Origin of the sequence: Labilibaculum antarcticum (genome assembly GCF_002356295.1) — a bacterium.
GTDB lineage: Bacteria > Bacteroidota > Bacteroidia > Bacteroidales > Marinifilaceae > Labilibaculum > Labilibaculum antarcticum.
The window spans coordinates 5132763-5248105 of record NZ_AP018042.1 but is presented as its reverse complement, the minus strand read 5'-3'; the positions used below and the strand labels follow the sequence as shown (position 1 = coordinate 5248105).

General features: G+C 36.4%; 76 protein-coding genes, 1 tRNA gene and 1 pseudogene (2 of these 78 cut by a window edge). 64 read left to right on the top strand and 14 right to left on the bottom strand.

Annotation, left to right across the window (positions count from 1 at the left end; translation table 11 throughout):
* The 37 genes from ALGA_RS20955 to ALGA_RS20770 all read left to right on the top strand — a co-directional run.
* Positions 1-912 carry the 3' portion of an RteC domain-containing protein gene (locus ALGA_RS20955; RefSeq protein WP_096432652.1) on the top strand. 246 nt of this gene lie to the left of the window's left edge, so 912 of the gene's 1158 nt are visible here — the last part of the coding sequence; the start codon falls outside the window, past its left edge; its stop codon occupies positions 910-912.
* A gap of 139 nt (positions 913-1051) precedes the next feature.
* Positions 1052-1345 carry a helix-turn-helix domain-containing protein gene (locus tag ALGA_RS20950; RefSeq protein WP_096432650.1) on the top strand — a complete coding sequence of 98 codons (294 nt, stop codon included), beginning with the start codon at positions 1052-1054 and terminating at the stop codon, positions 1343-1345.
* A 525-nt stretch (positions 1346-1870) separates the two neighbouring features.
* Entirely contained in the window at positions 1871-2449 is a 579-nt protein-coding gene (locus ALGA_RS20935; protein ID WP_231706009.1) for an AAA family ATPase, read from the top strand.
* A gap of 1202 nt (positions 2450-3651) precedes the next feature.
* The gene (locus ALGA_RS20930) at positions 3652-4014 is read left to right on the top strand and encodes a hypothetical protein (protein ID WP_096432642.1); all 363 of its coding nucleotides are present in this window, start codon (positions 3652-3654) and stop codon (positions 4012-4014) included.
* A gap of 19 nt (positions 4015-4033) precedes the next feature.
* On the top strand, positions 4034-4348 hold the full coding sequence (locus ALGA_RS20925; protein ID WP_096432640.1) for a DUF4134 domain-containing protein: 315 nt from the start codon (positions 4034-4036) through the stop codon (positions 4346-4348).
* Positions 4348-4644 (top strand): DUF4133 domain-containing protein, encoded by a 297-nt coding sequence (locus tag ALGA_RS20920; RefSeq protein ID WP_162845507.1) that lies wholly within the window; start codon positions 4348-4350, stop codon positions 4642-4644. The genes ALGA_RS20925 and ALGA_RS20920 overlap by 1 nt, the downstream gene beginning before the upstream one ends.
* A gap of 3 nt (positions 4645-4647) precedes the next feature.
* Positions 4648-7059 (top strand): TraG family conjugative transposon ATPase, encoded by a 2412-nt coding sequence (locus ALGA_RS20915; RefSeq protein WP_096432636.1) that lies wholly within the window; start codon positions 4648-4650, stop codon positions 7057-7059.
* 17 nt (positions 7060-7076) lie between these two features.
* On the top strand, positions 7077-7727 hold the full coding sequence (locus ALGA_RS20910; protein WP_096432634.1) for a hypothetical protein: 651 nt from the start codon (positions 7077-7079) through the stop codon (positions 7725-7727).
* A gap of 10 nt (positions 7728-7737) precedes the next feature.
* A complete protein-coding gene (locus tag ALGA_RS20905; RefSeq protein WP_096432632.1) occupies positions 7738-8457 on the top strand; it encodes a hypothetical protein in 720 nt (239 codons plus the stop codon).
* Positions 8458-8467: 10 nt separating this feature from the next.
* Positions 8468-9418, top strand: a complete 951-nt coding sequence (locus ALGA_RS20900; RefSeq protein WP_096432630.1) for a hypothetical protein — start codon at positions 8468-8470, stop codon at positions 9416-9418.
* 15 nt (positions 9419-9433) lie between these two features.
* Positions 9434-10060, top strand: coding sequence for a conjugative transposon protein TraK (gene traK / locus ALGA_RS20895; protein ID WP_096432628.1), 627 nt, complete (start codon positions 9434-9436; stop codon positions 10058-10060).
* A gap of 11 nt (positions 10061-10071) precedes the next feature.
* On the top strand, positions 10072-10407 hold the full coding sequence (locus ALGA_RS23085; protein ID WP_162845506.1) for a hypothetical protein: 336 nt from the start codon (positions 10072-10074) through the stop codon (positions 10405-10407).
* A complete protein-coding gene (gene traM / locus ALGA_RS20890; RefSeq protein WP_162845505.1) occupies positions 10382-11575 on the top strand; it encodes a conjugative transposon protein TraM in 1194 nt (397 codons plus the stop codon). The genes ALGA_RS23085 and traM overlap by 26 nt, the downstream gene beginning before the upstream one ends.
* Positions 11572-12369 (top strand): DUF4138 domain-containing protein, encoded by a 798-nt coding sequence (locus ALGA_RS20885; RefSeq protein WP_096432624.1) that lies wholly within the window; start codon positions 11572-11574, stop codon positions 12367-12369. The genes traM and ALGA_RS20885 overlap by 4 nt, the downstream gene beginning before the upstream one ends.
* A 20-nt stretch (positions 12370-12389) precedes the next feature.
* Complete coding sequence (locus tag ALGA_RS20880) at positions 12390-14321, top strand: YWFCY domain-containing protein (RefSeq protein ID WP_096432622.1); 1932 nt, start codon at positions 12390-12392, stop codon at positions 14319-14321.
* 42 nt (positions 14322-14363) lie between these two features.
* Entirely contained in the window at positions 14364-15041 is a 678-nt protein-coding gene (locus tag ALGA_RS20875; protein WP_096432620.1) for a DUF3945 domain-containing protein, read from the top strand.
* Between the two features lie 218 nt (positions 15042-15259).
* Entirely contained in the window at positions 15260-15637 is a 378-nt protein-coding gene (locus ALGA_RS20870; protein WP_096432618.1) for a plasmid mobilization protein, read from the top strand.
* 17 nt (positions 15638-15654) lie between these two features.
* On the top strand, positions 15655-16485 hold the full coding sequence (locus tag ALGA_RS20865; RefSeq protein ID WP_096432616.1) for a relaxase/mobilization nuclease domain-containing protein: 831 nt from the start codon (positions 15655-15657) through the stop codon (positions 16483-16485).
* A 326-nt stretch (positions 16486-16811) separates the two neighbouring features.
* Positions 16812-18653 carry an exodeoxyribonuclease V subunit alpha gene (gene recD / locus ALGA_RS20860; protein ID WP_096432614.1) on the top strand — a complete coding sequence of 614 codons (1842 nt, stop codon included), beginning with the start codon at positions 16812-16814 and terminating at the stop codon, positions 18651-18653.
* A 9-nt stretch (positions 18654-18662) separates the two neighbouring features.
* The gene (locus tag ALGA_RS20855) at positions 18663-21851 is read left to right on the top strand and encodes an exodeoxyribonuclease V subunit gamma (protein WP_096432612.1); all 3189 of its coding nucleotides are present in this window, start codon (positions 18663-18665) and stop codon (positions 21849-21851) included.
* 21 nt (positions 21852-21872) lie between these two features.
* On the top strand, positions 21873-25154 hold the full coding sequence (locus ALGA_RS20850) for a UvrD-helicase domain-containing protein (RefSeq protein WP_096432610.1): 3282 nt from the start codon (positions 21873-21875) through the stop codon (positions 25152-25154).
* Between the two features lie 61 nt (positions 25155-25215).
* Positions 25216-26016, top strand: a complete 801-nt coding sequence (locus ALGA_RS20845; protein WP_096432608.1) for a DUF4339 domain-containing protein — start codon at positions 25216-25218, stop codon at positions 26014-26016.
* Between the two features lie 257 nt (positions 26017-26273).
* Positions 26274-27425: a YcjF family protein gene (locus ALGA_RS20840; RefSeq protein WP_096432606.1), complete on the top strand. Its 1152-nt coding sequence runs from the start codon at positions 26274-26276 to the stop codon at positions 27423-27425.
* On the top strand, positions 27425-28531 hold the full coding sequence (locus tag ALGA_RS20835; protein ID WP_096432604.1) for a GTPase: 1107 nt from the start codon (positions 27425-27427) through the stop codon (positions 28529-28531). Before ALGA_RS20840 ends, ALGA_RS20835 begins: the two co-directional genes overlap by 1 nt.
* Before the next feature lie 163 nt (positions 28532-28694).
* Positions 28695-29840, top strand: a complete 1146-nt coding sequence (locus ALGA_RS20830) for a PD-(D/E)XK nuclease family protein (protein WP_096432602.1) — start codon at positions 28695-28697, stop codon at positions 29838-29840.
* 59 nt (positions 29841-29899) lie between these two features.
* Entirely contained in the window at positions 29900-31120 is a 1221-nt protein-coding gene (locus ALGA_RS20825) for a PDDEXK-like family protein (protein WP_096432600.1), read from the top strand.
* 133 nt (positions 31121-31253) lie between these two features.
* Positions 31254-32351, top strand: coding sequence for a PD-(D/E)XK nuclease family protein (locus ALGA_RS20820; RefSeq protein ID WP_096432598.1), 1098 nt, complete (start codon positions 31254-31256; stop codon positions 32349-32351).
* Positions 32352-32407: 56 nt separating this feature from the next.
* Positions 32408-33061 (top strand): hypothetical protein, encoded by a 654-nt coding sequence (locus ALGA_RS20815; RefSeq protein ID WP_096432596.1) that lies wholly within the window; start codon positions 32408-32410, stop codon positions 33059-33061.
* Positions 33062-33163: 102 nt separating this feature from the next.
* Positions 33164-34159 carry a hypothetical protein gene (locus tag ALGA_RS20810; RefSeq protein ID WP_096432594.1) on the top strand — a complete coding sequence of 332 codons (996 nt, stop codon included), beginning with the start codon at positions 33164-33166 and terminating at the stop codon, positions 34157-34159.
* A gap of 425 nt (positions 34160-34584) precedes the next feature.
* Entirely contained in the window at positions 34585-37413 is a 2829-nt protein-coding gene (locus ALGA_RS20805) for a DEAD/DEAH box helicase (protein WP_096432592.1), read from the top strand.
* 12 nt (positions 37414-37425) lie between these two features.
* On the top strand, positions 37426-42222 hold the full coding sequence (locus tag ALGA_RS20800; protein ID WP_096432590.1) for an Eco57I restriction-modification methylase domain-containing protein: 4797 nt from the start codon (positions 37426-37428) through the stop codon (positions 42220-42222).
* A 6-nt stretch (positions 42223-42228) separates the two neighbouring features.
* Complete coding sequence (locus ALGA_RS20795; RefSeq protein ID WP_162845504.1) at positions 42229-46815, top strand: sacsin N-terminal ATP-binding-like domain-containing protein; 4587 nt, start codon at positions 42229-42231, stop codon at positions 46813-46815.
* A gap of 1 nt (position 46816) precedes the next feature.
* The gene (locus tag ALGA_RS20790; protein ID WP_096432586.1) at positions 46817-53104 is read left to right on the top strand and encodes a DEAD/DEAH box helicase; all 6288 of its coding nucleotides are present in this window, start codon (positions 46817-46819) and stop codon (positions 53102-53104) included.
* Positions 53104-55170: a UvrD-helicase domain-containing protein gene (locus ALGA_RS20785; RefSeq protein ID WP_096432584.1), complete on the top strand. Its 2067-nt coding sequence runs from the start codon at positions 53104-53106 to the stop codon at positions 55168-55170. The genes ALGA_RS20790 and ALGA_RS20785 overlap by 1 nt, the downstream gene beginning before the upstream one ends.
* A 59-nt stretch (positions 55171-55229) precedes the next feature.
* Complete coding sequence (locus ALGA_RS20780) at positions 55230-55760, top strand: hypothetical protein (RefSeq protein WP_096432582.1); 531 nt, start codon at positions 55230-55232, stop codon at positions 55758-55760.
* A 6-nt stretch (positions 55761-55766) separates the two neighbouring features.
* Positions 55767-56621, top strand: coding sequence for a hypothetical protein (locus ALGA_RS20775; protein ID WP_096432580.1), 855 nt, complete (start codon positions 55767-55769; stop codon positions 56619-56621).
* A gap of 12 nt (positions 56622-56633) precedes the next feature.
* Positions 56634-57179, top strand: coding sequence for a hypothetical protein (locus ALGA_RS20770; RefSeq protein WP_096432578.1), 546 nt, complete (start codon positions 56634-56636; stop codon positions 57177-57179).
* 125 nt (positions 57180-57304) lie between these two features.
* Here ALGA_RS20770 and ALGA_RS20765 read toward each other — a convergent pair whose 3' ends face one another.
* Both ALGA_RS20765 and ALGA_RS20760 read right to left on the bottom strand, forming a co-directional pair.
* Entirely contained in the window at positions 57305-57712 is a 408-nt protein-coding gene (locus tag ALGA_RS20765; RefSeq protein ID WP_096432576.1) for an FtsZ/tubulin family protein, read from the bottom strand.
* A gap of 44 nt (positions 57713-57756) precedes the next feature.
* A complete protein-coding gene (locus tag ALGA_RS20760; protein WP_197705637.1) occupies positions 57757-58566 on the bottom strand; it encodes a 5' nucleotidase, NT5C type in 810 nt (269 codons plus the stop codon).
* A 136-nt stretch (positions 58567-58702) separates the two neighbouring features.
* Between ALGA_RS20760 and ALGA_RS20755 the strand changes: the two genes are divergently transcribed.
* On the top strand, positions 58703-59668 hold the full coding sequence (locus tag ALGA_RS20755; protein ID WP_096432574.1) for an ADP-ribosylglycohydrolase family protein: 966 nt from the start codon (positions 58703-58705) through the stop codon (positions 59666-59668).
* A 271-nt stretch (positions 59669-59939) separates the two neighbouring features.
* Positions 59940-60908, top strand: a complete 969-nt coding sequence (locus ALGA_RS20750; RefSeq protein WP_096432572.1) for a hypothetical protein — start codon at positions 59940-59942, stop codon at positions 60906-60908.
* 227 nt (positions 60909-61135) lie between these two features.
* Here ALGA_RS20750 and ALGA_RS20745 read toward each other — a convergent pair whose 3' ends face one another.
* The 4 genes from ALGA_RS20745 to mnmE form a co-directional block, all read right to left on the bottom strand.
* A complete protein-coding gene (locus ALGA_RS20745; RefSeq protein WP_096432570.1) occupies positions 61136-61489 on the bottom strand; it encodes a helix-turn-helix domain-containing protein in 354 nt (117 codons plus the stop codon).
* A 26-nt stretch (positions 61490-61515) separates the two neighbouring features.
* Positions 61516-62616 carry a tyrosine-type recombinase/integrase gene (locus ALGA_RS20740; RefSeq protein ID WP_096432568.1) on the bottom strand — a complete coding sequence of 367 codons (1101 nt, stop codon included), beginning with the start codon at positions 62614-62616 and terminating at the stop codon, positions 61516-61518.
* 6 nt (positions 62617-62622) lie between these two features.
* Positions 62623-63534 (bottom strand): helix-turn-helix domain-containing protein, encoded by a 912-nt coding sequence (locus ALGA_RS20735; RefSeq protein ID WP_096432566.1) that lies wholly within the window; start codon positions 63532-63534, stop codon positions 62623-62625.
* 241 nt (positions 63535-63775) lie between these two features.
* Entirely contained in the window at positions 63776-65173 is a 1398-nt protein-coding gene (gene mnmE / locus ALGA_RS20730) for a tRNA uridine-5-carboxymethylaminomethyl(34) synthesis GTPase MnmE (RefSeq protein WP_096432564.1), read from the bottom strand.
* A 252-nt stretch (positions 65174-65425) separates the two neighbouring features.
* Between mnmE and ALGA_RS20725 the strand changes: the two genes are divergently transcribed.
* Positions 65426-65779: a hypothetical protein gene (locus ALGA_RS20725; RefSeq protein ID WP_096432562.1), complete on the top strand. Its 354-nt coding sequence runs from the start codon at positions 65426-65428 to the stop codon at positions 65777-65779.
* A 102-nt stretch (positions 65780-65881) separates the two neighbouring features.
* On the opposite strand, the gene ALGA_RS20720 is transcribed toward ALGA_RS20725, so the two are convergent.
* On the bottom strand, positions 65882-66502 hold the full coding sequence (locus ALGA_RS20720) for a YqaA family protein (RefSeq protein ID WP_096432560.1): 621 nt from the start codon (positions 66500-66502) through the stop codon (positions 65882-65884).
* Positions 66503-66729: 227 nt separating this feature from the next.
* Positions 66730-67080: a hypothetical protein gene (locus ALGA_RS20715; protein ID WP_096432558.1), complete on the bottom strand. Its 351-nt coding sequence runs from the start codon at positions 67078-67080 to the stop codon at positions 66730-66732.
* A gap of 368 nt (positions 67081-67448) precedes the next feature.
* On the opposite strand from ALGA_RS20715, the gene ALGA_RS20710 reads away from it, so the two are divergent.
* A tRNA-Leu gene (locus ALGA_RS20710) sits at positions 67449-67530 on the top strand.
* Between the two features lie 91 nt (positions 67531-67621).
* Positions 67622-68566 (top strand): NAD(P)H-dependent flavin oxidoreductase, encoded by a 945-nt coding sequence (locus ALGA_RS20705; protein ID WP_096432556.1) that lies wholly within the window; start codon positions 67622-67624, stop codon positions 68564-68566.
* A 17-nt stretch (positions 68567-68583) separates the two neighbouring features.
* Here the strand turns inward: ALGA_RS20705 and ALGA_RS20700 are convergent, their stop codons facing one another.
* The 4 genes from ALGA_RS20700 to ALGA_RS20685 all read right to left on the bottom strand — a co-directional run bounded on the left by ALGA_RS20700 (position 68584) and on the right by ALGA_RS20685 (position 76013).
* The gene (locus ALGA_RS20700; RefSeq protein ID WP_096432554.1) at positions 68584-69087 is read right to left on the bottom strand and encodes a DUF6155 family protein; all 504 of its coding nucleotides are present in this window, start codon (positions 69085-69087) and stop codon (positions 68584-68586) included.
* 228 nt (positions 69088-69315) lie between these two features.
* Entirely contained in the window at positions 69316-70737 is a 1422-nt protein-coding gene (locus ALGA_RS20695) for a glutamate synthase subunit beta (RefSeq protein ID WP_096432552.1), read from the bottom strand.
* Between the two features lie 80 nt (positions 70738-70817).
* Positions 70818-75338, bottom strand: coding sequence for a glutamate synthase large subunit (gene gltB / locus ALGA_RS20690; protein ID WP_096432550.1), 4521 nt, complete (start codon positions 75336-75338; stop codon positions 70818-70820).
* A gap of 399 nt (positions 75339-75737) precedes the next feature.
* A complete protein-coding gene (locus tag ALGA_RS20685) occupies positions 75738-76013 on the bottom strand; it encodes a hypothetical protein (RefSeq protein ID WP_096432548.1) in 276 nt (91 codons plus the stop codon).
* Between the two features lie 972 nt (positions 76014-76985).
* Between ALGA_RS20685 and ALGA_RS20675 the strand changes: the two genes are divergently transcribed.
* The 19 genes from ALGA_RS20675 to ALGA_RS20585 all read left to right on the top strand — a co-directional run bounded on the left by ALGA_RS20675 (position 76986) and on the right by ALGA_RS20585 (position 112255).
* The gene (locus ALGA_RS20675; protein ID WP_096432544.1) at positions 76986-77555 is read left to right on the top strand and encodes a GNAT family N-acetyltransferase; all 570 of its coding nucleotides are present in this window, start codon (positions 76986-76988) and stop codon (positions 77553-77555) included.
* A 70-nt stretch (positions 77556-77625) separates the two neighbouring features.
* Entirely contained in the window at positions 77626-78825 is a 1200-nt protein-coding gene (locus ALGA_RS20670; RefSeq protein WP_096432542.1) for an argininosuccinate synthase, read from the top strand.
* Between the two features lies 1 nt (position 78826).
* Complete coding sequence (argC, locus tag ALGA_RS20665) at positions 78827-79792, top strand: N-acetyl-gamma-glutamyl-phosphate reductase (RefSeq protein ID WP_096432540.1); 966 nt, start codon at positions 78827-78829, stop codon at positions 79790-79792.
* Positions 79793-79802: 10 nt separating this feature from the next.
* Complete coding sequence (locus ALGA_RS20660; protein WP_096433799.1) at positions 79803-80936, top strand: aspartate aminotransferase family protein; 1134 nt, start codon at positions 79803-79805, stop codon at positions 80934-80936.
* Complete coding sequence (gene argB / locus ALGA_RS20655; protein ID WP_096432538.1) at positions 80933-81712, top strand: acetylglutamate kinase; 780 nt, start codon at positions 80933-80935, stop codon at positions 81710-81712. The genes ALGA_RS20660 and argB overlap by 4 nt, the downstream gene beginning before the upstream one ends.
* Before the next feature lie 9 nt (positions 81713-81721).
* Positions 81722-82786 carry a M20/M25/M40 family metallo-hydrolase gene (locus ALGA_RS20650; protein ID WP_096432536.1) on the top strand — a complete coding sequence of 355 codons (1065 nt, stop codon included), beginning with the start codon at positions 81722-81724 and terminating at the stop codon, positions 82784-82786.
* A gap of 78 nt (positions 82787-82864) precedes the next feature.
* Entirely contained in the window at positions 82865-84202 is a 1338-nt protein-coding gene (argH, locus tag ALGA_RS20645) for an argininosuccinate lyase (RefSeq protein ID WP_231706006.1), read from the top strand.
* Positions 84203-84246: 44 nt separating this feature from the next.
* Positions 84247-85335, top strand: a complete 1089-nt coding sequence (gene carA, locus ALGA_RS20640) for a glutamine-hydrolyzing carbamoyl-phosphate synthase small subunit (protein ID WP_096432532.1) — start codon at positions 84247-84249, stop codon at positions 85333-85335.
* A gap of 109 nt (positions 85336-85444) precedes the next feature.
* Positions 85445-88708: a carbamoyl-phosphate synthase (glutamine-hydrolyzing) large subunit gene (gene carB, locus ALGA_RS20635; RefSeq protein WP_231706004.1), complete on the top strand. Its 3264-nt coding sequence runs from the start codon at positions 85445-85447 to the stop codon at positions 88706-88708.
* 117 nt (positions 88709-88825) lie between these two features.
* Positions 88826-89230: an acyl-CoA thioesterase gene (locus tag ALGA_RS20630; RefSeq protein ID WP_096432530.1), complete on the top strand. Its 405-nt coding sequence runs from the start codon at positions 88826-88828 to the stop codon at positions 89228-89230.
* A gap of 399 nt (positions 89231-89629) precedes the next feature.
* Positions 89630-90856: an ABC transporter permease gene (locus ALGA_RS20625; RefSeq protein WP_096432528.1), complete on the top strand. Its 1227-nt coding sequence runs from the start codon at positions 89630-89632 to the stop codon at positions 90854-90856.
* 26 nt (positions 90857-90882) lie between these two features.
* Positions 90883-92145 (top strand): ABC transporter permease, encoded by a 1263-nt coding sequence (locus tag ALGA_RS20620; RefSeq protein WP_096432526.1) that lies wholly within the window; start codon positions 90883-90885, stop codon positions 92143-92145.
* A 422-nt stretch (positions 92146-92567) separates the two neighbouring features.
* Positions 92568-101009, top strand: a complete 8442-nt coding sequence (locus tag ALGA_RS20615; RefSeq protein WP_145957692.1) for a gliding motility-associated C-terminal domain-containing protein — start codon at positions 92568-92570, stop codon at positions 101007-101009.
* A gap of 1 nt (position 101010) precedes the next feature.
* Positions 101011-101931 carry a PorP/SprF family type IX secretion system membrane protein gene (locus ALGA_RS20610; RefSeq protein ID WP_096432522.1) on the top strand — a complete coding sequence of 307 codons (921 nt, stop codon included), beginning with the start codon at positions 101011-101013 and terminating at the stop codon, positions 101929-101931.
* 18 nt (positions 101932-101949) lie between these two features.
* Entirely contained in the window at positions 101950-104052 is a 2103-nt protein-coding gene (locus ALGA_RS20605) for a PKD domain-containing protein (protein ID WP_162845503.1), read from the top strand.
* A 23-nt stretch (positions 104053-104075) separates the two neighbouring features.
* Entirely contained in the window at positions 104076-105074 is a 999-nt protein-coding gene (locus ALGA_RS20600; RefSeq protein ID WP_096432518.1) for a hypothetical protein, read from the top strand.
* Positions 105075-105088: 14 nt separating this feature from the next.
* Entirely contained in the window at positions 105089-108238 is a 3150-nt protein-coding gene (locus ALGA_RS20595; protein ID WP_096432516.1) for a sensor histidine kinase, read from the top strand.
* 115 nt (positions 108239-108353) lie between these two features.
* Positions 108354-111476, top strand: a complete 3123-nt coding sequence (locus ALGA_RS20590; RefSeq protein ID WP_162845502.1) for a ligand-binding sensor domain-containing protein — start codon at positions 108354-108356, stop codon at positions 111474-111476.
* 101 nt (positions 111477-111577) lie between these two features.
* Positions 111578-112255, top strand: a complete 678-nt coding sequence (locus ALGA_RS20585) for a carboxypeptidase-like regulatory domain-containing protein (RefSeq protein WP_096432512.1) — start codon at positions 111578-111580, stop codon at positions 112253-112255.
* 105 nt (positions 112256-112360) lie between these two features.
* On the opposite strand, the gene cysK is transcribed toward ALGA_RS20585, so the two are convergent.
* Positions 112361-113272, bottom strand: a complete 912-nt coding sequence (cysK, locus tag ALGA_RS20580) for a cysteine synthase A (protein ID WP_096432510.1) — start codon at positions 113270-113272, stop codon at positions 112361-112363.
* A gap of 13 nt (positions 113273-113285) precedes the next feature.
* The gene (gene epsC, locus ALGA_RS20575) at positions 113286-114125 is read right to left on the bottom strand and encodes a serine O-acetyltransferase EpsC (RefSeq protein ID WP_096432508.1); all 840 of its coding nucleotides are present in this window, start codon (positions 114123-114125) and stop codon (positions 113286-113288) included.
* Between the two features lie 471 nt (positions 114126-114596).
* Between epsC and ALGA_RS23705 the strand changes: the two are divergent.
* From ALGA_RS23705 to ALGA_RS20560, 3 genes and pseudogenes are all read left to right on the top strand, one after another.
* Positions 114597-114704, top strand: a pseudogene (locus tag ALGA_RS23705) (zinc ribbon domain-containing protein); the annotation flags it as partial.
* A 142-nt stretch (positions 114705-114846) separates the two neighbouring features.
* Entirely contained in the window at positions 114847-115317 is a 471-nt protein-coding gene (locus tag ALGA_RS20565) for a low molecular weight protein-tyrosine-phosphatase (protein WP_197705636.1), read from the top strand.
* Positions 115314-115343, top strand: partial view of a fructosamine kinase family protein gene (locus ALGA_RS20560; RefSeq protein ID WP_096432506.1) — the 5' end (the start) only. The gene runs 840 nt beyond the window's last position; 30 of the gene's 870 nt are visible here — the first part of the coding sequence; its start codon is at positions 115314-115316; its stop codon lies off the right edge, out of view. Before ALGA_RS20565 ends, ALGA_RS20560 begins: the two co-directional genes overlap by 4 nt.

Sequence of the window (115343 nt, the reverse complement as noted above, 5' to 3'; positions counted from 1 at the left end):
CTGGATGAGCAGATTGGTGAAAATCCAGATTTTGTAAATCCATCCCCAAATTATAAAATAGTAACTAAAACCATTAATCGTTTAGAGTGGATTCATATACATCCTGAGGATCTGTCGCAAATGGTGGCCTGTTTTCAACTGCAAAAGGACATCATTCAAAAATCATCCAAATTTATTCGTGTTTTTCGTAAAAATTGCAGAAAATCAGAAGTTTATCTGTTAGGTCCTGATGCATCCTGGCAGAATGAAATGAAAGAATTCTATCCTCATATGACCAGGATAAAGGATGTATTGCCAATGCACAAATTACTTCCTGATAAAATTTACTTTCTGCATGAAGAACGGCAAAGGTTATCTTTGGAATATCTGGGGAAAGGTGAAGATATTTATTCCTCTCCGGCGAATATGTATTTTGAGGTAAAAATTGAGACTTACAGGGGATTGCTTTGTGAATCCCAATATAGTGATTTTAAAGGGGTGGATTTCAAAGACCAAGAGATGAAGGTTTTGTTTCTGGAAATGCACTCGATACTGGATCAACCCAATTCTTCTGCATTTTTGCAGGATTTTAAAAATGATTTGAAGAAAATGATTGAAAAGTTCAAGCCCACTGGCAATGGCAGTGAGTCGACAAACTGTTCCTGCAGGTCTTCCGTAAATTTGAGATGGACAGCAAGCAAAGTGGCGCTGGTTGAGCTTATTTATGGATTGTTTAGTTCGAAATCTCTTAATGATGGCGGTGCGGAAATCAAGGAGATAACCAAATCGTTTGAAAAGTTGTTTTCTGTGGATTTAGGTGATGTTTACCATACTTTCTCAGAGATTTGCAAGCGGAAAATAGAACCAACAAAATTTTTTGATTTGATGAAAGATTCTCTGCTAAATAAAATGAAAGAATCCGAAGACAATTAATTGATAAAAAAAAATAAAAAGAATAGACCTGTTTCTACAAATAATTCTTTCCCAAGTTGGGAACATCTTGGGAAAAAATATTTTTTTAAAATTGCAACTTGAGGTGTAAGTTATTTTGTATCATTTTAAACAGAATCTTATGCCAACAGAAATTTTAACTACAGATGATTTGAGAGAGTTCAAAATCGAACTATTGGATGAATTCAAAACGATTCTAAAAGAGCACCATGGTCAGCCAGCCAAGAAATGGCTAAAATCTTACGAGGTGCGTGAACTACTGGGGATTTCTACAGGAACCCTTCAAACTATGAGATCCAACGGAACCCTCGCTTACACAAAAATTGGGGGTGTGATGTTTTATAATTTTGAAGACATCAAAAAAATGCTGGAGAAGAATCAGGTGCAAAATGGATTTCGTCTAAGATCTCATTGATGAACTACATCCGGCATCTCAATGGATTTTTTCAAAGACTGGAACAGGATGAACGAATGACTGCCTATCACATTAGTCTGTATTTGTCCTGCTTCCAGATTTGGAATGTGAATCGTTTCAGAAATCCTTTTTCGGTGGACCGCTTTCAGATGATGAGGCTCTCCAGAATGGGATCCGCAAACACCTGCCCGCTGCATAAAAGAATTGAATCAGTGGGCTTATATTGAGTATTTTCCTTCAGCCAATTTACATTCCGGCAGTCGCATTAGCTGTATCAGATTTGATATCGCAACTGATACCGGAACTGATACAGCAACTGATACACTTTTAATAAACATTACAAACAAAAACAAAGAAGGGAATCCGGAAAGTTTTAAAAATGAAAGAAGGAAAAATAGAAACGAAAAAAACCGATTGAATGCCAGTCTCGACAAAGATTATTCAGAACCCTTATGAGGATGTAGCCAAGCTGAAGGGGAAAGCTACCAGTTCGATTTTCCGGTCTGCCTGAATTGGCTCGAGAAGGTGGGCAGGAAGCAATTTGGTTCCCATTTTACCATCCATAGGGAAGATGTTGGATTGATTTACAAACTGCTGGTTTATGCCATTGGTGATGAGCTAAATTGTAAAAAGAAGGGACTTAACTTACACAAAGGAATTCTATTAACAGGACCAGTTGGCTGTGGGAAAACCTCCTTGATGAGACTCATTAATCAGTTCTTTCCTGCAGCCAGACAATTTCAAATGAAATCTTCCCGTGAAGCGAGCTTTGAGTTCGAACGGGAAGGATACAAGGTGATCAGCAGGTATGGGAATACTTTTCTGCACAGCATAGGAGGTAGGATTACATCGGGAATCATCTGTTTTGATGATCTGGGTGTGGAACAAAGTCAAAAGTACTATGGGAATGAATGCAATGTGATGGCTGAAATCCTGCTTAGCCGTTATGATCTTTTCATGCAAAAGAGAATTGTGACCCACCTGACTACAAATTTATCGGCTTCAGAGCTGGAAGCACTTTATGGGAACCGCGTTCGCAGCAGAATGCGGGAATTGTTTAATCTCATTGCATTTGAGAAGACTTCCAAAGATAAAAGGCTGTAGTTTTTACCCCTCGGGAAAGTCCTGTTCCTTTTATTCATATCAGCTTGCATTATCCTCATAGGTATCCTCCGTTGTGTGAGGTAAGTATTTGCATGTCTTTTCGGAAAAAGCCTTTCCTGTCCCTCCAGCAAGAGCATCCCCTTCATTTCATTTCAGTTCTGCACTTGCTTTTTCCTGCCCTCAGGAAGAAGTTTTTTGTTGTTGACAACTCGATTGGTATCTGCTTGGATATTTAAGGATTGAGGCCTGTGTACCGGCCTGTTTGGCTCATCCTTTTATTAGCTTTCCTGCTGTTTGTTCGCTCAGTTTAGGGAAGCTGATTTTAGGGCTTCTTCAAACAAGCCTTGCACACTCCGCAGCAAGAGCATCCCCTGCATTTCATTCCAGTTCTGCACTTGCTTTTTCCGGCCCTAAGGAAGAAATTTTTTCTTGTTGATAACTCAATGGTATCTGCCTGGATATTTAAGACTTGAGGCCTGTGTGTCGGCCTGTTTGGCTCAGCCTTTTATCAGCTTCCCTGCTGTTTGTTCCGCTCAGCTTAGGGACGCTGATTTCGTGGCTTCTTCAAACAAGCCTTGAACACTCCGCAGTAAGAGTATCCCTTGCATTTCATTCCAGTCCTACACTTCCTTTCCCAAAGCTTTAAAGAGATTGTTTTGGTTTAAAAATCAGTCAAAGTAAAGACAAAAAGAAAGCCCAATATAGCCGATGACCCCGCAGGCTTCCCCCTTTTAAAATACAAGGCCAGGCTTTGTGCCACAGGTAAATTGTGTTTTTAGCTGGTTCCCTATTTTTTATTGAGCTGTGGCAGCCTTGTATTTTAGCCTGTCATCGGCTGGCGAATTGACTTTCTTTTCTTTTTTTGACCGTTTTTTCTCTTCTTTTTTTGAAAAACAAAAACAAACAAACAAACAAACAAACAAATAGAAATAAATAGAAGCAAACAGAAACAAACAGGAGCAAGTTGAGTGGTTTAACAAGTCAACTTGGGATGGAAGATGATTTTTTGAGGTCAATTAAGATGAAAATAGATCAATTGCCTACAAATCACCTGATTTTTATTAAACAATAAAAAACTCCCCAGTTGGGAACAACTTGGGAGTTTTCTGTATTTAAATTCCAGATATTTATCCTGTCGATTCAAAGGGGATTCTCTTTGTTTTGAATAATTATCAGATGGTTTAACAAAAACAGATAAGCATATGTTTGGATTCGATCACATCAGCTGGGCCGGTTTTTTGAAATTCACGGCCTTTGTTTTGATTACATGGTATCTGGGATTCATGGTTTTGGCCTGGTTGAAAAGCAGGCTCAAGGATCAGCAGATCCAGTTTGAAGATCAGTCGGAAGATGATTTTCAAAGGCAGGAGTTTCAGCCCATACTGGTCTCAGTAAAAGATTTTACGACGGAACTGATTCCACCTCTTTCCCTGTCAGGGATTTCACCCATGGTCACCATTCAGGAAGAGATGGGCATGGATGAAGGTTACGAGCTGGATGCTTTTCTGCAGCCTGATGAATCCATTCTTTCCGAAATTTTGAATCAAATTCAATATGAACAGTAAGTACTAAAATTTAGTTTCCATGAAAAAAATCAATTTGAAAATTGATCAAAAGGGCGCGGCTCTTTTGATTGGGATGCTCTGCATGGCATCGCTTGTTTTGGGTCAAAGTGCAACCGGAATTGATCAGGCTACCAGTGAAATCAATTCCTATGTGGATCCGGTATCCAATCTGATCATTGCCATTGGGGCAGTGGTGGGATTAATTGGAGGCGTTCGTGTCTACATCAAATGGCAAAGCGGGGATCAGGATACCCAAAAAGCCATCATGGGATGGTTTGGAGCCTGTTTGTTTTTAATTCTGGTAGGTGTTGTCATCAAGGCTTTCTTTTCCTGATGGACAGCTATCAAATACAAAAGATAGACACCAGCTTGTATGTGAAAGGCTTTTCAGGTGAATTGGTTTATTTAGCTCTGTACACCATCATCGGTACTTTTATCCTGTTTGTTTTGCTGTACATACTGGCCGGTGTTTTTCCTGCTGTAGCCATCTGCTTCCCCTCATTTTTTGTCATTCTCTATCGCCTGAACCGAATCCAAAAAAAATACGGTCACAAAGGCTGGAGCAAAAAGAAACATGCCAAAAAACTACCTCAGTTTATCTCTGTGAAAAGAAGGATCTGTCAAAGCTAAGTCATGAATGTAAAATCAATAGAAAAAAGTCTGCCGGTACTGGGCTTCAACGGAGATTTTTTAATTTCCAACAACATGGATCTCAGTTTTGGTTTGAAACTGCAGCTGCCGGAACTTCTCTCCTGCAGTCAGGAAAAGTTGTACCTGCTGCATGGTACCTTTCAGCGCGTGGTAAACCTCTTGCCGCAAGACAGCCTTTTGCACAAACAGGATTTCTTTTTTGTGGAGAAATTTAAGGCAGAAGAGTCTGCAGCTGGCAGCAAAGCATCAAAACTGGATGAAAGCTATGGTACTCATTTTACAGGAAGAGATTACCTGAGACATGAGTGCTTCCTCTACATCAGCCTGCTCAACAAAGGTCTTTTGAAAAATTACCTGTCTTCCTCTCTGATCTTCTCACAGAAAGTGAGGCAGGCAGATCAGTACCGAAGTGAAAAAGCGCTGGAGCTCCGGTCCAATTTGATGGCTCTGTTTTCCCAATCGGGAATTTCCTGTGATGTTATCAGCCGGGAGCAGGCCGTCGGAACGGAAGAATCTACGGGACTCATAGAATCCTACCTGACCCTTAATTTTCAAAGGGAAAATACCGTACTGGGCGGAATTGATTTTCGGGATCGGCTGCGGGTGATGGATCAGTTTGTGGAAATCCTGAGTCTGAGTGATTACTCTCATGTTCCTTCCCTTGTAAAACCTGTGGGCGGACATCCCGGGACGGAATTGCCCTGTTCTTTTGTCTATCCGCTGACCTATCACCTGCCGTTTTCCCACATCACCAACCAGTTCATCTACATGCCTGGACAACAAGAGGTGAAAGCCATGCTGGAAAGCAATTACAAGAAAATTTACAGCCTGTCCCGTTTCTCCTCCGAAAACAAAATCAATTCTGGACTGATCGAAAATTTTCTGGATACGGTACAGACTTCGGGAGAGAAGATCGTGAAAACGCATTTCAATGTGATGGTGATGGATCAGTCCATCAAAAGGCTCAAGCAAAATAAGAGCGAATGCAGTTCTGCTTTCTCATTGATGAACTGTTTTACCTACCAACATACCTTTGATCTGCCCCTGCTGTTTTTTTCCTGCTTGCCATTTTCCACCCAGCTACCGGAAACGGAACTTTTCATTACCCAGGTGCCACAGGCCTGTTGCCTGTGCAATTTTGAAGGAGAAGTGAGAAATTCCAATTCGGAATTTACCCTTCAGTTTTCCAATCGTCAGGAGGGCTGTCCGGTGAAAATAGATCTTTCGGATGAACCCATGGAAAAGCATTTGATCCACAACCGGAACAAACTCATCATTGGGGGATCAGGTTCCGGGAAATCATTTTTTACCAATCACCTTTTGCGCCAGTATGCCGAAAGCGGCAACTGCCATGTGGTGCTTCTGGATGTGGGCAGAAGCTATGAGATACTGACCCGTTACCTGAATGAGAGTCTCAAAGAGCAAGGAGGTGCCATGATGGTGGAGTTCACAACGGAAAGCCCCATCTCTTTTAATCCTTTTGTGCTGGAAGGGGAACTCAGCGTGGAACGCAAACAGACCATTCTGTCGGTGATTTACACCATCTACAAGGAACAGCTCTCGGACATGGAAAAAGACGTGATTGCCCATTCGGTTACGGATTTTTTGCAAACGCCGGGCCTGGAACGCTCTTTCAATGGGTACTACAGCTTTTGCAGGGACTACATTCCTGATTTGGTGGAGAAGCAGTCCCTGGAATTCAACAGCCATGAGTATTTTTTTATTCTCAGCAAATACTTTGAGGGAGGAGAGTATGATTACCTGCTGAATAAACCCATGAAGACGGATGAGTTTTTCAATTGTCCTTTTCTGGTGTTTGAGCTGGACAACATCAAGGACCATCCGGTGATCTTTCCGGTAGCCACCCTGATCATCATGGACATTTTTCTTCAGAAAATGAGACGACTCAGCGGTGTAAGAAAAGTGATCTGCATAGAAGAAGCCTGGAAGGCAATTGCCACTCCTCAAATGGCTGCCTATTTGAAATACTTTTTCAAGACCATCCGCAAGTTCTTTGGGGAAGCCATGGTGGTGACTCAGGAGGTGGATGATATCATCTCTTCTCCCATTATCCGGGATGCCATCATCAACAATGCAGATACCAGAATCCTGCTGGACATGAGCAAGTTTAAAAATAAATTTGGACAGATCAGCCAGCTTCTGGGCTTGTCAGATTTTCAGAAAGAACAAATTCTCTCCATCAATAAGAATCTACCGGGAGACCGGAAACTTAAAGAGGTATTCATTGCACTGGGCTCCTATTCCAGAGTCTTTGCCCTGGAGGTGAGTCGTGCTGAATACTTCTGTTATACCACAGAACAGAAGGAGAAAGAAATGATCCTGACCAAACTCTCCGGGGAGAATTCCCTGATTGAAATACTAACAAATATGTAATCAAAAATGAAAAGAAGATGAAAACAAAATTAATTGTGCTGGGAGTGCTTTTACTACTCATGGGAATCAGGTCGCAAAAAGCTATTGCACAGGCCGCCGTCACTGATGTGGGAGCAGGAATCCAAAGGGAAGCCCTTTGGACGAAGGAAAAAAGCATTCTGTCCAAAATCAATTGGTACAATGTGCTGATCAAAGCCTTGAACGGAGACATCAAAGGCCTGACCGGAGAAATGCTGGGCATCGACCAGAAGATGCTGGAAAGCCTGGAGAAAGTATCTGCTCTGATCAAGGACTACAAAAGAGTGCAGGAAACCAAAAATATGCTGGGCAAGATCACGGACATTTATACCCATAAATTGCCACAGCTCATCAAGGATGAGAACTTCACCAATCAGCAGGCCGTGGCCATCGTTCAATCCTTTGATTTGATTCTGGACGACAGCAGTCAACTGGTGAATACCGTCCTAACTACCATTCTGAAAGACAATCTTCTGATGATGGATGACAAGCAGCGCTACGATACTATCAATGGGGTGTACCTGAATGTGAAACAGCATTACGGAACCATTTGTTACCTCTACAACAAGCTGCTTTATGCTTCCTATCTGAAAAGTTATGAAAGCAATACGCTGGAAGGCTTTGCCATGTATTACTCTTTGTACAAATAATTTGATTCCCATGAAAAAATCAAAATTAGCCGGCATTCTGTTTGTTCTGTTTTTGCTGTTTCAATCAGCAGGAATAGTAAGCGGACGAGCCGTTGCCATCAAAAAATGGAAGGGTAGATACCCACAGATGAAGAATGATTACCCACTCACTTTTATTGCCTTTAAGGGGTGGTTGCCTCCCGTGCCTCACTTGTTTATCAAAACACCGCTCACGCATTACTACTGGAAAGTGAAATCCATGCCGGTAACGGATTCTGAGGAATTGGAAGGAAAGACAAAAACGGGATTGATGCGTCTGGCAGCAAAACTCATGGAGCGTTTCCAGTTCAAGGGAAGATACCAGGAAACAAACTGGATTAAAATACTGAATGCAGGGCAAAAAGAAATCGGTCAAAAATTATTCGACAGCCGTTCCGATCAGTTGGAAGACCTCTATGGCCTTACCGAAACATTCATTGCCTTGTATGAGAATCTGGATCGTTTGGATCATCTGGAAAAGGGAGGGGAAGTCAAGAAAGTGCTTAAAAAGGAAGCCAATGAAATGCTGGAGCAGTTTCTGATGGTCAACTTTTTGGAATCCGAACAGGGAGAGAAGCTGCAGGCTTTCACAGATCTGAAAATGGCTGTACACAAATTCAGTGGTGAACTGGATTATACCTACAACAAACTAAAATACTTCAATTTATTTACGACGCAGCATAGCAGTTCTTATGCCTTTTTAACCCAATAAAACGAATGTCATGTTCTTACAAGTACTCACAACAGATGATTTTTTTGCCTTTACAGATACTTTGATTGTCGGCGGAATCGACCATGCCCGGCTTTTGGTGGACATGGCCAGAGCCATTGGGGGAATTGCAGCCTTCTTTTACATCTCCAAACGGATTTACGAGGAGCTCATTGCGGACAATCCCATTTCACTTTTGCCTCTATTGCGTCCCTTTGCCTTTGTTCTGGTTCTGAGTTTTTGGGGCGTTTTTGTGAATCTGCTCCTAGTGCCGACCAAAGGACTGGCTTCCCTTTCAGAAAGCATCTACGCCAACAAAAAGGCGCTGGTGGCCCTCTTGTTGGAGCAGAAACAGGATGCCATGCTGGCATCGGATTTACCCATTTTCTATGAAAATGAGGAGAAGGAAGCAGCTCTTTGGGACAAGGGTATTAACCTACTGCTGACCAGCTACAACATCATCACCGGAAGGGCCATTCAAAACCAGATTAACTTTTACATCATGGATGCCATCCGGCAGGTGCTGGAATCCCTGTTTGAGGCCATTGTTTATTTGATTGCTTTTCTGCGCACGGTCTTTTGTGTCCTGCTGGTGATCTTTGGCCCCTTGGTTTTTGCCCTGTCCATTTTTGATGGATTTCAGGACAACTACCTGCAATGGATCGCCCGTTTTATCAATGTAAACCTCTATCTGCCCATTGCTCTTTTGATTCTCTCATTGGATCAGGAGGTGCTGATTTACATGCTGGAATGGGAGATCATTCAGATCAACAGCATGCTGATTTATCAGCCTCAAATGTTCTATGTCTCCAGCCTGATTGTTCCGGTTTGCGGAATCATAGGCCTGAGTATGGTGCCCAGGATTGCCTCCTGGATTGTACAGGCCTCGGGAACAGGTTCCGGAGGAGGAAGAATGGTCCGGACTGCAGCCACCATGGCAATTACCAAAGGCATGTTGAAATAAATACAAGAGGAAATTATGCGAAAAATATTCGACATTCAAAGAAAATTCCGATTCACCGTTTATGTGCTGCTTCTTACCAGTATCTCCCTGATCGGGTTAAGCGTTTATGTGTTCTCCATTTCCTTGGATCTGGTGGAACGGTCCAAGCAAAAAATCTATGTGCTGGACAATGGGAAATCTCTTTTAGTAGCCCTTCGGGAAGACATCACCGAGAACCGGAATGCGGAAGCCAGGGATCATGTGAAACGCTTTCATGAGCTGTTCTTTACCCTGGAACCCGACAAGGAGTACATCGAAAACAATGTTAGGGAAGCCCTGTATCTATCGGATCGTTCGGCCATGGATCAATACCAGTCCTTCAAGGAGAACAATGTCTACAATCAGGTGATTGCCTCCGACATCAGCATGACCCTGCAGACCGACTCGATTGATCTGGACTTTTCAGCCTATCCCTACCGCTTCCATTTTTTTGGAAAACAGAAGATTGTCCGCAAGTCCAACATCACCATTCGGAATTTAAGCACTTCCGGAGCGATGCGGAACATCTCCAGAACGGATAACAATCCCCATGGCTTTTTACTGGAGAACTGGAGGATAGAGGACAATAAGGATTTGGAAACCACCAGACGAAAACAATTCTAAAAAATATCATTATGGAAAAGAAGAGATCTACTAGGCAGATCAAAAGTCTTACAATGCTTTTTGATGACTGGCTGAGCAAAGCCGATGAAAAGGACAAGGCCTTGGCTCCGAATGTGAGAAAAGGAAAATGGGCACTGATTCTGTTTGCATTTTCCCTTCTGTTTGCCGGCTCTTTTGTCTGCTTGCCGGTGGCGCAGTTTTTAGGGACCAGGATGGAATCACCCTCTGGAAATGCCTATGAAACAAGAGAGATGGAATCCGGCAAGCCAACATTTGAGATGCCGGTGGATTCATTTGAAAATCAACTTAAACGAAATTTACATGAGAACTTATCTGAAAAAAAATAAGGCCTTGCTGATCCTGCCTTTGCTACTGCTTCCCTTTGTGATCCTCATTTTTTACATTCTGGGAGGCGGAGAAAAGGCGCTGAATCAAAAGGTCCTGGCAAATCAAAATGATGGAAAAGAAGGAGTCAATTACATTCTTCCCGAAGCGGAAAGGAACATCGTGATTTTTGATAAAATGGAGGCCTATCAGCAGCAGGATCTGGCTGTTCAAATGGGAAATGAAAACTCCCAGGAAGAGCTGGATTCTGTAGAAAGCAGATTGTCCGGTAGTGAAACATTGAAAGAACCGGACAGTCTTTTGGTTCTTCTGAAAAAAGGATCCGAAGAAGATATTTCTGAACCCTTGCTGGCACACATCCGGCAAAAGCAGGAGCTGATGAAAGGGGAACTGGAACAGGAGATTTCCGGGAAACAAATGCAAGAGCCTAAAATCAGAAAGAAGCAGGCAGCTAAAGCTAAAAGTCCTGCAATTGATCGGGAAAAGGATTTGAAAAACAGTAAAACCAGTTTTCTGGAATCGGAAACAGGGCTGGAGGAACTGGAACAGGTCTTTGAGGAGAACAGCCGTCTGAATCAGGAAAATGATTCCCTGAAATTTGATCTGGAGCAAAGGGAGAGGCAGCTTTCCCTGCTCAAAGAACAAGGACTCAGCAGCTTTAACCTGGAACAAAAAGAGGAGCTGAACTTCAACGGAAAGAGGACTTCCCATGCCATGATCAGGGCCGAAATTTATGAAAGCAGCAAGGTGCTGGACGGGAACCGCATCAAAATGCGTCTGCTGGAAGATGCCTGGCTGAACGGACAGAAAGTATCCGGGAATACCTTTTTATACGGGATTTGTAAGATCAACAATGAGCGCCTGCACATCCGGGTTTCCAGTTTTCCCATTGCAGATTATTTTCTGCCCGTGGATTTGCAGATTCATGATTTGGATGGTCTGCCGGGTCTGTATATTCCGGACAATGCGGCCAGAAGGGTGAGCAAGGAGGTGGGAAGCAGAACCAATGCTTCAACGCTATGGGGAATGAGTAGTGATCCGCTGGCCAATATGGGTATTTCAGCAGCTGATCAAACCACCCAAATCCTCCTGAAAAGAGTCAGACTAAAAAAAGTCAGCATCAAGAAAAATACCCTTGTTTATTTAATCAATAAAAATCAGCAGCCATGAAAAAATACAGCATTACCTTTTTTCTTTTGTTTCCCTTGATCCTGTTTGCAGAAAATCAGATCAAGGTTTGTGAGAACAAAGTCATCCATCTGATTTCAGAGGATAAGATCACCTATCTGCAGCTGGGCAATCAGGATGTTGTCCTGGCTGAAATTGTACCGGAACATCCGAATCTGGTTCGCATCAAAGCTTTGGGCGGATTTGAAGGGGAAAGCTCCATTACTCTGGTTTCTGCCGGACAGCTCTATACGCTGCTCCTGACTTATGGCACAGATCCGGAAAACGCTTATCTGCTTCAGGAATTTGAGTCCCGGGAGGCCGATCTGTACTTGGGTCAGCTGATGAGTAGGGAGGATCTGGATGAGAACTGCAGAAGGATTTTGGCAGATCAAAAACGAAGGGGCAGAAGCCACAAAATGGCCAAAGACGGCATCAGTCTGCACTTGAGGAACATCTACCTGAGCAATGATGTCCTGTTTTTTGAAGTTAGTATTACAAATCATACGGATATGGGGTATGATGTGGAGAGTTTTCAATGGTGGATTGCTGATAAAAGGCAGTTTCGGGCCAGCAATGCTCAGGAGTATCAGCTGCATCCCCGCTTTCAGTACTACTCGCTGGCTTACATCCCGGCTCAAAGCTCTGTCCGGGAAATTTTTGTTTTGCCCAAGCTGAATGTTCCCGATCAGCGGATCCTGCGCATTGAAATGCTGGAAAAAGCCTTGGGGAACACCGGGAGAAAGCTCAGTCTGGAATTGGAAAACAGAGACATTCTAAAAGCTGAAAATTTATAAGTCCTAAAGAACAGGAAACAATGAGTGATGAATCCAGAGAATTGGTCAAGCTGCATGAGGGATTTCGGTTTTTTTCCTACTCCCTTTTGATCCTGTCTTTGTATCTGAGTCAAATGACTTTTTTTAAAGGTGCAGGGATCTATCAGGAAGAATTGGAAGCCCTGTTTACCAAACTGATGAGTCTTGAGTTTTTAAGTTCGCCACTTTACTCCAAAACGGTCTGCCTGGTGTTTTTGATCATTACCTGCATCGGCACCAAAGCCAAAAAGGACAGGGAACTGAAGATTTCCACCCTGATTTTTCAGGTTCTGTTTGGCTTGCTTTTGTACTGGGGCAGCTTGCTGCTGGTCAAATGGCAGGCGGGTCTTTACCTTTTGTTTTCCTTTTGGGGCTTTGTGCTTTTGAACATTGCCTTTGACAACATTTCCAAACTGATCAATGTAAATCTGATGAAAGATCGTTTCAACAAGGAGAATGAAAGTTTTCCACAGAACCAGGAGCTGAAAGAAAATGAATATTCGGTCAATCTGGCGAGTCTGTTTCAATACCAGGGAGAAGAGAAGCAGGGATGGATCAATGTGGTCAATCCATTTCGGGGAAGCATGGTGATCGGAACACCTGGATCGGGGAAATCCTTTTCTGTGGTACTGCCTTTTATCAAACAGCACCTGAACAAGGGTTTTTGCATGTGTGTGTATGATTTTAAATTTCCGGATTTATCGGAAGTGGCCTACAATCATTTTCTGAAGGCCAAAAAGAACCGGAAACTGCCGGCCGTTTCGGCCTTTTACATCATCAACTTTGATGACATCCGAAAATCCTATAGATGCAATCCCTTGGCCCCTGAACTCATGGAAAGCCCCATTGATGCCTTTGAATCATCCCGGACGGTTCTCTACAATCTGAACCGGGAGTGGATTCGAAAACAAGGGGAGTTCTTTTCCGAATCTGCCGTCTCCTTTTTTGCCGCGGTCATCTGGTTTTTGAAGCGCTACCAAAACGGACAGTATTGTACCCTGCCTCATGCCATAGAACTCCTGCAGCTGGACTATGATGATCTGTTTGAAGTGCTTTCACAGGAAAAGGATGTGGTGAACATCATCAACCCTTTTCTCAATGCGCACCATAGGGGAGCCAGTGAACAGCTGGAAGGACAGTTGGGAAGTTTAAAGATTGCTATTTCCAAGATTAGCAGCCGGGAGATATACTGGATTTGTTCTGGGAATGATTTCTCTTTGGACATCAATGATCCCCAACGGCCCAAAGTAATTTGCCTGGCCAACAATCCGCTTCGCATTGAAATGTACGGAGCCGTACTTTCCCTCTACATCACCAGAATGCTGAAGGTGATGAACCGAAAGGGCCAGCGCAAATCCTCCTTGATCTTTGATGAGCTGCCGACCATCTATTTTCGGGGTTTGGATACCCTGATCGCAACGGCCCGAAGCAACCTGATTTCCACTTTGCTGGGCATGCAGACCATCGATCAGCTGATCCGGGACTGCGGGAAGGAGCAGGCCAATGCCATCCTGACCAACATTGGGAATGTGTTTGCCGGTCAGTCAGTTGGAGATACGGCCAGGTTCATTCAAAGCAGAATGGGGAAAATTCTGCAGGAGAGACAGTCCGTTACGATCAACAGAAACACTCAATCCACTTCCTTTTCCACCCAGATGGATTATCTGGTTCCGGAAGGGAAAATTGCTACCCTGCCACAAGGAGTGATGGTGGGACAGATCGCCGATAATTTTGGAGAGGAGGTCGGCCAAAAGAATTTCAACAGTTTGATTCAGGTGGATGCCCGTCAGGTGAAAACAGAGGAGAAGCACTATCAGTCCATCCCTGATATTTATCAATTTGATAATGTGGAAGCTGTGCTGGAAAACAATCGCAGCCGAATCTGTGAAGACATACAGAAAATCTTATTGGAAAGTAAAAGAAATACGCAATAAGTGAAGCCTGTGTAAGTAGAATGCTAACAAATAAAATTTGAAATGATGGAACAAACAACAAGAATTACCAAGGAAGAGATCCCTTTTGAAAAGCTGGAGAAAGCCGGGATCAAAAAAGATTTTGTGGATCGCATGGAAAGTCAGGAATTGAAAGATTTCTTAAATGGCTTCCGGTCTGCCAAACTCTATACGGTCAATGCCAATATCAATGAAGAGAAGTATCGGATTCCTGCGAAAATCAGGTTGCAGCAGGCAGAAGATGGCAGTGTGAACGTAAAGGTGCATCCCATTCAACGTCTGCACATTCCCGATGAATATTTGGGCCACAAATTTACCAAGGAAGAAAAAACGGCTCTTTTGGAAGACAAACATTTGGGAAAGACCATTGAGATGACCAACCAAAAGGGCGAAAAGGACACTTACTATCTGTCTTTGGATGCCAAAACCAATGAACTGATTCCTCTTCGTTCCAAGCACATCCGGGTACCGGAAAAGATCAAGGGAGCAAGTCTTTCCGAAGAACAAAAACAGCAATTGGCAGCAGGAAAGAAAATTCATCTGGATGGGATGACCGGGAAAAATGGAAAGAAATTTTCAGCATCTCTTCAGGTAGATGCAGCCAATCGGAGCATCAATTTTTCCGGTTTTAAACAGGAGAAAGAAAAGGAGAGGGAGCAGAAGACCGAAAAAAAGAAAGGAACAAAACAGAAAGTAGGATAAGATAATCGTGCTTGGGTTAAGGTGAGGGAGGACAAATCCATTTGTTTGGTGGTCTTCCCTTTTCTGAAAAAAGGAGCTTCAAACTTGACGACTAAAAAAATGTAAAGAGGGGAATGCAAGATGTGTTTTTGTTCCACAAAAACTCTTGTGCCTTCCGGCAGGGACTTTTCATCTGGGGATGAAAAGCTTGATTGTCCATAGGACAAGGAGGAATAGATATGAGACCTAAAACAGAAGAATACAATAAGTTGGAACATGGAGTTCGGATTCGTTTGACCCAACTGGAAAAGAAACTACTTCTAAAAAGATGCAAAAAGGAAGGCTACCGAACGCTGAGTGATTTTTGCCGGGCAAAGCTGGTGAAGAAACGAGAAATCCGAAAAATTGAGGTGAGTGAAGACTTTGTTCAGATCACCAAAAAATTGGATTACCAGCTCAATAAAATTGGCGTGAATCTCAACCAGATTTCCAAGAATATCAATTCCGGTCAGGTTCATCAATTTGGAGCTTCGGATCGTGAAGTCTTTCTAAAAGTTTTGCAGGAGCTTCGGAACTGTTTTTCCGTTTTGCAAAACTACATGGATGTCATTGAATAAAAGCAAAAACTCCTTTTATGGTTATCGTTATCCATCAAACTGCTAGTACCGAGAATGCTTTCCTTTATAACGAAAAAAAGGTGGAGCAGAAAGTAGCGAGTTATTTCCATAGTGTGAATACCAAAGCTATTAATCCCTTTTTTTTCGATAAGAGCCATCGTTTAAAAGAACTTACCGATATCGAAAAGCTAAATCCTAGAGTGAAAAACAAATGCCTTCACATCTCCGTAAATCCATCTACAGATGATTCTCTGAAATTAAATGATCCGATCATTCGAAAGGAAATTGACCAGTTTATGCAACACATGGGCTATGGGGATCAGACGTATTTTGTCTACAAACACAAAGATTTGGAGAGGACTCATTTTCATATTGTATCTACGCGAATCGACAAATACACCGGTAAGAAAATCAAGGACAATCATGAGCGGCAAAAGGCCCAGAATTTCATCAAGGAATTAGAACTTAGACATCAGTTGGATAATCGTAAAAGATCAGAGAAAGCCGTTTTTAAATTTTCAGCCCAAAGCCGGAACATCAAGCACAGTCTGGAGAGTCTTTTTTATCAGGTCAACCAGATGGAGGCCATTAACACGAGAGAATTATATGATGAAACCTTAAGACTGTTCAATGTGGAGATCCGTAAATCGGGGAGAGGTCATATTGTAGTCGTGACTGATGGGCTTGGGAAGGTAATTCGCTATCCAATTCGTTTGTCTAAGTTTCAAGAGAAGCCGAATTTCTATTTGTCTGAAAAATTGTATGCTACACCGAAAGAGAACGCAAGGAAAACAATAGCATCCAAGTGCGGAGTTACTGAAGATTTATTGAAAGAATTTTTTAAATAGTATTTGGCAAGAAAGGAAGAGCAAAAAAAGAATAAAAGTTTTCGATTACCAAAGAAAAACAACAAGCGAAGAAAGAGGTGATTTTTAGTTACGACAAGTTTTGGCGTAGTGTTGACATAAATTTATCTTTTTAAAATTTAATCTATAAGTTTAAGATAAACAATAGTTTATAGATTATCTTCAAACATGGCAGGTTTGACACCTTTTTAATGAAGTACAAATTAGTACATTGTAAATCCAACATAATAATAGGGTGGTTTGGGAGGATTTTAGTATCTAATTCAGATAGGAGTTTCTGAGTAGAGTTGTTATTTAAAAATATGTATATGAAACAGGGAGTTGATACGCATAGAGTTTTTGCTGATTATTTTGATGATACTGAAATAAAAGCGTTGGCTTATGCTGTTTCTAAAAACTTAAGTGAAGGTCATATTTGTTTGGATATTGGTGCTTACAATGATTTGATTACCGGTAAAGAGGAAAGTGAGATTATTGAAATAAACCCATTTCTACAAAAGAGCCATTTATTTTGTGTTGATGAGATTAAAAAATCATCTTTTGTAATGAATGGAGATTCGGAAACGAGACCATTTGTTTTACAGAACGGAAAACTTTATTTACAGCGCTACTTCGAATATGAATCTGAAATTATTCAACAGATCAAAGCCTTTGTTGAGAATGAGGAACGTAATCTGTTTAAGAATAGGGCAATTTTAATCAATCAAAAAGAATTCATTCAGACGCTTTTCAGTTCATCGGATACTGTGGAGAATTTGTCACTTGCAGAACGGGTCAATTGGCAACTTGTCGCAGGCTTGTCTGTTATTCAAAAACATATTTCTATAATTACAGGAGGACCTGGTACTGGCAAAACAACTACCGTTGCCAAAATTCTTGCAATTTTATATCGCGACAATCCAAATTTGAAAGTTGCATTAGCTGCACCAACAGGAAAGGCTGCTGCACGAATGAAAGAATCCTTAAGTCAGGCTCGTGATATTCTGCCAAATTTGTCTCAGGATGTAAAGGATCGATTTGATGATTTAGAAGCGAAAACCATTCACAGGCTTTTGGGATATAAAATGAACTCCCCTTATTTTAGACATGATGCGATCAATAAATTGGATTACGATCTGATTGTAGTTGATGAATCGTCAATGATTTCCGCTCCTCTTATGGCAAAGCTATTTGCAGCGGTTTCCCCTTTAACTAGAATTGTATTGTTAGGAGACAAGAACCAATTGGCATCGGTGGAAGCGGGCAGCGTTTTTGGCGATATCTGCCTCTCTCTTGGTGAGGATATGAATCGCTTTTCTGAGGAGAATGGTGCATTTATGAACAGCTTCATTTCACAAGCTGATGCTCAAATGTCAGAGAAATTTATAAGGACTACTCCTGTCGTGAATTTGATGGCCGAACATATTGTTGAATTAAAAAGAAGTCATCGTTTTAAGAGTACCGAAGGGATTGGTTTGTTTAGTAAAGCTCTTATCCAGGGAAGTGTATCAGAAAAGGACTATCAGGATAGTGAAAATTGCCAGGGAGAATTTGTAAAGGTAGAGGAGAATGAAAACTCGCCTATCTTATCCGAATTAATGATCAAATACAAAAGATACATCTGTGAGGAAAATATAGCAAAGGCTTTGCAGTATATAAATGATGTTCGGTTTTTGTGTGCGGTGCATGAAGGAAAGTATGGTGTAAAGCATTACAATATGCTCATTGCGAAATTCCTACAGCAGAAATCTTTATTAAGTCCTCAGGAAGGATTTTACGAAAATCAACCCATTATCGTAACTAGAAATGATTATAGCTTAGGTCTTTATAATGGAGATGTAGGAATCATTCGTAACGATGAGAATGGTGTTTTAAAAGCTTGGTTCGAGGGTGTTGATGGTGAATTAAAACAAGTTTTACCCGGTTTCATATCTGCCTTCGATACGGTATTTGCAATGACCATACATAAAAGCCAAGGATCGGAATTTTCCTCTGTTGCGGTCATATTGCCTGGCGATGAGGATTTAGCAATTCTCACTCGGGAATTACTATACACCGGAATAACAAGAGGTAAAAAGGAAGTAATCCTATTTGGGAGCAAGACAGTGATAAATGATGCGGCGCAGCGAAAAGTGGAGAGAGCATCAGGAATTATGGAACGAATTCAATAATATTTTCAGGTGAGCATATACATATATACCTCCAACTTACTGGAGAATTTAGCAAAAGTATTTAGTAAAAACAATCGGGCAAATACACAGGTGTTTGGATCAGATGTAATTATTACACAAACCGAAGGAATTGGTTCCTGGCTGGCAGTGACCAGTTCTCAAACCAATGGGATTTTTGCGAATCACACTTTTAGTAATCCAACTGATTTTATCAATCAGATTTTTAAATTGGCAGATTTACATTTTGATTTCCGATATGGACAGCAAAATTTGCGATGGATGCTTTTTCTTCTATTGGGTAAAAAGGATTTTATTGTGCGCTTTCCTTTGGTTGCAAATTATTTTGATGGAAATGAGATCAAACGCTTTCAATTAGCGGCCGAATTGGCTGATATTTTCGACCAGTACATGTTGTTTCGGACCGATTATATCGAAGCTTGGAACAAGGGAGAACATCCTTGTTTTATAGATTCAGAATTACAAGAAGACTTTGCGAAGCAGGAAGCTTGGCAATCCTACCTTTGGCAGCAAGTAAAGGCTAATTTTTCTGATTTGGGTGCCGATCGTGTAGAAATGAAGAATCGTTTATTGGAAAAATTAAGTGATAAAACGCTTCAGGATAAAATAAAAAATGCTTTTTCGCAAATCTCTTTTTTTGGACTATCCGTGATTTCCAATTATCACATGGATATTTACAATGCGATAGCTGCCTTTGCAGATTTAAACTTTTATGTACTGAATCCATCGCCTAACAGTGATTGGAACTCGAGACCACTCACAAATGATTTGCTTGACAATGAATTGTTCGATAGCTATAATGGCCTGGGAAAAACATCTTATGCATTATTGACGCAGAACAATTCAGACTTGATTGTTTGGGACGATAGTCATTCTGAAATGCCTGTTCCGAATAGTCTTTTAGGAAAAATACAGCACGACATTTATGCAAATGAGCTGGAAAAGAGAAATCAAATAGAAGAGCAGGACCTAAGGGATGAAAGTATTCAGATTGCTTCATCGTACACGCCGGTTCGCGAGTTGGAAGTTCTCTACAATTACCTGCTAAGGACCTTTGAGAAAGATCCTTCATTGAAAGCCTCTGATGTGTTGGTGCAGATATCCGATTTAGAAAAATACGCCCCTTATATTAAGGCTGTCTTTGACCATGCTCCAGTTAAAATTCCATATTCAATTTCAGATAAATCCTACAAAGGAGCTGATTCCATTGTAGGAGTATTGGATCAGATTTTGAGTTTAAGACAAGAAGATTTAAGTTCAGAAATTGTCGTTCAGTTATTGGATTCTTCTTTTATCAGAAATAAGTTTGACATTACGGATTTGGAGTTCATTCGAAATTTGGTCGGAGAAGCCAATATTAGAACAGGAGTTGATGGAAGAAGGGAAGATGATACCCGTTTTATTTCCTGGCGGTATGGTTTGCAAAGAATGCTTTTGGCTTATGCCATAAAAGGGGGAGAAGCTGTTCAGTCATACGATGATGTATTGCATCCATTGGATAGTTTTGAAGGCAATGATGCCTACGAAATGCTCCGATTCAAAGCCTTTGTTGATGTCTTGATCGAAGCAGTAGAAGGAAGAGAGAAAAACAGAACGCTTAGCGAATGGAAAAATTATGTGCTGAATGACGTTTTGGATGTGTTGATCGAATTTGATGAAGACAGTAACGATGAATACAAATATATAGTTGATCAATTAAATGCCTTTGATCGCTCAGCTGATTTTATTAGCGACGAAATAAGCTATGACTTATTTGATCAGGCATTTAATATCGGATTGTTTTCGGAAAACAGAAAGGGAGGATTTAATCGGGGCCGATTAAGCTTTTGCTCCATGATTCCCTTGCGCAGTATTCCATTTAAAGTGATTGCAACGCTTGGACTGGATTCTGATAAATTACCCAGAAAATCGACCTGCAATGGCTTCGATTTAATGCGTTTTGAAAAGAGGATTGGTGACAGGGATACAACAGTAAACGATCGTTACTTGTTTTTAGAGACCATCCTTTCAGCTCGAAAGAATCTATATCTCAGCTATATTGGGAATAGTGTTAAAAACAACACCGAGCAACCTGCATCTCTATTGCTTGATGAATTTTTGGATTACCTGCAGGCAGGGAATGCCAATGCAAAAGACCTATTGTTCACCCGTCATCCTATGCATAGTTTTAGTAAGATTTATTATTCGTCGGATAAAAAGTACTACAGCTATTTAAACAATTGGGATGATTTGGCAAAGGCTGCTAAAATAGAAAAATCGGAGAAGGAAGAAAAGCCGGATCTTACACAGATACAAATGAAGGATGTGATCCGCTTTTGCAAGGATCCATTCAAATACTACTACAATAATGTTCTGCGGATTTACTATAACGATGAGGAGATTCTTTTGCCTGAAACGGAATTGTTTGCTCTTGATATGTTGCAGCAGTATGGCAGAAAAATGGATTTGCTAAAAACGCTTGATCAGGATATGGAAAACTATCTGATAAAAGGGAAGAGGATTGGTTATCTGCCTTTGGCCAATATGGGTGAAGTTAGCATGATAGCCGTTCGTAATGAAATTGATGTGCTTCGAAATCAATGGCAAATTGCTTGTTCTGGAAAAGAGGAGCAAAAGTTAAGCCTGACTGTTTCCTGGGATGATTTACCACAGATAGCTGCCGGAGAACTGCATGCTGAAATTGATCAGATATACGGAGACAAGCATTTGTTTGTGAATGTATCCAGTGAAGGCAGTCGCGATAAATATCTGGTTGAGGCCTGGATTAAACATTTGGTTTTGATGGCCAATTCCTGCAATGTGGATACGGTTTTTATGGCAAAATATTTAGAAAAACCAGTTGAGTTTTGCCGCCACCTAATGTCTCCGGAATTAGCGAAGGAGAATTTGAAGGAGCTGGTCGTATTGTTTCGATTGGGACATGAAAAAATCATTCCTTTTTTGCCGAAACAAGGATTTAAGTTCGTGAAGGATGAGAACTATGATGAGAATAAAATGCTTTTGGATCTTAAAAAAGAAGGAATATATGATGACTATAGACCTTGGACTAATGTTTATATAAGTAAAGAAATAGAATTGGGGATGTTTGGCAATTTGAATGCAGAGACCCCTGATAAAGAAGCTTTACAAAATTTAAGTCAGAATCTTTTTGGCAGATTGGTGAGTGATGAGTTGTTCTAGTAAATACAGGAAGACAAAAAAATGACAGAGCTAAGCAAACAAGAGTTTAAGGTTGATAGTGTTGAACTAAGCGGGAGTAATTTAATTGAAGCCAGTGCTGGAACCGGTAAGACCTTTTCCATTGGGATATTAGTCTTGCGCTTGATTTTGGAAAAAAACTTAAATCTACCTCAGATACTAATGGTAACATTTACCAAAGCAGCGGTGGCTGAATTAGAGTCTCGCATTCGAAAATTTATTCGTGAGGCACAAGCTTATGCACGACAAACAGGAACGTGCGATGACATGATTGCTCGAATCGTAGATAGCAGCATTGCCGAAATAGGTCGGGAAGAAGCGGTGAATCGTCTTCGAAAGGCCAAACTGAACCTGGATGAAACGGTTATTTTCACCATACACAGTTTTTGTCAGAAAACACTAACTGAATTTGCTTTTGAAACAGGACAACTTTTCTCTGCTGAGGTAATCGAGAATAGTGCGGCCATTGTCAATACCGCCATTAATGAATATTGGCGACAAAAAATAACAATCCTTGAATCCTCTCATCTTCAATTACTTGTGAGTGATAAAATCTCGAGAGAAGATTTGGCCACTGTGGTGTCGAAAGCCCTTAGCGGGAAACATTTTGTGTACGACAAAGACTTGGATTTAGCAGAGGAATTTAAAAATTACTTTACAAAAAGAGAAAAAATTGATGAGGCCGAACAGGGGTTTGATCAATTGTTTGAAACTTCCAATGAGCGGGATTTTACGAAAATAAAGCAACAAAATCCGAACAGGACATTTGAGCCACTTTCCAATGATTCTGTGAAATTCAGAGCGAAACTGATCGAGAAAAAGGGAACAGGATATGTGAGTAAACTATTTCCAACTCTTCTCGATTCAGCTCTTAACATACAGGAAAGTATAGAAGAAGCCAAAGAATCATTGAAAGACATCAAGTGCTATTTGTATGGAGAAGCCATCGCCGACACAAAAGATTACATTCAAAAACGGAAACAGGATTTGAATGTGTTCACCTATGATGATTTAATTCAAAATTTAGCGGGTGCAGTCGAAAAGGACGATTCAGGCCTTCTGAAAGGAGAATTGCAAAAGAAATACAAAGCTGTTTTTATCGATGAATTTCAGGATACCGATAAAATGCAGTACGATATCTTTAACGGTCTCTTTGGTCAGAATAATATTCTCTTTTATATCGGAGATCCCAAACAGTCGATTTACGGATTTAGAGGTGCCGATATTGACACCTACAAATTTGCAGCTTCCCAGGTGCAGAACTCATACACCATGAGTCATAACTTTCGTTCAACACCGAATATGGTCGCGGCCCTCAATAGCTTTTTTAAGGTGGCAGACAATGCTTTTTGTGACGATAAAATCAGATATGAGCAGGTGGAAGCAGGAACTTCCTTGTCGGAGATGCAATATCAAGATGAGCCGGTAAAAAACATGGCTCAGATGTTTGTGAAGAACAATCAGGAAATCGCTCCGGCTGTCGCTTCTGAGATCTATCACTTATTGAGCTCCGATTACAAGCTTGAAGATAGAAAGGTGAAGCCATCCGATATTGTGGTTTTGGTTCGCACTAAAAATCAGGGGGCAGAGGTGAAGGCAGCCCTCTCAAAAATGAAAATTCCTGCGGTACGTATCGATGACAGCAAGGTATTGCAATCGGAAGAAGCCATATTGATCTCTTACGTCTTGCAAGCTTGTTTAAACCCAGATAAGGCAAATATCAACCGAGCTTTGCTAAATCGTTTAACAAACAGTACAAAAGCTGATCTTCTGACTTTAGATGATGAAAAAGAATTGAAGAACTTTAGAGAAATAAAAGAATCCTGGTTAAAATCGGGAATCTATGCTTCTTTAACTCTCTTCCTAAAAAAATATTCGGTTGGGTCTAACTTGCTTAATTCGGCAGATGGAGAACGGGCCCTCACAAATCTGCTCCAAATTATCGAATTGCTTCACAAAGCAGAAGTTGACAGGCAATTGTTGCCCGCAGAACTAGTATCATATCTGCAAAAGCTAATTGCCGGAGCCGAAGAAGAAGGCGATGAATATGTGCAACGCATGGAGAGTGACGATGATGCCGTGAAAATTGTAACCATACATTCCAGTAAAGGTTTGGCCTACAACATTGTTTTTGCTCCCTATCTGGATTTAAAAGATGATTTTAATTGGAGAAGAGCTTTTGTAGAGTACAAAGATCCTGAGAATCAAAAATACTGCATCTCTCAATTTAAAACAGAGAGAGAAATAGGCTTGTATCAAGAGCAAACCGAACAGGAAAATCGCCGATTAATTTATGTTTGCCTTACCCGTACGGTTTATAAAGCTTATGTGTATACCACAAAGCGTGGAAGTGTTGAGGCTTTTCTTTCCGACCCATCCAATTGTCCTTATATCGAAAAACAGGACGTAAAAGATCTATCGGGTGAAAGATATAGCAATGAGGAAGAAAAAGTGCTTCGTAAAGCCAGGAAATTTGAGGGGAACATACAAGTCTCCTGGCAAATGCTGAGTTTTTCGGCCTTGAACAAGCACCACCAGACTTATCCCAAAACACAACACGATTTGGAAAATGACTACGACACATTTGTATTTGAGCAGTTAACGAAGGGGAATGTAGCCGGAAATTTTCTGCATGAATTATTCGAAAATGCAGATTTCACCCAAAATAGCTTCCATTCGATAATTAAAAGAGTGGGGAAAGGCTATCCATCGGTTTATAAGGAAGAGCAACTGGAGAATTACAACCAGTTGATGTTAGAAGTATTGCAAGCCAATTTATCGGAAGAAAAACCGTGGTGTCTGCAACAAACGGACAAAAATAAAATGATTTCGGAGATGGAATTCTTCTTCGATATCAATGCATTTACGCCGAAAGAAATTAGTGTGCTATGCGAAAAGGCACGTGTTGATGATTCCCGAACACTGGAAGGTTTTATGACCGGCTTTATCGATCTGTTTTTTGAACACGATGGTAAATATTATATCCTCGACTGGAAATCAAACTTCCTTGGCAATTCCTTAACCGATTATTCTCCCGAGCGACTAGACGAGGTGATGACAGATAACAATTACCATCTGCAATACCTGATCTATACGATTGCAGTAAAGCGTTACCTGAAAATGCGTTTGCCAAATTTTAATTACGAGCGCGATTTTGGCGGTGTGTATTATCTGTTTTTGCGAGGGTGCAGGGCAGGAGGCAATACCGGAGTGTTTTATGCCAAGCCAAATAAAGAAAAGATAGAAGCAATGGATGATTTATTTCTTGCTCCGTCCGTTTATTAAGTAATATCACTGAAAAACAGCTGAGATAATTATAGTAAAAATCTAAAATATAATATACCTAATGATGAACAAACAATGGTACTATGTGAAGAGTGGAGACAAAAAAGGTCCATATCTGGTAAATGAATTGAAAGGGAAAATTGGAAAGGAGACTTTACTTTGGTGTGAAGGCATGAAAGATTGGGAAAAAGCCAAACAGATTGCTGAATTTCAAAGTTTTTTTGAAGTAACTCCACCGCCTGTCCCGGGAAGCAAAGAGGCGAATAGTAAAACCTTTTCTCGTTTGTCAGACAGTGTTGTTTATGCATGGGGTTTTGTATTGCTTACTATTATAACTAGCATTCTAGAGCTTACCGGTAATGAAGAAGGGCGATTTTCTCGATTGGTTATTTTTCTTAGCGCAAGTGCTTTGGTTCGGATATTTCTTGGTTTACGAGCATACTTCTCCCGAATCCTTAAAAATGAAAGTCTGAGCCGAACCATGGGCTGGTTAATTGCAAGTGTGATTCCAATTTATCTTTTTGAAGTAATTGCAAGTAGAGAAGGATTTGAAGACCGTATTTCTGGTGAATTGTTGGGGGTTATGGGAGTGGTTTTAGTAATAGCACTGATCATACATGTTTATCAGTTTGTTCGATTAAGAGGAAAGCTATCCAATGAAAATGCTACAGGAATCAAAGATTTGAGAACGTTTGCCACACTACAATTAGTGCTTTTTCCAACTGCTTTGATTTTAGCGATAGTATATGGTGAAGAAGATTCTTTCTCTATCCTTGAAACGATAATCGAACTAATTCCGCTTTATTTTTTAATCACAGGCCTGCAAAAAATAGAAGATCGGGTTGTGCCGAAGATTGCTTAAAAAATAGAACGTAATAAACATTCTTAGCTACGTCGGCTTATGGCGGAGGTCAGTTGTAGATTTGTATTTTGAAAAATGGATGTCACAATAAAGCAAAATATTTATATCTCAAAATTCACAATGAAGGATAATTAAATTCATTAAGAGATGATCATTTAAGGGGAAGTTGAAGAATACGAAGAATCTAAAACTGAGCAAATAAGAAAAGACTAAAGTATAACACGATTGTAAATGAAACTATTAATAAATTAATAATTATGTTCGCAGAAAAAGATACAGATCGATTGAAAGATCAATTCGAAAAAGAATTTAAAGATTTTAAGAGAAATATTAAAAAGCCTAACATATTAATATTGGGTGGCACTGGAGTTGGTAAAAGTACGCTAATAAATATGGTTTTTGGTGATGATACGGTTAAAACCGGGGAAGGAAAACCAATAACAAAGGGAATTAATAGAATTGCTCCTGAAAATAAGGATATTGTCCTTTATGATACGGAAGGATTTGAGTTAGGTGATGAAAATAATACTAAGTTCAAAAATGAAATTATTGGGTTTGTTAAAGAGAGACAAAACGAGCCACTTGAAAATCAGATTCATATTGTTTGGCAGGTAATTGCTGCAAGTTCTAATAGAGTAACTGATTACGATAAGGAATTGAATAAGGTAATAAAAGATTTGGGGATTCCAATTGCAGTAATCTTTAGTAAATGTGATGAGGTATCTATGGATGATACTGAAAAAAGCGTGAAAGAATTGTTTGAGTTTTCTTCCTTTGACCAAATTTTCCAAAGTGCAGAGTCTCCATTTTTCGCAACTACCGTTCAGGAAATGCAAGAGTCCGAAGACAACTTAAACGTTTCTAAAATTGTAAATTGGTCTATAGGCCAATTGCCAGATATGTTAGTTGACGGATTTGTTGCAGCCCAGGTAAGTAACTTGTCGGCAAAACGTAATAAAGCAGATAGTATCATTCTTCAACATTCAGGAGCGAATGCATTGGTTGGATTTAGCCCGATACCTTTTTCAGATGCACCGATTTTAATTACTAGCCAAACAGGTATGTTGGTGCGAATTTTATATGTGTATGGAATGGGTGACGCTAAATCGATAGCTAAAGGAATAATGACTACATCAGGAACTTCCATTGTAATTTCTAATTTGGGAAAAAGTATCGTAGGTAATCTATTAAAGTGTATTCCAGGTGTTGGAACTGCTGTAGGTGGAGCAATAAATGCAGGTGTTGCAAGTGCAATAACCTATGCAATGGGGAAAGCAAGTTCCGAATTGACATATCAATTTTTAAAATCCAATTTGAGTAAACATACTGATGTAATTGGTGATTTTGCTAAACTGTTTAATGATAATTTTGAGCAATTGTTTAAAACATATTACAAGAAAAACCAATAATGAAGGGATATAATATAGCCATCATAGGAAAGTCAGGAGTAGGTAAGAGTTCTTTGGTTAATTACCTTTTTGGTAAAGATATTGCCCAAACCGGTAGCGGAAAACCCGTTACCGGTCGCGGGTTCCATCTTCACAGAGGAAGTGTAGATAACAATACCATTAATTTGTATGACTCCTTAGGTTTGGAGGCAGAAAAAACGATTCCATGGTTATCTGATTTTCAAATATTTCTAAAGGATAAAAAAGATACAGTTGATGTATCCAAGTGGTTGCATAGTGCCGTATTCTGCTTGTCTGGTGAAAATGCACGTATTGAAAGTTTTGAAAAGGAAATTATTAAGGTCCTTTTAAAGGAAAAATTAAATCCTGTTATTGCCATAACCAAAGGTGATGCCAAAAGTGCTGCCAACTTTGCTATTGAGGTTGAAAACGAAACAGGGATAAAACCTATTTTAATTTGTAGCGCTGAAAAAACAATAAAGTGGGGGAAGGCTAATGGCGCAAGCAAAACTAAATTTGGTAAAGATGATCTGTTGGAAAAGATCAAAGAGTCCTCCATTTCGTCTTTTTACGAGCGAATGAAGGTCATTCTAGATTTTAAAAAGAGGGAGTTTCAAAAAAACATTACCATTAACGTGTTCAACGTTTTTAAAGATAAATTATTGAAGGAATCAAATTCTTTTAATACGATTAATAAATCAGCCTTAAAAGAAGTAGAATCGGATATCGAAAAAGCATATCTACGTGTACAAAAAAAAGCAGAGAGGCGCTTAGGTGATATCTTTTCTGACGCTCTTAGTTTTTATGAAGTGCAAGTACTTGTGCCACTTTATAAAAGTTCAGGTAGTTTTCAAAAGGACAATTTAAATGTTTCCAAGGAAGATTTATGGAAACTTGATGCCCATGAAAATGTACTTTCAACATTTTTACAAGGCCTTATATTGCCTATTCGAGGTATTATTTTTGTTTTTGACTATTTCTTTAATGAGGCATTGCCAACAATTGGAATTGGAACAGTCATTAACGAAATGAAAGAGAAGATTCTTGCTGAGCACACCAACGATAAAGAAATACATGATTATTATAAGGAAAAACTAGTAGTCTAACATTACTTGGAATTTGTGGCTATTTGTATGCAAAGTTGAAGACTTGATTTTTTAAAGTTGTTTGTGTTTATGCAATTACAATACAATGGTAGCCGAGTCAAGATGAATATGTGAAGAAGAGGATTATAGAAAAGACATAGAATCTAAAATTTAGAACTACAATATGGATTATAACGAACTAGATAGTTTTCTAAACTCTGTGGATATACCAGAGATAAAAACGAAACCAAAAACCTTTCTTGGGATTGCCCGCCAACCTCATTACGAAAATGTATTATCAAATTTATATGCATTTTATTTTGATGTGAACGAAGAACATGGATTGAAGGATCTATTCATTGCTTCACTATCTCAGCTAATAGAAGAAAGTGAAATAGGGAAGGGAAAAGAAATAGTTTTTGATGACGGTTTTGATATTGAAACAGAATCTGCTACTAATGATGGAGGAAGAATAGATTTACTGCTTTCAAATGATTCCCATGCCATAATTATAGAAAATAAGGTTTATCATGGTTTGATTAACGATCTGGATGACTACTGGGAGAGTATAGAGAGCTCTTTAGAGGAAAATAAGATCGGGATTGTGCTTTCTCTGTATAAGATTAAGCAGATTAACCATCCGCATTTTATTAATATAACGCACCTTGATTTTTTCAAGTGTGTGATGGTAAATTCTGGTAAGTATTTGCTAAATGCCAACGATAAGTACCTTGTTTATTTAAAAGACTTATATCAAAATATCATTAATTTGAGCACCAATACTATGGAAAAGAAAGATTTAGAATTTTATTTTGATAATAATCAAAAGATAAATGAACTGTTAGAACTTAATGATAGCATTAGAATACATATTGCTGAAGAAGTTGAAAAAGGAATTGGTTTGCTCGATTATGAATTTTATATAGCTAGGAGAAGTGAGTGTGATACTAGACGTTTTATTTCTACAAAATGCGATAAGCTTTCAATAATGATATCCACAGAACATTTATACACGAATGTGAACGCTATTGGTATACTCGTGGAGGTTAAAGGCGATGCAATTAACGCTTGTGAAAATCTTAAGAAAGAATATTTTACAAAAGAAGAATTCGAATCCTCCATGGATATAGACTACAAAGGACGTGATGATGAAGGTGTTTTTCAGTTAGCTGGACAATGGGAATATCCAATCACTACAGAACAAATAAGTAACCTTAGCCAATTTATCGTGGATACAATAGAAAAAGATCATCTCCTTCCTATCTTCAATAAGCTAGAAGATTTTTTTGTAAAAGAAGAGGCTAAAGAAGAGTTGGTTGAAATCGCTTGATCAGCCTTTTTAAAGAACTATTAATATTCTGTTATTAATTTATTTACTTATTGAATAATATGGAAACACTTTTTAAACAGGTAGAAGTAATTACGAGTAAGTATGAAAAGGTTGATTTAGTTTCAGGAACTAAGTTTAATTTATTTAAAATACTTGATATCACTTCAGATGAGGTCAGATTGCATACGAGATTAATATCTGATTTGCTTGACCCAAGAGGTTCGCATGGGCAAGGTAGCCTCTTCCTATCACATTTTATTAAAATATTAAAAATAGAAGCTTTCGATCATGAGTCAGCTACAGTTTATCCTGAGATGAGTATTGGTGAAACGACGGAAACAACTGGGGGACGAATAGACATTTTTATCAAAGATGCTTTGAATAATAGTATTACGATAGAGAATAAAATATATGCCAGAGATCAGGAAAATCAATTAGTAAGGTATTACAATCATAGTCCTCAAAATCTCTTTTATTTAAATCTATTGGGAACTGACCCAACCGATAAAAGCAAAGGGAAATTAAAAAAAGATAAAGATTTTAAAATTATCTCTTACCGGAATCAGATTATATGCTGGTTGGAAATATGCCGTAAAGAAGCGGTAGAACTCCCTTTGTTAAGAGAGGGAATTTCACACTATGTTAATTTGTTGAAAACACTGGTTGGACAATCAAGAAATAAGACTATGGAAAATGAAGTGAGAGATTTGATCGTATCAAGTAAAGAAAATCTAAAAACCACTGTGAAATTAAATCAAACATTGACTGCTGCTAAAATAAAATTACAGTGGCTATTTTGGAAAGAGCTTATGAATAAATTTGAAAGTTTAGAGCAATATTCAATTTGTGATAATTCAAAAAAGGTTGATTGGCAAAAAGTTCGTGGCTATTATGAGAAAAGTAAGAACAGGGATATTTATTATGGGCTTTGGTTAAAGATTTTCGAGAAGGATGATATTACAATTTATTACGGAATAGAAATTGAAAAAGACATCTATTATGGTTTTACGATTGAACGAAATGGTGATGAAGGAATTTCTGAATTGGAAGAATTTGCTGCATATCGAGATGTGATTAAAGAAATAAATAGCGATTATGAATCTACGCCATATTGGTTAGGATTTAAATACCCAGAGGTTAGACTTAATTTTAAAGACTTTAACTCAGAGGCAATATTTAATCTTTGTGATAAGCAAGTACTAAGCGAAAATGTGGATAGTATTGTGAATGAATCAATAAACGATATTCAGTCGTTTCTAAAGAGATTAGAACAGATCTAATTGATGCTGCACTAGAGTAAATACCAAACACTTGTGGTATTGGAGAACAAGTTCGTGATTCTATTATTGCCGAATATGAAAAGATAAATTAGATAGCATAATGAATCTCATATAATAAAACCAAATTTAAAGCATGAATATTTTCCGAATATTATCCTCCAATGATGGATCCATTAATGAACCGAATGTAAGTTCATTTTTAGCTTATCTTTTAAATCCGAATGAGGATCATGGCATATCAGGACTGCTTTTACAAGAAATTCTGAATGAATTATTACTTGTAAACGAGGATTTCTTACAAAAAATAAAGTTCGACAATAGAATTACTGATCTTTCGAAATATTCGGGATACTCAATAAATATTGTGCCCGAAATGGCGGTAAATTTGAATGGTGATGGCAAAAAGAAACGCCGAGATATAGACATACTTATTGAGATCACTGATGACAGATCGAAAGAAGTGTTGTATGCAATATGTCTGGAAAATAAAATTACTGATGCCTCTATCAGCAAAAAAGATTCTCAGTTAGAAGATGAGCTAAGCGGATTAAGAAACTACTACAAGGAAAATGACCTAAGTCCTGAGATATACGTGGTTTATTTGACACCAACTCCATCGGAAATTTCAACTTACTCTCTCAATAAGCTGGATTATAATCAAAAATGCCATATTTATTGGGATAAACACGAGAATTCAATATTTAACAAGCTGATAAAAATATTTAAAGATGAGGAAAATGGATTTGTCGATCCAATTAACAATCAGTCATCGTATTTGATTAAATCCTTTTTGTCTTTTATAAAAACGAACTTTAAAAGCTATGTTGAGGAACGCAAAGAAATACAGGAGAAGAAAAGTTACGGAAAACCGGTAATTGATCTCTTAAACGATTTCGCAAATAATTTGGAGTTTGATAAGGAGTATGCCATTGCCTCAATAAAAAATAAATTCTCGGCTTATGTGTTAAATGTTTCCGGTTTAGAATTAAACAATGGAACACGAAACGCACACATTACACTAGCAACAGTTAATGATAGAAATAGAGGGCATTATGGCGTTAAGAAGCCAGATGATGAACGAAAGAACATCTTTTATTATACTGATGATTCCCGAAAAAAATTGAAGCGATTTAGCCTACAATGTTCGAAGCTTCTAGACATTTATTTTAAAAATGGAGCTGAAATAGAGGTCGTTTCCACTTTGGAAATACCAAAAGAAGAGATTAGTTAGTCATGTTTTGGCACAACAGCTCCTTACATTTGCCACTAAACCTTAAAGAACAAACAATGCGAAATCCCTGGAGAAACTTAAATACCGATCTAACCAGCATCCATCCCTTGGACATGGAATTGGTGGAGGAATTTAATGCCACAGCAAAAGAAGAATATAAATTCTGCAAAACACTATTGCCTGACCCTTATATTGGTAGTTTAAAAGCCAATGTTTTATTCCTGACTTTAAACCCCGGTTTAAGTGCTGAAGATTATAAAACCCATGCAGATGAGAATTTTCGTTTTTTGTACAAACAAAACCTTGCACAAGCTAAAAACGACTATCCTTTTTACTATTTAAACCCAGAATTGGATTGCCCCGGTTCTAAATGGTGGCGAGGCAAACTTCGTTGGTTTATAGAAGAAATAGACGAAAAACAATTGGCTCAGAATATTTGCTGTTTACAGCTAATGCCATACCACTCGGTACAGTTTAAGCAACCAAAACATAATTTACCAACACAAGAATATACCAAAGAAATTGTAAAAGCCTTTATGGCAAAAAATGCACCAATTGTTTTTATGCGAAGCAAAACAAAATGGGAAGCATTGGTGTCTGAACTAAAAGAATACAATAACTCTTTTGTACTGCGAAACTCTAGAAACCCAACTTTTAGTCCAAAGAACATGGGGGAGGAGAGTTTTCATCTGCTCTTAAAAAGTGTATGATTAGGAATTGTGTTTATAGTTGTTAACTGGGTAAACAAAATAGATTAATGATAAAAGTAATTGAAACATAGAATTATTTTTTTTAAATAAATATTCTAAATAATGTGGTTCGAAAAGTTAGTGGGATTTAAGGAAGATAATCCAGATCAGGTTAGAGCAAATATTAGCATTGAAGGAAATAAATTAATCTCTAAAGTAAATTCAGAAGAATTCACATTTGGAGAACTTAAAGTATCCTCTTTGGAAGATTTGAGAAATCAGGCTCCTGCTTTGGATAAGTATAAATCTAAAATATCAGTTTCTGAAGAGGTGGGAGATGTTCAGGTTTTTCATCAAGATAAAGCCAATAATGGCGCCTTGTTTCAGGCAGCTTCCCAGTTTAATCTTTTAGAAATGGTAGGCCCTCAAATAACGCCTGAATATGGCGTTGGAATTTATGAGAATGATCGCACACAGGGTCCTGCATGTGCAATAGCTTGTGGAGCAGGAACAATTTATAGAAACTATTTTGCCGAAGTGAATGGACAAATAGGACAGTCTGCACACAATCAAATTGACTGTCTTGATGAAATAGGGAAAGAGCTGGGGAATGATAAACAAGCCCTCTGGGAAATGAAAAATGGTTATGTTTTAGCCAATTCCGAAGGTTTACAAAATATCAGCAGACAAATTAAAGGCAAATCACATCAGGAGTTCGAAAACCTAAAAGGCAAACTTAAAATTGGAATTCAATGGAATAGCCAGGTTACGATTGGAAATACAAGCAATAATGTAACACAAGCTTATTGTTCGGCCTTGCCTGTTGCCTACTCACATGCAAGCTCAGAACATTGGGAAAGCTTTGCTCGACTGATATTAGAAGCCACTTATGAAGCCACATTTTATGCTGGATTACTGAATTACGAAAAGACAGGTTACAATAGAGTCTTCCTAACCCTGGTTGGTGGTGGTGCTTTTGGAAATGAACCAGAGTGGATAACTAATGCAATTGTGAAAACAATTCATGAATTTTCCAACACTCCTCTCGATATTAGAATTGTGAGTTATGGTCAATCAAGTTCGATCGTGAGTGCATTAGTGAATTGTATAACAGGATAAGGATCTCCAGCTTCCGCAGATTTGTAATCTGCGGGTAAGGAGTTAAGGATTATCAATCCTGTGAGGTAATATTTTATAATGAAATAGGTAAAAGCTAAGCTTACTACAATCTGTAGAGACTTAGCTTTTTACTATTTTAATTTTGCTGGATAATCAGATAACTACCTGATCTATTTATCGTCCTGTTGAAAGATTCGTTTCACTCCTTTTTAAAAGGAGATTCCTTTCTCGATTAATTACGAATCCCTTGTAATTTGGCACACTTGACACCCCCAATTTTGCCTCATTTTTACTACATTGCAATGTTAAGATAAACACAACTGATGTATAATGATGATTTCTTATCTCAAAAAAGGAGATCGTTACTGTAAATCATTGTATACATTCTTATTAGAACTCATTGAATAAAAATTTAAGATAATATAATGACAGTACAAGATCAGATTACATCTATAACTCCAGGAGTTAGAATTACTGTTAGAGGAGAAGATTTCTTGGTGACACAGAATAAAAACCACATTGTTGAAGTTGAGGGGATCACAGAATTAGTAAATGGCATGAAATTTTCCTTTGATTTAAAATTGGAGAATTTTGATATCATAACCCCTGAAAATACCATTTTGCTTGGAGATCAATCTCCAAATTATCGTAGAACGAAGCTTTTTATTGAAACGACACTTCGTAATTCATCGCATTATACCGAATCCATCGAAATAGCTGATAAAGCAGCCATAAAAGCAACAAATTATCAATTTGAACCAACCATTAAGGCTTTGGGATTACCAAAACCACGAATATTGATTGCTGATGCTGTAGGTCTTGGTAAAACAATTGAGGTGGGTATCTTTTTGTCTGAGTTGATTCGCCGTGGTAAGGGAAATAAAATTCTGGTGGTGACACCGAAATCAATTTTAGCCCAATTTCAGCAAGATATTTGGGCCCGATTTGCTATTCCTTTGGTGAAATTGGATAGTACGGGTATCGCTCGCATTAAAAATATACTCCCAACAAACAAGAACCCATTTGATTACTATGATAAGGTAATTGTTTCAATTGACACTCTTAAAAACAATGCCAAATTTCGTCACAATCTTGAAAAAGTGCATTGGGATATTATTGCTATTGACGAGTGCCATACAGTAGCAAATTCTGCCAGTCAAAGGGGTAGTTTGGCGAAATTCTTATCTACGAAATGTGATGCTATGGTATTGACGTCTGCAACACCACATAATGGTAAAAAAGAAAACTTCGCCAACCTAATTAAACTATTGGATCCAACTGCCATTCCTAGTGATGGTGATTTTATTAAGGAAGATATAGCTCCTTTATATGTTCGGAGATTTAAAAAAGATGTAGAATCTGAAGTAGGTGATTCCTTTAGAGATAGAGTCACTGAAAAACTTGATTGTAAACTTTTTGACGAAGAAGAGGACGTTTTGGAGCTTATCAATAATTTCAAACGAGAGGCGTTTGAGGAAGCTGATGGTAATATGACTTATGGAATATTGCTATTTTCCATTGGGCTATTTAAAGCTTATATGTCTTCTCCAAAAGCTTGTTTAACGACTATTTCAAAACGGTTAGAAGGTGGCAATGATGAGGAAAATGTCTCAGAATTTTTGTGTGATTTAAAGAAAAGGATCGAACATATTATAGCAAATAAACTAGATGCTAAATACTTGGCTCTGAAAGAACAGCTAAATATTCTGAATTGGAAGGGGCGTAAAAAAGATGAACGCATAATTATTTTTGCTGAAAGGTATGCTACTTTGAATGAACTGGAGGAAAAGTTGAAAAATGACTTTTCGTTGAGTAATTCAGCAGTTGTTCAGTTTAATGGGAGTCTTTTAGATACCAAACAACAGGATCTTATTGAAGATTTCTCAAAGGAAGACAGCGAAATCCGACTGTTTCTTGCTTCTGATGCAGGTAGCCAAGGGGTGAATCTTCATTACCATTGTCATCAAATGTTTAACTATGATGTGCCATGGTCAATAATTACCCTCGATCAACGTAATGGACGTATCGATCGATTTGGCCAGACTGAAACACCTTTTATCTACTATCTAATAGCAAATTCTAAAAACGACAAGGTACAGGGGGATATTAGAATTTTGGAGAGATTAAAAGAAAAGGAAGACGAAGTTTACAAAAACTTGGGAGATGCCGGAAATGTTTGGAAGTTATTTGATGCCAAAGAAGAGGAAAATTTAACGATAAAAGCTATTGCGAGCTCAGACCTTTCCCTTGTTGACGATAGTAAAGAGGAAGAGACGGATTGGCTGGATATTTTTAGTGTAGAAGAGAACAATAAATCTAATGGGAATCAAGTCTCTTTTGATTCTGGATTCACTTCATTTTACCCCAACGAATTTTCCTACTACCGTAATCTAGTTGATGAAATTGTAAATTCGGACGAACATTGGAAGTCACGTTTTTCAGTTGATAATGAAGATTCTATTATCGAAATCAGTCAGGATAAAGAACTATCACTTGATGGTGTGTTGTATGATTTACCAGAAAATGCCTTTCCTACAAAGAAGGATACTTTTAAATTAACGACGAATAAGGAAATTGTAGAACGAGCTATCGAATCAGCGCGTAAAAAGAAAAATGTATGGCCTAAATTTCAATTGCTTTACGATTTGCACCCTATAGCGCGCTGGATGCAGCATAAACTATTGGCTAAGGTCGATAAAGGAAGAGCATTGGTAGCACGAATGCGACATCCACTTCCTGAAAATTCGGCTTGGTTTGTATTTCAGGGTATAAGTTCCAACGGTAAAGGACAAGCTATCCTCTCTAAGAACTTTGTAATAGGGAGATCATTTATTGGTCAAAGCCAGGGGAACTACGAAAGCTTTAGCGATTTTATAAAAGAGTTTCGATTATCCGACACCTTACCAACATTAGAGGTAGAAGATAACCAACTTAAAATACTGCAGGACATGTTACCCGGTGCTGTTGAAATAGCAAAATCACTTTACACCTCACAATTGCAAGGTAGTTTAGAGGATGATTTGGAAGATAAATTGAAAGTGTACAAAACACGAATAGACAATTGGTTGGATGATTCTGAAAACCAACTGGAGTTAAAGTTTGGTAAGGTAGAGAGCGTTAAAAGTTCGAAACGAGATCAACGAAAAAAAGACGTTGAAGCGGTACACAAAAATACGAATAATTTCTATCAGGAAATTTTCCAATTACGAAATCAACCCTTTTTACGACTATTGGCAGTTTATTACAATGCTTAAGATGATGTTATTATGATTCGATTTATTAAAAATATAGGCGACTACTTTTCCCAACACTTTTTTAATGATGAATTCCCAACAAAGGTTTTTAATCGTGCGGGTTTTGTCACGACACAAAAGGATAATGATGGGAATGATCTTGAAAACCATATAAGTAGTATCAATAAAAAAGTGTCACCCTTAAGCGAGAAGTATTTTCGTTTTAAGAACGATTATTTAAACTTACATAGGGAGAAGGATAGAGTTAAGTTGACTCATGATTTTCATACCGAGGTGCTTAAGGTATTGGGTTATCTTGGGGTGCATCAGGAATATGAATATCCCATACATCTGAATGAGGATGAAGTAATACCCGTGCGTTATCGTTTTACCAAAGCGGATAAGCCTTACTTGTATGTCATGGAAATGAAAGCCATGATACAAGAGGGAGAACATGATGCAAATGGTATTTATGACCAGGTATATAATCTGGACGATTGGCAAGACGTATTCCCCGATACATGGGAAAATTATGCGCTTAAACCGGATGTGATAAATGAAGCACTTTCCGAAATGTTTTTATTGCCCGAAGAGCAACGCCCTCAGTATGTCATCTTATTGGCGGGTCCTAAACTATTTTTAATTCATTACGAAAAATGGAAATATGATAGTTTCCTATTATTCGATCTGGAAGAATTATTTGATGAGGCTAAGCTTCCTGCATTTAAAAATTACCTTTCTCTTTTTTATGGCTTACTGGCTAAAGATCAGTTTATTTCTGATTCCGATAGCATATTGCATACGCTCGAGGAAGATGCTCATAAAGCAGCTTATGGCGTGACTCAAACCTTGAAAAAAGGTGTGGTCTATGCCGTAGAGAATTTAGCAAACGAAGCCATCGAATACAAACTTCGTAAAGCGGCTAATTCTATTGAAGAACAACGTAAAATAGTAGAACTTCGAAAAGATCCCAATTTTGCCAGAGAATTAAAGGATGAATGTTTAACAATCGTTTATCGACTATTATTTATTTTTTATGCTGAGGCTCGTGAAGATTTAGAGATTTTACCTGTTAAAGATGCCGTATATCAGAAAGGCTATAGTCTAGAAATGTTACGCGATTTGGAAATGGTGGAGCTTAAAACGGATTCATCACGCAATGGTACCTTCTTCTCGGAGAGCTTATGGAAATTGTTTGACTTTCTTCATAAAGGATCTCCCGCAGGAAATGGTTTTGAAATGAAACCATTGGATTCTCCAATGTTTGATAATACCAAATTGCAGCACTTGAGTGGGGTTCAATTTAGAAATCATGTATTAAAGGAAATAATCCTACGTTTATCACTTTCAGAGCGTACTAAAAATAAAAGCATTGGGCGCATATCCTATGCCAATTTGGGTATTAACCAATTAGGGAGTGTTTATGAAAGCTTACTGGCCTACTCTGGTTTTTTTGCCAATGAAAACTTAATAGAAGTAAAAGCAGCATCTGACAAAACAGGTAAGGAGGGTACATTTTTAGTACCTAAAAGCCGACGTGATGATTTTAAAGAAAATGAAATTCTAAAAGATCCGGAACATCCCGATCAGGATGCAGAAATCGAACGCGGTAAATTTGTTTACCGCCTGAATGGTCGTGACAGAAAGAAATCAGCCTCTTATTATACGCCTGAGGTATTAACCCAGTGTACCGTAAAATATACCCTGAAAGGCATTGTTGACAAATTAAAAGAGAAGCAAAATATTATTGATGGGGTATTTCATGGCGAATATTGTGCTGATGAAATCCTAAAACTGAAAATTCTTGAACCAGCCATGGGAGCTGCAGCTTTCCATAACGAGGTGATTAATCAATTGGCGGTAACTTATTTGGAGTTAAAAGAAAACGAGGAACTACATAAAGGACGAAAACGAATTACCCCGGGGAATTACAACGATGAATTACAAAAAGTAAAAGCTTTTATTGCAGCCAACAATGTATATGGGGTCGATTTAAATCCCACAGCTGTAGAACTGGGTAAATTGTCTTTATGGCTTAACTGCATGCACAAAGACATGGAAACCCCATTCTTTGCTCACCGTTTGGCTACAGGGAATGCCGTAGTAGGGGCTTGGTTAAAGGTATATGAAGTTAAGGATTTTAATACAGAGTTCCCTTCTGAAGGGACACTTTCTCAGCGCAACAAACCAATTGCCAAAGCTTGGTGGACAAAAGCCCCAAAACGAGTGCAATGGAACAAGCAAGGAAAATTGAACCGTAATGTGGATAAACAGGTTTATCATTTTTTATTGCCTGATAAAGCAATGGTAGCAAGTTTCAACAGCCAGCTGCTTAAGGAAGAGCTGACAAAGGCACAAAAAGATAAATTCACGACTTGGAAACATGAATTTTGTTCTCCTTTAAATGGTGAAGAGGTAAAACAAGTAGTAAAACTATCTCGATTAATTGATGTATTGCTCGAAGAACACTACCAAAAAATAACCGCCATTGCGCATGACACAGCTTCACATTACCAATTATATGGGGATTCTTCGCCAAAATTGGCTTTAAAAAACTACGCCGATAAAGAACGATTAACCGATAGTAAAAATAACCGAGCTGGAGCTTATCACAAATTACGCACCATTATGGACTATTGGTGCGCACTCTGGTTTTGGGATGTACGAGATGTGGAGAATTTGCCTGACAGAACAAAATGGTACAATGAATTGACCAATTTGGTGGGTATCAAATTGAGTGATATTGATGAAAATACAAGCACCGATCAAATAAAATACATACTACAAAATCAGGGTGCCAATAAATTGACTCTATTTGAAGGAAACCGCATTGCTAGCGTATTGGAAATGCGCAACCAATACCGCTTTTTCCACAACGAATTGGAATTTATTGAGGTATTTAAAGAACGGGGTGGTTTTGATGTGATTGTTGGGAATCCACCATGGGTAACAATCGAGCTGGATAAAACTGGAATTCTATCAGAATACTATCCGGAAGTTTTTCTTCGAAAATATTCAGCCCCTAAGGTGTCAGATCTACTTTTAAAGGAAATTGAACTATTACCAAAGCTTAAGATTAGTTATTCGAAAGAAGAACTGTGGGCTATATCGACAAAGACTTTCCTTGGAAGTAAACAATGCTATCAATTATTAAGAGGTCAACGAACTGATTTATATAAGTCTATATTAGTTAATTGTATTGATTTTATTAATATTAATGGTTATGTTGGTTTAATTCATCCAGAAAGTATTTATGATGATCCTAAAGGTACCAATCTTCGAAGAGAAGTATATAAAAGATTAAAATATCATTTTCAGTTTAAAAATGAACGAATGCTTTTTCCCGAAATTGATCATCATAATGCCTATAGTACTCATGTATATAAAGGTAAAAAAGAAGATGTTGGTTTCATCTCCATAAATAATCTATTTCATCCCTCAACAATAGATGGTAGTTTTATTCATGATGGGCATGGCATGGCTGGTGGCTACAAGACTATAGATGAACAAACAGGGAAAATGGATTGGAATATTCGATCTCATAAAGACAGAATAATTAAATTCGGTGAAAATGAACTCAGGCTATTGGCTCAAACCTTCGAGAATAGCTCCAAATGGGAGGGTGCGAAATTAGTATCAATCCATACTCGACAAATTCTTTCAGTATTGGAGAAGCTATCGATATTCAATGGAAAAGTAGAAGATTCTAAATACCATATAACGGATTGTTGGAACGAAACTATTGCTGTACAAGACGGAATAATGATACGGAATACTCAGTTTCCAGACATTGATAAATACGAACTCATATATAGTGGACCGCATTTTTTTGTGGCAACTCCTTTGTATAAAACACCACGTAGTGAATGTAAACTAAACTCTGACTATGACGCCATTGACCTTACGATGATAGAAGGCAATTTTATTCCTCGAACCAACTATATACCCGATGAAAATTTGAATAATTTCTGTGATCGTAATAAGAGTAATAATATTGTTAAGTCATGGATTCATGAGTATAAAGTATGTTTTAGCAAAATGCTCTCCATTTCAGGAGAGCGCACTCTTCAGCCTGCAATTATTCCACCAAAAGTATCTCATATTGATGGCGTTGTGACAATTATTTTCAAAACGAATAAAGAATTGATTGAATTTGCAGGTATAAGTTCGTCTCTAATGATGGATTTTTATATAAAGTCTGTCGGGAAGTCAAATCTTCGAGGTGAGTTAATTAAAAAATTCCCGATTGGTATTGATAATTATTTTATCCCTCAATTATTTGTAAGAACCCTTTTACTTAATTGTCTTAACGAACACTATACTGTTTTATGGTGCCAAAACTATCAATCTGAATTTTCTTTGGATAATTGGAGTAAAACTGATATTCGTTTAAAGCCCTTTAATAAACTAACCCAAGATTGGCAATGGGATACACCATTGCGAAATTATTTTGAACGCCGTCAGGCATTGGTTGAGATTGATGTAATTACTGCTATGGCTTTTGGGCTTACATTGGATGAGTTAATTTTAATTTACAATGTGCAGTTTCCAGTGTTGCAACAAAACGAAGCGGATACTTGGTATGATACCAGAGGAAATATCGTATTTACTTTCAGTAGTGGCTTAACGGGTGTTGGCTTAGCCCGTAATGAGTGGAATAAGATAAAAGACCTAGCCGCAGGTGAAACCTATGAGCACACCATTACAAAAAGTGAGCTCTATAAAGGAGAGAAGCAAACTTATTATGCCCCTTTTGATAAATGTGATCGTGTAGAGGATTACAAAACAGCCTGGGCACATTTTGAGAAGGTTTTTAAAGAGAAAGAATAAATGATAATGAACTTAACAGATACTTTACACGATACAACTTTTATCGAAGGTGTTAAAGCTTTGATAAAGGAAAATGTGGCTACCTATAAAATTTCTACAAAAAGGATTATAAGTGATTATAGAGGGGAAAAGGGCTTTACCGAGGCTTATAATGGTCGTCAACTCCTGGAACTTTTGCAGAATGCCGACGATGCAAAAACCGATGAAGTTCTTATTAGCTTAAATAAAGAGAAACAGCTGTTAACGATTTCTAATAATGGTAATCCTTTCGATTTAAAAGGCTTGCAATCATTGATGTTGGCGAATACCAGCTCTAAAAACAAAAAAGAGTTTATTGGAAATAAGGGACTGGGCTTCCGCTCCATCTTAAACTGGGCAACCGAAGTTAAGATTATGACGAGTGAGGTATGCCTTACTTTTTCACCTCAAATTGCGAAACAGCAATTTGAGTCTATCATCGAAGATGAAATACAACGACAAGTTTTAATCGATGAAGAGGATGATTTACAGGCTGGCACTGTCCCTTTTGCTGTTCTAGCAATACCAAGTTTTGAACCCATTTACGATTCAGATTTAGAATGGATAACTTCAATTCAAATAGAGTACAAAGCGGCATATATTGAGGATATTGAGAAACAACTGGCTACTTTAAAACCAGAGATTCTTCTTTTTTTGAATTCAACAAAACGAATTCGTATTGAATCTGATGGCCATGAGAAAATCCTTAGCTTATCCAAAACCATTATCGAAGACCAACAATTCATTAATGTAAATAATGAACAATGGCAAGTTTACGATTCTAAAGATTTGCAAATAAATGGACAGGAAAACAAAAATTACAGGATTAAGATAGCTTGGAAAGAGGATTTGTCGGATAAAGATTCTCGTTTCTTCACATATTTCCCAACGCAGCTATCTACACATTTGCCCTATTTAATTCACGCCACTTTTGATTTAGATCCGTCACGAAATTATTTAAACCCGACAGACGATAACAAATATATATTAAGGGAATTGGTTTCAATATTGGCTTGTTTGTCTATTGATAACTTGCAAAATAGTGCTGAGCCTAATTGGGATTCATACAGAATACTCTTGCCTTTAGGCAAGAGTGATAGTAAATTATTGATTCCTTTTTTTCAAGATTTGCAGGATAAAAGAAATTCGCTTGCACTCTATCCATGTTTGGATGGTAATTACAGAACAATGACCTCTGTTAAATATTATGGTAACAAATTTGCAATCTGGGTGCAGAAGAACAGCTTTCAAGAATTTTTCCCTGAATTATTAATTCCAATAGATGAGGATATAAATTTTAATACAGGGCACTTTCCTGCCAAATACAGCAAAGACGAATTTACGGAAAAAATGGGTCAGTTAACATCTCAAATTTCTGAAATAGAGGAGAGAGTGGAATTAATTGCCCTCTTAATGGATGATTCTTTTTCACAATTCCATAATAAAATTTCTCTGCCCCTTTTATTAAATCATGATGAAAAAGTTGTGGAAGCCAGCAAGCAGGTGTTTACTCTAAAAGAAGGTTCAACGGATGAGTATGAAATACCTGAATACGTACAACTGTCTTTTATAAGTAATAATTTATACCTGTCTCTCACGAATCGTTTTTCTGCCGATATAGCAAAGTATAGATCGAACAACGAAGATATTTCACGTCCACTTAAAAAAGTTTTATCGCCATTATTCAATATGGGCTCAAATGATATAACGGATGTGATTCGGAACATGACCAGTGCAACCAATCGTCATTTACGAACAACTACAGTAGATAAGAAGACAATACTTCAACAATACTCCAAATCATTATTCCATATTTTTAAAAAGAACCCCGAACGGAGAGGAATAATTGACGAAAAAGTTCTTTTACTAAACCGGAATGGAGAAGAAACACTTAGTAGTGATCTTTTTTTGGGGAAGGGCTTTCCTTCTGGAAATAAGACAGAGCTTATTTTTGAGGACTTTTATGAAAATAAGGACTTTGTTGCAGATATGGATTCATGGGATTTTTATCAAGAAGATATGGATAGTAAATTCATCGAAAACTTCTTTTTATGGCTTGGAGTGAATAAACACACAAAGTTTAAAAAAATTGAAAAAGATGTCAATAGATGGAACTCTGATCCCTACATCGATTTTGTATTTAAAAATACGCGTACGCCTGAAAACAATCCTTGGAAATATTACAATGTCTTTACAATAGATAACCTTGCTGAGATACTGGAATCAAAGGATATTTCTACAGAGAAACTGGTGGCATGGATACTTATTGATAAGAAAATATTATCTCAGCTTGAAAGAGAAAATCAGGATGTTTTTAAATATACCTACAATAAAAACACAACAGAACTTCATGAAAAACCCTCTTATATTTTTCATCAATTATACAGGGAAAATCTATTTGCAAATATTCTGATTGAGGATGAATTAATAGGGAATAGCGGTTTTGATACATTCGATTTTGAGAATCGAGTTTTTTCAGAACTAAATATTGACAGGACTGATATAAATTATGTCTTAAAAAAACTAGGTGCTAATAAATCATTTAATGATTTACAACCTCATAAAATTTATGAGCTTTTACGTCAAGTCACGAACGATGACGCAAATGGGAGTCAGACAGTCTACAATCGAGTTTTAGAATATTTCGCCAAAAATAAAGAGGCAAAACTTAGGGGTTACAAGCCTGATTTTTCTGAAATTAAATATTTCGCTCGTAAAGGAGGATTAACTGGAAAATTAGAACCCATTATGGCGAGTGAGGTATATTACTCTGATAATAACATTTTACCCCAAAATATTCTCAATAAATTTTGGATGCTTAATTTACCCAAACGTAAAGGAGAACAAAATGTAAAAGAGTTTTTTGGTGTATCACTCATTAAAGATGAAGTGAAAAACATTAAGTTAGTCTCTTATGAAGGACATCCTTTAAATAAAACGTTCATTTCTTATTTCGATCGAATCAAACCTTTTCTATTAACCTATCGGTTGAATACGCTTAAAAAGGGCGATAATGAACAGACTGAGGTCAATTCAATCAAAAATCTGTCCATTTGTTTAGTTGATAATTGTCAATACAGTTTTGGAGAAATCAAACAAATTGAACTTGATGAAAACGAATTTATAAATATCGATTCAACCTTCTATCTAAAGAGTAGTCCTAATTTTAGAGATATTAATCAGCTTCAAAAGAATTCCTTTCTTTGTGATGCCATAGCAGAGATGATTTGCATCTGCTTTAAGATAAAGGAACTGAAGAATACGTTCAGGACTATTTTTAAAGATCATATTCGTGAAGTAGAGCACCTTATTAAAGTAGATGAATTAACAGATCTTCGGATGCGTGCTTTTAAATTATTGGGTTTTTCAGAAGTCGAAATGATGTTTTGGGAAAAAGTATTTGTCCTTAAAGGTAAATCCCTCCAGAGTTCAATCAGTAATACAAAGATTTTAAGCTCTGTTTTGGAAAAGGAATTTTCACTTATTCTCCCAGATTACTATCAGACAGTCGACTTTAATGATTTTAAAAACTTGGAAAGTTTCAATTTTCTAGTTTGGATTTCGAATGCATTGGATTTCAGCTTGGATGAAATTTTGGAAAGCAACTCCTTTGGAATTCGAAGCTCTCACAAGAGAGGTTTGGAAAATACACTAAAAGATCTTAAGTCTAGGTTTAATTCTTTGTTGTGGCTCAAATTGAACAACGAGAAAGAAAAACAAGCATTACTTATTGATCAGCAAATTTCGTTTGATCAAATAAAATCTGATGAATCTATCCTACAAATACTGGATGACAATAAATTCAATTTAGACCTGAATTATATTGATATTATAAAAGATGCGACCTATCGTTTATTTAACTTGAGTTTACTTGTAGATGTAGAAATAAAGAAATGTTTTGAAAATAAATACAAACACCTATTGGATAAATATAGTCTTCATGATGATGACCTGCAGGACAATAAATTGAAAAGTCTTTTGTATTTTGAAGGAAACGAAGAAAAACTGGAAAAGGAATTTATTTCCCTATCCAGGTGTTCTGTCGAATCTGACGATCTTAAAAAGATAGAACCTCGGATAGGTAATGTTATTATTAGCCAAACTACTGCAATTGAACCTAAAGGAACTAGTAAACCAACAAGTAATAGGTGGATACATTCAGATAAGGATATTAGTAGGAATAAGAAATTGGGTGAAAAGGCAGAGGAGTTGGTTTTCAACACGCTAGTAGCTTCTGTTGATGTTGAAGAGGTGGAGTGGGTATCGGGCAATTCCAAATATAAAACCGATAAGTCAGATACATTTCATTACGATATTCAATATAAAAATATTAACAACCCCGATTGGTTTTATTTGGAAGTAAAAGCCTTTAATGGTAGAACATTCCATTTGAGCAAGGATGAGAAAAAAACAGGTTTTGACTATAAGGATCGATATCAAATTGCTTTGGTTCATGGTAATAACATCCATATCATAGAAAACTTTTTTATCGACGAAGATTCATTCTTAAATAATGAACACTATTCAGTAAGCTCAGCAGATTATTTAATTTCGTTAAAAATTAAAGAAAATTAATATGCTCCCAATATTACAAGCCGAAGAAATAAAGCATTCTGTAACCGAATATCTCAAAGCAACCTTTAATTTTCAGGATAAAAACCTGAAGCTCGCTTTAAATGATTTTCTTTTCGATAAACGAAAGGGAATGTTCAAAGGTCCCTTTATGCAGGTACGTTTGCCATTCGAAAAAACGGATGAATCGGACCATATTGAGCATTTCATAAAAATAAAGCCTGGTTTTGACCCATACAGGCATCAATTTGAAGCTTTTAAGCGTCTATCTACCCGTAATGGAAATACTCCAGAACCTCTAATTCTTACCACAGGTACGGGCTCCGGAAAAACAGAAAGTTTTCTTTTCCCTTTATTGGACTATTGCTATCAACATAGAGATACTCCGGGCATTAAAGCCATTATACTTTACCCTATGAATGCCCTGGCAACCGACCAGGCTCGTAGATTAGCGGAAGAGATTAATAATTTTAAAGATGAGGATGGTAATTACATATTAAGAGGTCAAATTCGAGCGGGTCTTTTTATTGGGGAGGGCAAAGCAAAAGGAAAAACCCGATCAACCCGTATGGAACCCGATGGTATCATTGAGGATAGGCAAACGATAACAAGCTCACCTCCTGATATCATATTAACGAACTTTAAAATGCTCGATTTCGCACTGATGAGGGCAGAGTATAATGGCTTGTGGCGCCATAACTACAATCAGCCAGACTTGCTTAAGTTTTTGGTTCTCGACGAACTCCATACCTACGATGGAGCCAAAGGTTCAGATGTCGCGAATTTGATTCGAAGATTAAAATTGAAATTAAAATTGCCTCACAATCAAATTGTACCTATTGGGACTTCCGCAACCATGGGAGGTGGCGAAAAAGGGAAAGAGGAATTGGTGCAATTCTTTTCCGATGTATTTGGGGTTCATGTAACTAAAGATGCCGTAGTTGAAGAGCAGCGTCTAGAGGCCGAAGAGTTTTTTGCCAGTGATTTAGTAATGCCGGATATAAATCTGGATGAAATTGAAGATTGTCGCTTTAATGAGTCCGATGAATATGGAATTTACATAAACAGGCAGCTTGCTTTTTGGGGCTATGCTGATAAAAATAGAGTTGAACTGGGGGAGCTTTTAAAAACCAATGAGTGGTTATATTACCTTCTACAGATTACTCAATCTAATGTTTCCCATATTCAGGATGTTTTAATTAAGTGGGGGCATAAAACGGGACTTGACAACACATTATCGAATGACAAGATTCACGCTCTTTTTGCTTCATTATTAACTTTGATGTCTTATGCCAAAGAACAGTCTGGCACTAAGCAATTCCCATTTTTGTATCTGCAAATTACCTACTGGTTGCGAAGTTTAAACCGAATATTGAGGAAAGTTCAACCGACTCCTGTTTTCGAATGGGAATCTGAGATAAATACCTCCGATCCTGTTTTGTCTCTTCCACCTTATTATTGCAGAGAATGTGGGGCTTCTGGATGGATAGCAATAAAAAAAGAGCAGAGTGAAACCCTCGAACAAGATTTAGCTAGAACACGCCAGTTGTTTATGGCAGATAGCCAAAATAAGAACATTTACTTTATCTCATCCTTACAGGATGCTGATTTTAAGCAAGTATTTGCTGAAGATTACAATTACACTGGTGATCCAATCGATGCATACATCGATCCTCATTCTTTAATTTTGTCTGATAAAAAGCTTAGCGTTGAATCCTTTAAAATATTTGGTGTTCGTGTGCAGGATCAGCATGGGATTCAAAAAATATGCCCTCATTGCAATACCGTCGATAATTTGTCTTTGATAGGTACGGGTATTCCCACTATCGAATCTGTGGCAACAGCTCAGGTTTTGGCTTCATCTATGGATGATACGCCTGATAAACAGCGTAAATTATTAGCTTTTACCAACGGCGTTCAAGATGCCGCTCATCAGGCAGGTTTTATCGAAAATAGAAACTTCCGTTTTGGCATGCGACATGCCATCCAGAGCACTATCAATCTAAATAAAACACCTGTCTTATTACCTGACTTTTATAAGCAATTTGAGAACCATTGGAAACAGAAGGCAGATGAAAATGCTGAAAACCCAATAGAAGCATACTATTTTAAATTTCTTCCTCCCGACTGTGATAGTCGAATATCCATTGATGATTATAAAGACAAATCGGGTAAGTTTCCCTATGCTTTTGATAGAGAATTTTCAAACAGAATCAGTTGGGAACTCTGGTCGGAATTTACTTATAATGCCACAACGGGTCGTACATTAGAAAGATCGGCTGCCTCCGCCATTTGTTTTGATACAAAGAAAATGACTGATGTATTTGAGCAGATGAAGGATTGGCTCAAGGCAAATGCGCTCGATAACAGAATTGAAAAGGAGGATTTTCTTAAATTCCTGAATGGTTTTCTTCATCGCTTGCGACAACGAGGGGGAGTGGATCATACTTATCTGAAATCATTCAGAACAGGGAAAACTAATTATTATTTGATAACTCAAAATATAAATAAGAGTAATTTCTTGATTAAGAATTTTGGGAAGCATACTCGCTTGCCTAAGTTTATAACTCTCGAACGAGCTAAGAATACAGCGGTGTTCGATGTGATTCAAATAGATAAGAAACACAATTGGTACAGTACTTTTTTTCGTAAATCTTTCCCTCTAATTAACTATGAGGAAACCAACCTGATAAATGATTTCTACAAACAGCTTTTAGATGATTTAGAGTCTAATAATTTATTGGATAAAAAAAATGCTGAAGGTGTTCTTAACTATGGTTTATCTGAAGATAGCTTGGCAATAACAAATGAAGTAAAAACATTTATTTGTAGTACTTGTGGACATGAAATGAATGTGGGCGTTTTAAACGAAACCATAACTTCTGGCATGTCTTGCTTGCAGTACAGGTGTCCGGGTAAATATAAACTAAATAGCGAAGATATTTTTGATTACTACCGTATGGTTTACAATCGTGGGCGCTCGCTACGTATTTTTGCAAATGATCATACAGGCTTAATCGATAGAAATAAAAGAGAAGAGCTGGAAAACGATTTTAAGAAAAGACCCTCCTATAAAAGTACAAATGTATTAGTTGCCACCTCAACCCTCGAAATGGGTATCGATATTGGCGACCTTAATATAACCTTTAATTCATCCTTACCTCCTGAAACGTCGAACTACTTGCAAAGAGTGGGGCGTGCTGGAAGATCTAGCGGTACATCTTTAATTCTGAACATGGCAGGTCGCGATCAGCACGATTTGTATTACTACAAGGATCCCATGGAGATGATGGCAGGGGAAGTCAGAACACCCGCTTGCTACCTAAGAGCTAAAGATATTTTAAGAAGGCATTTTATGGCCTATTGCTTTGATACATGGGCTTCCTCAGACCCGGACTCAAATAGAATACCTTTCGTGGTAAAGCGATTGGCTTTAAAATCACTGCCTATTGATGACAACAGATTTGTATTTAATCAAATCGCAAAATTTATAGAGCTTAATAAAGATTTTCTTTTTGAACAATTTATTGGGCATTTTAAGGAGGCTAGAGAGGAAGATCCTTTGGTTTTTGATATCATTAAACAAGACTTGTTATCAGGTGTCTTCATTACTTCAATTACTCGAATTCATTTTAATTTATTGGAAGAGATCAAGTATTATGAATCAAAACGTAAGAAGCTTGAAAGTGATCTTAAGAAATTACCAATAACCAGTCCTGAAGCCTTGATTCTTAAAAAAGAAAAGAAAGCTTTATCTGGTGCTATTTACAATATTAATAAAAGAAATGTAGTAGAATATTTAACCAACATAGGCATATTACCCAATTATGCATTCCCTGAAACGGGAGTGTCTTTGAATGCTCAAGTGGTAAAGAAAAATGAGAAAGACGGTGTTGTGAGTTTTAAAAGCGAAAGTTTTGGTGATATCATAAGACCTTCTTCTTCTGCTATTTCAGAACTCGCACCTGCTAATATATTTTACTCTCAAGGGCATATGCTTGAAATGCATGGTCTGGAGATATTCTCTCGTGAAGAGTATGAAATTTATCGTTTATGCAGTAATTGTGATGAAATGCAATTGGATATTGATGTCCCATCCAATCAATCGGTTTGTCCCAAATGTGGTCACAACTCTTGGGGAGCAACCAGCAATAAAAAGACAATCGTTCGTTTAAAATCGGTAATCTCGGTTAATGACAGCGATAAATCCAAGATTACCGATACAAAGGATGATCGTGATCGTAAATTCTATCAAAAATCAATTCACATTAAAACGGATCCTACGACATCAAAAGGTGCTCGAATATTGAAACGAATTCCATTTGGAATAGAGTTCTTTTCAAAAACAAAATACATTGAAATAAATACCGGAATAAAAGAAGACGGTTTTTTTGGTACCAGCGAAATAGAAATTAATGGCACCAATTTTCCGGAAGTTGGTTTTGTTGTATGTCAAACCTGTGGTAAAACAGCTGAAAGGGCATACACACAGTATGAATTATCTTCTAAAAAGAAATCATATCACTTTGGATATTGTTCAAATAAAAAGCAGGAGTACAAAGGTCATTCTGATGATTATTTTAAAGAAATATACTTATACAGAGAATTCTATACCGAGGCAATAAAGATTCTTTTACCTGTACAGGATTTTAGAACAGAAGAAAGAGTTTCAATTTTTAAAGCAGGCTTATTTCTTGGATTGAAAAATTACTACAAAGGTCATCCTGATCATGTTCATATTCGTGAATATGAAGAGTTCAATAAAGAATCAAATAGAAAAGACAGGTATCTGATTATGTATGAAACCATCCCAGGTGGTACAGGTTATCTTTCAAAGCTTTTTGATCCTATAGAGTTTACTAAGATGTTACAAATTGCATACGATAAAATTCGTTTATGTACTTGTAAAGACGAAGGTAAAGATGGCTGTTATAAGTGTATATACACCTATGGCAATCAGTATGAAAGAGATATTTTAAGTCGAAATGAAGCGGAAAATCTATTCCAAAATATAATAGAGAAGGCGGGTGAATGGAATGTGGTAGATAGTTTAAAGGGGATTGATGGTTTTGCAAACAGTGAGGAGTCTGATTTGGAAGATCGGTTCATTGAGCTTTTGTCCGAAAAATTTGAAGCTAACTTTTATGAGAGTTCAGATCCAGGTGAGAAAAAGTATACTTTAAATCTTGAACAAGGGGATTGTAAAATGATCTATGAGATATGGCCACAAAATTTGGGTAATTATCTTAAGGGAGTGAATTATACTACCACACCTGATTTTGTTTTTAAATGTGTGTCAATTTCTAAGAATGATCAATTCTTATCATTTTCTGAAATTGAAGAAGTCAAAGACATTGTCGTTTATTTAGATGGTTATTCGTTCCATGCTACAAAAGAGCATCCAAGAGTGCCTTCTGATATGAAAATTAGAAACGCTATTGTTCAATCCGGAAAATATCATTTGTGGGTTTTTTCATGGGACGATATTATTTCCAAAGCAAAATTAAAAGCGAAAGATGCTTTTAACGCTAGTTTTAATGAGAACATTGCAAAACAACTCTGTGATAAACACTCTCTACTTAAGGAATACAGTGACGAAACTTTAATGAATGGGAACAGTTTTGATCGATTCAATTATCTATTGCTATCACCAATTAATAAAACGGAGATAAGTAAATGGTCATCTCTTCTTTTATTTTCTTGTCAACATCAGGCATTAAATATATGTTTCAGCGAGGATCTAGTGGAAACTTTTATTGACTCAAAAAAAATTCAGCTAGATAAAGGCACTAAGAATAAACCCAATGAATATGCTTTATCTGATAACTTAAACTTTACTGATGAAATGAGTATGTCAATTTTCATTCATCTTCAGACGCTTAAGACAAAGGGATTTGCTTTACTAAATGATACAATAGAGAAATGGGAAAAGGATAATTGGGAATTCTTTTGGCAGGTTTATAACCTTTCTCAATTTCACCAAATTGAAGCTGGTTTTACAAGTAAACTTGTCCCAGAAAATAAGTCTGATTCTAATTTGGAAATACTAACCAATTTTGAAGAATCACTTCATGATATTGTAAGGCAGTTAATTAAAGCAGGTATTGAATTTAATACTGAATACGATTTTGATTTACTCCATAATGAAGAAATAATGGCTTCGGCGGAATTAGGTTCGCACGATAAAAAATTCTTTATAAATCCATTCAGTGAAGAGGATCAAGCCTATTTCATAAAGAATGATTACTCTGAATATACATTGGAAAACTTTGATCTAAAAAACATTAAATAATGAGCAATTCTATAAATCTAATTCTTCACGACTCTTTTCTCGATTCCTTTTCTAGAGTTCCTAAGAACATTCAAAAAAAAACCAGAGAATTAATTAAGAAATTCAAACTGAACCCAACCTCTTCTGCTATTAATTATGAGAAAATATCCTCATTTTCAGATAAATCATTACGGACTGTTCGGGTCGATTTAAAGTATCGGGCTATTATTCAAGCTCCTGAGGAAGGGAGTAATTATCATTTGTTGTGGGTTGATAATCATGATGAAGCGATGTCATGGGCAATGAATAAGGTTTTTGAATGGAACAAGAATACTCAATCATTTCAAATGTATGATCTTCCAGAAACTAAGATTCAAACAAAAATCATTGAGAACGAAACGCTTTACAACAAGTACTCTGTGGCGCATCTGAAAGCGATTGGGACGCCTGATCAAATGATAGAAACCATACGTAATCTATGTGCAATAGATGACTTAACTAAAATCAAAAACAACTTACCTGCTGACAACTTCGAGTATCTATATTTTCTGGCTGAAGGAATTGCTTACGAAGAAATTTTGGAAGAAATTGAAGCTGGTAAAAATAATTTAGAGGCAGAATCTAGTGATAATGCAAGAAAGCATATTTATATGCTTACGGATGATGAAGATATAGATAAAATACTTTCAGGTGATTTTGATAAATGGAAAGTCTTTCTACATCCTTCTCAGCGTAAACTGGCTTTTAGCGATTATAAAGGTCCAGTTAAAGTTACTGGTGGCGCAGGAACGGGTAAAACTGTGTGTGCGATGCACAGAGCTAAATACTTAGCTCAAAAGATAGAGATATTTGCCAAACCAATTCTATTTACTACTTACACTAAGTCTCTCACATCTTACTTGCAAAACACCATTTCTGATCTGGGCATTGCTGCTGACTCTATTCAAATAATAAATTTCGACAAATTGATATTTGAGATCGCAAGGGATAAAAAATATCAGGTTATTCCTTCAAATTCAGGTTTCCTAACAGAAAAACAAGAATTAGAAATTTGGAAAGAAGTCTTGGAATATAACCCATCATCTATGAGTGAGGATTTTTTAATGTCTGAATATCATGATGTTCTTTTACGAAAGAATGTAAAATCATTGGAACAATATTTAAAAACTTCGCGAACAGGTCGGACAGTAAGAATAGGACGAAAAGAAAAAATCGAAATTTGGAATTTGATACAAGATTTCGCCAAGAGAAAAGATGAGAATTATTCTAAGTTGGAGTTATGTAATTTATTAAGTGAGTTCTTTTCAAATAGAGATGATAAACCATATTCCCATATAATTTGTGATGAAATTCAGGATTTTACGAACAATGAATTGACATTAATGAGATCCTTGGTTTCGGAGCATGAAAATGATATGTTTCTAGTTGGTGATCCCTTTCAGAATATTTACCAGCGAAAAATTAATTTCTCCCAATCAGGGATTAGCGTTCGCGGGCAAAGAAGTAAGAAGTTGAAAATTAATTACCGAACAACTGAACAAATCAAGCTCATGGCATTGAAAACTGTATCAAAGGAGTCCTACGATAATTTTGATGGAGAAGAAGAAAATAGCAAGGGCTATGTTTCTTTGATGTATGGGGATGAACCCCAGTATCAAATTTTTAATACTCCTGAGGAACAAGATGAATATATTCTGTCTAATATTAAAGGATTGCTTGATAATGAACAGGCTGAAGCATCAGATATTTGTGTTTGTGCAAGAACCAACTATGCTGTAGATGATATTAAGAAGACCTTAAATAAAAATGATATTAAGTATAATGATATCAGTAGTTCAAAGGCTCTATCTAACGCCATTAAAGTTTCCTCTTTTCATAACATGAAAGGTCATGAATTTAAATTTGTATTTGTCCTTGGTGCATCTAAAGCAAATGTTCCTCTTAAACATTCAGGATACCAGGATTACTCTTTTAAAGAAAAAGCAGAATACGAAAAACAGGAACGATCGCTTTATTACGTTGTCTTCTCAAGAGCAATCCAAGGATTATTTATTAGTGGTATTGGCGAAAAATCAGAGTGGTTCTAGAGTATTTGTTGAATGCAGCCCCCGCAGATTTGTAGACTATTTATAAAATAGGTATTGAATTGTCTAGAATTGATAATATAGAGCATAATAAGAATATGATTGAAACATTAACTGAACTATTGAATCAGCCAGGGGTAAGGAAAGCCCTAGATTCACCTATTGTTTTTAAACAAGTTGATCGATTTAAGGTTTTTCTCAGTTCTATTATTTTAAAAGCTCTAAATCGATGGACTTTAACTTTAAAGAAATATTTAAAGTGGTCAAATTTGATATTAATTAATTTGGTTGTTTTTTCCTATTTTGCGGGGAAAGCTAACGCCCAAACTTTATCGGAATGGATTTCTGTAATTAGTGATTTTGATGTGTGGTGGGGCTATCAAATAATTGTGAATATAATATACGTGACGGGTCGTTTTCTAAGAGGTATCTTGGTATTCTGTTTACGGGTAGCTTTTATCGTATTGTGTTTCTGGTTACTTTACAGAATCTTTGTATGGCTTTCAAATAAGTTGTCATCTTTTTTTAATGATGATATTGAGGAGGAAAAGATTGAATTAGAGAAATCATTACTTGAGAAAACTATAGAATAAGAACAAATGAAAGAGCAATTTTATTTTAACCAAATTCAAGGAAAAGAATTACTTGTGGCAAGTTTGGGTATTCATAATTCAGATTGGAAAGAAATTTCAACAAAGGAATTTTCCCAAAATAAGCAGGTTGTTCATGATATAATGATAAAAAATCATTATGATGTAATTCCAGTAAAAAATAAAAGTGGAAGTTTTGCTCATTATGTTACTACTTCAAGCTGGGGGGACTATTCCCTTTCCAATATAGAAATGAAGAGTATTAAATTTGCAGAAGATGGGATTTATTATTTAACCCATATAAGCGATGCAATTAGATTGATGGTTGAAAATAAACGGAATTTCTATTTTCTAACCAATCATACTTCTGTTGTTGGGTTGCTTAGTATTGCTAACTTAAATAATAAGTATTTCTATTATTGGTTGTATCAAAACTTAGTTGATTTGGAGCAAGGTTTAGGTAAAATGCTTTCCTCGCAACTGGATACTCAACAAATTTGTAATCGCATTGAAGAATTAAGTTCTCAAGACAACGATTTAGGGAAATGGTTCAAAGACACCTCTAATCGTTATAAAGAAGATCAGAAAAAAAATTCAGATACCGCAATTACTGAGTATCTATATTTTGGGCAATTAATAGAACTGTTTCATCAATTTGACCTTCACAAAATATTAGGGTACAAAAATGGTGATGGTTTTAAGAAACACACATCCTACCTAAATAAAATTAGAAACACTGTTGCACACCCAACTAGAAGCTTAATACAAGATCATTCATCTCTAATCGAATTATGGAATGGAATCGTAAAAATGGACGAATTATCCAAATCGTTAGTTCGTGAATCTAAAGAGAATATGGATTAAAAAATCATTATCATGAAAGAACCAAAACCATTTTGTAGCAACACTGACAACATAAAGGCTTTTGTATTGGGATGTGACCCAACAGCATTCGATAAAACGGGAAACCGTTTAGAGTTCGAATATGTTTTCGATCTAGGCAATGACGAGCGTTATTTTAAAGGTGTCATCGACAACTTGGAACAGATTAGCTTATCAATTGAGAAAGTTTACGTTCAAAACCTGGTGACTGATTACCAAAAGGAAGAAACCAGTAAAAACAAGAATTGGCATCAAACGGCTCAGGAGTACATTGCTATTCGAAAACAAGAGTTTGATAATTTGGATCCATCTGGCACTACACCTGTTTTTCTCACTTCTGAAGTACTCTACAAAGTATTAATAAACCCTGATGAAAAAAAATATAAGGCTTCTCAGCTTTATAATTCTCCGGAATTACTCCCAATCCCTGCTATATCTAATTTATTAGGGAGACCATTAATTCCACTCTATCGTCATTGGAATTACAATCTTAAGAAATGGCCACAATACTCAAAATTGTTCAAGCTTTATTTTGATTGAATGGGTGGCTATAAACCCCAGCTCCCCCAGATTTGTAATCTGTGAGCAAAGAGTTTAGGAAGACTGACTTATTGTTTTGAAAAAAAAGCTGCACCAGTTATCTGTTGCAGCTTTTCTGTTTTTAATCATTTTTTAAGAGGGGAAAATAAAAGGAGTATTTTTCTTGTGTCCTCTTTTAGATTTTCATCTTTGTTTACACCCCAAATAATGTTGCTTTTCTCACCAAAATTTTCTGTAATCTGATCTATGTAATTCCCGATTTCGACCATAGTGATTTCTGGCTCCGAAGAGGTAAAACAGACGAGTATTTCTGAAGTTGTAGGCTTAGAGGGTAGCGTTTGTAATGCTTTTCGTAAGGATGAATCTAAATTTTCTGCTTTTTCTTCTAAAATTAGATATTGGATATTTTCTTTACTGGATGTGAAATGAGCAAAGTCTTCTGCATCAATCTTAATGTATCCTGGATTTTGAAGAACCAATGCTATGGCTTGAATAATATTTGCAGGACAGGTTTGAAAGGTATTTGTGTGCATAATTTATGAGTTGGGTTTATACCAGGGAGAATATCAGGTGTGCTTTATTTTATATTTTGTGCATGTTTCACATATTCAACAACCAAATGATCGAAAACGCTGTCCCAATCCGGATATTGGACGGTGAGGAAATGGATTAATTCTCCCTTGAATTCGCCTGCACCATTTTTGGTTCTGTCGTCTATCAGGTAGTCACCTATATTTAGATTTTTGTGATGAGAGAGAATGAGTCGTTTTTTACCTATTTCGGGAAGGTATTCTTTCACCCATTCTAACTTGTCTGACCAGGCACTTGGATTCTCCCATGGTGCGGTGGAAAGTATGTAAATATCGTATATTTTAGCCAGTTTTTCAACGATATATACAGCTCCAGAGGTGGGTTTCATCAGACTAAAGATGCCGGGAACTTCATCTAAGTTATTTTCGTACTTCTTTTTTGTGGCATCATTAAGTTGATCAATTCCCGATTGGAAATCGACCAGTACACTATCCATATCGATGTAGAGAATCTTTTTTTCAAGGCTTTTATCAATGATAACTTTACGGGCTAAGCTTTCGCAAATATTGGCTGTGTCATCGTAGCTTTCTGCTGACTCATGGTTTACTTCAGAAAGGCCAAGTTTTGCACGTTTCCGACTAATTCTATCCGTATATTCATCCGACCAGGGATTGCTTTTTTCATACGTGTAAAAATCAGACTCTTCAGGAAACAAGAGTATGTTGAAATGCTTGGCCATTCCCATTATTTCATTTTCTAAGGCTTCTTTTTCATCCAATTCAATTATTTGTTTAGGACTAAGGCCTTTGCGTGCCTCTTCGTATTTTCGTTTTTCTTCTTGAGCTGTTCTGTTCATTGTTTTTATAGAATTTATCGCCTAAGCGGCAAAGGATAAGTTGTACATTTTGTTCGTAAACAAATATAATAAATTGCATCTAAATTTATCAAACTGAAGTATTTTGTTAGTTTTGATATTCTATAAAAAGAAACGCATGGTAAAGCAGAGTAATTCAAGAGATATTTTAATAGGATTATCGGTTGGTGATGCCTTAGGAGTGCCTATTGAATTTTTAAGTAGAGCAGACTTGGATGCAGATCCGGTTACTGGTATGAAGGAATATGGTATTCATAATCAGCCGGCAGGAACATGGTCTGATGATAGTTCGATGGCCTTTTGTTTGGCAGAGAGTTTGCTAAATGGATATAATTTAAAAGATATTGCTCAAAAGTTTATTGCTTGGTTCGATGAAGCTTGGTGGACGTCCCACGGTGTTGTTTTTGATTATGGCATAACTACCAGTGAAGCAATTGCTCGTTTAAAGTCAAAAACTTTGCCTCCTGAACAAGCTGGCGGTATCAATGAAGGGGATAATGGCAATGGTGCTTTAATGCGTATCCTTCCATTGGTGCTCTACACAATGGATCTTCCCTTACAGGAACGATTTGAAAGAGTAAAGGAGGTCGCCTCAATGACTCATGGGCACATTCGCTCAACGCTTTGTTGTTTCTTTTATACCGAATTGGCAATCGGGATTGGCTATGGGAAAAGCTTTAATGAGGCGGTGAAATTGGCATCTCAGATTGTATCTAAAATGATAAAGTCTAATCTTGCTTGGGAAGGCGAGGGGCAGCATTTCAAAAGAATATTCGATGCTAAAATTGGTAATCTCTCCAGAGAAGAAATATCCAGTTCTGGTTATGTAATCCACATACTGGAGGCGACACTTTGGTGTTTGTACAATTCCAATTCTTATGAAGAAGCAGTCCTGCTTGCAGTAAACTTGGGAGATGATACAGATACCACCGCGGCAGTAGTTGGCGGTCTGGCTGGGCTACTATATGGCTATAAGTCTATTCCTAATAAGTGGATGATGCAATTGGTTCGTAAGGATGATATTCTAAATCTTGCAGATGCTTTGGAGAATCGTATAAGTTCATCAGTTTCCCCAGATTTGTAATCTGGGGGCAAAGAGTTCCGGATTTCAACGATTCCGGATTTTTTTATTAAAAATGAAATAGTCGTTATCTGCTAGAATAGAAATTGGATCTGGTAATAAACTCAAAGTTACATTGTATTTGTTCTAATGAAGGTAAAAACGGCATGTTAATCTATTGAGATTGCTAGGAGATATCTATTTTATTTAAGATTTAGGAAAGATACTTTTATAATTGCAACCATTTAATATCTTTGCCAAAAGTATAGCCTGTGCATTTATTTAAATTATCAAAATGAAAAATATCCTTCCAACCTTGTCTTATGAAATATTAAAAATTGCTAATCGTGAGATACCAAGGTCTATTTTTCTGAACGAAATGTCGAATATACTTATTGACTCGTTAAAGTTTTCAGAACTAACGCTTTTATTTCACAAGCGGGAAAATGAATCCCAATTCGAATTTGTACATTGTACTAAGGATAGTTTTGAATACAAAATTATAAGTTTAAATGACTTATTACACCATCTGCCTGAAGACGAAACTACAATTCTTTGGGAACCAATATTAACTAATAGTTTCGATTCTACTTCCACTTTTTTTACTGAAAAAGGAACGTTTTGGACCATAGATTTTAATAATTTCTCCATTCCTTATCGTAGGAAATTGGGCTTAGTTGAAAATAATAATCTTCTGAAGCCAAAGAGTAGTTGCTCACTTTTAATTATCCCATTTTTATATGGCAATGAAAGAGTTGGGCTTGTGCAATTTAAAAATATTAAGCGAGAGCTATTTTCAAGTTTAGGTACTAATTTATTCGAAGAATTTGCTCAAACTTTAAGTGCCATTCTTATTAACCAGTATACACAAGCACTTTTACTGGAACGTGTAAAAGAGTTGGCTTTCTTGTATGAGATGTCAAATATTACTAAACAAAGCTCAATTTCACTGAAAGATAGTATACATCAGATTATTAAACTAATACCACCTGCCTGGCAATACCCAGAAATAACACAAGCTCGAATTACACTAAATGGCATTGACTATTCAAATACTCCTATAACTAGTTGGGAGCATAAACTTGTAGCTGACATTATGGTTGAAAAAGAAAAATGTGGAGTCGTAGAAGTTATTTATACTGAAAAATGTCCAGATATGAACGAGGGCCCCTTTTTTACGGAAGAAAGAAGTTTACTAAATAATATTGCAGCAGAATTGGCAATTATTATTATTAGTAAAAAGAGTAATGAAACGAATAGTTAAACGATTGATTTGTTGTTATTGTGTTTTTTGACTAATACTAGTTTCACGTTTGAATCTGTACTACGAAGTTGTTCTCTTTGCAGGATTTTCTGATGGAATGTGGAAACATTAAAAACGATATCGTATAGTTGGACGTTTGTCTGGTCTGTATTATCAGCGTTTTTCGAATAGTTGATATAATTGGAGCTCAGTCACTGGTCATTAAAGGAAATTAGCCGTTTTTTTCACTATCTCCTTTGAAATCGTGCGCGTTTAGAGGTCATTTCGCTATGAATTTCCTCCATAAGTTCGCCATGAGTCTTCTTTTTGTAGCTTCCAATCCAATCTAGTAACTCGTCCTCGTAGAAATAAAGCTTTCTCCCTGCTTTGTAACAAGGGATTCTTCCTTTTCTAACATATTCATAGATTGTATTCTTCGATTTTAAGATAAGTTTACTGGCAGTGTTAATATCGATAGGTTTTCTCTGTTTTGGAACTATCTTTTTTTCTGATTCTACCAAACTCCTTAGTTCTGTTATTTCCTTTATAAGATAAGCAACTGCTTTAGGTAATTTTTCAAACGTAATTTCTTCCTCTTTCATAATGTTCAGAATTAATCATGTTAATTTCATTTTAAGCTTATTCTATTGGCAGACTCACGTTTCTTAAAACTTACCAGATCTGCATAAATTTGGGTTGTGGAAACATTTTTGTGCGTTAACATTTTAGATACTGTATAAATGTCTGTTCCTGCTGCTATTTGAAGAGTGGCAAAAGTATGTCGGAAACAATGGAATGTGATATTTTTAGTAATACCAGCATCAGCAACCCATTTCTTTAGAGGTATATATACCATATATCTATCTAGGCCTTTAAATACTCTCCCTAAGCCTGGAGTTCCACATAATTCTAATGCCTCTTCACTAATTGGTAAGGTTGTTTCAGTCTCCGTTTTTTCTGTTCGAATCCTCATGCAATATCCATCATCCGAGGCCAAAACAATTTCACTCCAATCTAACTTCAAAACGTCACTAATTCGTAATCCGGTGAGGCAAGCAAAAATCGATGCTGATTTCAATACAGGTATTTTACAAGGAGTATTTGCCAGTTTCTTTAACTCTTCTAATGTGAGATATTCTTTTTTAGTATCTTCATTATCAATTTTTTCTAAAAAATCATTAATATTTTCAGGAATAAATTTATCTCTGTAAGCAATTTTTAAAAGTGCTCTGAAAGTTGAAAAGTAACTTGCTGCGGAGTTTTTTGAAATTTTAAATTCAGTATGATTCAGTTTCTTAACATTTAGAAGATAAGCCCTGAATTTCCGACATAAATCAATGGTAACATCTTCAAACTTACATTTACCATTTACAAAGTTTGAAAAATGAGTATACACCATCAACCATTTTTGATCCTTTTCTAGTACAATATCATAGAAAAAATCTAAAAAATTAGCCTTCTGTTTATGTTTGTCAAGAAAGTTAAATTCTTCATTGATTAATGATTGTACACGAATTGCTCTAATACCTTCCGCTTTTTGGAGTATTTCTTTATTATATTCTGCTTCTATACTGTTTTTAGGAACTTGAAAGATATATATTCCAAGAACCTCTCGACGTGTCATTTTCATTGTTCCCGGATTTCGTATTGCTGGATAGTAATCAAGATATAGAGAATGTCTTCCTTTTGTTATAGCCTTTTTCCGTAAAGTTACTTTCGTGCATGTCATGATTGATTAAATTTGAGGATTAAGCAATTTATCAAGTTCTGTTTTAGAAACTTTTATGTATTTGCCAGCTTTTAATTTTGATATGCTGTGCTTCTTAATGATAGAGTAGAGGCTATCTCTGGAAAGATTAAATTTCAACATAGCTTCTTCTATAGAGTAAAATTGAGGGGAGGATTCTTTTTGTAAACCTTTCGAAATTAAGATGTGCTTCCTGGAATATAGCATGTTTCTTCCTTCTCGCTTTTTGGGAATACCTTCTCGGGAAACCAAAGAGTAGATTCCTGATTCTTTCATATGTAATTCGTTACACAGCTCTTTGATTGTTGCCCAATCGTCTATTTCAATTTGGCTAGATAAGTTTTTTCCTTTGAGATGATTATCTATGTGTGATTTGCTATAATAACTTTTCCCTTTTCGTTTAACTTTAGGAATATCGTTTTCCTTGATAAGCTTATATGTCCAGGTATCACCAATATTAAATTTTTCTTTAATTTCAGAAAATGAATAAAACTCCATTTCTTTTTTAACCAATTGAATGGGGTCGATCTGTTTTGAATTTGCTTGAGCAAACATTTCATCGATATCACTACGTTTTATGAGTGTTATTCTTGGTGATATTTTTGATGCTTTTAATTGGCCAGTATAGATGAGATTGTATATCGTTTGCCTGCACAAACCAAGAAGTGTAGAAACTTCTTTTACTTTAAGATATTCCTTACTATTCAGATAATCGTATGATTGTTCTGAAATGTCAAAAATATTCAGATTGGTGTGTTGCTGGATTTTCTCTTTCTTTTTTTGAGCTTTATAAGCTCTAGAGTTGCAAATGTGGGAACAGTATTTAGTTGTTGTAGTTTTTGCAACAAATGGTTTTTCACACCATGCACACACCTTCTTTATTTGTAAATTACTACTCATAAATTCGCCAATTTTAGTCTACTCACTTATATTGCAGTCTATGTTAGTCTAATTATTTCATTGTCTTGCATATCATCTACATACAAGGTAGTGAAAAATTAAAAGTTATACAAATGAGGTACAAAAATTAACGAATTCTATGGGATTGATACTAAAAACGACAAAACCCTTTATTTCAAAGGGTTTTGCGTGTATTGATTATCAGTGGTAAATGATTTGTTTTGATGTTTTTTCTACTTTGTTATTTGCCGATGCAGAAATTCTTAAATATATTCCCTAAAACTTCATCAGTTGATATGTCTCCGGTTATCTCGCCAAGAAAATGAAGACACTCGCGAATATCCTGAGCCAAGAAATCGGTTGGGATTTGACCTTCTAAACCATTATTAACTCTATCGATACTCCCCAAAGCATTTTTAAGTGCCTCAAAATGGCGAATATTCGTGACAATTACATCTTGCTCGTTAATGGCACCCATATTTACTGTTTTAAGCAGTTCATCGGTTAATGAGTCGATGTTATGCTTTTGTTTTGCAGATATGAAGAGCATTTTGTCATCTGCATTTATTCCTATTAATCTTTTTGCGAATCCTTGAGGATCTGCTATCAAATCAATTTTATTGATACAAACTACCAAATGCTGAGTTTCGCGATTGATAGCTTGATTAACCCTAAGAATCGAATCATTTACATCTTCAATAGTACGGTCGGCATCAATCAGTAGAAGGACGATTTGAGCTTGTTTCATTTTGCTGTAAGTACGCTCGATTCCCATGCTCTCAATTTTATCCAGAGTAGTTCGAATACCTGCAGTATCAATAAATCGGAAGGTTATTCCACCAAGGTTAATGGTGTCTTCAATCGCATCACGCGTAGTTCCTGCAATATCTGAAACAATAGCACGATCTTCATTCAGAAGAGCGTTTAACAGTGTCGATTTACCAACATTTGTGTTTCCAACTATGGCAACAGGAACACCGTTCTTAATCACGTTTCCTAGCTCAAATGAATTAACCAACTTCTGTATTAAGCTTTGTATTTCATTCACTAAATTGGTTAGTTGAGTACGATCTGCAAATTCAACATCTTCTTCCCCAAAATCTAATTCCAATTCAATTAAGGAGATGAAATTTAGTAATCGTCCACGTAAATTGGCAATTTCGTTAGAGAACCCTCCACGCATTTGCTGCAATGCAACTTTATGAGCCGCTGCCGAGCTTGATGCTATTAAATCAGCGACAGCTTCGGCTTGTGAAAGATCCATTTTGCCGTTTAAAAAGGCACGTTGCGTATATTCCCCAGGAGTGGCACTACGAGCCCCGTTCTTAAGCAAAACCTGAAGAATACGGTATTGAATAAAAGGAGCACCGTGACAAGCAATTTCAATGCTGTTTTCGCCGGTGTAGGAGTGAGGTGCTCTAAAAATACTCACCAAAACTTCGTCAATAATATCTTCGCCATCTTGAATGGTTCCAAAATGAACTGTATTGGCTTTTTGTTCACTTATTTGCTTTGAACTTGCCGCTGTAAATACTTTATCGCAAATTGTAAGTGCATTGGTTCCCGAAAGGCGCACAATCGCAATGGCTCCATTTCCTGGAGCTGTAGAAATTGCACATATAGTAGATTGATCAATCATATTTATCTAATTGTAATAATGTTTTGCAAAGATAGAAGAGAATTGCTAATTATGAATGGATCTGCTCACTAAATATGGATCTGTGTAACTTGTATTACCATTAGCCATTCTACTTTTTACATCTCTTTGGAATACACTTTTCTTTTTATACTTATTCCTTTTCCCCTTTATCCTTTTTAACCTTTCACCTTTCCACTTTAATCTTTTACCTTTGATCTTAAATTATAAAACAGAATTAAACCAACTAACAATATGAAATCACTAACTGGTCGTTGGACTTTTAATGAAGATTTTGGCTTTGGCAAGGATGAAGGATTTGCCGAGTTTACCCAAATAGGGGAAGCGCTTACTGGAGTTGTGGTCTATACTGAGAGAATTGATGATGAAACTCCCTTTAGAGTTCAACAGGATGTAGAAGGTAGTTTTGACGGTGTTACTTTTAAAGTGACAGGAACAAAAGTTGAATTGCTAGATGTTGAAAAAGAATTTGAATACCATTTAGATACTTGGGAAGGAATCCTGAATGCCAACAATCAGATAGTAGGTCATAGTTACGATGATCATGACTGTTTTGGTGTGTTTGTAATGGAGCCAATTGAGAGCTAAGAAAAATCGTTTTATTTATTGATATAAAAAAAGATCGGTACATGAGTATCGATCTTTTTTATTCTGTCTATTTGATTAAGTTGAAGTGTGCTTGCTGAATTTCTAACTCATAATATTAAAAATGGCCAGACCAAACAGAAGAAACCTTAAAAAACGAAACAATCCAAACAAAAGATACTTTCTAAAGCTATAATCGATGATTCCAGACGCCATACTTACAATGGAAAATGGTATTGGCAACAGCGCTCCAACTACAATAAGAAATCCTCCCCATTTCCTCAGATTGGTAATGTGTTTGTGCATTTTACTTTCAACCGTAGTTTTTACAACAGGTATTGTAAGTATTGTTTTTCCAATAAAGTAAGAGGCGCATCCACCCAAATAAGAGAGTAGGGCAAGAATAGAAAGATTTAGTACTGGCGCAGGAAGTGTTTTCACCCAGGCAATAAACAACTCCGGAGGAATTAATCCCAATACCGATTCTGAAATAAAAAAGAGCAGGAATACATTCAATCTGGAATAGGCTTTAGTTGTTTCATGAAACAGACTTTGAAAATCCAACACATAATATTCCAGAAATAAAATAAGACCAACTATTAGCAGGAAAGGAATAACGGCCTTCTTCAAATTATTACCAATAAATTGATAAAAACCAGTGTAGGTATAATATTGGTGTAGCAATTGAAATTTTGGTTTTCGATTTTTTCGTGCAATTTGTGGCATTATTTAGCTATAATCTATTTTAATAAAGCAATAACATTCGGACAATAATTTGTTAGAAACATATATTTAATCATGCAATTGATTGTGGTTTTATTCTGAATCTATTGGATGAAAAATATACATGCGCTTCGAAGCTGTCAATTTCTCTCAGAGAATGACAATAGCAATCGTTAAATAAAGAATGAAAACAATCTGAATTCGTTAAAATTTACTACAAGAAAGAAGGTTTAAGCTTGGGGCGGTGGAGATTCGAGTTTTCGTCCGCAATGGTAGTTCGTTGCTTTGTAGGAATAAGTGTTATTAACAAAGTCGCAGCAATAGAATTCTGTTTTTTGGAGAGAAAGCACATCCAGATCTTCAATGTCTGTATCTCCATACTCCGATGATGATTCATCAGAATTGGGGACCGTATCGGTAAGCAATACCAGCTTGCTCTCTTGTTTTACCTTAATCATTTGTTGAATGATTGGTATCACAAGAAAGAAGAGTGATAAGATAACCAGAATGACAGATGGATTCCGCATAGTTTTAAATTCTTGAGCAAATATATGAAAATCTACTTCAAAGCCTTGTCGCATTTATGTTAGAATTTGTTAAAATTTTGGTGTGTGATTTAAGCGTTTGATTCTGAGTAATTAATTTATGTTGCGTGAATGTGTTTTTATATTGAATGATCTGTAAGTAGGGTTTTCACTTATGAGAACGTCAATTGAAAATGAGTGTTAACAATCAGAAAATCCTTGGATAAGTGAAATTATTGATAAAGTTGGACAACCACTATATATTTCACAAAATTTATTTTTTTTTTAAACAATCAGATAAGCTTGAAATTCAACTTGTTTAGTCATGTAATGCCTATCAATAAAGAGCTGTAGAGAATTTTTTCTTTAAAAAGATTTGGAGGATAAGAAAAAATCCCCATCTTTGTATCGCAATCAAATGAAACGCGGATGTGGCGTAATTGGTAGCCGCGCTAGACTTAGGATCTGGTGCCGAGAGGCGTGGGGGTTCGAGTCCCTTCATCCGTACAAAGAGATCGATACGAAAGTGTCGGTCTTTTTTTTTGTGCCTTCCATTAAGTGAATTATTTGTATCTTCTTATCATTAACTACTTTGTATATGAAGCAACGATCTACTCTAAAGCAAATTTTGGGTATTGAGCATCCAATACTCCTTGCTCCAATGTTTTTAATATCCAACGCAAAGATGGTGATTGAAGCTTTAAAGTGTGGTTGTACCGCCGCAATACCAGCTCTCAACTACCGAACAGAAAAGGAATTAAGAGCCGCAATTCGGGAAATTCGACAGGCGAGTTCTAAGCCGTTTGGCATTAATTTAATTGTAAATAAATCCAACCCAAAATACAAATCTCAATTATTGACTTTGCTTGAGCTTAAGGTCGATTTTATCATTACTTCCTTAGGAAATCCCAAAGAAGTAATTACAGCCTGCAAACCATTAGGAATAAAAGTCTTTTGTGATGTTACAGATGTGAGATATGCAATAAAAGTGGAACAATTAGGAGCAGATGCAATAATCGCGGTTAATTCAAAGGCTGGAGGTCATTGTGGTGATTTGTCGGCAAAGGAATTAATTTCTCAATTGATTCAGTCCACAACAATTCCCATTATTTCAGCAGGTGGTATAATGAATAAAATGGAGGTGGCACAAATGATGGAGTGGGGCGCCGCAGGAGTTTCAGTGGGGACTATTTTTATCGCCACTCACGAAGCTAACGTATCTCAAGAGTATAAGCAAGCCATGATTCAATTTGGTTCAAAAGATATTGTAAAAACAAGTAAATTAACGGGGTCGCCGCTTACAGTAATTAACACTTCCTATGTTCAGCGAATTGGCACAAAGTCTAATCTTTGGGAATGGCTGATCAATAACAGTTCTGTTTTAAAAAAATATGCAAAACTAATTCTTGCTTGGCAAGGAATGAATAAGGTCAAAAAATCTGCGTTTAAAGCGAGTTATCAAAATGTTTGGTGCGCTGGGCCAAGTATTGAAGCTGTCAAAAGTATTCGCTCTGTTCCGGAAGTTATTAAGGATTTAATATAGCCTATACACTGTTTTTATTATTTGATTAATTGTTCGAATCCTCTCCAACCCATCCAATTCTGTTCTGCCACATCGTCTGCAATTCTAACAATTCGATCATTAAAATCGTTTCTGATGGCATTTCCATTGATATAAGTAACTGCCTCGGCAAAAGATTTAAGCATACTTTTATAAAAGGCTTCCTGCTTAACGTATTTACTGGAAGTGTAGGTGATTGCTATTTCAATCTGATAAAGCATTACATCCGCAATTAAACTTGGTTCAACGCCAAGTTTCTTGAAGTGGCGAATGAATTTTTGAGCGACCGAGCGTCTCATTTTTGCTTTACGCCTCGAGACTGGAAAGTATTCTTTTGATATTTTGAATTTACACTCTTCCAATAATTTATTTTCCTGAGGATTAAAAGCAAAATCGTAAAACTGCTTCACTTCTTTAAATCTTGAATAAAGATCTGTGATTTGTTCTTGAAGTTGCTTCTTATTTAGTGGTTGAAGGTATTCTTTTAAGTCTTTTTTACTCATTTGCTCTCAAAATTTAAAACGCAAAGATAGTAAGTAATTTTCTTGAATTCTAACAACATTTTATAATCAAAACAAATCGTTAGTATTCCTGTAAATATTTAATAATCAATATCAAACTTGTGTATAAATACAAAATACAAAGAACCGATAGTCATCCTTGTCGAGATTAAACTATCGGTTCTTACCACTTAACTGCCTATGTCTAGTGTTTACTTATTGCTCATTAATTTATGCTATAAGATATTGATGAATACCCAGAGCTGTTTTGCGTCCGTGATCCAACGCACGTACAACCAAACTGGCACCTGTTGTTGCATCACCTGAACAGAAAATTTTCGAATTTGAAGTTTGACCTTTGGCATCAGTCTTAATATTGCCTCTTCCGTCTAATTCAAGTCCTAATTCGTTTACCAGTCCTTCGTGCACCGGATGAACAAATCCCATCGCTAATAAAACTAAATCAGCATCAATCGTTTCTTCCGTTCCAGCAACTTCATTCATTTTGAATTGTCCCTTTTCATCCTTAGTCCATTCAATTTGGGTGATGGTAAGTTTTTTCACCTTTCCTTCTTCACCTATAATCTCCTTAGAACTAAGCGACCATCTTCTCTCGCAGCCCTCAAGGTGAGAACTTGAAGTTCTTAAGGTTTGCGGCCAATAAGGCCATGGGTTGGATTCTTTTCTTTCTTCAGGTGGTTTTGGCATTAACTCTATCTGTAAAACAGACTTTGCCTTTTGACGAATTGAAGTTCCAACACAGTCAGAACCGGTATCTCCTCCACCAATAACGACAACATTTTTGCCTTTAGCTGATATTCTTTCTTCCTTGGTAAATTCATCACCACGTATCAGTTTATTTTGTTGTTTCAGAAAATCCATTGCAAAATGAACACCTTCCAGTTCGCGACCTTTAATCGATAAATCACGAGGTTTCATAGCACCAATTGCCAAACAAACTGCATCATATTCAGCTTCCAATTCTTTAAAGGAAACTTTTCCACCTACATCCTGATTGATTTTGAATTCGATTCCTTCTTCAACAAAAAGTTCCAACCGTCGATCAATGACACCTTTGTCTAATTTAAAATTAGGTATCCCGTAACGAAGTAATCCACCAATCGCATCATCTTTTTCAAATACAGTTACGTTGTGACCAGCTCTGTTTAGAAGATCGGCAACCGATAATCCTGCAGGTCCTGATCCAATTACAGCGATCTTTTTACCCGTACGTTTTTTAGGTGGACGAGCTTTTATATACCCGTACTCAAACGCCTTTTCGATCACGGCAGCTTCATTTTCACGTATCGTTACCGGCGAATTGTGCAATGCGAGCACACAAGATTTTTCGCATGGCGCTGGACAAATTCTTCCGGTAAATTCAGGAAAGCTGTTCGTCGAATGCAAAATTTGACTTGCCTCTTCCCAATTCTCTCTATATACAGCATCCTGCCATTCTGGAATTTTACTGGCCGTAGGACAAGCCCAATGACAAAAAGGAACACCGCAATCCATACATCTGGCTGCCTGATCTATTCTATCATCAAGATTCAATGTTTGTTCAACTTCTCCAAAATCGCCAACTCTATCTCTTACCGCACGATAGCCGGCGTCTTTTCTTTTTATTTCTAAAAAACCTTTCGGATTTCCCATAATCGTTCTGTTTGTTAATGAATAGTGTCGTAATTAAAGGAAAGGATCGATTTCTGTTTTCACCTTTCCTTAAAATTTAATTACTCGTGAACTTCAGTTTGAGATTGTGTCCCCTTTAATTTTCGACGAATCTTCTTCAGTTTTTTCTCCTCAAGTACTTTCTTATACTCGTAAGGAATAACTTTCACGAAATGTGGCAGATATTCTTCCCAATGAGTTAGTATCTTCGAGGCAACACTACTCTGTGTTAATAACAAATGTTCGTGGATCATTGCTTGTAGTTCATGAACATCATACAAATTTTCAACAGGTTCAAGTGAAACAAGACTTTTATTGCAGAAATAATCCAATCGGCCTTCCATATTAAGGACATACGCGATTCCTCCACTCATACCAGCCGCAAAGTTTCTTCCTGTTTTACCAAGAATTACAACTCGACCTCCGGTCATGTATTCACAACCATGATCACCAACACCTTCAACAACTGCAATTCCACCAGAATTACGAACACAAAAACGTTCTCCAGCCATTCCTCTTATATAGGCCGATCCACTAGTTGCACCATAAAGTGCCGTATTTCCAATAACAATTTGTTCCTCTGGTTTGAATTTGCTTTTCTCCGAAGGATACACAACTAATTTTCCTCCCGATAAACCTTTTCCAAAGTAATCATTAGAGTCACCAACCAAACGGAAAGTAATTCCCTGTTCAAGAAAAGCTCCAAAACTTTGTCCGGCAGATCCTCTAAAGATGCAGTTAATTGTATCCTCTTCCAGAACTCTTTTAGGTTTTAGTAAAGCAACTTTACCCGAAAGCATAGCTCCTGTGGTTCTGTCTGTATTGTTGATTTTATGATCGATCCATACTTTTTCTCCATCATGCAAAGCCTTCGCAGATTGTTTGATCAAATCATGATCAAGAACCTCGCCAATTGACTTTATTTTAGAGTTTGCACCATTTATTGTGTGTCCTTCTGTTTTAGGCAAGTGAATCAGGTTCTCGATACTAACCGTTTTTGCTTTCCAACTATCAATATTTTTACGTTTTGTTAATAAATCAGATCGCCCCACCAAATCATCAAATTTTCGTATTCCAAGTTCAGCCATTAATTCACGACATTCTTCTCCTAGGAAAGTGAAGTAGTTCACAAGCCATTCAGAACGTCCAAGGAATTTTTCTCTAAGCTCCTTATTTTGAGTTGCAATTCCGACAGGACATGTGTTTAGGTGACATTTACGCATCATAACACATCCCAGTACAATTAATGCACTTGTAGCAAACCCAAACTCTTCAGCTCCCAGTAAGGCCATTGAAACGATATCTCTACCAGTTTTTAATTGTCCATCGGTTTGTAATTTAACACGGCCACGCAAGTCGTTCATTACAAGTGTTTGCTGTGCCTCAGCTAATCCCAACTCAACAGGTAGCCCTGTATGCTTAATTGAACCTAAAGGACTAGCACCTGTGCCACCTTCACAACCAGCAATTACAATCAAATCGGCATTCGCTTTAGCAACACCGGCAGCAACCGTACCAACACCATTTTCAGATACCAGCTTAACACTTACACAAGCCGTTGGATTTACATTTTTCAAGTCGAAAATCAGCTGTGCTAAATCTTCAATTGAGTAGATGTCATGATGTGGAGGAGGAGAGATCAATGTAATCCCAGGAGTTGAATTCCTCAGTTTAGCAATAACGTTATCAACCTTAAATCCTGGCAACTGACCACCTTCTCCGGGCTTAGCACCTTGAGCTACTTTAATCTGTAATTCATCTGCATTTACAAGGTATTCTGTGTTTACACCAAATCGGCCCGATGCAATTTGTTTGATAGAACTTCTTGCGCTTGTATAGAATCGCTTTGAACTTTCTCCGCCTTCACCAGTATTACTTCTGCCACCAATTTTATTCATTGCAATGGCCAAAGTCTCATGAGCCTCTTTTGAAATGGAACCATAAGACATGGCACCAGTACAAAATCTTTTCATGATGTTTTCAACTGGCTCAACTTCACTAATATCAATTGGATTCGATTTATAATCAAAAAATCCTCTCAAGAAATTAGGTGACGCTGTCTCTTTATTTACAATCGTACTATATTCCTTGAATTTACTAAAATCGTTTGTTCTGGTTGCCCATTGCAAAAGTCCAATTGTTTCAGGATTCCAACTATGTGGTTCTCCATTTTTACGATAATGAATATTTCCATTATTGGTCAATAAATCCTGATTGTCGAAAGGATCTGCTTCGGAATAAGCCTTTTTGTGATGACAAAGAACTTCTTCTGAAATTTCTTTTAAACCAATACCTTCAATTCTTGAAATAGTACCAGTGAAATATTTATCAATAACTTCCTTGCTAACTCCTAAAGCCTCATAGATTTGAGCGCCAAGATAACTTCCAATGGTTGAAATACCCATTTTAGACATCACCTTAAGCAGACCTTTATCAACGGCTTTTATATAGTTTTTACGAGCAGTTTTGTATTCAAGACTAATTCGTCCATCTTTTACCAACTTGTCGATAACCGCATAACTCATATATGGGTTAATAACACTGGCACCATAAGCAATTAATAAAGCGATATGATTTACTTCACGAGCCTCACCTGTTTCCACAACAAGACCGATCTGCATTCTCTTTCTCTTCTTTATTAAATGATGATGAACCGCAGCAACCGCTAAAAGAACAGGAATGGGAGCCATTGAACTAGAGATATTCCTATCTGTCAGAATAATGTAATTCTTCTGCTCATCAACTGCATCTTCAGCTAATTGACAAATAGTATCCAAAGCGCTTTCTAATCCAGCTCCATTTTCCGATGCCTTAAACAGAATATCAATCGACTTATGTCTGAATTCCTCATGCTTTAACTTTTTAATTTTCCCAAGGTCAGTATTCGTAATTAGCGGGCTTTTGAAACGAATCAATTTACAATGCTGAGCTGTTTCATCCAAAAGATTCTTCTGAACAGATCCAATATAATTGGTTAAGTCCATTACCAAATTCTCTCGAATTGAATCAATAGGAGGGTTCGTTACCTGAGCAAATAATTGGCGAAAGTAATTGAAAAATAGCTGTGGCTTAGGTGATAATACAGGTATTGGGGCATCATTACCCATAGATCCTACGGGTTCCTGTGCTCCAGTTGCCATAGGAAGAAGAACTCTTTCAAAATCTTCTTTGCAATAGTTGAATGTCTTCTGACAGATTTCGAATTGATCGCCAATATCAGAAGGAACACGTTTTTCTACTGGAATTGATTTTAAATCCAAGCGGTTTTCCTTTAACCAATTTTGATAAGGGTTACGATAAGTCAATTGAGACTTCACCTCTTGATCAGGAATGATTATTCCAAGCTGTGTATCAACGAGTAACAACTTCCCTGGTCTTAATCTTCCTTTTTCTTTTATTTCTTCTGGTTTAAAGTGTTGAATACCAACTTCAGACCCCATTACAATCATGTCATCTTGAGTGATTACATAACGAGAAGGACGTAATCCATTTCTATCCAATGTTCCTCCAATGTATCTTCCATCCGAGAATACTAAAGAAGCTGGACCATCCCAAGGTTCCATAAAGGTGGAATGATATTCGTAAAAAGCTTTTAAACTATCTGGAATTGGATTTTTTCCATTCCATGATTCAGGTACCATCATACTCAATGCATGTGGCAAACTTCTACCAGTTAAGAATAAAAACTCAAGAACATTATCAAAAGACGCAGAATCACTTTTGTTAGGTTCAACTACAGGAAATAATTTTTTGATGTCATCACCAAACACCTCTGATTTTAATAGAGATTCACGTGCCTGCATCCATAAGCGGTTTCCTTTAATTGTATTTATTTCACCATTGTGTGCTACAATACGGAAGGGTTGAGCTAAATCCCAAGAAGGGAATGTGTTAGTACTGAAACGCGAGTGAACCATAGCAATAGCGCTTTCCATGCGCGGATCCTGAAGATCACTATAGTATTTCCCCAATTGGTCACTTGCAAACATTCCTTTATATACCAAAACTTTTGAAGAGAGACTTGGCATGTAAAACATCTCTTTCTCTTTCATTTTGGTTGCACGTACATAGCTTTCAGCTTGTTTTCTAGCCAAGTAGAGTCGACGCTCTAAATCATCCTGTTCGTAATTTCCGCCAACAAAAATTTGTTTGATTGTTGGTTCTGATTGTCTTGCAATTTCTCCAATTGCATTAGTATCCGTAGGGACATCACGTAATTCAAGAAATTCCAATCCTTCTTCCTCAAGAATTTGAATAAGAACTTCAAGACAGAATTTTTCTTCGATTTCGTCTTTTGGCAAGAAAATTAAACCGGTACCATATCTTCCTGCTAAAGGAAGCTTGATTCCAATTTTTTTGAAGAAATTGTGAGGTAACTGCATCAAAATACCAGCTCCATCACCACTCACATTATCAGCACCACGAGCACCACGGTGTTCCATATTGCATAGAACCTCCAGTCCACGAGTGATAATCTCGAAAGATTTCTTTCCTTTAATATTGGCTACAAAGCCAATCCCACAATTGTCATGTTCGTTTTCAGGGTCGTAAAGACCCTGTTGTTTTGGTCTAAGGTTTCGCATAGGCAATTTTTAGTGCGAAGCCAGGTAGTGATTTTGTCTTTTAAACTTAAGGACATAAGAAACATATAGAAATCCCCATTCTATATCATCAGGTAACGACTTTTAAAAATCCGATAGTCGTAGTCCTTACTCAAGAAACACCCAAGTTTAAAGGTGACTAATTTTTTGCTTGTCTAATCCGTTGCACAAATATAACCTAAATAAATTGATATATGCAATTATTATTGTTAAGTAATGTTACGGAAACGTTTGAAAAGTGAAAAAAACATGATATTTGTCATTGCGAAGGGTTTCGTGATTTACAGACCCTTAACAAAAAAGGATAATCTGTCTCCGATGGGAGCAAGAAAAACCTAATAAAATAATTATGTTTAGGAGAGGAGGGGGTGATCCAGAATTTTATTTATTCTTTTCAACAACAGGTTGTACTTTTAAAATTTTTAATAATCGTTTTTCAATCCATTTAGGAAGGTATTTACCAACTTTTAAAATAAATTGTTTTCCCAAAATGTAGATCGAAGAATAAAAGAAAACTTTATTAAGAAGGTAAACGGAAGCCGTAAGAAGAATGATTTTATTAGATCCGGCTAAAATGAAAGGTAAAGAGAGATAAAGGAAGAAAGTAACAACAGCTAAGCCCAACAACACAAATCCAACAATTTTTTTTAACTCCATGATATTTTCAATTCTATTAATTTTTGATACTTAATGCAATTTTACGGGGTAATTTATAAATGGTTATTCAAAAACAAGTTTTTAAACTGTTAAAAATATATAACAGGCTGTAATTTAGGTTGGCAGATCCGATTTTTGCTAGGTTTTCAAGTTGAGCCTTTATTTAATAAAAGAACAAATAATAAATAGATGGAGGGGGGGGGTACAGATAGCTTGGTTTGGCGAAATGTCATAAAATTCTTCCGCAAAGGTTATAAATGGATGTGTGACGAAAAAAAAAGCAATTTTATTAGGATATTATTCTTTTTTGCGATTATCTTTGTATCCAACAAAACAGAAGAAGCATGGGAAATTTACAAATTATTCGACGACGTTGTATTAGATCATTATCCAAACGATAAGGTATAAGCATTGGCGTAGTTATTTTCCAAGCTTTCCATATCGGAAAGCCTTTTTTTTGAAAACAAAATAATAGTATAAAACAGAACAAATGATTTTATTTCACAACATACGACGACGACGACTTAGATCTCCTTTAGGGAAAGCGGTTGATGTCGTATTGTCGTGTAATCAATGATTAACAACAATATTTAAAGGCTTACCGTTTTTACCGGTAAGCCTTTTTTTTGAAATTTTATTATTACAGAACTAAATGAAACAAATTATCCATACAGAAAGCCGACGCCATTTGCGTAGTAACTGTTACCCAGGAGGGACGGATGAGCTTGCTATTTCTGTAATCGAAATATCATAAATTAATAAGCTTACTGTTCTCGGACGGGAAGCTTTTTTTGTATAAACTAAAAAGTAAAAACATGAATTTTTTCAACTCCTTAGACTTTAGACGACGCTGTTTTCGGGAAAACAACAACCAGACAGCAAGAGCGGACTTTTTTGTAGAATTAAATAATAGGTGGTTGTGCTTAACTGCCGTAGCACTTTTTTGGGAAATTTAGTAATAGCTAGAATAAAATGATAGATACATCAATGGAAATTGAGCAAAAAATAAGTGTCATTTCTGCAGGTTTGAGGCATTACGAATATGCCCAGGAAATTTGTGATATGATTGAAAGTGCTGCGAAAATTCGCGGTACCGGAATTGCTAAAAGAGAAGCTTTGTACATTGTACAAAAAATTCAGGAAGGAAAGGCAATCATTGCCTTTGATCAGGATAAAGTTATTGGTTTTTGTTATATAGAAACCTGGGAGCATGGAAAGTATGTAGCTAATTCGGGGCTAATTGTAGATCCGAATTACAGAGCTATAGGTTTAGCTAAGATGATTAAGGCTAAGGCTTTCGAACTATCCCGTAAACGTTACCCTGAGGCCAAAATATTCGGACTCACCACAAGTCTTCCTGTAATGAAAATCAATTCAGAATTAGGATATAGACCAGTTACCTTTTCGGAGCTAACTACTGATGATACATTTTGGAAAGGATGCAGCGGTTGTGTGAATTACGACATACTGCAGCGAACCAATCAAAAAATGTGTTTGTGTACAGGTATGCTCTATGATCCCAATAAAAAGGATAAAAAATAATTATTCTGAAACGTAAAGCAATTTCATCAATTTATTAACAAGATCTTGAAAATCTACAAATAACAATATAATGACATCAACTAAGAAAAAAGTAGTATTAGCATATAGCGGAGGTTTAGATACAACATACTGTGCACTTTATTTGTCTAAGGAGTTAAACATGGATGTGTACACAGTATTGGGTAATACAGGTGGTTTCAGTGATGAAGAATTGGCCGATATAGAAAATAGAACGAAGCAACTGGGAGTTGTTCAACATGCATCTCTGGACATTACCGAAGAATATTACGAGAAATGCATTAAATACATGATAATGGGAAATGTTCTAAAGAACAATACTTATCCGTTATCAGTAAGCTCAGAAAGAGCATTTCAAGCCATGGCAATTGCTAAATATGCCCATTCCATTGGTGCTGATTATATTGCACACGGTAGTACCGGTGCAGGTAATGATCAGATTCGGTTTGATTTAATTTTTAAAATAATGGCTCCAAATGCTGAAATTATTACTCCAACAAGAGATATGGAGTTGAGCAGGGAAACGGAGATCAATTACTTGAAAGAAAATGGTATTTCAGCCAATTTTGAAAAAATGAAATATTCCATTAATGCAGGAATATGGGGAACTAGTATCGGAGGTAAAGAAACATTAACATCAGATCAACCACTACCCGAAGAAGCTTATCCAAAGCAGGTTGTGAAAACAGAATCGGAGAAACTAACAATTGGTTTTGAAAAAGGAGAATTGGTTAGTGTAAATGGAGAAAAAACACAGCATCCACTTGACGCAATTAAAAAAATTGAAGCAATTGGGTCTCAGTTTGGTATTGGACGAGACATGCACATTGGTGACACAATTATTGGAACAAAAGGAAGGGTTGCGTTCGAAGCTGCTGCACCTTTAATGATTATTAAAGCTCATCAAACTCTGGAAAAGCACACCCTTACCAAATGGCAAATGCATTGGAAAGAGCAAATTGCCAATTTCTATGGAATGTTGTTGCACGAAGCTCAGTATTTAGAGCCGGTAATGAGAAATATGGAGACTTTCCTTCTTGACACTCAAAAGAAGGTAACTGGAACAGTTATTTTAAATTTAAATCCAAAGCATTTCTTTGTTGAAGGTATTACTTCACCAAACGACTTAATGACTGATTTATTTGGTCAGTATGGCGAAAGCAGTAAGGGATGGACAGCAGATGATGCAAAAGGATTTACTAATATTTTAGCCAATTCTTTGAAGATTTATTACACCATAAATCAGGAATAAGATGGTGAATGTAGGAATTATAGGTGGAGCAGGTTATACAGCAGGTGAATTGCTGCGGATTTTAATTTGGCATCCTCAAGCAAATATAAGTTTCGTGCAGAGTACCAGTCATATGGGGCATCTAATATCAGATGTTCACAGGGATTTACTGGATGAAACTGATTTGGTATTCTCCCAAGCAGATTATAAGGCTATTGATGTTTTATTCATTTGTTCGGGACATGGGAAAACTAAATTGTTTTTGGAAGAGAATAATTTGCCGGAAACTGTGAAAATTATCGATTTAAGTACTGATTTCAGACCAAGAACAAATAATAAAGGATTTGTTTACGGCTTGCCTGAAATTAATAGAGATAAAATTGTAACAGCTGATAAAATTGCCAACCCAGGATGTTTTGCAACTTGTATTGAATTGGGATTATTGCCTTTAGCAAGTGCAAATCAATTAACGGAGGAGGTTCATGTTAATGCAATAACAGGATCAACTGGCGCAGGTCAGAATCCAACATCAACTTCCCATTTTAGCTGGAAAAACAATAATGTTTCGGTATACAAGGCATTTACTCATCAGCATTTGGAAGAGATCACAGAAACTGTTTTACAACTTCAACCCAATTTCGATAAAGAGATCAATTTTATTCCGGTAAGAGGAAACTTTAGCCGAGGAATAATGGCAACAATATATACCGATTGTGATTGGACTCTTGAGGAAGCAGTTGAAAAGTATAAAATTTATTATCAAAATCATCCATTCGTTTCAATATCAAGCATAACACCCGATGTAAAGCAGGTTGTAAATACAAATAAATGTGTATTATATCTTGAAAAACATGGTCGTAAGCTGATGATTATTTCAGTTATTGATAATTTATTGAAAGGAGCCTCCGGGCAGGCAGTTCAGAATATGAATTTATTATTTGGAATGCCGGAAATACTAGGATTAGGTTTAAAACCGATTGGATTTTAAAACAAGAGAAATGAAATTATTTGACGTATATAGTTGTTACGATATAAATTTGGTGAACGGAAAAGGATCAAGCATTTCTGATGACAAAGGAAATAAATATCTTGATTTTTATGGTGGACATGGAGTGATTTCCATAGGACACAGTCATTTGCACTACATTTTCAGAATGGAACAGCAACTTCATTGTTTGGGTTTTTATTCTAATGCCGTAAAAAATGATATGCAAGAGAAGTTAGCTTGCAAGTTGGGTAAGCTTTCTGGATATGATACCTATAATCTATTCTTATGCAACTCAGGTGCTGAAGCCAATGAGAATGCTCTTAAAGTGGCCTCTTTTCACACAGGTAAATCAAAAATTGTTGCGATTAAAGGAGCTTTTCATGGAAGAAGCAGTGGTGTTTTAGCAATTACCGATAATCCTTTATTATCATCCGAATTTAACGTAAAACATGATGTGGTTTTTGTCGAGATGAATGATACTCCTGCTCTTGAAAAGGCTCTTGGTGAAAATGACGTTGCTGCACTTATCATTGAAGGAATACAAGGTGTGAATGGAGTTGTTGAACCTTCAGTTGAGTTCTTTAAATCTGCTGAAAGGCTCTGTAAAACTCACAAAGCAATGCTTATTCTTGATGAGATCCAGTCAGGCTACGGTAGAACTGGAAAATTCTTTGCACATCAACATGCTGGCATTAAGGCAGACATCATAACCACAGCTAAGGGAATGGGAAATGGATTCCCGATTGCAGGTGTAATTATCTCTCCCAAAATAAAAGCTTGGAGCGGGATGTTAGGAACAACCTTTGGAGGAAATCATTTAGCCTGCGCAGCAGGCATGGCTGTTTTAGAAATAATTGAAGAAGAGCAGTTAATCGGAAACGCAAACAAATTAGGTGATTATATAATCACCAAACTGAAAGATAATAAAGCAATTAAAGCAATAAGGGGGAAAGGATTAATGATTGGTATTGATCTTGAAAATATGCCTGCAATCAGGAAGCAACTTCTTGAGGAGTATGGCATTTTCACAGGATCATCTGGTAGTACAACGCTTCGTTTACTGCCACCACTTTCAATTACAAAAAAGGAGGTAGATCAATTCATTGAAGCATTTCAAAAACTAACCCAAATTGTATTAGTATGATAGATTTAACAGTAGTTAAAATTGGCGGTAACGTAATTGATGAACCTAAAAAACTAAATGATTTTTTGGATTCTTTTTCAAACTTAAATGGCAAGATTGTTTTGGTTCATGGAGGAGGCAAAGTTGCCTCGGATTTGGCTGGAAAACTTGGTGTTAAAACCAAAATGGTTGACGGAAGACGTATTACTGATGCTGAGAATCTAAAGTTGGTAACCATGGTTTATGCCGGACTAATTAATAAGAATATTGTTGCTGCACTGCAAGCTCGTGGTGTAAACGCGATGGGGATGTGTGGCGCCGATTTAGACTTAATCAGAGCAGAGAAAAGAAGTAATACAGAGATTGATTATGGTTTTGTTGGTGATGTAACAGCCGTTAATACCTTGGCTTTGTGCAAACAAATTGAATGCAATTCTGTTTTGGTTATTGCGCCAATTACCCATGATGGCAACGGGCAGTTACTCAATACCAATGCAGATACCGTTGCAACGGAAGTGGCCGTGGCATTGAGCCGTTTTTATAAGGTGAAATTAATATACAGTTTTGAAAAATTGGGAGTTTTAATGAACGCCGATGATGATAGCAGTGTAATGCCTGTTCTTTCGAAAGAAAAATGTTCCGATATGGTGAAATCGGGTAAGATCAATACAGGAATGCTTCCAAAAACTCAAAATGCATTTTACGCTTTATCAAAAGGGGTAGAAGAGGTTGTGATTGGAAATTTCGTTTCGATGGAGACAAATCATTCTTCGGGAACATTAGTTATTAATTCTTAGTTTGTTCATATGGATATAGAAAAGTATACCGAAATAGCTATAAGTACACTTAAGCAATTGATTTCAATTCAGTCGTATAGCAAAGAAGAAAAGCAGGTAGCCGATTTAATGGAGCAGAAACTGATTGATTTTGGATATCAGGTGCACCGTAAAGGAAATAACGTTTGGGTATTTAATAAGGATTTTGATGAGAAAAAACCAGTTCTATTGATGAATTCTCATTTGGATACAGTAAAACCTTCTGAAAAATACACCAAGAATCCTTTAAATCCTGAAGTGTCTGATGGCAAGCTATATGGATTGGGAAGTAATGATGCTGGTGGATGTTTGGTTTCTCTTTTCGCAAGCTTTCTTGCATTGGAAGGAACGAATCAGGCTTACAACCGTGTTTTTGTAGCTTCCGCAGAAGAGGAAATATCAGGAACTGGCGGGTTTGAGCTTATACAAGATGAAATAGGACGAATTGATGTGGGTATTGTTGGAGAGCCAACTCTTATGGAGATGGCCATTGCCGAAAAAGGATTAATGGTATTGGATTGTGATGCAATTGGCGTTCCTGGACATGCGGCACGTAACGAAGGTGTTAATTCCATTAGTATTGCCATGAAGGATATTGAATGGCTTCACTCTTATAAATTTGCGTTGGAATCGGAGATGTTGGGAGCAGTAAAAATGACTGTCACACAAATTAAGGCCGGAAAGCAGCACAATGTAATTCCATCATCATGTAAATTTGTCGTTGATGTTCGAACGAATGAGCATTACTCAAACGAAAAGGCATTTGCAATTATTAACGAGAAATTGGAAAGTGAAGTTACTGCCCGATCGTTTAGAATGAACTCTTCAGGAATTCCTTTGGAACATCCTCTTATTCAGAATGGTTTGAGTTTAGGCATGAAGTATTACGGTTCTCCTACGACCTCAGATCAGGCCATTATGAAAGGATTTCCAAGCTTGAAATTAGGTCCTGGAGATTCGGCCAGATCTCATACTGCTGATGAGTTTATCTACGTTGCCGAAATTGGACAAGGAATCGAAAAATATTATAACTTGTTGAACGGTTTGAAAATCTGAACTAAAAGGAGTTAATAAGAAGTAAAAAACGGATTAAACAATACTATACACAAACCACTAACTTTAAAGAGAATTACTATGAAACTTTGGGATAAAGGCGTAAAAGTTGACAAGAAAATAGAACAATTCACTGTTGGAATGGATCGTGATTTAGATATACAACTTGCGCCCTTCGATGTATTAGGATCTCTGGCGCACATTGAAATGCTCGAATCCATCGGATTATTGGAGAAAACAGAATTGAAATTGATTCAGGAAGAATTACGAAATATTTATTCTTCGATAAAAAACAATGCCTTTGTTATAGAAGATGGCACGGAAGATGTTCACTCTCAGGTTGAATATCAATTGACTTTAGCTTTAGGCGATATTGGTAAAAAAATACATAGTGGAAGATCACGGAACGATCAGGTTCTTTTGGATTTAAAATTATTTACAAGAAATAAACTTGAAGAAATTGTTCGGGAAGGAAGATTACTTTTTGATGAGCTAATTGCAAAGAGTAATGAGAATAAGGATGTACTGATTCCTGGATATACTCACTTACAGGTGGCTATGCCATCCTCATTCGGCCTATGGTTTGGCGCTTATGCGGAAAGTTTGACCGATGATATGATGGTGTTGCAGGCAGCTTACAAAGTGGTTAATCAGAATCCATTAGGATCCGGTGCTGGTTATGGCTCATCATTTCCATTAAACAGACAAATGACCACTGATTTACTAGGTTTTAGAGATCTCAGTTATAATGTAGTTTATGCTCAAATGGGACGTGGTAAAATGGAGTTTACAGTTCTTTCAGCATTAGCGAATATGGCAATGACTATCGCTAAGTTAGCAATGGATGCATGTTTGTATAACAGTCAAAATTTCAATTTCTTAAGTTTTCCTGATGAGTTAACAACAGGAAGCAGCATAATGCCACATAAGAAGAATCCTGATGTTTTTGAGTTAATACGAGCTCATGCAAATGCGCTACAGATGTTGCCAGCTCAAATTCAGGCTGTTACATCTAATCTTCCTTCAGGATATCACAGAGATTATCAGCTTACAAAAGAGTTCTTTATGCCAGCTTTCGATAAGATGATTGCTTGTTTGGAAATGACGCGGATCATGTTAACTGAAGTGAAAATTAACAAAGAAGTTTTGAAGGATGAGCGTTATAAGTACATGTTTACTGTGGAGGAGGTAAACCGAATGGTACTTGATGGTGTTCCATTCCGCGATGCTTACAAAAAGATCGGACAAATAGTTGAAGAAGGGAATTTTAAATACGAAGGTAAAGTGAAGCATGTTCACGAAGGAAGCATCGGGAATTTATGCAATGATAAAATTGTTGGTAAGATGAATGACGTTTTTGTTGGTTTTAATTTTAACAAGACCAAAGAAGCTTATATGAACTTATTGAATAGAATTTAGATCAGTTTAAAGAAATTAATATTTAACCATTTTATAGAACTTTTATGTCAGAAGAGACAAAAGCTAAATTAATTTTACAGGATGGATCGGAATATATCGGTACATCCTTTGGGTACCAGGAATCTATTGCCGGAGAAATGGTGTTTAATACTGCAATGACAGGATATCCGGAGAGTTTAACTGATCCTTCGTACAGAGGTCAGATTCTAGTAAGTACCTTTCCGTTGATTGGTAATTATGGAGTTCCGGGTACACTGCAGGAAGATGAATTGTTTCGTTTTTATGAGTCGGAAAAGATTCAAGTATCAGCATTTATTGTATCGGATTATACCGAGGAGTTTAGTCATTGGAATGCAAGTTTGAGCCTTGGAGATTGGATGAAACAACATAAAATCCCTGGGATTTATGGTGTAGATACGCGTGCCTTAACAAAAAAACTTCGTGAGCAAGGCAGTATGCTTGCTAAAATTATTTTTGAAGATGTAGAACCTGAATGGAAAGATCCTAATCTTGAGAATCTAGTTGCACAGGTAAGTACATCAGAGAAAATTGTTTACGGAAATGGAAAGCACAAGGTGTTGCTATTGGATTGTGGTGTGAAAAACAATATTATTCGTTGTTTGTTAAAAAGAGATACTACAGTAATCAGAGTTCCGCACGATTATGATTTTACCCAAGAGGAATACGATGGATTGTTCATCTCAAATGGTCCTGGAGATCCAAAACAAAATGTGAAAGCCATAGCCAATTTGAAAACTGTTTTTGGTCAGGATACGCCAATTATGGGTATTTGCTTGGGAACACAATTAATGGCTCTTGCTGCAGGAGCTGATACTTATAAATTGAAGTACGGACACCGCAGTCACAATCAACCAGTAGTATTAAAAGGAAGCAAGCGTTGTTTTATCACATCTCAGAATCATGGGTATGCCATTAACATGGATACTTTACCAAAAGAGTGGGAACCATTGTTCGTTAATGCTAATGATGGCACATGTGAAGGATTAAAGCACACAGATAAACCATTTTTCGCATCTCAGTTTCACCCGGAAGCTTCCAGTGGTCCAACAGATACCGAATTTTTGTTCGATGATTTCATTAAAATGATGGAAGATTATAAAGGTAAAAGTTAAAAAAAGTCCCATTTGTACTTATTCTCCCTTTCAGGGGAGATGCCCGAAGAACAGAGGGGTGTTTTTAAGAAAAAACAATTATCAATTAACAGCCAAAAGCGATAAGCTGATGGCTAACATCTTAAGAAAAATGATTAAAGACAGCATAAAGAAAGTACTGGTATTGGGTTCTGGAGCACTTAAAATTGGTGAAGCAGGGGAGTTTGACTATTCTGGATCTCAGGCATTAAAAGCAATGAAGGAAGAAGGTATTTATACGGTACTTATCAATCCGAATATTGCAACCGTACAAACTTCAAAAGGAATTGCCGATCAAATTTATTTTTTGCCGGTTACTCCTCATTTTGTAGAACAGGTTATCTTAAAAGAAAAGCCTGATGGAATCCTTTTAGCTTTTGGAGGACAAACTGCATTAAACTGTGGTGTTGAACTATTTAATGCCGGATTATTAAAGAAATACAACCTTCAAGTTTTGGGTACTCCAATCGAGGCCATTATCAAAACTGAAGACAGAGAGATATTTGCCAACGAACTTCGAGGAATCGATGTAAAAACGCCACAGTCATTCGCTGTAGGATCGGTTCCTGAAGCATTAAAAGCTGCTGGAAAACTTGGTTTCCCAATTATTATTCGTGCAGCCTTTACCTTAGGAGGACAAGGAAGTGGATTTTGTTCGAATATGGATGAATTGGAGAAATTGGCTGAAAATGCTTTATCCTATTCAGGTCAAATATTAGTTGAGGAATCTCTAAAGGGCTGGAAGGAAGTAGAGTACGAAGTAGTACGAGATGCATATGATAACTGTATCACAGTTTGTAATATGGAAAACTTTGATCCTCTTGGAATTCATACGGGTGAGAGTATCGTTATTGCTCCTTCGCAAACACTAACCAATTCGGAGTACCACAAACTAAGATCTTTAGCAATTAAGATTATTCGTCACTTTGGTGTTGTTGGAGAGTGTAACGTTCAGTATGCTCTTGATCCTAATTCGGAAGATTATCGTGTAATTGAGGTAAATGCCCGTTTATCAAGATCATCTGCATTGGCTTCAAAAGCAACAGGTTATCCTTTGGCCTTCATTGCAGCTAAACTTGGTTTGGGTTATGCTTTGCACGAGCTTAAGAATGCTGTAACAAAAACAACAACAGCTTGTTTCGAACCTGCTTTAGATTACGTAGTTTGTAAAATTCCTCGTTGGGATTTAAACAAGTTTGAAGGCGTAACCAAAGAGATTGGTTCCAGCATGAAGAGTGTAGGAGAAGTAATGGCTGTTGGTCGTAACTTCGAGGAAGCCATTCAAAAAGGTTTACGTATGATTGGCCAGGGAATGCACGGATTTGTTGGGAATGTTCATTCAAAATTCGAGGATGTTGACCGTGAACTAAGTCATCCAACAGATATGCGTATTTTCTCTATCGCGCAAGCTTTTGAGCAAGGATATTCGATTGACAAAATACATAACCTGACCAAAATTGATAAGTGGTTCCTAAGTAAGCTGGAACACATTACAAAATTGAAATGGGATCTTCAGAAATACAATAACTTACAGGAATTACCTGATGCGTTACTTAAGGCATCAAAAGTATATGGCTTTTCTGATTTCCAGTTAGCACGATTTGTTTTAAAACCTGAAAGAACCGATATGGAATCGGAATTATTACAGGTGAGAAAACATCGTAAAGCAAAAGGGATTGTTCCTGTAGTGAAGCAAATTGATACACTTGCTGCAGAGTATCCCGCACAAACGAACTACGTTTATTTAACCTATAGTGGTGATGAAAATGACATCACTTATGTCGACGATAATCAATCGGTTATCGTATTGGGTTCAGGAGCCTATCGAATAGGGTCTTCAGTTGAATTTGACTGGTGTAGTGTAAATGCACTAAATGCAGTAAATAAAGAAGGTTTGCGATCTGTAATGATCAATTATAATCCGGAAACAGTAAGTACTGATTACGATGTGTGTGATCGTTTGTACTTTGATGAACTTTCTTTCGAAAGAGTATTGGATATCATCGATTTAGAATCGCCTCGTGGTGTTATTGTATCGGTAGGAGGACAGATTCCTCAGAACTTAGCAATGCGTTTGCACAAAGCAGATGTAAAAGTTTTAGGAACGTCTCCAGAATCGATTGATAGAGCTGAAAATCGTCAGACTTTTTCTTCCATGCTTGATGAATTGAAGATTGATCAGCCCAGATGGAATGAGCTAACAAGCAAAGAGGCAATTAATGACTTTATTGATGAAGTAGGCTTTCCTGTTTTGATACGACCAAGTTACGTGCTTTCAGGAGCTGCAATGAACGTGGTTTCGAATCACGATGAATTAGGTCATTTCCTCGATTTAGCCGCTTTGATATCAAAGCAATATCCTGTTGTAGTTAGTGAATTTATTCAGGAAGCCAAAGAGATTGAATTCGATGGTGTAGCTAAAAATGGTGAAATAATAATTGATGCGATATCGGAACACGTAGAGTTTGCCGGAGTTCATTCCGGAGATGCTACTTTAGTTTTTCCTCCGCAAAAATTGTACTTCGAAACCATTCGCAGAATTCGTAAGATTGCAGCTAAAATAGCAAAATCACTTAATATTACCGGGCCATTTAATATGCAGTTGCTGGCAAAAGATAATGACATTAAAGTGATCGAGTGTAACCTGCGTGCAAGTAGAAGTTTTCCGTTTGTATCAAAAGTTATGGACTTTAATTTTATTGAAGTTGCCACTCAAGCAATGTTAGATGTTCCTATTCCAAACAATTTGCCATCAATGTTTGAGTTGGAGCATATTGGAATAAAAGCATCTCAATTTTCCTTTTCAAGACTCTCGAAAGCAGATCCTGTTTTGGGTGTAGATATGTCTTCGACAGGTGAAGTTGGCTGTATTGGATCAGACTACTACGATGCAATACTAAAAGCCATGTTATCTGTTGGTTACAGAATACCGAAGAGTGCAATATTAATTAGCAGTGGTCCTATTCGCTCAAAAATAGAGCTTTTGAAAAGCGCTAAAATGCTCGAAGAAAGAGGACATAAATTGTATGGTACAAGAGGTACTGCAAAATTCTTGGAAGAGAACGGTGTTACCATCGAAAGTGTAGGTTGGCCTGATGAAGATGTTGCAATAACTGCTCATAATTTAATTAAAGAGCGTAAGGTTGATTTGGTTATTAACATACCAAAGAACTTAAGTAAAACGGAGTTGAATAATGATTATTTAATCAGAAGAACTGCAATTGACTTGAACATTCCATTGGTAACCAATGCTCGTTTGGCATCAGCCTTCATCTATTCATTCTGTAAAAAATCAATAGAAGATTTAGGAATAGAAAGCTTTAGCGATTACGTAGATAAAAAGCAGGATTGGTAAAAATGTATTACTTGTAATGCTGTAGATATTTAAATTGACCTGATAGGAATGGAAGCCTATCAGGTCTTTTTATTCATCAAATTTATTTAGCTTTAAGCTTTCAAATACGAATAATTAATGAAGAACTATATATTTACTTTAGTATTTAAAGTCCGCGATTACGAGTGCGACATTCAGGGAGTTGTGAATAACTCTGTGTATCAAAATTATTTGGAGCATGCACGACATGAATTTTTAGAATCGATTGGAAATAACTTTAAGGCATTACACGAGCAGGGAACAGATGCTATGGTTTCGAGAATTGAGATAGATTATAAAACATCATTAACTAGTGGCGATGAATTTGAGGTACGCTTAAATATTGAGCGGGAAGGAGTGAAGTTGGTGTTTAATGAAGACATTTATCGATTATCAGATAATAAACTTTGTGCAAAGGGGAAAGTTTATACAATATGCCTGGTAAATGGACGCCTCTCCAAAGGCGAAGTTTTTGATGAACTGTTTGCTGAATATCTGGTTTAGATGAAAAGGAATTTTGACACAAAAAAAAGAATCAGCAACCAACTGATCCTTTTAAAACTAATTTTTAACCTTAATCTAAATCTATGATAAAACTACTTTTTCTTATTTCTAATCTATACCCTAAAGATAAGGCAAACAGTGGTTAATAGCTCCTAATGAACGTTAAATAAGATTAAAAGAACAACTAAGACGATGAAAGAATCCAATCTGTTTATTCTATAATATATCGCTTAGCTTTTATTTTTGTAAGTATTGATTTCTTTGAAATCTTTCTTTAACTTGCAAGTAAGAAAACCTCCAGTTATTAAATACCACCAAAATTTTAGGACATCACAATTGTAACGTTAAGGATGCTTCGTGCGTCTATATTATAGTTGTGAAATTCTAAATAAAGAAATCATGTTTGATCTTGATAAGTGGCAAGAAATTTTTGAAACCATTCGAAAAAACAAACTACGAACTATTCTTACAGGTTTCAGTGTTTCCTGGGGTATATTCATGTTAATCATTCTATTAGGGTCAGGGAATGGTCTTCAAAATGGTGTTTTGAATCAATTTCAGGCAGATGCTGTAAATAGTCTTTGGATTTATAGTGGCAGAACTAGTATTCCATTTAATGGTATGAAAGCTGGTCGACGAATTCAATTTACCAATGAAGACTATCAAAAAACAAAAGATTCCGGCTTAGATGTAGATAAAATAAGTTCTAGGTATAGCATTTTCAGAAATAGTCAAATCTCCTATAAAACAGAATTCGTTAATTACAATATCATTGCTGTTCACCCAGATACAGAGACCTTAGAAAGTACTTCGAACCTAAAAGGACGATTCTTGAACGATATAGATGTCAAGAATTTTAGAAAGGTGGTAGCCATAAGCACGGTAGTTGAAGAAGCCTTGTTCAAAAGAGAAGAGCCCATAGGCAAATACGTGAAAATAAATGGAATTCCATTTCAGGTAATTGGTGTTTTTACAGATTATTCTGAAAGAGATTTACAACGCGTATACGTTCCTATTTCGACAGCTCAAAAAGTATTCAATGGAGCAAATCGCATATCAAATATGTCATTCACGACAAATACACCCGATATTGAGTCTCTTCAAGCGATGGAGCAACAATTAAGAAAATCATTTGCTTCCCGGCATAAATTTGACATTACAGACAGAAGAGCTATGTGGATTAATAATAATATGGAAAACTATCAACGAACCATGGCCTTATTTTCCGGAATTCGAATTTTTGTGTGGATCATAGGTGTATTTACGATTATTGCAGGGATTGTAGGTGTAAGCAATATCATGATTATTGTAGTTCGAGAGCGCACCAAGGAAATTGGTATCCGTAAAGCCTTAGGAGCTACACCAAGTTCAATCGTTAGTTTGGTATTATTAGAATCTGTTCTAATTACCAGCGCAGCCGGATATATTGGCTTGGTTCTAGGGGTAATACTTTTGGAAGTGCTGGCACCACATACCCAAATAGAATTTTTCATGAATCCTTCGGTTGATTTAAGTGTTGGCATACAGGCAACTTTAGTGTTGGTTTTTGCCGGATTACTGGCTGGTTTTTTTCCTGCATGGAAAGCCGCTAAAGTAATGCCGATAGAGGCTTTGGCTCACGAATAAAATACTAATCTGAAAATTATAACAGGATGTTTGATAGGGATAGATGGACAGAAGTATACATGGCTCTTAAAAGCAATAAATTAAGAACCTTTTTAACAGCATTTGGCGTTTTTTGGGGAATCTTCATGCTTATCATCATGCTGGGTTCAGGGAAAGGACTTGAAAATGGTGTTTATAATGGGATGGGGGATTTTGCAACAAATTCAGTCTTTATTTGGACCCAACCAACAAGCAAACCCTACAAAGGATACAAGCAGGGTCGCAGGTATCATTTTACAAATCAAGATACGAAGGCTATTTTGGACAATATCCCTGAAGTAAAACTGTTGGCACCCAGAATTCAAGCTCGTGGTGGCGATGGCGATAATAATGTTATAAGAGGTTTGAAAACTGGAGCTTTTAGTATTCTAGGTGATGTTCCCGACGTAAATTTAATCGATCCGGTAACCATAACTGATGGTCGGTTTTTGAATCAGGTTGACATTAATGATACGAGGAAAGTTGCTGTAATTGGCGATCGGGTTATTGAGGTTTTGTTCGAAAAAGACGAAGATCCAATAGGGGAATACATCAAATTGAACGGAGTTTTTTTTCAGGTAGTTGGAACATTTAAATCCATGCATAATCAGGGATGGGGAGAATGGCAGGATCAATGTATTTTTATTCCTTTTACTACTCTTCAAAAAACATATAATTATGGGAACAGAGTAGGTCATTATTCAATTACCTCAAAAGATGAGTACACTGCAACCTTTGTAGAAGAGAAAGTTAAGGCTTTACTTAAAAGGCGTCACTCAGTTCATCCCGACGATGATCGGGCTATTGGCAGCGAGAATGTAGAAAAGGAATTTATTAAAATCAACAATCTGTTTATGGGTATAGCAGGATTAATCTGGATCGTTGGTATTGGAACCCTTATTGCCGGTATTATTGGTGTAAGCAATATTATGCTTTTTATAGTGAAAAAGCGAACCAAAGAAATCGGAATACAGAGAGCGTTAGGTGCTTCACCATCAATGATAATAAGTTCTATATTAACCGAATCGGTTGTATTGACAGCTATTGCAGGATGGTTTGGGCTTGTTTTTGGCGTAATTATATTGGAACTTTTAAATAAAGCACTTGAGAGTGGTGGAGGTGATAATTCCATGTTCACAAATCCAGAAGTCGATTTTAATGTGGCAATGATTGCTCTGGTAATTTTAATTTTCGCAGGGATTTTTGCTGGCATAATACCTGCGAAACGTGCCATGGAAGTTCGTCCTATTGAAGCAATCCGTGATGAATAAATTAAACATCTTTTTCAACTTATATTATTGCTTAGTATTATTCTTTAACTGAGATCACATATTATATAATTGAAAAATGGACAGTCTATTTAAGAAATTAGCTTCTGTAATCTTGATTGCAGAAGCTAATTTATTTACCTGTAGGTCCAAAGACTTGCTGTTACGAATGTTTTCTTTATTTTTAATGCAGAAAAGTAGCGTTTAGTGGAATAAATGGTCATGCTAAACGAACTTTAGGGATAGTGAACCGTATGATGTAAAATGATATTGTATTATTAAACAGTTCATTAGATCCATTTTTATTACTTATGTGCTAGGTTTAAATAATAATTATTGATCTGTGTACCCAAGGTTATTATGTGTATTTTTAATACATTCATTTTCGAGAGAAAATATTGATGAGAAATTCAATTAATAATTCAATGAAAAGACCTTTACTCTTTGTAGTATTTTTTTTATTGTTATTTGCATCGGTTGTAATGGGAACATTTAGCCGATTATCTGCTAGTGAAAATTTTAAAGATGATGTTTTTTCAGAACTAGCGACGCTTCCCAACTCACCACCTCCAGTACCTATTAATGATTTACCTTGCGATGCAATTTCTCTTTCAACCAAATTACTCTGCACATATGCATCCTATGATAATCTAGAAGCAACAAATAGTGAAGATTTTGATAGCACAATCCCTAATCCAAGTTGTGGGAATTATAATGGTGGCGATGTTTGGTTTACGGCAAAGGTTCCTAGCTCAGGTGAAATAACAATAGAGGTAAATTCTCTTTCTGGCGGGATTGGACAATTGAACTTTATTGTTTACAGCGGAACTTGTACTTCTTTATATGAAATTGGATGTTATCCAAGCACTATTACTAAATCAGACGATTTTACAGGAAGAACTCCGCATGAAATACTCTTTATAAGAGTATATGACGAAGGAAATGATGAACTCGTGAATTTTCAAATTTGTGCCTCGGGTCCCTGTGCAGATGTAGTTGCAGATGCTGGTTTCGATGGAGAGTCCTGTGATTTAAATTTTACCTTTAACGCGACAGGATCTGGTGAATGGAGTGAGATTTCAGCGCCTCAAGACGGCAGCATAATATCATACAGTCCGAACAATACTGATTCTATTGCCAATGTTGCAGTATCAACCATTGGGGAATATGAATTTGAATGGAAGGTAACTAATGGTGTATGTACTGATACGGATACAGTTATGGTTGATTTTATTCAGCCACCTTTTGCTGTGCTTGATTCAATTAAAAAAGTTTGTTCCAAGCTTGTTGATTATTTAACAGCATTGCCAAGTGTTGGTACCCCAGTGTGGAGGCAAGAATCTGGACCAAGTTCAGCTGTCTTTGATTCGACTACATATTATACTTTCTTTAAACCAGAAATTACAGTAACTGAATATGGTACGTATGAGTTTATATTAAATGTTACAAATCGTAATTGTTCTGCCGAAGATACGATTATTATGGTTTTTTATGAAGAACCAACAATTGCAAGTGTTGCTGGACCATTAAATAGTTGTGGTACATTAACCAGCGAACCTCTTAGCGGAAACACACCTTCGGTTGGCATTGGAACATGGTCACAAGTCTCTGGTCCCGGAATTGCAACATTTAGTAATATTAATTCTGGTAATGCAACTGCAACTGTTGATGTAAAAGGTGAGTATTTATATCAGTGGTCTATTAGGAATGATTCTTGTCCAGCTAGTACTGCAGATATTTCGGTAAGTTATTACGACAGCCCAACAAATGCAAGTGTTGGGATTGATCAAGAATATTGTAATGTACTTACAAGTTTAAGCTTGGGTGGCAATACACCAGTAGTTGGAATTGGCTCATGGTCGCAAATATCAGGAACTGGCACATCAACTTTTAGTAGTAATAATTCTGGTACTTCAACCGCTACTGCAACTGATTACGGAACTTACGTTTACAGGTGGACAATTGGCAACGAAACATGTGATTCAACCCGAGCGGAATTAACGGTAAATTTCTATGAAACACCAACTGCTGCAAGTGTAGGTTCCGATCAGGATATTTGTAGTACTGATATTATTACGACTCAAAGCGGAGCATTAGGAGGCAATAATGTATCTCTTCCAATGCTGGGAACTTGGTCTCAAGTCTCAGGTCCAGGAACAAATACAACAACATTTAGTGATGTTAATTCAGGAAACTCAACTGCGACCCCAACTGATTATGGAACTTACGTTTACAGGTGGACAATTGGAAACGGAAATTGTGATTCAACCAGAGCGGAATTAACGATAAATTTCTATGAAATACCATCTATCGCGAGTGTTGGAGAAGATCAGAATCAATGTGCTACACTAACAAGTACAAGTCTTGGTGGAAACGAACCAACTGCAGGAACAGGAACATGGTCCCAAGTCTCAGGTCCCGGCACAAACACAACAGCATTCAGTGATATTAATTCAGGAAGCTCAACTGCGACCCCAACTGATTACGGAACCTACGTTTACAGGTGGACAATTGGAAATGGAACCTGTGATTCAACCCGAGCGGAATTAACGGTAAGTTTCTATGAAAAACCAACTGCAGCAAGTGTTGGTTTCGATCAGGATATTTGTAGTTCTGATATTCTTGCGACTCAAAGTGGAGCATTAGGAGGCAATAATGTATCTCTTCCAATGCTGGGAACTTGGTCTCAAGTCTCAGGTCCTGGAACAAATACAACCACATTCAGTGATATTAATTCAGGAAGCTCAACTGCGACCCCAACTGATTACGGAACTTACGTTTACAGGTGGACAATCAACAATGGTACTTGTACACCAAGCACAGCAGATATAACTGTGAACTTCTATCAGACACCTACCACTGCTACAGTTGGGAGCAGTCAAGATCAATGCGGAACTTTAACAAGTTTAGGTTTGGGTGGAAATACTCCAACAGCAGGAACTGGTTCATGGTCGCAATTTTCTGGTCCGGGAACAAATACAACCACATTCAGTGATATTAATTCAGGAATTTCTACAGCTACTGCAACTGATTACGGAACTTACGTTTACAGGTGGACAATTGGAAACGGAACCTGTGCTTCAACAGAAGCGGATATAACAGTGAATTTTTATCAGACACCAACCACTGCTACAGTCGGGAGCAGTCAAGATCAATGTGGAACATTAACAAGTACAGGTTTAGGTGGAAATACTCCTGTGGTTGGAACTGGCTCATGGACGCAAGTATTAGGAACTGGTACATCAACTTTTAGTAATGATAATTCTGGTACTTCAACCGCTACAGCAACAGCTTACGGAACTTACGTTTACAGGTGGACAATTGGCAACGAAACATGTGATTCAACCCGAGCGGAATTAACGGTAAATTTCTATGAAACACCAACTGCTGCAAGTGTAGGTTCCGATCAGGATATTTGTAGTCCTGATATTCTTACGACTCAAAGCGGAGCATTAGGAGGCAATAATGTATCTCTTCCAATGCTGGGAACTTGGTCTCAGGAGTCAGGTCCGGGAACAAATACCACAACATTCAGTGATATTAATTCAGGAAGCTCAACTGCGACCCCAACTGATTACGGAACTTACGTTTACAGGTGGACAATTGGCAACGGAACCTGTGACTCAACCCGAGCGGAATTAACGGTAAATTTCTATAAAACTCCAACTGCAGCAAGTGTAGGTTCAGATCAGGATATTTGTAGTTCCAATATTCTTGCGACTCAAAGCGGAGCATTAGGAGGTAATAATGTATCTCTTCCAATGCTGGGAACTTGGTCACAGGTATCAGGTCCGGAAACAACAACATTCAGTAATATTAATTCAGGAAGCTCAACAGCCAGACCAACTGCTTACGGAACTTACGTTTACCGCTGGACAATCAACAATGGTACTTGTACTCCTGAAACAGCAGATGTAAGCGTAAACTTTTATGAATCTCCAACCACAGCTACAGTTGGGAGCATTCAAGAACGATGTGGAACATTGACTAGTACAAGTCTTGGAGGAAATACTGCTGTGGTTGGGACTGGAATATGGTCTCAAGTCTCAGGTCCCAGCACAAACACAACGACATTCAGTACTATCAATTCCGGAAGTTCTACGGCTACAGCAAGTGATTACGGGACTTACATTTACCGGTGGACAATTGGTAACGGGACTTGTACGCCAAGCACAGCAGATATAACGGTGAACTTTTATCAGACACCATCGGTTGCCACAGTTGGTAGCAGTCAAGATCAATGCGGAACTTTAACAAGTTTAGGTTTGGGTGGAAATACTCCAACAGCAGGAACTGGTTTATGGTCGCAATTTTCTGGTCCGGGAACAAACACAACCACATTCAGTGATATTAATTCAGGAATTTCTACAGCTACTGCAACTGATTACGGAACTTACGTTTACAGGTGGATAATTGGTAACGGAACCTGTGACTCAACAGAAGCGGATATAACAGTGAACTTTTATCAGACACCAACCACTGCTGCAGTTGGGAGCAGTCAAGATCAATGTGGAACATTAACAAGTACAGGTTTAAGTGGAAATACTCCTGTGGTTGGAACTGGCTCATGGTCGCAAATATTAGGAACTGGTACATCAACTTTTAGTAATGATAATTCTGGAAGTTCTGCGGCTACAGCAAGTGATTACGGAACTTACATTTACCGGTGGACAATTGGCAACGAAACCTGTGATTCAACCCGAGCGGAATTAACGGTAAATTTCTATGAAACACCTAGCACTGCAACAGTTGGGAGCAATCAGGATCAATGCGCTACACTAACAAGTACAAGTTTGGGAGGAAATACTCCTGTGGTTGGGACTGGAACTTGGTCTCAGGAGTCAGGTCCTGGATCAAATACAACCACATTCAGTGATATTAATTCAGGAAGTTCTACAGCTACTGCAACTGATTACGGAACTTACGTTTACAGGTGGACAATCAACAATGGTACTTGTACACCAAGCACAGCAGATATAACGGTGAACTTCTATCAGACACCAACCACTGCTACAGTTGGGAGCAGTCAAGATCAATGCGGAACTTTAACAAGTTTAGGTTTGGGTGGAAATACTCCAACAGCAGGAACTGGTTCATGGTCGCAATTTTCTGGTCCGGGAACAAATACAACCACATTCAGTGATATTAATTCAGGAAGTTCGACAGCTACTGCAACTGATTACGGAACTTACGTTTACAGGTGGACAATTGGTAACGGAACCTGTGCTTCAACAGAAGCGGATATAACAGTGAATTTTTATCAGACACCAACCACTGCTACAGTCGGGAGCAGTCAAGATCAATGTGGAACCTTAACAAGTACAGGTTTAGGTGGAAATACTCCTGTGGTTGGAACTGGCTCATGGACGCAAGTATTAGGAACTGGTACATCAACTTTTAGTAATGATAATTCTGGTACTTCAACCGCTACAGCAACAGCTTACGGAACTTACGTTTACAGGTGGACAATTGGCAACGAAACATGTGATTCAACCCGAGCGGAATTAACGGTAAATTTCTATGAAACACCAACTGCTGCAAGTGTAGGTTCCGATCAGGATATTTGTAGTCCTGATATTCTTACGACTCAAAGCGGAGCATTAGGAGGCAATAATGTATCTCTTCCAATGCTGGGAACTTGGTCTCAGGAGTCAGGTCCGGGAACAAATACCACAACATTCAGTGATATTAATTCAGGAAGCTCAACTGCGACCCCAACTGATTACGGAACTTACGTTTACAGGTGGACAATTGGCAACGGAACCTGTGACTCAACCCGAGCGGAATTAACGGTAAATTTCTATAAAACTCCAACTGCAGCAAGTGTAGGTTCCGTTCAGGATATTTGTAGTTCTGATATTCTTACGACTCAAAGCGGAGCATTAGGAGGCAATAATGTATCTCTTCCAATGCTGGGAACTTGGTCACAGGTATCAGGTCCGGGAACCACAACATTCAGTAATATCAATTCAGGAAGCTCAACTGCCAAACCAACTGCTTACGGAACTTACGTTTACCGCTGGACAATCAACAATGGTACTTGTACTCCTGAAACAGCAGATGTAAGCGTAAACTTTTATGAATCTCCAACCACAGCTACAGTTGGGAGCATTCAAGAACGATGTGGAACATTAACCAGTATAAGTCTTGGAGGAAATACTCCGACAGCCGGAACTGGCTCTTGGTCGCAATTATCAGGTCCTGGTACAAGCACATTTAGCAGTGTTAATTCCGGAGGTTCTACTGCTACCGTAACTAATTACGGAACTTACGTTTACAGGTGGACAATTGCTAATGAAACTTGTACTTCAAGTAGGGCAGATATAAGTGTAACTTACTATCAAGCACCATCCTTAGCTAGTGTTGGAGTAAATCAGAATATTTGTAGTGATCTTTCAAGCACAAGTTTAGGGGGTAATACTCCATGGGTGGGTATTGGTTCTTGGTCTCAGGTTTCGGGCCTTGGAACAACAATATTTAGCAATGTTAATTTCGGAAACGCAATAGCGACGGCAAGTCAACCTGGCTCTTACATTTACAGATGGACGATTAGCAATGGTTCTTGTACTTCAAACAAAGAGGATATTGTTGTCAATTTTTATGAAGGACCAACTGTTGCAAGTGCAGGAGGTGATCAAAGTTATTGTGACGTATTAAGCAGCATAAGCTTAGGTGCAAATGCACCAACAATTGGAAGTGGGTCATGGACACAGATTTCAGGACCTAGTTCTACAATTTTCAGTTCAACCACATCCGAAAATGCTATAGCTACAGTTACTTCTTACGGAACTTATTTGTATCGATGGACAATTGCCAATGGAATCTGTATAAGTACAGATGATGTTACCATTAATTTTAATCAAACTCCTGTTTCTTATGCCGGTACAGACGATAATATCTGCGGAGGAAGTAATTATGCAATTTTAGGTAGTACTTCATCAAATGGAATAATTGCGTGGAGTACTAGTGGGAGTGGAACATTTGATGATAATACAATCGATAATCCAACTTACAATTTTGGAAGTGATGAATCAGGGATTATAAAGCTTACTAAGACTGTCGGAAATCTTGGATGTTCGTCTGTGAGTGATGATATGACGATTACATTTATACCTGGACCAACAGCTAACGCAGGCACAGGAGGGAATGAATGTGATCTTGATTTCACGTTGTCTGCAGTCGCTAGTGTAGGAGTAGGGACATGGACTAATACGGGAGGATTAGGCAATGCAGTGTTCTTACCTGATGCCAATACTCCTAATGCAACGGTAAATGTAGATTCTTACGGTACATATGACTTTACCTGGACGGAACTTAGTAACGGTTGTACTGACAGTGACAATATAAGTATAAGTTTTTTTCAGCAACCTGTTGCTGATGCTGGAGTTGGTGGAGATGAATGTGCTTTTGATTATACCCTTTCAGCAATTTCAAGCTCAGGGTTAGGATCATGGACAAAAGAATCTGGTCTTGGAAATATTAGCTTTTCTCCAAATGCAAATGATCCCAAAGCAATAGTTACTACTGATATATACGGATCCTATAAATTGAGATGGACCGAAACGAACGGATCTTGCATGGATTACGATGAAATAATTGTTAATTTTTATGAGCAACCTATTGTTGATGCCGGAACAGGGGGAGGTGAATGTGATTTAGATTTTATTTTTAATGCGATTCCTAGTGTTGGATCAGGAAAATGGACTCAGGTATCTGGACCCGGAACATCAAGTTTCTTTCCGAACAGTAGCTTATCTGCAAGCACTGTTACTGTAAGTAATTTTGGTTCATATCAATTTTTGTGGACAGAAACCAATGGGAATTGTACCGACTCTGAAATAATTGATGTTGATTTTTACGATCAACCAGTTGCAATCATTGGTAATGGAGGAAATATGTGTGGTTTAAGCTTTTCGTTAACAGCAACACCTAGTGTTGGAAATGGTACATGGACAAAAATCTCAGGCAGTGGTAATGCTTCTTTCTCGCCAAATTCAAATTCCGCAAATAGTGTTGTCACAGTTGATGCTTATGATACCTATTCATTTAGATGGACTGAGGACAATGGTTCGTGCACAGCTAGCGATGAAATAATTGTTAATTTTTATGAGCAACCAATCGCTAATTCAGGTTTTGGAGGTGATCAATGTGGACTTGAATACTCTCTTTCAGCGATCCCAAGTGCGGGGCTGGGTGTTTGGCAAAAAATATCAGGAAATGGGAATGTTGCATTTACGCCAAACGCTAATTCTCCCGATGCTACTGTCACTGTTGATGCATATGATAGCTATCAGTTTATGTGGACTGAAATTAGTGGAGAATGTTCCGATAATGATATTGTCAATATCATTTTCCAAGAACAGCCCATTGCAAATGCAGGACTGGATATAAATATGGTATTTGCAGATCAAGTTCAGTTAAATGCTGTTTTATCAACAGATGGAACTGGTGAATGGACAGTTATAAGTGGTAATGCAAATTTATTTGATCGATTCTCGCCGAATACTTTTTTAGATAAACTTGGCTTAGGTGAAAACATCCTTCTCTGGACAGAAACGAATCAATTTTGCAACGATTCTGATGAGATAAAACTAGCTGTAGATAAATTATTCATCCCCACAGTAATAACACCCAACGGAGATGATCGAAACGAGTATTTTATTATAAGAGGATCGGATAATTTGAGCGATATTCAATTAAGTATTTTTAATAGAGGAGGAGTTGAAATATTCACAGATAAAAATTATAAAAACAATTGGAATGGTCTTGACAGAAATGGTATTAAACTCCCAATGGACACATATTTTTATGTGATTAAATTGAAAACAAACAAAGTGTTTAAGGGATACGTAGTTATAAAGAGATAGAATGAGAAAAACGATTATCATCATATTTTGGCTTCTTGTTCCTCTATTCATATTTGGGCAGAACACCCAATTTACGAATCAATATATTTTTAACCCTATCGTATTAAATCCTGCTTTAGCAGGAAGTGGTGATGCTTTAAGTGCCAGCTTTTTGTACCGTAATCAATGGGTTGGATTCAAAGGCGCACCCAAAACTCTATCATTTTCCGCTCATTCCCCAATGAGAAAGCAAAATATGGGTTTGGGAATTTCCATAATTAATAATCAAATTGGCGTCACTAACGAAACAAGTCTAATTGGTAATTACTCTTTTCGAATTAAAATGAAAAATGGGAATTTAGCAATGGGCTTAGGTGGTGGATTTATAATGATGAATACTGCCTGGACTGAATTATTGGCAAATGATCTTAATGATGACTTAATTCAAAACAATTCACCAACCTACTTAATTCCGGAAGTAAGTATTGGAGCATACTATTCAACAGCAAAATATAATATTGGTTTTTCTGTTCCGTATATGCTTTCCTATACGTTCAATTCCTCCAAAGATAAATATGATGTCAAAAACGATTTTTCAAAGTACAATTATATTATAACTGGAGATTATACATTCAATTTACAACAAAACTTAAAAATGGTTCCAAGTCTGATGCTTAAATATCAAAAAGAAAGCGAAGCAGATTTTATTATTATGAGTCGACTAATTTATTTGGATAAATTTTCTGTAGGAACGGCTTATGATAGCGAACGAAAACTATTTAAAGGAATGTTTCAAGTTCAATTAAACAAACAGTTCATATTAGGCTATATGGCTGATTTTAATTCAACTATATACAATAAAACTAGCCTTGGAGCACACGAATTAATGCTTCGTTATGATTTTAAATATACTATTAAAGTTCATAGTCCTAGAAATCTATAAAGCACAAAAGATCAAATGATGAATAGATTCTTTACCGTAATACTATTACTACTATTTAATCTGGTTTCTCCTTTTTTTGTAAGTAGTCAGTCTGCAAATTATGAGGTTAATTTAACTGCATTTTGTTCTGCTCAGGACGATGAATATTCATCAGCATATTACAGAGATGGAATCGTATTCTGCTCAAATAGAAGAACTGATCTTTTTGTGACCTTTTCGACTCCTGATGACAAAGAACTTTTTAATATGTTTTACGTCCCTACACAGGGCGATAGTTTAGGCAAAACGCCGGTAATTCTGTCCACGCAATTAATGACCAATTTTAATGATGGGCCAGCATGCTTTGGAGCTAATGACTCAATGATTATATTTTCACGAAACAATGAGGTATCTAGTAAAAAACGAGATACAAAAGATGATAATAATAAACTTGGATTATTTACATCCTATTTAAATGCCAACATTTGGAGTGATCCAGAACCTTTCGCTCACAATAGTTTTGATCATCATATAACAATGCCTTCATTAAGTGAAGATGGATCAAAATTGTTCTTCGTATCTGATATGTCAGGTGGATTGGGAGGATTGGATATCTATATGTGTGAAAAGATTAATAATATATGGAGTACGCCCAAAAATCTGGGATCTAAAATCAACACTAAGAAAAATGAAAGTTTTCCATTTATTTCACCTTCCGGCGAACTATTTTTCTCTTCTGATGGGCATAACGGTTTAGGTGGCTTAGATATTTTCTCAAGTAAAATGAATCATGGTGAATGGGAAGAAGTCCTTCATATTAATTCGCCAATTAATTCAGAATCTGATGATTTTGGTTTAATTACTGACCTTAATTTTGAAAAAGGTTATTTTTCAAGTAATCGAAATGGGGGAGATGATATTTATGATTTTAAAACTCTATTTCCTCAATTTACTAATTGCGATACAATTAAAGAAAATCAATATTGTTTTCTTTTTTACGATGAATATTACACACCTGTAGATACCAGTAAAACGTATTATGAGTGGGGATTTGGTGATGGTATTAAGATAAAAGGAAAAGAAGCTGAACATTGTTATGATGGACCAGGAAAGTATACTGTAGAACTAAATATTATTGACAAACGAACAGGGGAGGTGTTCATGAGACAAACAACTTATGAGTTTGAACTACTTGATTTTGAACAGGCTTATATAACTTCTGTTGATGAAGCTTTAACCCAGACAGAGGTGATTTTTGTTGCATCTGAAACAAATTTACCTTCCGTTAATTTGGAAAAATACTTTTGGGATTTTGGTGATGGCATACTTGCTGAAGGAGTTAAGCAAAATCACTCTTACAATAAAAAAGGTATTTACAAGGTAGTTTTGGGTGTTGTAAGTGAAAAAGACAGTTTAGGATATATACAAAAAGTTTGTGTCGAGAAAAACCTGGATATCGTTAATAATCCAACAGCTTTAATGCTGATGAAATCGGAAAACAACTCGAAAGACATGAAAAATATAGTATCAGCAGATGGAAACTATATTGTGACTCAACAACTTGAAGATTTAATTATTTCCATACCTAAGCTAGCTCTGCTATATCCCGATTCAAGAAGTATTTTGAAGGCGTTCGATTTGGCTTTCTTTGAATCTTTTGAAAAGGAAAAGCAGTTTATTATTTCGAACACTCTTAAAAATGAACTTAATGAAGACGATTTAAACAGCAACCCGGCAAAAGCCCTGGCTCTTAGAAGTGAATTGAGTTCAAATAGAAAAAGTAATGCAAAAATTCTATTAATTGAAAAAGAGTTACAAGCTCTCTCATCTCAATTTCAATATTCAATTATAGAGCGGGAGAATCAATCTTTTTCAAAATCGACTAAGCCGATTTTGGATCGTCTGCTAAAAATTTTACTGTCAAATCCAATGATTGAACTAAAAATTGGATTTCACGTAAGTACCACAAGTAATCAAGGTCTTGATATCGCAAGCAAAGCAGCCCAGAAAATTGCTGATTACCTTATAGATAATGGCGTTGAAAAATTCCGATTACGCACTGCTGTCTATGAAATTACAACCGAAATAGACGAAGAGAATAAAAATACGAGTAAATTAGAATTTATTGTTGTCAAGGAATAAGCCTTACTAAACCCAGAATAAGAATGTCACGATTAAAAATAATTATCTTCTGTATATTTGTTTATGGTTTTTTATCATATAGTAAAAGCCTAAATGCCCAGTCTGTTCCTGCAGCAGAAGAAAATATACCTTATCTTGTTACCTTCGGGGCTGATGCGGAAACCTCCTGGGGTGATGATGATTTTTGTCAAATATATTTTTTCTTAATCCCTGAAAATCATACAGAACCAGTTTACTTTAGAGTTTTTGATCCCGAAATAGGAGGTTACAATGATGAACAAAAAGGAGAGTACAATACAAAAGTTAATTTTTCTGTATATGGAGGATTTGAGTGTTGGTCTAACAAAGATGCACAGAATATAGACCCTGTTGGTAAATTTGATAGTGGAAATCTTTTGGCTTCTGTGAATTTTGAACAGGATACTAAATATGATAACGCCTGGTATACTTTTGGCCCATTTAATCCTTATGAAGGAGAAATGATAGAAAAATTTGGTGGTCGAGTTTTCAAAGTTATTGTAACAGGTAAATCGGGTGATGATGGAAATCTCTACAACTTCTTTTTGAGCACCAACTCAAAAGAAAATAAAGAAGTTGAAGGTGGGAATGTTTTCACTTATGAATATACGTTTCGACTTTCAAATGACATGAATGATATTTCACAAATTTATCCTTTCGCAGATGACAAAACAATTTCAGTAGAAGTAACCAATTTTGATTGGGATAATGACGGTTATATTCGAATTAATTCTGTTGCAAAAAACGGAATGCTTTGCGACCTATCAAGTGAAGATCAATGGATTAGAAATAAATTTCCGATTGGTGATAGAGAGAAAAATTCTTCTCTGGAAATTCAATTTATTAAACGTCGTACCATATTGGTAAAGAATAATAATGTAGTTATTTCAATTAAAAATCAGTATGGAGAAGCTCTTCCTTTCTTTTCGATACCAATTGGAGGTGTGCCTGTGTACACACCAAAAATAAAAATGAAAGCATTAGGTAAAAAGAGGAAGAACTGAAAATAATTATTTGAATGAAACAGAATAAAATTTTAATCAAACTTATTGTACTATTTTTCTTAGTCAATCCAGTATTTGTTTTTTCGCAAGAAAACGAATTTATCAACTTTAGCGTTGATGATGGATTAGCTCAAGCTTATATCTATAATATTACTCAAGATGCGAAAGGTAATTTATGGATTGGCACAGGTAATGGTTTATCTAAGTATGATGGTTATACATTCCAGAATTTTACCGAACAAGATTCTCTAGGTGGAAATTTCATTACCTGTGCTTTAAAAACGGATAAAGGATTATGGTTTGGTCATTTGAATGGCCGGGTAAGCTTCTATGATGGTATTTCTTTTAACTACTATGTTAATGAAACGAGCAGTATCGTTGATATTGAGCAAGATTTTGAAGCAAACATATGGATTGCCAGCCAAAATAAAGGTTTTATAAAATTCAAAAACAAAACAGCAAAAGGTGAATTGTATCAGAATTCCTTTCAGAACCATGTTTTTACTTTTAAATTTATTGATAAGAACAGCCTATTAGTTGGAACCTCGGAAGGACTTAAATTGTGTCAGTTAACAACTGACAATGAAATTGCAGTAAAAAATGATATTTCTGAAATACCTAATGGGAAAGTTGTAGATATAATTAGATCGGAAAAAAGCGATAAATTTTATATTCTAACTGAAAATGATGGTTTATTTCGTATAAGTATAGATTCTGATAATTATAAAGTTGATGAAATTGCTGATAATAATGACTTTTCGAGAGCTCAGAATTTATTTGAAGATAAAGAGGGCAATTTATGGTTGGCTTCTTTAGGAAATGGTGTTTTTAAACTTAAATTTTCAAACAATAGGGAACTTGCCGAAGTGAAAAGATACGGGGATAACAATGGCTTGCTAACCAATGCTGTTAAATCTGTTTTTGAAGATCAGGAAGGAAATATTTGGATAGGTAAATATGGCGGAGGTTTAAGTCGATTAATTCCCTCTGCAAATTCGTTCATAAATTTCGATGAAGAAAAATACAGCAATAGTATCCATTCTATATGCATTACCGAGAAAGTAAAATGGATTGGGACAGGACAGGAACTTCTTAAAGTTGATCTAAAATCAAATAAGGTATTACATTCCTATGATGTGAATGGTTCTTTGGAGAATGACAAGATCACTGCTATTGCTGATTGGAAAAATACTGAACTTTGGATAGGCACTGAAAAATCAGGCGTATATCGTTTGAATTATAAAACAGGGATTATTAAATCACAATTTTTACGACTTGGGAATTTAGAGAAATCAATCAATTCTATTATCGCTGAAAACCAAAATGTTTGGATTGCAACACAAAAGGGACTCTGTAAATACAATTTGGATACAAATAAAAAAAAATGGTTTACTATGCAGGAAGAAGGACTTCCGCATAATTCAGTAAATCACATTCTAAAAGATCATGAAAAACGTATTTGGGTAGGCACACTAAGTAATACGTTATCATATATACAGGATGATGAATTAACAAACATCCACTTAGCCAATAGCAATAGCCTTCTAAATATCACTTCAATAGCGGAAGATAAAGATGGTCTTATTTGGGTTGGAACTCAAGGAAATGGCATATATGTAATAAATAAGGATTCAATAATGAATATTAATTATCGGAACGGATTATTATCTGATTATTGTTACTCCTTGAATAGTGATAAAGAGCGTATGTGGGTTACTCATAGAGGAGGAGTAAGTCAAATTCGGCTTTCTGATTACCATATTAAAACGCTTCAGAAAAATGCCGGTCTTCATTCATCAATAGAGTTTAATAAGAATTCTACAGCAAAAGAAAAGGATAATATTTTATACTTTGGATCCAATCAAGGAATCTATACATATGATATTTCTAAAGAATTAAATCGTGCAGTTCCTCCAACTTTAGATCTTTCATTTTTAAAGGTAAATGGTGACGAATATGAAATTAATAAAAACCTTGTTCTATCACCAGGCTACTATAAAATTCAGATTGGATATAAAGGAATTAATTTAAATGAACCAGAGCTCATTAAATATCAATATGTATTGAAAGGTTATGAGAATGATTGGTCTGCACCTGATAATAGAAGAAGAGTAGATTACAAACAACTTGGATCAGGAGATTATGAATTTATTTTAAAAGCAGTGAATGGCAATGGGATAGAATCAATTCAACCCTTACGTTTTAAAATAAAGATTAAATACCCTTTATGGCAAAAAACATGGTTTCAATTATTATCTCTTGCCGGACTTATTTTTGGGATTTATCTAATGGTCGTGCTCAGAGAAAAGAATCTTCGTCGGATTCAAAGAAAATTAATTCAAAATCTTGATGATAAAACCCGAGAAGTTATTGCTAAAGAAGAAGTAATAAAAGAGCGAAAAAGAACAGAGAAAGAATTAATTCAGGCCAAAGAGAAAGCAGAAGAATCTGATCGTTTAAAAACAGCATTTTTATCAAATATGTCTCATGAAATAAGAACTCCTCTAAATGCCATTGTTGGGTTCTCAACGATGTTGCAGGAACCTAATGTAAATCCAAATTCAAAAGGCAGATATATGTCTATTCTTAAATCCAATACAAATGATTTATTGTGTTTGATTGATGACATTATGGATATTTCAAGCATAGAGGCCGGACAGCTTAAGATTAAAACTCAAGATTGTAATTTGCATGAGATTTTAACTGAATTGTATACAGTTCATGCAAAGAAAATATCGGAATTAAAAATGGAAGATTTAGTCCTTAATTATATTGAAAAACATACAGACCTTATCATTCAATCCGATTCGTTGCGATTGAAGCAAATTTTATCAAATTTAATTGGGAATGCAATAAAATTTACTGAAAAGGGAACCATTGATTTTGGTATTGTATATCATAAAAATGGAATGGTTAAGTTTTTTGTGAAGGATACAGGAATTGGAATTTTAGAAAATCAAAAAGAGGTTATTTTTGAACGATTTAGAAAAGAGTTTAGAGATGGTTGGAAGAAATTATATCGCGGAGCAGGATTAGGCTTGGCAATTTCAAAAAGTTTGGTGGAATTACTTGGTGGCAAGATAGGTGTAGAATCTGTTGCTGGCGAGGGTTCATATTTCTATTTTACTTTACCTGTTAACTTAAATTCTGAGAATAGACAATAAATGAAGAGAGTAAAAAGATATTTTGATAAATTGTTTCAGTTTTCACAAAAGATGTTGTAGAAATAATTGAATGAATAAAACACATATATACCTATTAAAGAGATTGTTTTCGATAATGATAATTTTCCTGTGTCAGAATATACTCTCTGCTCAGGATAATCGATTTATTAATTATGGTGTCGATCAAGGTCTTCCTCAAGCATATGTATATTCTATAAGTCAAAATTCAGAAGGGTATTTACTGATTGGAACCGGAGATGGACTTGCAAGTTTCGACGGAATTAATTTCACTAATTACAATACATCAGATTCTCTTGCCGATAACTTTATTTCATGTAACCTAAATACTCCAAAAGGAGAATGGTTCGGACATATGAATGGAAATTTAAGTTTTAAAAATAAAGATGGTTTCCATAAATTAATTCAGAACTCTAACTCAAAGAGTAGTGTGACGGATATTCATATGCATAGCTCTGGAAATATATGGTATTCAAACCAAACTGACGGATTATTGCAAGTAGTTAAGGACGAGTCGGTTGAGCCTGTAGTTTTCACAGACGGTGCTTTCCCTGTATTTTCATTTGAATTTATAAATGCAAATGAACTTCTGGTTGGTTCTATTGATGGTTTAAAGTATTGCCGTATCAATGAAAATAATGAACTGGTTATTGTTAGTGAGGTAAATGAAATTAATCAAAATAGAATTAATTGTATTTGCAAAGACAAAAGTGAAACTGGGTTTTATATTCTTAGTGGCAATAAGAATATATATCATTTAAGCATAACAAAAGAAGGTTTTTCAACTACAAGAATTGGTGCCGATTTAAATATGGATGGTATTCAAAATATTTTTGAAGATCAATCTTCCAATTTGTGGATCTCTACATTTGGTCAAGGTGTTCATAAATTAGCAAAAGATTCTGTCGGATTTCATCTTGATAAAACTTTTGATGCATCGAGTGGCCTCCAAAGTGACAATATAAAACTCGTTTACGAAGATTCTGAAGGAAATATATGGATTAGTGTATATGGGAAAGGTCTGGCGCGTTTAATTGATCCTGCATATACTTTTTATTCTCCAAACGAAGAAACTTACGGTTCTGAAATTTCAGCCATATCAATAGACAGTAAGTACGAATGGTTGGGGACAGACAAAGGATTGCTGCGAAGGGATGTTTCAAATTACAATGAAGTTAGGTTCTATGATAGTTATCGGGGCTTACCATTCGATAAAATAACGGCTCTATATTGCAGGGATGAAAATGATTTATGGATCGGAACAGCAAAAAATGGTGTCTATCGATTAAACATCAAAGAAGATAAATTAATTCGACAGTTTATTGCCAATGGAATACTGGAGAATTCTGTTAATTCAATTACAGGAACCGAGGATCAGATATGGATTGCAACTAAAAAAGGAGCTTGTAATTATAATTTATCAACGAATGAGTTTTCCTGGTATACGATAAGCAAAGGCGGACTTCCACATAATTGCGTTAATCACATATTCATTGATTCCAAAGATCGAGTTTGGATGTCAACCCTAAGTAATTCAATTGCTTTTATACAAAATTTGGAGTTAACAAAATTTGATTTGTCTGCCGATATTCGTTCTATCACTGAAGATTCTAAGGGAAATGTATGGATTGGCACATTAGGGAAGGGAGTTTTTATCTACCAAGAAGATTCTATTACAAATCTCACTGTAAATGATGGCCTCTTATCAGATTATTGTTACTCTTTAACTGTGGATAAGCAAAATAGAATATGGGTAAGTCATCGAGGTGGATTAAGTCGAATCAATACACCTGATTTTAAGATCAAACGACTCCAAGAGAATATTGGAATTAGCAAGAGTGCTGAATTTCAAATTAATTCAAGTTTCATCGATAAAAATGACAATTTATGGTTTGGATTCAATCGCGGTTTGGTAAAGTTTAATCCATTACTCGAAAAATCAGTAACATCACCTCCAGTACTAAAGATTAAGTCTATTAAAATTAATGATGAATCAGTCCCACTTAACGAAAAGATTGTATTGTCGCCGGGTAGATATAAAATATACATCGAATTTGTTGGAATATATTTTAAAGAACCGGAATTAGTTAAGTATCGTCATCTATTTGAAGGATATGATGAGAAATGGACCGATTTCACAACTACTAATAGTGTAATTTATCACGGTGTTAGTGATGGTAATTTTAATTTTATTCTTGAAGCTTCAAACGGAGATGGTATTAGCAATAAATATCCTGTAAATATTAAATTTCACATTAAAACTCCTTTCTGGAAACAGGCATGGTTCTATTTGGTATTAGCATTCCTTTCGATAATATCAGTAGTGTTCTATATTAAAAACAGAGAAAATAAATTAAAAAGAGAAAATCATATTTTAGAGGAAAAGGTTAACGAAAGAACAATTGAAGTCGTAAAACAAAAGGAGAAGATAGAAAAGCAGAGAGATCTAATAAAAAGCGCAAACAAAGACATTACAGATAGTATTAAGTATGCGAGTAAAATTCAGGCTGCAGTTATTCCTCCGGCTAAATATTTAGAGAAGGTTCTTACTGAAAGTTTTATAATAAATCAACCAAAAGCAATTGTAAGTGGTGATTTTTATTGGTTAACTAAAGTGGATGACAAAACAATTGTAGCTTTGGCAGATTGTACTGGTCATGGTGTCCCTGGAGCTTTTATGAGTATGTTGGGTATTACTATGCTAAATGAAATTGTGAACCATAAAAAAATAACCAGCGCAAGCGAAATTTTAAATCAATTACGTAAGAATATCATCATTTCGTTAAGACAAAGTCATGACGACACAACTCCTAGTGATGGTATGGATATATCATTAATAGTAATAGATCATGCTAAAGATAGACTAACTTTTTCAGGGGCATTCAACCCACTTTTAATTGTGCGCGACAATAAAATCACAACCTTAAAGGCTGATCGCATGCCAATTGGGATTTATCATCAGAATAATATTGATTTTACAAGCCGTGAAATAGACTTAAACACAGGAGATATGCTCTATTTATATACTGACGGATATCCAGATCAATTCGGAGGTGAAGATGATCGGAAATTTACAACTCGTCAATTTAAGAATGTATTATTGAAAATTCACGAGAAACCAATGATGGTGCAGAAAACAATTTTAGAACGCACTATGGAAAAATGGATGAATGGAACGGAGCAAATCGATGATATTACAGTAATGGGAATTCGAATTTAACTAATGTTTATTACTGAATGATAGTGTAATTTATCATAAATATACTAACTTGAAAAACAATAACAAACAATCGATTTTTTTATATTTAAATACTCTTAACTATGAAGTCTAAAAAAATAATTTTGACGATTACATTCATATTTGCTTCAATTCTTTATTTACATGCTCAAATTAATGTGAAGGGAACTGTTTTAGCTTTTGAATCCATTCCGATTGTAAATGCAAATATTGTTATACAAAATAGTGGCGAAAGCGTTAAAACTAATAATAAAGGTGAATTTACACTGGTTTGTAAGTCTAAGAATAAATTAATAGTAACTGCTAAAGGTTTCAAGGATAAAAAATATAAAATTAAATCTAAGGATAAAAAAACAGTCATTTTTCTTGAATTATCTAATGAACCAAAGGCTGCTGAAATTGCAATTGCAAATGGTCATATTTTAAAAATGACTGATTTTTTAAAATTAGTTGAAAAAAATGCAAAAAAGAACGATTTTTCGAGTTATGATAATGTGTTACAAATAATTAAAGCTAAATATCCTGGAGTTAAAATAGAAAATAATGAAATTACTATTAGGGGAGTAAAATCACTTAAAAAATCGAGTGCTGCAATAATTGAAATAGATGGCTCTATTCTCGATTTTAATGCCTTAGAAAGTATTCCAACTGCTACAATTGCAAGTATAGATATTCTTACGCCTTCGATGTCTGGAATGTATGGGTCAAGAGGAGCGAATGGAGTAGTCGTAATAAAAACAAAACAGGGAACAAAAAAATAACATTGGGGGTTCATCTAAAATAAAAGGCCATCAATGAACTGCACCCCAAAAGTCGGACACGACATTTGGGGTGCAGTTCACAATATGATGGACTTTTCTTATTTTCTAAAATAATCCTTCAACAGAAAGATATCGTTCTCCTGTATCGTAATTAAAAGTTAGAACACTTGCTCCGTTTTCAATTTCAGTAAGTTTTTTAGCAACGGCAGCTAATGAAGCTCCCGTGGAAATTCCTGCAAGAATACCTTCCTTAGTAGCTAATTCTTTTACTTTTGAAAAAGCTTCATCTTTTCCAACAGAAATAGTCCCATCTAAAATTTCGGTATTTAAATTTTTCGGTATAAAGCCTGCACCAATACCTTGTAATGGGTGAGGACCTGGTGCACCTCCAGAAATTACAGGAGAACCTTCTGGCTCAACAGCAAACACCTTAAGTTTTGGAAATTTAGCTTTTAAAATTTCAGCAACACCACTAATATGTCCTCCAGTTCCAACACCAGTAATAAGGTAGTCCAAACCATCAGGGAAATCAGCAATTATCTCTTTAGCAGTTGTAGTTCTATGAATTTCGATATTTGCATCGTTATCAAATTGAGAAGGCATCCATGAATTTTCATTGCTTGCGAGTAGCTCTTCAGCTTTTTGAATAGCACCTTTCATACCAAGTTCTCTTGGGGTAAGTACAAATTCAGCTCCATAAGCGGCCATTAAACTCCTTCTTTCAACCGACATGGATTCTGGCATAACCAAAATGATCTTATATCCTTTAACGGCTGCTACCATAGCTAGACCAACACCTGTATTACCAGAAGTAGGTTCGATTATTATAGATCCTTTTTTTAGTGATCCATCTTTTTCAGCCGTTTCGACCATTGATAGGGCAATTCTATCCTTAATACTTCCACCAGGATTAGATCTTTCCAATTTCATCCACACGTTCGAATTCTTATCAAAAATCTTATTTATTTTAACTACAGGAGTTTTGCCAATTCCTTCTAAAATATTATTTAATTTCATACAGCTACATTTTTTATATTTGGAAATTTATAATTTTACTTTCGTCAAGCTTCGTTCTAACCTTAGTTTCATGTTTGTGATAAACAATACTGTTCGACTCTACACTCGAAGTCAACCAAACGTTACCACCAATAATACTATTTCTTCCGATCACAGTTTCGCCACCCAAAATGGTCGTGTTTGAATAAATTATTACGTTGTCTTCAACAGTTGGGTGTCGTTTTTTCTTAGCCATGCTCTTTTTAACTTGCAAGGCACCAAGTGTAACACCTTGGTAAATCTTAACATTATTTTTAATAATGGCTGATTCCCCTATAACAACCCCAGTCCCATGATCAATAAAAAAAGATTCACCAATGGTTGCTCCGGGATGAATATCGATTCCTGTTTTGGTATGTGCATATTCACTCATTAATCGTGGAATTAAGGGAACATTTAAATGATAAAGAATATTGCTTATGCGATATACCAGAATTGCAAAAAAGCCTGGATAAGCAATAATTACTTCTCCTAGACTACTTGCAGCAGGATCAAATTTCTGAATGGCTTCCGCATCCAATAGTAGATCACGATATACCTTGGGTAAAGTTTTCATGAAATCATGCGTTATTTTTTCAAGGGGTGCCTCTAATTCATTTTTAACAGGAAGTAATAGTAATTTCAATATGGACTCTAATTGATAAAGCAGGGCCTCTTGCTCACAGCTACTATTTGATCTTCTGGCATTGATTGGAAACAGCGAATTCATAGCCTCTTCTACAAATTGTTGAGCTAAATCACGACTTGGCATATCGAATTCTGAATTTTTTCTTGAAGCTTGTAATTCCTCCATAACTTTGGACAAATAAGACATTGTTTTCTTGATTTAAAAGTGATCAAAACACATAAGATAATCTTATAACATATAAGAATCACCTAGCGCGATATTTTATTATTATGTAGTAGTTTATTCTTTATTACCAACAATAACAACCTAAATAACAACAGCAACAATAAATCTGATTGTTGTTATAGTTGATAGAAAAAGTATCTTGGGAATAATTTGGAGATTGTGATTTAATGGATTGCATAGCAAACACATCCGAAGAGACTCGGATTTTATAGTTGTTTGTGATATGCATTATTTCTCTTTCCATTTTGTAGTTTCGTAGTACAAACTTATAAAAAAAATCCTAATAAGGAGTTATAGGTCTTATTATTTCTGTTAATAAATTGTTATTTATTTTTTCAAAAAATAGTAGCTGTAGATCTATTTTATTATATTTATTATATAAAGCAGATTTAATGACGTACTATGAACTAAGCGGGTTACAAGTGTCTCACTTGTGGAAATCAAGACTACGAAACTAATGAATTCAGGGCAATAGGTGGAATTTTTTCTAAGATATTTAATGGTGAAACCAAGAAGTTTACCACTGTTAGCTCTACCTGATGTTCGTATATTGAAATGTATAAAGCTAGCGGCAGTCAATTCGTGAATATCTTTTGTTTTTTACGAATTAATACTGAAATCAGCCGTTTTTAAATCCTGATTAATAATTTTATTAGTAAAAGAAAACAATAAATAGCTGTGGATGAAAAAGAGATTACTTTTTGTTTGTATGGGAAATATTTGCCGATCACCGAGTGCCGAGGCAGTAATGAATGAATATATTGAAAAGTATCAATTGACTGATGAATTTGAATGTGATTCTGCAGGGACAGGAGCTTGGCATACAGGAGACAGAGCCGACGGAAGAATGAGAAAACATGCTTCGTTAAGAAACTATAATTTAACCAGTATTGCCAGACAATTTGATGCGGCAAGTGATTTTGATGAATTCGATCTTATTTTTGGAATGGATCAGCAAAATACAACTGATATTAAAGCTTTAGCAAGAAATAAATCTGATTTAGATAAGGTGAAGTTAATAACCGCCTATTGTACTCGTTATTCAAATTACAGCTCTGTTCCCGATCCCTATTATGGGGGAGATGATGGGTTCGAATTAGTGCTTGATATAATTGAAGATGCCTGTGAAGGCTTACTTAAAGATATAACATGAGAATTGAGGGCGTTTTTTCTAGAATT

Coding starts and splice junctions, on each gene's coding strand:
- ALGA_RS20950 (WP_096432650.1), top strand. CDS start 1,052: ATGCCAACAGAAATTTTAACTACAGATGATTTGAGAGAGTTCAAAATC.
- ALGA_RS20930 (WP_096432642.1), top strand. CDS start 3,652: ATGTTTGGATTCGATCACATCAGCTGGGCCGGTTTTTTGAAATTCACG.
- ALGA_RS20925 (WP_096432640.1), top strand. CDS start 4,034: ATGAAAAAAATCAATTTGAAAATTGATCAAAAGGGCGCGGCTCTTTTG.
- ALGA_RS20920 (WP_162845507.1), top strand. CDS start 4,348: ATGGACAGCTATCAAATACAAAAGATAGACACCAGCTTGTATGTGAAA.
- ALGA_RS20915 (WP_096432636.1), top strand. CDS start 4,648: ATGAATGTAAAATCAATAGAAAAAAGTCTGCCGGTACTGGGCTTCAAC.
- ALGA_RS20910 (WP_096432634.1), top strand. CDS start 7,077: ATGAAAACAAAATTAATTGTGCTGGGAGTGCTTTTACTACTCATGGGA.
- ALGA_RS20905 (WP_096432632.1), top strand. CDS start 7,738: ATGAAAAAATCAAAATTAGCCGGCATTCTGTTTGTTCTGTTTTTGCTG.
- ALGA_RS20900 (WP_096432630.1), top strand. CDS start 8,468: ATGTTCTTACAAGTACTCACAACAGATGATTTTTTTGCCTTTACAGAT.
- traK (WP_096432628.1), top strand. CDS start 9,434: ATGCGAAAAATATTCGACATTCAAAGAAAATTCCGATTCACCGTTTAT.
- ALGA_RS23085 (WP_162845506.1), top strand. CDS start 10,072: ATGGAAAAGAAGAGATCTACTAGGCAGATCAAAAGTCTTACAATGCTT.
- traM (WP_162845505.1), top strand. CDS start 10,382: ATGAGAACTTATCTGAAAAAAAATAAGGCCTTGCTGATCCTGCCTTTG.
- ALGA_RS20885 (WP_096432624.1), top strand. CDS start 11,572: ATGAAAAAATACAGCATTACCTTTTTTCTTTTGTTTCCCTTGATCCTG.
- ALGA_RS20880 (WP_096432622.1), top strand. CDS start 12,390: ATGAGTGATGAATCCAGAGAATTGGTCAAGCTGCATGAGGGATTTCGG.
- ALGA_RS20875 (WP_096432620.1), top strand. CDS start 14,364: ATGATGGAACAAACAACAAGAATTACCAAGGAAGAGATCCCTTTTGAA.
- ALGA_RS20870 (WP_096432618.1), top strand. CDS start 15,260: ATGAGACCTAAAACAGAAGAATACAATAAGTTGGAACATGGAGTTCGG.
- ALGA_RS20865 (WP_096432616.1), top strand. CDS start 15,655: ATGGTTATCGTTATCCATCAAACTGCTAGTACCGAGAATGCTTTCCTT.
- recD (WP_096432614.1), top strand. CDS start 16,812: ATGAAACAGGGAGTTGATACGCATAGAGTTTTTGCTGATTATTTTGAT.
- ALGA_RS20850 (WP_096432610.1), top strand. CDS start 21,873: ATGACAGAGCTAAGCAAACAAGAGTTTAAGGTTGATAGTGTTGAACTA.
- ALGA_RS20845 (WP_096432608.1), top strand. CDS start 25,216: ATGATGAACAAACAATGGTACTATGTGAAGAGTGGAGACAAAAAAGGT.
- ALGA_RS20840 (WP_096432606.1), top strand. CDS start 26,274: ATGTTCGCAGAAAAAGATACAGATCGATTGAAAGATCAATTCGAAAAA.
- ALGA_RS20835 (WP_096432604.1), top strand. CDS start 27,425: ATGAAGGGATATAATATAGCCATCATAGGAAAGTCAGGAGTAGGTAAG.
- ALGA_RS20830 (WP_096432602.1), top strand. CDS start 28,695: ATGGATTATAACGAACTAGATAGTTTTCTAAACTCTGTGGATATACCA.
- ALGA_RS20825 (WP_096432600.1), top strand. CDS start 29,900: ATGGAAACACTTTTTAAACAGGTAGAAGTAATTACGAGTAAGTATGAA.
- ALGA_RS20820 (WP_096432598.1), top strand. CDS start 31,254: ATGAATATTTTCCGAATATTATCCTCCAATGATGGATCCATTAATGAA.
- ALGA_RS20815 (WP_096432596.1), top strand. CDS start 32,408: ATGCGAAATCCCTGGAGAAACTTAAATACCGATCTAACCAGCATCCAT.
- ALGA_RS20810 (WP_096432594.1), top strand. CDS start 33,164: ATGTGGTTCGAAAAGTTAGTGGGATTTAAGGAAGATAATCCAGATCAG.
- ALGA_RS20805 (WP_096432592.1), top strand. CDS start 34,585: ATGACAGTACAAGATCAGATTACATCTATAACTCCAGGAGTTAGAATT.
- ALGA_RS20800 (WP_096432590.1), top strand. CDS start 37,426: ATGATTCGATTTATTAAAAATATAGGCGACTACTTTTCCCAACACTTT.
- ALGA_RS20795 (WP_162845504.1), top strand. CDS start 42,229: ATGAACTTAACAGATACTTTACACGATACAACTTTTATCGAAGGTGTT.
- ALGA_RS20790 (WP_096432586.1), top strand. CDS start 46,817: ATGCTCCCAATATTACAAGCCGAAGAAATAAAGCATTCTGTAACCGAA.
- ALGA_RS20785 (WP_096432584.1), top strand. CDS start 53,104: ATGAGCAATTCTATAAATCTAATTCTTCACGACTCTTTTCTCGATTCC.
- ALGA_RS20775 (WP_096432580.1), top strand. CDS start 55,767: ATGAAAGAGCAATTTTATTTTAACCAAATTCAAGGAAAAGAATTACTT.
- ALGA_RS20770 (WP_096432578.1), top strand. CDS start 56,634: ATGAAAGAACCAAAACCATTTTGTAGCAACACTGACAACATAAAGGCT.
- ALGA_RS20765 (WP_096432576.1), bottom strand. CDS start 57,712: ATGCACACAAATACCTTTCAAACCTGTCCTGCAAATATTATTCAAGCC.
- ALGA_RS20760 (WP_197705637.1), bottom strand. CDS start 58,566: ATGAACAGAACAGCTCAAGAAGAAAAACGAAAATACGAAGAGGCACGC.
- ALGA_RS20755 (WP_096432574.1), top strand. CDS start 58,703: ATGGTAAAGCAGAGTAATTCAAGAGATATTTTAATAGGATTATCGGTT.
- ALGA_RS20750 (WP_096432572.1), top strand. CDS start 59,940: ATGAAAAATATCCTTCCAACCTTGTCTTATGAAATATTAAAAATTGCT.
- ALGA_RS20745 (WP_096432570.1), bottom strand. CDS start 61,489: ATGAAAGAGGAAGAAATTACGTTTGAAAAATTACCTAAAGCAGTTGCT.
- ALGA_RS20740 (WP_096432568.1), bottom strand. CDS start 62,616: ATGACATGCACGAAAGTAACTTTACGGAAAAAGGCTATAACAAAAGGA.
- ALGA_RS20735 (WP_096432566.1), bottom strand. CDS start 63,534: ATGAGTAGTAATTTACAAATAAAGAAGGTGTGTGCATGGTGTGAAAAA.
- mnmE (WP_096432564.1), bottom strand. CDS start 65,173: ATGATTGATCAATCTACTATATGTGCAATTTCTACAGCTCCAGGAAAT.
- ALGA_RS20725 (WP_096432562.1), top strand. CDS start 65,426: ATGAAATCACTAACTGGTCGTTGGACTTTTAATGAAGATTTTGGCTTT.
- ALGA_RS20720 (WP_096432560.1), bottom strand. CDS start 66,502: ATGCCACAAATTGCACGAAAAAATCGAAAACCAAAATTTCAATTGCTA.
- ALGA_RS20715 (WP_096432558.1), bottom strand. CDS start 67,080: ATGCGACAAGGCTTTGAAGTAGATTTTCATATATTTGCTCAAGAATTT.
- ALGA_RS20705 (WP_096432556.1), top strand. CDS start 67,622: ATGAAGCAACGATCTACTCTAAAGCAAATTTTGGGTATTGAGCATCCA.
- ALGA_RS20700 (WP_096432554.1), bottom strand. CDS start 69,087: ATGAGTAAAAAAGACTTAAAAGAATACCTTCAACCACTAAATAAGAAG.
- ALGA_RS20695 (WP_096432552.1), bottom strand. CDS start 70,737: ATGGGAAATCCGAAAGGTTTTTTAGAAATAAAAAGAAAAGACGCCGGC.
- gltB (WP_096432550.1), bottom strand. CDS start 75,338: ATGCGAAACCTTAGACCAAAACAACAGGGTCTTTACGACCCTGAAAAC.
- ALGA_RS20685 (WP_096432548.1), bottom strand. CDS start 76,013: ATGGAGTTAAAAAAAATTGTTGGATTTGTGTTGTTGGGCTTAGCTGTT.
- ALGA_RS20675 (WP_096432544.1), top strand. CDS start 76,986: ATGATAGATACATCAATGGAAATTGAGCAAAAAATAAGTGTCATTTCT.
- ALGA_RS20670 (WP_096432542.1), top strand. CDS start 77,626: ATGACATCAACTAAGAAAAAAGTAGTATTAGCATATAGCGGAGGTTTA.
- argC (WP_096432540.1), top strand. CDS start 78,827: ATGGTGAATGTAGGAATTATAGGTGGAGCAGGTTATACAGCAGGTGAA.
- ALGA_RS20660 (WP_096433799.1), top strand. CDS start 79,803: ATGAAATTATTTGACGTATATAGTTGTTACGATATAAATTTGGTGAAC.
- argB (WP_096432538.1), top strand. CDS start 80,933: ATGATAGATTTAACAGTAGTTAAAATTGGCGGTAACGTAATTGATGAA.
- ALGA_RS20650 (WP_096432536.1), top strand. CDS start 81,722: ATGGATATAGAAAAGTATACCGAAATAGCTATAAGTACACTTAAGCAA.
- argH (WP_231706006.1), top strand. CDS start 82,865: ATGAAACTTTGGGATAAAGGCGTAAAAGTTGACAAGAAAATAGAACAA.
- carA (WP_096432532.1), top strand. CDS start 84,247: ATGTCAGAAGAGACAAAAGCTAAATTAATTTTACAGGATGGATCGGAA.
- carB (WP_231706004.1), top strand. CDS start 85,445: ATGGCTAACATCTTAAGAAAAATGATTAAAGACAGCATAAAGAAAGTA.
- ALGA_RS20630 (WP_096432530.1), top strand. CDS start 88,826: ATGAAGAACTATATATTTACTTTAGTATTTAAAGTCCGCGATTACGAG.
- ALGA_RS20625 (WP_096432528.1), top strand. CDS start 89,630: ATGTTTGATCTTGATAAGTGGCAAGAAATTTTTGAAACCATTCGAAAA.
- ALGA_RS20620 (WP_096432526.1), top strand. CDS start 90,883: ATGTTTGATAGGGATAGATGGACAGAAGTATACATGGCTCTTAAAAGC.
- ALGA_RS20615 (WP_145957692.1), top strand. CDS start 92,568: ATGAAAAGACCTTTACTCTTTGTAGTATTTTTTTTATTGTTATTTGCA.
- ALGA_RS20610 (WP_096432522.1), top strand. CDS start 101,011: ATGAGAAAAACGATTATCATCATATTTTGGCTTCTTGTTCCTCTATTC.
- ALGA_RS20605 (WP_162845503.1), top strand. CDS start 101,950: ATGAATAGATTCTTTACCGTAATACTATTACTACTATTTAATCTGGTT.
- ALGA_RS20600 (WP_096432518.1), top strand. CDS start 104,076: ATGTCACGATTAAAAATAATTATCTTCTGTATATTTGTTTATGGTTTT.
- ALGA_RS20595 (WP_096432516.1), top strand. CDS start 105,089: ATGAAACAGAATAAAATTTTAATCAAACTTATTGTACTATTTTTCTTA.
- ALGA_RS20590 (WP_162845502.1), top strand. CDS start 108,354: ATGATAATTTTCCTGTGTCAGAATATACTCTCTGCTCAGGATAATCGA.
- ALGA_RS20585 (WP_096432512.1), top strand. CDS start 111,578: ATGAAGTCTAAAAAAATAATTTTGACGATTACATTCATATTTGCTTCA.
- cysK (WP_096432510.1), bottom strand. CDS start 113,272: ATGAAATTAAATAATATTTTAGAAGGAATTGGCAAAACTCCTGTAGTT.
- epsC (WP_096432508.1), bottom strand. CDS start 114,125: ATGTCTTATTTGTCCAAAGTTATGGAGGAATTACAAGCTTCAAGAAAA.
- ALGA_RS20565 (WP_197705636.1), top strand. CDS start 114,847: ATGAAAAAGAGATTACTTTTTGTTTGTATGGGAAATATTTGCCGATCA.